83 protein-coding genes and 3 pseudogenes (2 of these 86 cut by a window edge) are annotated in these 115,343 nt (G+C 59.9%); 43 read left to right on the plus strand and 43 right to left on the minus strand.

Annotated elements, in window-relative coordinates:
• Positions 1 to 639 carry the 5' portion of an alpha/beta hydrolase gene (locus AD662_RS06220; RefSeq protein ID WP_053186066.1) on the minus strand. It extends 306 nt beyond the left edge of the window, so the window shows 639 of its 945 coding nt (coding positions 1–639); its start codon is at positions 637 to 639; the stop codon falls past the left edge of the window.
• Positions 640 to 852: 213 nt separating this feature from the next.
• On the opposite strand from AD662_RS06220, the gene fadD2 reads away from it, so the two are divergent.
• Complete coding sequence (gene fadD2, locus AD662_RS06225) at positions 853 to 2,541, plus strand: long-chain-fatty-acid--CoA ligase FadD2 (protein ID WP_053186069.1); 1,689 nt, start codon at positions 853 to 855, stop codon at positions 2,539 to 2,541.
• A gap of 374 nt (positions 2,542 to 2,915) precedes the next feature.
• Positions 2,916 to 4,607, plus strand: coding sequence for a long-chain-fatty-acid--CoA ligase FadD1 (fadD1, locus tag AD662_RS06230; protein WP_053186072.1), 1,692 nt, complete (start codon positions 2,916 to 2,918; stop codon positions 4,605 to 4,607).
• A gap of 939 nt (positions 4,608 to 5,546) precedes the next feature.
• On the opposite strand, the gene AD662_RS06245 is transcribed toward fadD1, so the two are convergent.
• Positions 5,547 to 5,924 carry a hypothetical protein gene (locus tag AD662_RS06245; protein ID WP_018610995.1) on the minus strand — a complete coding sequence of 126 codons (378 nt, stop codon included), beginning with the start codon at positions 5,922 to 5,924 and terminating at the stop codon, positions 5,547 to 5,549.
• A gap of 245 nt (positions 5,925 to 6,169) precedes the next feature.
• Here AD662_RS06245 and AD662_RS06250 point away from each other — a divergent pair, with 245 nt between their 5' ends.
• Together AD662_RS06250 and def are read left to right on the plus strand one after the other, a co-directional pair.
• Positions 6,170 to 7,120: a YihY/virulence factor BrkB family protein gene (locus tag AD662_RS06250; protein WP_018610993.1), complete on the plus strand. Its 951-nt coding sequence runs from the start codon at positions 6,170 to 6,172 to the stop codon at positions 7,118 to 7,120.
• Positions 7,117 to 7,656 (plus strand): peptide deformylase, encoded by a 540-nt coding sequence (gene def, locus AD662_RS06255; RefSeq protein WP_018610991.1) that lies wholly within the window; start codon positions 7,117 to 7,119, stop codon positions 7,654 to 7,656. The genes AD662_RS06250 and def overlap by 4 nt, the downstream gene beginning before the upstream one ends.
• 129 nt (positions 7,657 to 7,785) lie before the next feature.
• On the opposite strand, the gene AD662_RS06260 is transcribed toward def, so the two are convergent.
• The 3 genes from AD662_RS06260 to gntR all read right to left on the minus strand — a co-directional run bounded on the left by AD662_RS06260 (position 7,786) and on the right by gntR (position 10,252).
• The gene (locus AD662_RS06260; RefSeq protein WP_053186080.1) at positions 7,786 to 8,208 is read right to left on the minus strand and encodes a GNAT family N-acetyltransferase; all 423 of its coding nucleotides are present in this window, start codon (positions 8,206 to 8,208) and stop codon (positions 7,786 to 7,788) included.
• A 291-nt stretch (positions 8,209 to 8,499) separates the two neighbouring features.
• Positions 8,500 to 9,054 (minus strand): hypothetical protein, encoded by a 555-nt coding sequence (locus tag AD662_RS06265; RefSeq protein ID WP_053186083.1) that lies wholly within the window; start codon positions 9,052 to 9,054, stop codon positions 8,500 to 8,502.
• Between the two features lie 166 nt (positions 9,055 to 9,220).
• Positions 9,221 to 10,252, minus strand: coding sequence for an HTH-type transcriptional regulator GntR (gene gntR, locus AD662_RS06270; protein WP_018610981.1), 1,032 nt, complete (start codon positions 10,250 to 10,252; stop codon positions 9,221 to 9,223).
• A 216-nt stretch (positions 10,253 to 10,468) separates the two neighbouring features.
• On the opposite strand from gntR, the gene AD662_RS06275 reads away from it, so the two are divergent.
• Together AD662_RS06275 and AD662_RS06280 are read left to right on the plus strand one after the other, a co-directional pair.
• Positions 10,469 to 11,002, plus strand: coding sequence for a gluconokinase (locus AD662_RS06275; protein WP_018610979.1), 534 nt, complete (start codon positions 10,469 to 10,471; stop codon positions 11,000 to 11,002).
• Positions 11,003 to 11,094: 92 nt separating this feature from the next.
• Positions 11,095 to 12,447, plus strand: coding sequence for a GntP family permease (locus tag AD662_RS06280; protein WP_018610977.1), 1,353 nt, complete (start codon positions 11,095 to 11,097; stop codon positions 12,445 to 12,447).
• A 133-nt stretch (positions 12,448 to 12,580) separates the two neighbouring features.
• On the opposite strand, the gene alaC is transcribed toward AD662_RS06280, so the two are convergent.
• The gene (alaC, locus tag AD662_RS06285) at positions 12,581 to 13,798 is read right to left on the minus strand and encodes an alanine transaminase (protein ID WP_003198594.1); all 1,218 of its coding nucleotides are present in this window, start codon (positions 13,796 to 13,798) and stop codon (positions 12,581 to 12,583) included.
• A 208-nt stretch (positions 13,799 to 14,006) separates the two neighbouring features.
• Here alaC and AD662_RS06290 point away from each other — a divergent pair, with 208 nt between their 5' ends.
• Together AD662_RS06290 and AD662_RS06295 are read left to right on the plus strand one after the other, a co-directional pair.
• On the plus strand, positions 14,007 to 14,669 hold the full coding sequence (locus AD662_RS06290; RefSeq protein ID WP_053178367.1) for a LysE family translocator: 663 nt from the start codon (positions 14,007 to 14,009) through the stop codon (positions 14,667 to 14,669).
• 79 nt (positions 14,670 to 14,748) lie between these two features.
• Positions 14,749 to 15,246, plus strand: a complete 498-nt coding sequence (locus AD662_RS06295; RefSeq protein WP_053178368.1) for a GyrI-like domain-containing protein — start codon at positions 14,749 to 14,751, stop codon at positions 15,244 to 15,246.
• Between the two features lie 103 nt (positions 15,247 to 15,349).
• Here the strand turns inward: AD662_RS06295 and AD662_RS06300 are convergent, their stop codons facing one another.
• The gene (locus AD662_RS06300) at positions 15,350 to 15,835 is read right to left on the minus strand and encodes a GNAT family N-acetyltransferase (RefSeq protein ID WP_053186086.1); all 486 of its coding nucleotides are present in this window, start codon (positions 15,833 to 15,835) and stop codon (positions 15,350 to 15,352) included.
• 141 nt (positions 15,836 to 15,976) lie between these two features.
• Here AD662_RS06300 and AD662_RS06305 point away from each other — a divergent pair, with 141 nt between their 5' ends.
• The 4 genes and pseudogenes from AD662_RS06305 (at position 15,977) to AD662_RS06320 (ending at position 18,220) form a co-directional block, all read left to right on the plus strand.
• Positions 15,977 to 16,411, plus strand: coding sequence for a YybH family protein (locus AD662_RS06305; protein WP_018610965.1), 435 nt, complete (start codon positions 15,977 to 15,979; stop codon positions 16,409 to 16,411).
• A gap of 67 nt (positions 16,412 to 16,478) precedes the next feature.
• Positions 16,479 to 16,823 (plus strand): YciI family protein, encoded by a 345-nt coding sequence (locus AD662_RS06310; RefSeq protein ID WP_018610963.1) that lies wholly within the window; start codon positions 16,479 to 16,481, stop codon positions 16,821 to 16,823.
• A 27-nt stretch (positions 16,824 to 16,850) separates the two neighbouring features.
• A pseudogene (locus AD662_RS06315) lies at positions 16,851 to 16,979 on the plus strand (polyketide cyclase); the annotation flags it as partial.
• Positions 16,980 to 16,984: 5 nt separating this feature from the next.
• Positions 16,985 to 18,220: an RNA polymerase sigma factor gene (locus AD662_RS06320; RefSeq protein WP_053186089.1), complete on the plus strand. Its 1,236-nt coding sequence runs from the start codon at positions 16,985 to 16,987 to the stop codon at positions 18,218 to 18,220.
• Between the two features lie 164 nt (positions 18,221 to 18,384).
• Here AD662_RS06320 and AD662_RS06325 read toward each other — a convergent pair whose 3' ends face one another.
• From AD662_RS06325 to AD662_RS06340, 4 genes are all read right to left on the minus strand, one after another.
• Positions 18,385 to 19,728 carry an imelysin family protein gene (locus AD662_RS06325; RefSeq protein ID WP_053186092.1) on the minus strand — a complete coding sequence of 448 codons (1,344 nt, stop codon included), beginning with the start codon at positions 19,726 to 19,728 and terminating at the stop codon, positions 18,385 to 18,387.
• 270 nt (positions 19,729 to 19,998) lie between these two features.
• Positions 19,999 to 22,050 (minus strand): putative bifunctional diguanylate cyclase/phosphodiesterase, encoded by a 2,052-nt coding sequence (locus tag AD662_RS06330; protein ID WP_018610956.1) that lies wholly within the window; start codon positions 22,048 to 22,050, stop codon positions 19,999 to 20,001.
• A gap of 294 nt (positions 22,051 to 22,344) precedes the next feature.
• Complete coding sequence (locus AD662_RS06335) at positions 22,345 to 22,941, minus strand: superoxide dismutase (protein WP_053186095.1); 597 nt, start codon at positions 22,939 to 22,941, stop codon at positions 22,345 to 22,347.
• Positions 22,942 to 23,116: 175 nt separating this feature from the next.
• Complete coding sequence (locus AD662_RS06340) at positions 23,117 to 23,719, minus strand: LysE/ArgO family amino acid transporter (protein WP_018610952.1); 603 nt, start codon at positions 23,717 to 23,719, stop codon at positions 23,117 to 23,119.
• A gap of 97 nt (positions 23,720 to 23,816) precedes the next feature.
• Between AD662_RS06340 and AD662_RS06345 the strand changes: the two genes are divergently transcribed.
• From AD662_RS06345 to AD662_RS06360, 4 genes are all read left to right on the plus strand, one after another.
• Positions 23,817 to 24,716: a LysR family transcriptional regulator ArgP gene (locus AD662_RS06345; protein ID WP_018610950.1), complete on the plus strand. Its 900-nt coding sequence runs from the start codon at positions 23,817 to 23,819 to the stop codon at positions 24,714 to 24,716.
• Between the two features lie 85 nt (positions 24,717 to 24,801).
• Positions 24,802 to 25,794: an NAD-dependent epimerase/dehydratase family protein gene (locus tag AD662_RS06350; RefSeq protein ID WP_018610948.1), complete on the plus strand. Its 993-nt coding sequence runs from the start codon at positions 24,802 to 24,804 to the stop codon at positions 25,792 to 25,794.
• A 107-nt stretch (positions 25,795 to 25,901) separates the two neighbouring features.
• Positions 25,902 to 26,777: a hypothetical protein gene (locus AD662_RS06355; protein ID WP_053186098.1), complete on the plus strand. Its 876-nt coding sequence runs from the start codon at positions 25,902 to 25,904 to the stop codon at positions 26,775 to 26,777.
• A 187-nt stretch (positions 26,778 to 26,964) separates the two neighbouring features.
• Positions 26,965 to 27,807: a cache domain-containing protein gene (locus tag AD662_RS06360; RefSeq protein ID WP_053186101.1), complete on the plus strand. Its 843-nt coding sequence runs from the start codon at positions 26,965 to 26,967 to the stop codon at positions 27,805 to 27,807.
• Positions 27,808 to 28,600: 793 nt separating this feature from the next.
• Here the strand turns inward: AD662_RS06360 and AD662_RS29190 are convergent.
• Positions 28,601 to 28,741: a hypothetical protein gene (locus AD662_RS29190; protein ID WP_156331344.1), complete on the minus strand. Its 141-nt coding sequence runs from the start codon at positions 28,739 to 28,741 to the stop codon at positions 28,601 to 28,603.
• Between the two features lie 198 nt (positions 28,742 to 28,939).
• A complete protein-coding gene (rapA, locus tag AD662_RS06375) occupies positions 28,940 to 31,786 on the minus strand; it encodes an RNA polymerase-associated protein RapA (RefSeq protein ID WP_018610940.1) in 2,847 nt (948 codons plus the stop codon).
• A gap of 229 nt (positions 31,787 to 32,015) precedes the next feature.
• Between rapA and AD662_RS06380 the strand changes: the two genes are divergently transcribed.
• From AD662_RS06380 to ccoM, 3 genes are all read left to right on the plus strand, one after another.
• The gene (locus AD662_RS06380) at positions 32,016 to 32,357 is read left to right on the plus strand and encodes a hypothetical protein (RefSeq protein ID WP_018610938.1); all 342 of its coding nucleotides are present in this window, start codon (positions 32,016 to 32,018) and stop codon (positions 32,355 to 32,357) included.
• A gap of 94 nt (positions 32,358 to 32,451) precedes the next feature.
• Positions 32,452 to 32,613, plus strand: coding sequence for a hypothetical protein (locus AD662_RS29495; RefSeq protein WP_003198631.1), 162 nt, complete (start codon positions 32,452 to 32,454; stop codon positions 32,611 to 32,613).
• Positions 32,614 to 32,757: 144 nt separating this feature from the next.
• Entirely contained in the window at positions 32,758 to 32,874 is a 117-nt protein-coding gene (gene ccoM, locus AD662_RS29920; protein ID WP_018610934.1) for a cytochrome c oxidase subunit CcoM, read from the plus strand.
• A gap of 253 nt (positions 32,875 to 33,127) precedes the next feature.
• On the opposite strand, the gene AD662_RS06390 is transcribed toward ccoM, so the two are convergent.
• The gene (locus AD662_RS06390; RefSeq protein ID WP_018610931.1) at positions 33,128 to 34,603 is read right to left on the minus strand and encodes an inorganic phosphate transporter; all 1,476 of its coding nucleotides are present in this window, start codon (positions 34,601 to 34,603) and stop codon (positions 33,128 to 33,130) included.
• Positions 34,604 to 34,968: 365 nt separating this feature from the next.
• A complete protein-coding gene (locus AD662_RS06395) occupies positions 34,969 to 35,169 on the minus strand; it encodes a hypothetical protein (protein ID WP_003184509.1) in 201 nt (66 codons plus the stop codon).
• 580 nt (positions 35,170 to 35,749) lie between these two features.
• On the opposite strand from AD662_RS06395, the gene pcaR reads away from it, so the two are divergent.
• The 11 genes from pcaR to pcaC all read left to right on the plus strand — a co-directional run bounded on the left by pcaR (position 35,750) and on the right by pcaC (position 46,638).
• Positions 35,750 to 36,592, plus strand: a complete 843-nt coding sequence (gene pcaR, locus AD662_RS06400; protein WP_003184507.1) for a pca regulon transcriptional regulator PcaR — start codon at positions 35,750 to 35,752, stop codon at positions 36,590 to 36,592.
• 140 nt (positions 36,593 to 36,732) lie between these two features.
• Complete coding sequence (pcaK, locus tag AD662_RS06405; protein ID WP_018610926.1) at positions 36,733 to 38,079, plus strand: 4-hydroxybenzoate transporter PcaK; 1,347 nt, start codon at positions 36,733 to 36,735, stop codon at positions 38,077 to 38,079.
• Between the two features lie 292 nt (positions 38,080 to 38,371).
• A complete protein-coding gene (locus AD662_RS06410) occupies positions 38,372 to 39,232 on the plus strand; it encodes a CoA transferase subunit A (RefSeq protein WP_003198638.1) in 861 nt (286 codons plus the stop codon).
• Positions 39,229 to 40,008 carry a CoA-transferase subunit beta gene (locus AD662_RS06415; protein ID WP_014336962.1) on the plus strand — a complete coding sequence of 260 codons (780 nt, stop codon included), beginning with the start codon at positions 39,229 to 39,231 and terminating at the stop codon, positions 40,006 to 40,008. The genes AD662_RS06410 and AD662_RS06415 overlap by 4 nt, the downstream gene beginning before the upstream one ends.
• On the plus strand, positions 40,005 to 41,210 hold the full coding sequence (gene pcaF / locus AD662_RS06420; protein WP_174553540.1) for a 3-oxoadipyl-CoA thiolase: 1,206 nt from the start codon (positions 40,005 to 40,007) through the stop codon (positions 41,208 to 41,210). The genes AD662_RS06415 and pcaF overlap by 4 nt, the downstream gene beginning before the upstream one ends.
• Before the next feature lie 37 nt (positions 41,211 to 41,247).
• Positions 41,248 to 41,952: a protocatechuate 3,4-dioxygenase subunit beta gene (gene pcaH / locus AD662_RS06425; protein WP_018610922.1), complete on the plus strand. Its 705-nt coding sequence runs from the start codon at positions 41,248 to 41,250 to the stop codon at positions 41,950 to 41,952.
• A gap of 1 nt (position 41,953) precedes the next feature.
• Positions 41,954 to 42,520 (plus strand): protocatechuate 3,4-dioxygenase subunit alpha, encoded by a 567-nt coding sequence (gene pcaG / locus AD662_RS06430; RefSeq protein ID WP_018610921.1) that lies wholly within the window; start codon positions 41,954 to 41,956, stop codon positions 42,518 to 42,520.
• 197 nt (positions 42,521 to 42,717) lie between these two features.
• Entirely contained in the window at positions 42,718 to 44,013 is a 1,296-nt protein-coding gene (locus AD662_RS06435) for an MFS family transporter (protein ID WP_053186104.1), read from the plus strand.
• A gap of 44 nt (positions 44,014 to 44,057) precedes the next feature.
• Positions 44,058 to 45,422: a 3-carboxy-cis,cis-muconate cycloisomerase gene (locus AD662_RS06440; protein WP_053178379.1), complete on the plus strand. Its 1,365-nt coding sequence runs from the start codon at positions 44,058 to 44,060 to the stop codon at positions 45,420 to 45,422.
• A gap of 12 nt (positions 45,423 to 45,434) precedes the next feature.
• Complete coding sequence (pcaD, locus tag AD662_RS06445; RefSeq protein WP_053186107.1) at positions 45,435 to 46,235, plus strand: 3-oxoadipate enol-lactonase; 801 nt, start codon at positions 45,435 to 45,437, stop codon at positions 46,233 to 46,235.
• A 10-nt stretch (positions 46,236 to 46,245) separates the two neighbouring features.
• Positions 46,246 to 46,638, plus strand: coding sequence for a 4-carboxymuconolactone decarboxylase (gene pcaC / locus AD662_RS06450; protein ID WP_014336968.1), 393 nt, complete (start codon positions 46,246 to 46,248; stop codon positions 46,636 to 46,638).
• Between the two features lie 225 nt (positions 46,639 to 46,863).
• On the opposite strand, the gene AD662_RS06455 is transcribed toward pcaC, so the two are convergent.
• The 3 genes from AD662_RS06455 to AD662_RS06470 all read right to left on the minus strand — a co-directional run bounded on the left by AD662_RS06455 (position 46,864) and on the right by AD662_RS06470 (position 50,609).
• The gene (locus AD662_RS06455) at positions 46,864 to 48,117 is read right to left on the minus strand and encodes an OprD family porin (RefSeq protein ID WP_053186110.1); all 1,254 of its coding nucleotides are present in this window, start codon (positions 48,115 to 48,117) and stop codon (positions 46,864 to 46,866) included.
• Between the two features lie 292 nt (positions 48,118 to 48,409).
• Complete coding sequence (locus AD662_RS06460; RefSeq protein ID WP_053177781.1) at positions 48,410 to 49,357, minus strand: IS110 family RNA-guided transposase; 948 nt, start codon at positions 49,355 to 49,357, stop codon at positions 48,410 to 48,412.
• Between the two features lie 961 nt (positions 49,358 to 50,318).
• Positions 50,319 to 50,609 carry a DUF3077 domain-containing protein gene (locus AD662_RS06470; protein ID WP_053186116.1) on the minus strand — a complete coding sequence of 97 codons (291 nt, stop codon included), beginning with the start codon at positions 50,607 to 50,609 and terminating at the stop codon, positions 50,319 to 50,321.
• 1,119 nt (positions 50,610 to 51,728) lie between these two features.
• On the opposite strand from AD662_RS06470, the pseudogene AD662_RS28165 reads away from it, so the two are divergent.
• Positions 51,729 to 52,007 (plus strand): annotated as a pseudogene (locus tag AD662_RS28165) (IS5/IS1182 family transposase); the annotation flags it as partial.
• A 456-nt stretch (positions 52,008 to 52,463) separates the two neighbouring features.
• Here the strand turns inward: AD662_RS28165 and AD662_RS29720 are convergent.
• From AD662_RS29720 to AD662_RS06510, 10 genes are all read right to left on the minus strand, one after another.
• Positions 52,464 to 52,742, minus strand: a complete 279-nt coding sequence (locus tag AD662_RS29720) for a hypothetical protein (RefSeq protein ID WP_235862404.1) — start codon at positions 52,740 to 52,742, stop codon at positions 52,464 to 52,466.
• A gap of 9 nt (positions 52,743 to 52,751) precedes the next feature.
• The gene (locus AD662_RS29725; RefSeq protein WP_235862403.1) at positions 52,752 to 53,027 is read right to left on the minus strand and encodes a hypothetical protein; all 276 of its coding nucleotides are present in this window, start codon (positions 53,025 to 53,027) and stop codon (positions 52,752 to 52,754) included.
• Between the two features lie 595 nt (positions 53,028 to 53,622).
• Positions 53,623 to 53,982: a hypothetical protein gene (locus tag AD662_RS06485; RefSeq protein WP_053179155.1), complete on the minus strand. Its 360-nt coding sequence runs from the start codon at positions 53,980 to 53,982 to the stop codon at positions 53,623 to 53,625.
• A gap of 489 nt (positions 53,983 to 54,471) precedes the next feature.
• Complete coding sequence (locus tag AD662_RS29195) at positions 54,472 to 54,714, minus strand: hypothetical protein (protein ID WP_139213117.1); 243 nt, start codon at positions 54,712 to 54,714, stop codon at positions 54,472 to 54,474.
• Positions 54,715 to 54,837: 123 nt separating this feature from the next.
• Positions 54,838 to 55,290 (minus strand): hypothetical protein, encoded by a 453-nt coding sequence (locus tag AD662_RS29200; RefSeq protein ID WP_156334895.1) that lies wholly within the window; start codon positions 55,288 to 55,290, stop codon positions 54,838 to 54,840.
• Positions 55,291 to 55,356: 66 nt separating this feature from the next.
• Positions 55,357 to 55,758: a hypothetical protein gene (locus tag AD662_RS06490; RefSeq protein ID WP_139213116.1), complete on the minus strand. Its 402-nt coding sequence runs from the start codon at positions 55,756 to 55,758 to the stop codon at positions 55,357 to 55,359.
• Between the two features lie 181 nt (positions 55,759 to 55,939).
• Complete coding sequence (locus AD662_RS06495; protein ID WP_053186131.1) at positions 55,940 to 56,578, minus strand: T6SS immunity protein Tdi1 domain-containing protein; 639 nt, start codon at positions 56,576 to 56,578, stop codon at positions 55,940 to 55,942.
• Positions 56,579 to 56,823: 245 nt separating this feature from the next.
• On the minus strand, positions 56,824 to 57,222 hold the full coding sequence (locus tag AD662_RS06500) for an SMI1/KNR4 family protein (protein ID WP_053186134.1): 399 nt from the start codon (positions 57,220 to 57,222) through the stop codon (positions 56,824 to 56,826).
• A gap of 397 nt (positions 57,223 to 57,619) precedes the next feature.
• Entirely contained in the window at positions 57,620 to 57,865 is a 246-nt protein-coding gene (locus AD662_RS06505; protein WP_053186137.1) for a DUF7660 family protein, read from the minus strand.
• Between the two features lie 88 nt (positions 57,866 to 57,953).
• A complete protein-coding gene (locus AD662_RS06510; RefSeq protein WP_053186140.1) occupies positions 57,954 to 58,337 on the minus strand; it encodes an SMI1/KNR4 family protein in 384 nt (127 codons plus the stop codon).
• 453 nt (positions 58,338 to 58,790) lie between these two features.
• On the opposite strand from AD662_RS06510, the pseudogene AD662_RS30070 reads away from it, so the two are divergent.
• Together AD662_RS30070 and AD662_RS30075 are read left to right on the plus strand one after the other, a co-directional pair.
• Positions 58,791 to 59,945 (plus strand): annotated as a pseudogene (locus tag AD662_RS30070) (FIST signal transduction protein); the annotation flags it as partial.
• Positions 59,946 to 60,317: 372 nt separating this feature from the next.
• On the plus strand, positions 60,318 to 60,818 hold the full coding sequence (locus AD662_RS30075; RefSeq protein WP_223471818.1) for a methyl-accepting chemotaxis protein: 501 nt from the start codon (positions 60,318 to 60,320) through the stop codon (positions 60,816 to 60,818).
• A 120-nt stretch (positions 60,819 to 60,938) separates the two neighbouring features.
• On the opposite strand, the gene AD662_RS06520 is transcribed toward AD662_RS30075, so the two are convergent.
• Positions 60,939 to 62,369 (minus strand): diaminobutyrate--2-oxoglutarate transaminase, encoded by a 1,431-nt coding sequence (locus AD662_RS06520; protein WP_139213115.1) that lies wholly within the window; start codon positions 62,367 to 62,369, stop codon positions 60,939 to 60,941.
• Between the two features lie 36 nt (positions 62,370 to 62,405).
• Positions 62,406 to 62,621: an MbtH family protein gene (locus AD662_RS06525; RefSeq protein ID WP_018600641.1), complete on the minus strand. Its 216-nt coding sequence runs from the start codon at positions 62,619 to 62,621 to the stop codon at positions 62,406 to 62,408.
• Between the two features lie 203 nt (positions 62,622 to 62,824).
• Between AD662_RS06525 and fhuF the strand changes: the two genes are divergently transcribed.
• Positions 62,825 to 63,562, plus strand: coding sequence for a siderophore-iron reductase FhuF (gene fhuF, locus AD662_RS06530; protein ID WP_053186144.1), 738 nt, complete (start codon positions 62,825 to 62,827; stop codon positions 63,560 to 63,562).
• Positions 63,563 to 63,569: 7 nt separating this feature from the next.
• Here fhuF and AD662_RS06535 read toward each other — a convergent pair whose 3' ends face one another.
• The 10 genes from AD662_RS06535 to AD662_RS06580 form a co-directional block, all read right to left on the minus strand.
• On the minus strand, positions 63,570 to 65,213 hold the full coding sequence (locus AD662_RS06535) for a cyclic peptide export ABC transporter (protein WP_018600638.1): 1,644 nt from the start codon (positions 65,211 to 65,213) through the stop codon (positions 63,570 to 63,572).
• A complete protein-coding gene (locus tag AD662_RS06540; RefSeq protein ID WP_235862402.1) occupies positions 65,210 to 68,995 on the minus strand; it encodes a non-ribosomal peptide synthetase in 3,786 nt (1,261 codons plus the stop codon). Before AD662_RS06540 ends, AD662_RS06535 begins: the two co-directional genes overlap by 4 nt.
• Entirely contained in the window at positions 68,995 to 78,015 is a 9,021-nt protein-coding gene (locus AD662_RS06545; RefSeq protein ID WP_074849783.1) for a non-ribosomal peptide synthetase, read from the minus strand. Before AD662_RS06545 ends, AD662_RS06540 begins: the two co-directional genes overlap by 1 nt.
• 11 nt (positions 78,016 to 78,026) lie before the next feature.
• Positions 78,027 to 87,491, minus strand: coding sequence for a non-ribosomal peptide synthetase (locus tag AD662_RS06550; RefSeq protein WP_053186153.1), 9,465 nt, complete (start codon positions 87,489 to 87,491; stop codon positions 78,027 to 78,029).
• A 45-nt stretch (positions 87,492 to 87,536) separates the two neighbouring features.
• Positions 87,537 to 92,354 carry a non-ribosomal peptide synthetase gene (locus AD662_RS06555; protein WP_053186155.1) on the minus strand — a complete coding sequence of 1,606 codons (4,818 nt, stop codon included), beginning with the start codon at positions 92,352 to 92,354 and terminating at the stop codon, positions 87,537 to 87,539.
• A 69-nt stretch (positions 92,355 to 92,423) separates the two neighbouring features.
• Positions 92,424 to 93,398, minus strand: a complete 975-nt coding sequence (locus tag AD662_RS06560) for a TauD/TfdA family dioxygenase (RefSeq protein ID WP_053186187.1) — start codon at positions 93,396 to 93,398, stop codon at positions 92,424 to 92,426.
• 134 nt (positions 93,399 to 93,532) lie between these two features.
• Entirely contained in the window at positions 93,533 to 94,441 is a 909-nt protein-coding gene (locus AD662_RS06565) for an ABC transporter substrate-binding protein (protein ID WP_053186158.1), read from the minus strand.
• Positions 94,442 to 94,524: 83 nt separating this feature from the next.
• Positions 94,525 to 95,574 (minus strand): FecCD family ABC transporter permease, encoded by a 1,050-nt coding sequence (locus AD662_RS06570; RefSeq protein ID WP_053186161.1) that lies wholly within the window; start codon positions 95,572 to 95,574, stop codon positions 94,525 to 94,527.
• Positions 95,571 to 96,554, minus strand: a complete 984-nt coding sequence (locus tag AD662_RS06575) for a FecCD family ABC transporter permease (RefSeq protein WP_024616506.1) — start codon at positions 96,552 to 96,554, stop codon at positions 95,571 to 95,573. Before AD662_RS06575 ends, AD662_RS06570 begins: the two co-directional genes overlap by 4 nt.
• Positions 96,551 to 97,354 (minus strand): ABC transporter ATP-binding protein, encoded by an 804-nt coding sequence (locus tag AD662_RS06580; RefSeq protein ID WP_053186165.1) that lies wholly within the window; start codon positions 97,352 to 97,354, stop codon positions 96,551 to 96,553. Before AD662_RS06580 ends, AD662_RS06575 begins: the two co-directional genes overlap by 4 nt.
• A gap of 285 nt (positions 97,355 to 97,639) precedes the next feature.
• On the opposite strand from AD662_RS06580, the gene AD662_RS06585 reads away from it, so the two are divergent.
• The 4 genes from AD662_RS06585 (at position 97,640) to AD662_RS06600 (ending at position 103,794) form a co-directional block, all read left to right on the plus strand.
• Positions 97,640 to 99,862 (plus strand): TonB-dependent siderophore receptor, encoded by a 2,223-nt coding sequence (locus AD662_RS06585; protein WP_082308735.1) that lies wholly within the window; start codon positions 97,640 to 97,642, stop codon positions 99,860 to 99,862.
• Between the two features lie 295 nt (positions 99,863 to 100,157).
• Positions 100,158 to 102,020: an ATP-binding protein gene (locus AD662_RS06590; RefSeq protein ID WP_053186168.1), complete on the plus strand. Its 1,863-nt coding sequence runs from the start codon at positions 100,158 to 100,160 to the stop codon at positions 102,018 to 102,020.
• A gap of 92 nt (positions 102,021 to 102,112) precedes the next feature.
• The gene (locus AD662_RS06595; RefSeq protein ID WP_053186171.1) at positions 102,113 to 103,345 is read left to right on the plus strand and encodes a porin; all 1,233 of its coding nucleotides are present in this window, start codon (positions 102,113 to 102,115) and stop codon (positions 103,343 to 103,345) included.
• 11 nt (positions 103,346 to 103,356) lie between these two features.
• Positions 103,357 to 103,794, plus strand: a complete 438-nt coding sequence (locus AD662_RS06600) for a type 2 periplasmic-binding domain-containing protein (protein ID WP_018600611.1) — start codon at positions 103,357 to 103,359, stop codon at positions 103,792 to 103,794.
• Positions 103,795 to 103,977: 183 nt separating this feature from the next.
• On the opposite strand, the gene AD662_RS06605 is transcribed toward AD662_RS06600, so the two are convergent.
• Positions 103,978 to 106,350, minus strand: coding sequence for a putative bifunctional diguanylate cyclase/phosphodiesterase (locus AD662_RS06605; RefSeq protein ID WP_018600609.1), 2,373 nt, complete (start codon positions 106,348 to 106,350; stop codon positions 103,978 to 103,980).
• Positions 106,351 to 106,704: 354 nt separating this feature from the next.
• On the opposite strand from AD662_RS06605, the gene AD662_RS06610 reads away from it, so the two are divergent.
• Both AD662_RS06610 and AD662_RS06615 read left to right on the plus strand, forming a co-directional pair.
• Complete coding sequence (locus tag AD662_RS06610) at positions 106,705 to 107,715, plus strand: response regulator (protein WP_024616513.1); 1,011 nt, start codon at positions 106,705 to 106,707, stop codon at positions 107,713 to 107,715.
• Between the two features lie 3 nt (positions 107,716 to 107,718).
• Complete coding sequence (locus tag AD662_RS06615; protein WP_018600605.1) at positions 107,719 to 108,672, plus strand: sensor domain-containing diguanylate cyclase; 954 nt, start codon at positions 107,719 to 107,721, stop codon at positions 108,670 to 108,672.
• Positions 108,673 to 108,797: 125 nt separating this feature from the next.
• Here AD662_RS06615 and treA read toward each other — a convergent pair whose 3' ends face one another.
• Together treA and AD662_RS06625 are read right to left on the minus strand one after the other, a co-directional pair.
• Complete coding sequence (treA, locus tag AD662_RS06620; protein WP_053186192.1) at positions 108,798 to 110,426, minus strand: alpha,alpha-trehalase TreA; 1,629 nt, start codon at positions 110,424 to 110,426, stop codon at positions 108,798 to 108,800.
• Positions 110,427 to 110,564: 138 nt separating this feature from the next.
• Entirely contained in the window at positions 110,565 to 112,121 is a 1,557-nt protein-coding gene (locus AD662_RS06625; protein ID WP_033062330.1) for a carbohydrate porin, read from the minus strand.
• Positions 112,122 to 112,290: 169 nt separating this feature from the next.
• On the opposite strand from AD662_RS06625, the gene AD662_RS06630 reads away from it, so the two are divergent.
• The 3 genes in view from AD662_RS06630 to AD662_RS06640 are tightly spaced (at most 21 nt apart) and all read left to right on the plus strand, a layout consistent with a single transcriptional unit that may run on beyond the window.
• The gene (locus AD662_RS06630) at positions 112,291 to 113,565 is read left to right on the plus strand and encodes an ABC transporter substrate-binding protein (protein WP_018600600.1); all 1,275 of its coding nucleotides are present in this window, start codon (positions 112,291 to 112,293) and stop codon (positions 113,563 to 113,565) included.
• A 21-nt stretch (positions 113,566 to 113,586) separates the two neighbouring features.
• Positions 113,587 to 114,552: a carbohydrate ABC transporter permease gene (locus AD662_RS06635; RefSeq protein ID WP_053179105.1), complete on the plus strand. Its 966-nt coding sequence runs from the start codon at positions 113,587 to 113,589 to the stop codon at positions 114,550 to 114,552.
• Positions 114,549 to 115,343 carry the 5' portion of a carbohydrate ABC transporter permease gene (locus AD662_RS06640; protein ID WP_018600596.1) on the plus strand. 48 nt of this gene lie beyond the right edge of the window, so 795 of the gene's 843 nt are visible here — the first part of the coding sequence; the start codon lies at positions 114,549 to 114,551; its stop codon lies off the right edge, out of view. Before AD662_RS06635 ends, AD662_RS06640 begins: the two co-directional genes overlap by 4 nt.

Genomic DNA, 115,343 nt, shown 5'->3' on the forward strand with positions numbered 1-115,343 from the left:
ATTGGTGCAGCGAAAGCCGCACAGCGGGTCGTGGACGTACTTGTCGACTTCGGCCGGGTCGCGGCTGAGCCAGTCGAAGGGGGTACGCGTGGGTTTGAATTTCTTGTTGAAACTGCCGAACGACAGCCACTCGATCAACGCGCTGCGCCCCGTGGCACCCTGGCGCCAGCGTTCGAAGCGGGCGATCAGGCGAGCGCTGCGGTAGAGCGTCACCGGCTGAAAGTTCGAGCCGCTGAGAATCGCCCCGTGCAGGCTGGCGCTGTGATGCAACAAATAACCCTGGGCGATGTAGCTGCCCATGCTGTGGCCCAGCAGCAGGATGGGGGTATCGGGATATTGCTGGACGATGTGGTGGTTGAGGCTGGCCAGGTCGCCCACGACCTTGAGCCAACCGTCCTCATCGGCAAAGTGACCGAGAATCGCTTCCTCGCCCGTCTTGCCATGGCCGCGCAGGTCCACAGCGCAGACACCGTAGCCCTCGTCGCACAGTGCCTGGGCCAGGCGGGCGTAGCGGCCGCTGTGTTCGGCCATGCCATGGGCCAGCATGATCACCGCCAACGGGGCGGTTTCAGGCAGCCACTGGTTGACGAACAGGCGGCTATGGTCGGTCGCGGTCAGCCAGAACGTTTGGTGGATCATGGCGATTCCTTTTGTGCAGCGTCGCTGCATTGTATAGCGCATCCTTTGCGTCTCGCCTGATCAGGCCACACCTAGGCAAGAAGATTCACACAATCTATGACGCAGGTTGCCATATTTGCCTGATTGGCCATAGCTGCTAGTGTCCCAGGAGTTCCACCTCTGCAAGCGATACAGAGGCGGCCCGGACATGCTCAGGTAAAGAGGACAAAAACAATGCAGCCTGATTTCTGGAATGACAAGCGCCCGACCGGCGTGCCCCTGGATGTTGACCTTGGGGCCTACAAGTCGGTGATCGAGGTGTTCGAACGTTCCTGTAAGAAATTTGCCGACCGTCCGGCGTTCAGCAACATGGGGGTGACGCTCACCTATGCCGAGCTGGAGCGCTACAGCGCGGCTTTCGCCGGCTACCTGCAAGCCCATACCGACCTGGCGCCAGGTGATCGAATCGCGGTGCAGATGCCTAATATCCTGCAGTATCCGATCGCCGTGTTCGGTGCCTTGCGCGCCGGGCTGGTCGTGGTCAACACCAACCCGTTGTACACCGCGCGGGAAATGCGTCATCAGTTCAAGGACTCCGGTGCCCGGGCGCTGGTGTACCTGAATATGTTCGGGCAGAAAGTCCAGGAGGTGTTGCCCGATACGGACCTGCAGTACCTGATCGAAGCGAAGATGGGCGACCTGATGCCCACTGCCAAGGGCTGGCTGGTCAACACGATGGTGAGCAAGGTCAAGAAAATGGTCCCGGCCTATTCGCTGCCCCAGGCCATTTCCTTCAAGAGCGCCTTGCGCCTGGGACGCGGCCAGGGCATCAAGCCGCTGAACGTCAGCCTCGATGACATTGCGGTGTTGCAGTACACCGGCGGCACCACCGGGTTGGCGAAGGGCGCAATGCTGACCCACGGCAACCTGGTGGCCAACATGCAACAGGCCCGGGCCTGCCTGGGGCAGCTCGGCGATGACGGCCATCCACTGTTGCGCGAAGGCCAGGAGGTCATGATCGCACCGCTGCCGCTGTACCATATCTATGCATTCACGGCGAACTGCATGTGCATGATGGTGACCGGCAATCACAACGTGCTGATCACCAATCCGCGGGACATCGGTGGTTTCATCAAGGAACTGAAGAACTGGCGTTTCTCGCTGCTGCTGGGACTCAACACGTTGTTCGTGGCACTGATGGACCATCCGGATTTCAAGACCCTGGATTTTTCCAACCTCAAGGTCACCAACTCAGGTGGCACGGCGCTGATCAAGGCCACCGCCGAACGTTGGGAGCAGATCACCGGTTGCGGCATCACCGAAGGTTATGGTTTGACCGAAACCTCGCCAGTGGCCAGTGCCAATCCTTACGGTGGCAAGTCCCGGTTGGGCACGGTGGGGATGCCGGTGCCGGGCACGCTGATGAAAGTGATCAACGACGATGGCGTTGAGCAGCCCCTGGGCGAGCGCGGCGAGCTGTGCATCAAGGGCCCGCAGATCATGAAAGGCTACTGGAACAAGCCTGAGGCTACCGCGGAAGTGCTGGACAATGAGGGCTGGTTCAAGTCCGGCGATATCGCGGTGATCGACCCGGACGGTTTCGTGCGCATCGTCGACCGCAAGAAGGACATGATCATCGTCTCGGGTTTCAATGTGTACCCCAACGAGATCGAAGACGTGGTGATGGCCCATCCCAAGGTGGCCAACTGCGCAGTGATCGGCGTGCCGGACGAACGTTCGGGGGAGGCGGTGAAGCTGTTCGTGGTGGCGCGCGAAACCGGCGTCAGCCTTGAAGAACTCAAGGCCTACTGCAAGGAGAACTTCACCGGCTACAAGATTCCCAAGCACATCGTGCTGCGGGAGTCGTTGCCCATGACCCCGGTGGGCAAGATTCTGCGGCGGGAGTTGCGGGATATCGCCTGAGGCCCGCCGGGGTATCTGTCCTGACGAAAACCTGTGGGAGCACAGCTTGCTCGCGATAGCGGTGGAACAGCCTCATTTGTATTGGCTGACATACCTCCATCGCGAGCAAGCTGTGCTCCCACAGTTGTTTGATTCAGAGAGATTTAATAGGGCGTAGGTTTTTTACTCTAAAAGTGACCATAAAGTATTTGTGAGTCATGTTTGTGACTGTGGTGGCTGCTTTTGGCTCTAGGCGGCCCTCGGCAAAGCTGCTACTCTCGGCGCGCTTTTGTGACTTCTCGGCCTTGATTCAAGCCAGATTCACCAATAAACACACACCAATAATAATCGCATCAAATGCGGTGAGAATTCGCGTTGCTGAGGAGTGGGCTTCCATGATTGAAGACTTTTGGAAGGATAAGTACCCAGCTGGGATTGCTGCCGACATCAATCCAGACGAGTATCCGAATATTCAGGCGGTGTTGAAGCAGTCCTGCCAACGCTTTGCCAACAAGCCGGCATTCAGCAACCTCGGCAAGACGATCACCTACGGTGAGCTTTACGAGTTGTCCGGGGCGTTTGCCGCGTACCTGCAACAGCATACCGATTTACAGCCGGGCGATCGAATCGCCGTGCAACTGCCCAACGTTCTCCAGTACCCGGTGGCCGTGTTCGGTGCGATCCGCGCAGGGCTGATCGTGGTCAACACCAACCCGCTGTACACCGCGCGGGAAATGGAACACCAGTTCAACGACTCCGGGGCCAAGGCGCTGGTGTGCCTGGCGAACATGGCGCACCTGGCCGAGACCGTGGTACCCAAGACGGGCGTCAAGCACGTCATCGTCACCGAAGTTGCCGACCTGCTGCCGCCGCTCAAGCGCCTGTTGATCAACAGCGTGATCAAGTACGTCAAGAAGATGGTCCCGACCTATCACTTGCCCAAGGCCGTCAAGTTCAACGACGTGCTGAGCAAAGGCCACGGCCAGCCCGTGAGCGAAGCCAACCCCACCAGCGACGATGTCGCCGTGCTGCAATACACCGGCGGCACCACCGGCGTGGCCAAGGGCGCGATGCTCACCCACCGCAACCTGGTGGCGAACATGTTGCAGTGCAAGGCGCTGATGGGCTCCAACCTCAATGAAGGTTGCGAGATTCTGATTACGCCGCTGCCGCTGTACCACATCTATGCCTTCACCTTTCATTGCATGGCGATGATGCTGATCGGCAACCACAACATCCTGATCAGCAACCCGCGCGACCTGCCGGCGATGGTCAAGGAGCTGTCGAAGTGGAAGTTCAGCGGTTTCGTCGGCCTCAATACCCTGTTCGTGGCCCTGTGCAACAACGAAGCCTTCCGCAAGCTGGATTTCTCAGCCCTGAAAGTCACCCTGTCTGGTGGCATGGCCTTGCAACTGGCAGCGGCTGAGCGTTGGAAGGCGGTGACCGGTTGCCCGATCTGCGAAGGCTACGGCATGACCGAGACCAGCCCGGTGGCTACCGTCAACCCGATCCAGAAGATCCAGGTCGGTACCATCGGCATTCCGGTGCCGTCGACGCTGTGCAAGGTGATCAATGACGCGGGCGTCGAACAGCCATTGGGCGAAATCGGCGAATTGTGTGTGAAAGGTCCGCAGGTCATGAAGGGCTACTGGCAGCGCCAGGACGCCACCGACGAGATCCTCGACAGCGAAGGCTGGCTCAAGACCGGTGACATTGCGCTGATCCAGCCGGACGGCTACATGCGCATCGTCGATCGCAAGAAAGACATGATTCTGATCTCCGGTTTCAACGTTTACCCCAACGAACTGGAAGACGTGCTGGCAACCCTGCCGGGTGTGCTGCAGTGCGCGGCCATCGGCATTCCGGACGAGAAGTCTGGCGAGGCGATCAAGATCTTCATCGTTGCACGGCCGGGTGTCACGTTGACCAAGGAACAGGTGATGGAACACATGCGTGCCAACGTCACCGGCTACAAAGTGCCCAGGGCCGTGGAGTTCCGTGATGCCTTGCCGACGACCAACGTGGGCAAGATCCTGCGGCGCGAGTTGCGGGATGAAGAGCTCAGGAAGCTGGGTTTGAAGAAGTAAGACCGTTGCCAATGAAGAGCCCCGCTGATGCGGTAATGCTGTTCACTTAAAGAAACGGCGCTTTTCTGAGGAGGGAAAGCGCCGTTTTCTTTTGGGCTGGATTGGGGGCATATCCTTTGCTGCGGTCACGGCTGCTGGCGGTTCCGCTCTTACAGCGGGTCACTTTTGGAAGAGCGCCAAAAGTAACCAAAAGCGCTTTGCCCCACCACTCGGTGCCTCGCCTAGGCTCGGCATGCCTGAACGAAGGCATTGCTCCGTGGGCCCGCCGCGAAGGGCCATCCATGGCCCAGCGCGGCTACCTCGGCATCCATGCCGAGGTGCCCACTGCGCAACACCTTCGTTCAGCCATCGTGGTTAACGGGGCGCCCGAGATCAACGTCCACCGCGAGGCGGCCTTATAGCCGACCTGGTTCTTGGTGGGACCGCGTTTCTCCTGTGGGAGCGGGCTTGCTCGCGAAGGCGGTGTGTCAGTTTGCGGTGATGTTGGATGTGCCGGCGCCATCGCGAGCAAGCTCGTTCCAACAGGTTTTGCGGTGTGTATGGGTTTTCTGTCTGCTGAAGATCCAATGTGGGAGCGAGCTTGCTCGCGATAGCGGTGGTGCAATCACATGGATACTGGACATGCACCGCTCTTGCTTTGCTTTTGATCTTGATCTGGACGCCCCGTTAAACCACGCTGGCCGAACGCAGGCATTGCGCAGTGGGCACCTCGGCATGGATGCCGAGGTAGCCGCGCTGGGCCATGGATGGCCCTTCGCGGCGGCCCACGGAGCAATGCCGGAGTGAGGGCACACCGAGCCTAGGCGAGGTGCCGAGTGGTGGGGCAAAGCGCTTTTGGTTACTTTTGGCGCTCTTCCAAAAGTGACCCGCCGTAAGGGCGGAACCATAAGCCGCCGTTACGCAAAAAACGGATATACACACCAAAGCTAGGAAATCGCATTACAACCTGAACTGCGCAAAATCCAGATTGGTGCCACCGGGCCGCATGTCCTGAAGATAGGAGTCCTTGTCAGCACTCAGTTCCAGACTCAAGGCTGCCTTGCGTTTCCCCTGGTTGCGCACTTCCAGGCCTTCCATCTTTTCGCGCAGGAACACGGTCGGCACTTTCAGGTGCAGCAGCTCATCGGTGGCCGGCGTGTGCAGCAGCAGGTGAATCCATTCGTATTGACCGATGGCCAGGCGCCCCACCGGGATATCGAACCAGAAGATGTTGCGGTTACGGTTCAATTCGCTGAAGTGGCAGTTGTTGACGCCCAGTACGGCGCCGCCCAGATCCTGGTTTCTGCGGGCGATGGCCTGCTTTTTATCGAGTTTCATAACGTTCCTACGGGGTTGGAGCTTCAGGCCGCAGCCTGAATACGTGGGGCATTCTCGGTGGTTGCCGGGCAAACATAAAGCCCCGCTTGTAGGAACAATGAAACTTGGCTCGGCAATCGCCGGTCAATTCAGCGTCGGGCATGAAAGACGAAATTGATCCGAAGTCGCCAAACAGGCTACTTTGTTGTGATAACGGCCCTTGAGTCGCCAAGCGACCCCCTTTTTTGCGGCGAAAGGAGACGCACATGATGTTCCCGGCCTTGAAAGGCTTACCCTTGCATCGTGTGATGATGCGCACCGTGACCGAGTTTCTCGACGACGAGATGTCGACCTACGCCTCGGCATTGGCGTACCAAATGCTGTTTTCGCTGTTTCCTTTCATCCTCTTTTTGATCGCCTTGATCGGCTTCCTGCACCTGCCGGACTTCTTCTCCTGGCTGCGCCTGCAATCGGAACTGGTGCTGCCGCCCCAGGCCCTGGAGCAGGTCAACCCGGTGATCGACCAGCTCCAGCAATCCAAGGGCGGGTTGTTGTCGGTGGGTATCGTCATTGCCTTGTGGACCGCCTCGGCGGGCGTGCGGTTGATGATGAGCGCGATGAACGCCGCCTATGATGTGGTGGAAGGCCGCCCGGCCTGGAAGCGTTTTCCGCTGTCGATCTTCTACACGGTCGGCATCGCCGGCATGCTGCTGGCCGCTGCGGCGCTGATGGTGCTCGGGCCACAGGTGATGGGCTGGATCGCGGCCCAGGTCGGCTTGGAGGAGTTCATTGTCACGCTCTGGACGATCGTGCGCTGGCCAGTGATCGTGATCTTGCTGATGGTCGCCGTGGCCTTGATCTATTACGTGATGCCCGACGTCAAACAAGAGTTTCGCTTCATCACCCCGGGGTCGGTGCTGGCGGTGGTGGTGTGGATCATCGCCTCCCTGGGCTTCGCGTTTTACGTCAAGACCTTTGCCAACTACAACGCCATGTATGGCAGCATCGGTGCGATCATCGTGTTGTTGCTGTATTTCTATATCTCTGCGGCGGTGCTGTTGCTCGGTGCAGAGATGAATGCGGTCATCGAGCACATGTCCACTGAAGGCAAGAACCCGGGCGAAAAGAGCGCGGGCGAGCACGAAAAGCAGCATGTGTCGGGCCTGGGCCGCGACCATTCCATCCCTCATCCCCACCCTGACGAAGCCCGACCATGATCCGTGAAATCCTGAAAATGGGCGACGAACGCCTGCTGCGCATCGCCCCGCCGGTGCCTGCCGACATGTTCGACAGCCCGGAATTGTGGCAATTGATCGACGACATGTTCCAGACCATGGAAAGTGTCGGCGGCGTCGGCCTGGCGGCGCCACAGATCGGCGTGGACCTGCAACTGGTGATCTTCGGATTCGAGCACAGCGAGCGTTACCCCGACGCCGAGGCGGTGCCCCAGACCATCCTGATCAACCCGCTGATCACCCCGCTGGGCCCGCAGATGGAAGAGGGCTTCGAAGGTTGCCTGTCAGTGCCGGGCCTGCGCGGGGCGGTGGATCGCTACCAGGACATCCGCTACGAAGGCTTCGATCCCAAGGGCGAGCCGATCGTGCGTTACGCGTCGGGCTTTCATGCGCGGGTGGTGCAGCATGAATGCGATCACTTGATCGGGCGCTTGTACCCGTCGCGCATCAGTGACTTCAGCAAGTTCGGGTTTACCGAAGTGATGTTCCCGGACCTGGACCCCACGGCCGACGACTAACCCATGATCGACATACATCCCCTGTGGGAGCGAGCCTGCCCGCGATAGCGGTGTATCAGCCAACTCATCTGCTGGATGTAAAACCGCAATCGCGAGCAGGCTCGCTCCCACAGTGGATTGTCTTGAGTTTCAGAAGCGTATTTTTGGCTCAAACCCCATCGCAATCATCGGCTTGCTACGCGCATACCGGCTCAGGCGTTCGGCCATCGCATAGGGCAGTTCGGGGTCGAAGCTGAAACCACGCCGCTCATAAAAACCACGCAAGTCCGGGTGGCAGAACAGCCACACCGGCTCATTCACGCCGTTCACCGCTTCGGCGATCAACCGTGCGGCGATGCCTTGTACGCGGTACGCCGGGTCGACGAACAACCCTGTCAACCAATGCCCGCCCGACACCGGCCGCAGGCACAGGGCGGCGACGATCTCATCGCGCCGCGCCACCCAAAGCTGCGCGTCACGCACGGCTTTCATCGAGGATTGGTGGGCGCGATAAAACTTGTTCATCAGCGGCCAAAGCGATGCTTCGAGCGCTGCGTAATGGATTTCGGACATGGCAGGGTCGTGGGCGATAAGGGGAGGGCGATTATAAAAGAACGCAGGTGCGGCGATAGGTGTATACCTGACTTCACATCCCGTATGAGTGGAGTACGTATCATGGCCAAAGGCATGGATTCAAAAAAAGCGGCAAAGAAAAAACCGGCGAAGACTGCCGATGAAAAGCGCGCCGACAAAAAAACCAAGAAGGTGAACCTGTTCGGTCATTGAGCCGATACTGCCTCGGTTGGCCTCAGGTTTGAGCTGGGGCGCTAACCCCAGCTCAAACGTTGCGCGATGTGCCGAGGCTTAAAGCGAGGCGAGAAACATGTCCGTGGCCGAGGCTTTGTCGTCGGTGCGGCTCTGCTGGGCCTTTTCCACTTGGGCGATCGCCGACTTGTCCTGCATGCGCTGGGCAATCTCCTGGCTGACCGCCATCTGCTTCTCGGGCGGCATCGCTTCGAACTCTTCCTCAGTAATGCCCATCTCTTCGAGAATGCTGTCGCGCAGGCGCTCTTCGGGCGTCTTGCTCATGTAGTCCTTGAATTCTGCCGTCGCAGAACCACCCAGTGTCGTGGTTTCTTCGGACGCTGGTGAAGCCACGGCCTGCAAGTGCACACGGGTCTTGGCGAACGCCTCGTCCACCTTGTCGCTGATGGCGGTGGCGGCGTTGACCTGTTGCGTGGCTTGTTGGGTGAAGGAATCCTGGACCTGGGTACTGCCCTGGCTGGCCTGGGCCTGGACGTTATCGCGCAGGGCCTGCAACGCGGCGCTTTGCAGGCCGCTGGCGGCTTCGGCGGTGGGATCCTCGCCCGGGCGTTTGAGCGGCAAGACCATCGCTTGCTGTTTTGCACTGACCAACATGATGAACACCTGTGGGTAATGGCTGAGCGATGGGCAGGAGCAATTCCCATGCCGTCGCCGCAAGGCCTCTATTCCAAGGCTTGTGGGCAGGAACGCGGCGAGCGGGGCGGCCAACCCTTGCCGGCGGACGGCATGGATCGACCGCACTGGTGTGTGGCGGGCCGACTCAGGTGCTTTCGCGGACCTTGAGCTCAAAGCCCATGTCCACCACCGGCTGCGCGATGCGGTTGCCGGCCATCAAGGTCAGCATTTGCTCGGCGGCGCGACGGCCGATGGCTTCCCTTGGCGTGCTGATGCTGCTCAGGCGCGGCACCATGTGGGCCGAGGCGGGCAGGTCGTTGAAGCCCAGCACCGAAACCCGCTCGGGAATCTTGATGCCGCAGCGAAGGGCCTCGAACAAGGCACCGTGGGCCAGGTCGTCGTTGCCGAAGAAGATCGCATCGACGTCCGGGTGGCTGTCCAGCAACTGCAGGAACAATTCGCCGCCCAGGCCTACCGATGATGGGCGTGGGGTCAGCAGTTCCAGGTCCGGGTCATACAGGCCGGCTTTCTGCAGGGCGCGTCGAAAGCCTTCGCCACGCAGCAGGGTGCGTTGGTCCAGTTGCGCGCCGATATAGGCCAGGCGCTTGCGGCCCTTGGAAATCAAGTGCTCGGCCGCCGTTTCGCCAGCCTTGAGCTGGGAAAAGCCGACGCAGTTGAGCCCGGCGCCGGGGTCCAGTTCCATCATGTACACGCACGGAATGTTGCTGGCCTCGATCATGCGCCGGGCGCTTTCGGTGCGGTCGAAACCGGTCAGCAGCAAACCGCGCGGCTGATAGGCCATGTAGTTGCGCAGCAGGTCTTCTTCTTCGTCCCGGGAGTAGTGGTAGTTGCCGATCACCACTTCGAAGCCCTTGGGTCGCAGCACCCGATGAATGGCTTCCAGGGTGTCGATGAACAACAGGTTGGACAACGACGGCACCAGCACCACCACCGAATGGCTCTGGGCCGAAGCCAGGGCGCGGGCGGCGGGATTGACGACGTAGTTGAGCTCCACGGCGGCCTGGCGGACTTTTTCCACCAGTTCCGAGGCAACGGTGCTGACGCCGCGCAGGGCACGGGAGGCGGTGATGGGGCTGACACCGGCCAGGCGTGCGACTTCATTGAGCGTGGGGCGACCAGTGGTGCGAGTATTCTTATCGTTTTTAGGGACGGTCATCAGGGCGGCTTGCCAAACAAAAATCAAGGTACTAAGGTAGCGCTGTCTCGACGCCGCTGCAAATGCGTGAATGGGGTTTGCCTGATCCCCCGTCCGTTGGTGTCGTGAACGAACATGCTGCAACCACAAAAATGACAAGAAGGCGTCGGCAACTTCTGCTTTTGCTGCGGTGTCATCACTGGCAAAGGTAGCGCTGTCTGCGCGCTGAGGTGTTACATGAACAATCCCATCACCGCCCTGGTCATCATGGGCGTTGCCGGTTGCGGCAAGACATGCGTCAGCCAGGCCCTGTGCCAATTGAGCGGCGCCACCGCCATCGAAGGCGACACCTTCCACCCCGCGGCCAACATCCAGAAGATGAGCGCCGGTATTCCCTTGAACGACGACGACCGTGCCGGCTGGCTCGACAGCCTGTGCGACGAGTTGCGCCGTGTCGACGCCACGGGCGAGCGCCCGGTGCTGACCTGCTCGGCCCTCAAGCACAGTTATCGCGAGCGTCTGCGCAGTGCCTTGCCCGGCCTGGGCTTCGTATTCCTTGAATTGACCCCCGAAGTGGCCGCCGACCGCGTTTCCCATCGTCCCGGTCATTTCATGCCGTCGACCTTGATCGACAGCCAGTTTGCCACCCTTCAATCCCCTGTTGGCGAGCCCCTGACCCTGACTCTGGACGCGTCCAGCCACAGCGTTGAGGAGTTGGCGCATCAGGCTTATGTCTGGTGGTTGGACCATGGTTTGAAGCTTGCCGGCTGAGTTTCAAAAAATTTGCGTCAGAAAGATAGCGCTGTCCCGACGACTCATAAATAACTGCTTCAATAACAACAACAAATCAGGAGACACCTCCCATGTTCGGCATGTCCCACGAGACGTTCCTGCTGCTTGATGCAGTGGTCACGGTGATCGGACTCATCATCCTCATCACCAAGTTCAAATTCCACCCGTTCATTGCCCTGACCATCGCCGCCGCGTTCCTCGGCCTGACGTCGGGCATGCCGACCGGCACCATCATCAAGGCGTTCCAGGACGGCTTCGGTGGCGTGCTGGGCTTTGTCGGCATCATCCTGGCGCTGGGCACGATGCTCGGCAAAATGATGGCCGAGTCGGGCGGGGCCGATCAGATCGCCCAGACCCTGATCCGCGCCTTCGGCAAGGACAAGGTGCAGTGGGCCATGATGTTCGCCGCGTTCCTGGTGGGCATCCCGCTGTTCTTCGAAATCGGCTTCGTGTTGCTGATCCCGCTGGTGTTCATCGTTGCGCGCCGTACCGGCGTGTCGATCATCAAGATCGGTATCCCGCTGCTGGCCGGCCTTTCCGCCGTCCACGGCCTGGTGCCGCCGCACCCGGGGCCGCTGCTGGCGATCGGCATATTTGGCGCTGACATCGGCAAGACCATTCTCTACGGCCTGATCGTGGCGCTGCCAACGGCCATCATTGCCGGACCGATCTTCGGTACGTTCATTGCCAAGCACATCCCCGGCCATCCGAACCAGGAGCTGGTGGATCAACTGGCCCGCGAGACGAACTCCGCCGAGCTGCCAAGCTTCAGCATCACCCTGATCACCGTACTGTCGCCGGTGTTCCTGATGCTGCTCAAGACCTTTGCTGACGTAGCGCTGCCGGACGGCAACCTCTTCCGCGTCTGGATGGACATGATCGGTCACCCGATCTCGGCCTTGCTGCTGGCGTTGCTGCTGTCGCTGTACACCTTCGGCTACAAGCAGGGCATTGGCTCCAGCCAGATGCTCAAATGGCTGGACGCAAGCCTGGCCCCGACTGCCGCGATCATTCTGATCATCGGTGCCGGTGGCGGCTTCAAGCAGATGCTGGTGACCAGCGGCGTGGGCGATGTGATCGGCCACATGGCGGTCAGCGCGCAAATCTCGCCGATCCTGCTGGCCTGGCTGGTGGCGGCAGTGATTCGGATTGCGACGGGTTCGGCGACGGTGGCAACCATTACCGGTGCCGGGATCGTGGTGCCGGTGGTGGGGATGATGCCGGGTGTGAACCGTGAGCTGCTGGTGTTGGCGACCGGTGCCGGTTCGTTGATCCTGTCCCACGTCAACGACGCGGGCTTCTGGCTGGTCAAGCAGTACTTCAACATGACCGTGGCCGAAACCTTCAAGACCTGGACCGCGATGGAAACCATCCTGTCCGTGGTGGGGTTGATCTTTATCCTGCTGTTGTCGCTGGTGATCTGAACCTGAAGCAATATTCAACTGTGGGAGCGAGCCTGCTCGCGAAGGCGATATAACATTCAGCATCTCTGTTGACTGTTACACCGCCATCGCGAGCAGGCTCGCTCCCACATTGGTCTTTCACATTAGTTTGGTGTCAGGCGCCAGGTTTGTTTATCAACCCATCCGCCCGAAACATCCCACGGATCCCGCGCACAGCCTGGCGAATCCGGTCCTGGTTTTCGATCAGCGCGAAGCGCACGTGATCATCCCCATATTCCCCGAACCCCACCCCCGGCGAGACGCAGACCTTGGCTTCGGCCAACAGCTTCTTGGCAAACTCCAGTGAGCCCAGGTGGGCATAGGCCTCGGGAATCTTGGCCCAGACGTACATCGACGCCTTGGGGTTTTCCACCATCCAGCCCAGTTCATGCAGGCCCTTGACCAATACGTTGCGGCGCTGGCGGTACTGCTCGGCGATGTCGCGCACGCATTGCTGGTCGCCTTCAAGGGCGGCGATGGCGGCCACTTGCAGCGGGGTGAAGGTGCCGTAGTCGTGGTAGCTCTTGATCCGCGCCAGGGCGTTGACCAGTTCCGGGTTGCCCACCATGAAACCGATGCGCCAGCCGGCCATGTTGTAGCTCTTGGACAGGGTGAAGAACTCCACCGCGATGTCTTTCGCACCGGGCACCTGCATGATCGACGGGGCTTTCCAGCCGTCATAGACGATGTCGGCGTAGGCCAGGTCGTGGATCACCAGCACGTCGTACTGCTTGGCCAGGGCGATGACCCGTTCGAAGAAATCCAGCTCCACGCACTGGGCGGTGGGGTTGGAGGGAAAGCCCAGGATCATCATCTTCGGCTTGGGAATCGAGCCGCGGATGGCCCGCTCCAGTTCAGCGAAGAAATCCACGCCCGGCACCAGCGGTACCGAACGCACCTGGGCACCGGCGATCACTGCGCCGTAGATGTGGATCGGATAGCTGGGGTTGGGCACCAGCACCGTGTCGCCCTGGTCCAGGGTTGCCAGCATCAGGTGGGCCAGGCCTTCCTTGGAACCGATGGTGACAATGGCTTCGGTTTCCGGGTCGATGTCCACCTCGTAGCGGTCCTTGTACCAGCGCGAAATGGCGCGGCGCAGGCGCGGGATGCCTTTGGAGGTGGAATAGCCGTGGGTGTCTTCCCGCTGGGCGACGGTGACCAGCTTTTCCACGATGTGCGGGGGCGTGGCGCCGTCGGGGTTACCCATGCTCAAGTCGATGATGTCTTCGCCGCGCCGACGCGCAGCCATCTTCAGCTCGGCAGTGATATTGAATACGTAAGGGGGGAGTCGATCGATGCGCGCAAAGCGGCGCGGCGAACCTTGTTCGGCCATTGTTGCCTCGAGGTACGTGAGCGCCCGGAACCGTCCGAGCGACGTTGGCCACTGCGGTGGCCTGCGGCGAAAGATAATCGGGCGGATGTCGGATTGTCCAGTAGCCGCGCGCAACTATTTTCGACGACACTGTCGACCTTGCCACGCAGCCATCAACGCCGGCTGCGGGCAGTTGAATTCGCTGTAGCCCAATCGAACGGAATGAATGATGGAATTTTCCAGCGGTTTCCTGCTGAGTCTCTCCCTGTGCCTGGACATTGGCGTGGCCAATATCGCGATGATCACCCTGGCGATGCAGCGCGGTTACTTCCAGGGTTTCGCCCTGGGCCTGGGCACCTGCGTAGGCGATCTGGTCTATGCCGTCCTGGCCCTGGCCGGCATGACCGTGCTGCTGCAATACGAGGCGGTGCGTTGGGTGCTGTGGCTCGGTGGTTCGGTGCTGTTGCTGTATTTCGCAGCGAAGATGATCCACTCGGCGATCTATCACAGCGCCGTGCTCGCCGAGGCCGGGGAGGTGCAGGGCAACTCCTCGCGCCAGGAGTTCTTTCGCGGGATTTTCCTGGCCATGTCATCGCCCAGTGCCATCCTCTGGTTTGCAGCGGTGGGCGGCACACTGATCGCGCGTTCGGGTGGTGGCACCTTGCTCAGCTCGGCGCTGTTCCTCAGTGGTTTTCTCTGCGCCGGGTTGTTGTGGTGCGCGGCCCTGTGCCTGGCGGCAACCCAGGGCGGTAAATTGTTGGGGGATAAACTGCTGCGTTACTCCTATTGGGCATCCGCCGCGATCTTCTGCTATTTCGCGGTGTATGTGATCGTTTCTGGCTACAACGAGTTTGTCGGAAAAGCCGTCACCAGCGCCTTCCCCGGAATCTGACCAGCGAAACGGCCCTGGCAATCACCGTTTGGCTTCTATACTGCCAAGCCCGACTTCACGTTTGCTGGAGTGTTGCCGAATGGAAAAGCACAAACGCGATTACACAGCCGAACCACGCTTTGAACAGGGACGTTTTCAGCTTATCGCCGGCTTTGGTGCTCGGTTTACCCAGGACACTGCCCAGGACATCCCTTTGCTCTGGGAAAAGTTCCTGCCCTGGCTCGGCAAGGTGCCAGGGGAGAAAGATGAAGTGACCTACGGCGTGTGTTGCAACCCGGACGGGAAGGGTGGGTTCGAATACATCGCTGGCGTGGAAATCAGCCGGCTCGACGATCTGCCGGAGCAATACCGCTGGATCGAAATCCAGCCTGGGTATTACGCCGTCTTCGAACACAAGGGGCCGTTGAAACAACTACCGGACACGTTCCAATACATCTGGAACGAGTGGCTGCCACATTCCGGTCATACAGCCGCCGAGCTGCCGGAGTTCGAGCGCTACAGCGAGGATTTCAACCCCAGGACCGGCGAAGGCACCCTGGAGATCTGGATCCCGCTCAAAAGTCCAGGCGCCGTGTAGGAGCTGCCGAAGGCTGCGATCTTTTGATCTTGGCTCTAAGACTTGATTGGCTGTGGAAAGATCGCAGCCTCGCTTCGCTCGACAGCTCCTACGGGGGCAGGTGTCAGAACGCCAACCCCATTCGCCGCTCGTAACCGATGCGGCCCTTGTAGGCTTCGCCACTGTCGACCCAGCCCAGCCGGGTGTACAGGCCGATGGCCGAGTCGTTATCGGCGTCAACCGACAGTTCCAGCCCGCGGATTTCCGGCCAGGCGGCTCGCGCCACGGCGGGTAGCGCCTGCAGGCAGGCCTTGCCATAACCTTTGCCCTGGGCCCGGTGATCGACTTGCAGGGCATGCAGGGTGGCGCTGTGTTCATTGGCCCAGGCGGGCAGCACCGGAGGGCGCTTGAGCAGCAGGAAGGCCACCGGCACCTCTTCAGCCAATAGCGCAAACCCTTTGACCCCGGGGCCGGGCTTGGACAGCAGCGTGTGCAGGGCACCGTGGATATCGCCAGCGAACTTGATCTGTTCGGGGTGGATTTCGATCGCGGTGATCTGTTCGCGTTGCAGCGGGGTCAGGTCTTCGTAGGGTACGAGCTGAGCGGTCACAAGAACGTCCGTTGTTTGTCGGCAGAATAGGACCTGGATTCTAGCGAATTTTTTTCTTTGAATTATTTTTGTTGGGTTGTCGATTCGCTGTTTCTCCAAACGACAAAGGGTGTCTTCAACAAAAAACTGCGGAGAATCACCATGAATACCCAAGCCACTGAAACTGAAATCCAGGCCCTGATCGACACCTATCGCCAAGCGGTCATGGCCAAGGACGTTGAAAAGGTCATGGCACTCTATGACGAAGACATCGTCTCGTTCGATGCCATCCAGGCCTTGCAATTCAAGGGCAAGGTCGCTTACCGGGCCCATTGGCAAGCCTGCATGGAAATGTGCCCCGGTCCGCACAAGTTCGACTTCCATCAGGTCAAGATTACCCCGGCCGACAACATCGCTTTTGCCCACTGGCTGGCCTATTGCGGCGGCACCAACGAAAAAGGCGAGGAACAGGCTTGCTGGATGCGCGTGACGGCCTGCTACCAGCGTGTAGCCGGGCAATGGCGGATCGTCCACGAACATTGGTCCGCACCGTTCGACCCAATGGCCGGTACGGCGCTGTTCGACCTGCAGCCCTGATCGTCGGTTTTTTCGCCGAGCATCATTCTGCCGTCCATAGTTGATCAGTCCGATCACGGAGCCTCCCATGAAGTACCTATGCCTGGTGTATAGCAACGAACACACGCTGCACAACTCGCCCGACAGCCCGGAGGACGCCGAGTGCATGGCCTATGCCGAATCGATCCAGGGCAGTGGGCGCATGCTGGCCGCCGAGGCCCTGGAGTCGGTACAGACCGCCACCACGGTACGCATGCGCGGCGGCAAGCTGTCGATCACCGACGGCCCGTTCGCCGAAACCAAGGAGCAACTGGCGGGCTTCTACCTGATCGATGCCAAGGACCTCAACGAAGCCCTCCAGGTCGCCGGCAATATCCCGGCGGCCCGGGTCGGCTGCGTCGAAGTGCGACCGGTACGCCAACTGAACCCCTGAACAACAAATACAAACAGGACTTCACTCATGAACCTTGCAACTGCCCCTTACGCGTTATCCATCAGCCGAGTGATCGATCCCCCGTGCCAGAAGATTTTCCGCGCCTGGACCGAGCCGGCCTTGCCGGTCCAAGGGTGGGGCCCCCAAGGCATGTCCGACTGATGTCGGTCGAAACGGTCAAGGCGCGGGTCGAGCAGGTATATCGGCAAGACTCGCGGCGGATCCTGGCGACACTGATTCGTCTGTTGGGGGACTTCGACCTCGCCGAAGAAGCCATGCACGAGGCCTTTTTCATTGCGGTCGAGCGCTGGCAGCGCGACGGTGTGCCGGACAACCCGCGGGCCTGGCTGGTGTCTGCCGGGCGTTTCAAAGCCATCGACAGTTTGCGCCGGCGTGCGCGTTTCGCCGCGTCCCGGCCGATGTTGATCGCCCAGCTCGAAGCGCTGGAGCAGGGCCAGTGGAGTGACGAAGACGTGGAAGACGATCGCCTGCGGCTGATTTTCACCTGTTGCCACCCGGCCCTGGCGGCGGACGCCCAGGTGCCCCTGACGCTGCGGGAAGTCTGCGACCTGACCACCGAGCAAATCGCCCGGGCTTTCCTCGCCGCCCCGGCGGCCATTGCCCAGCGTATCGTGCGGGCCAAGGCGAAAATCCGCGATGCCAGGATCCCCTACCAAGTGCCGTCTCGCGCGGAACTGCCGGAACGGCTGGACAGCGTGCTGCGGGTGATCTACCTGGTGTTCAACGAGGGTTATTCGGCCACGATGGGCGCCGAGCTGACCCGCGAAGACCTGACGCGCGAAGCCATCCGCCTCGGGCGCCTGCTGATGGAGTTGCTGCCCGAGGCTGAGGTCATGGGGTTGCTGGCGTTGATGCTGCTGCACGAATCCCGGCGCCCGGCGCGAACGTCATCGACCGGTGAACTGATCCTGCTGGATGAACAGGCGCGATCCTTGTGGGATGCCGAGCTGATCGCCGAGGGCTGCACGTTGGTGGAAGCCGCGCTGAAAACCCGGCGGTTCGGGCCGTACTGCCTGCAAGCGGCGATTGCGGCGGTGCATGCCGAAGCACCGACGGCGCAGGAGACCGACTGGCCGCAGATCGTCGGGCTTTATGATGTGCTGTTGCGGGCCGTGCCGTCACCGGTGATCGAACTCAACCGCGCCGCCGCCCTGGCCAAGCGCGACGGACCGGAAGTCGGCTTGCGCCTGGTCGAGGCGATCCTGGGGCGTGGGGAATTACTCGATTATCACCTGGCCTACTCGGCACAGGCGGAGTTCTGTCGTCAACTGGGGCGATTGGACGAGGCGAGGGCGGCGTATCGACGCGCGCTTGAGTTGACGCAGCAATTGCCTGAACGGCGGTTTATCGAAGGGCGGCTGGCGGGGTTGCAGTGATGACCACAAGCGACGAAATTCCTGTGGGAGCGGGCTTGCTCGCGAAAGCGTCGGCACAGTCAACATTGCTGTTGCTTGACCCACCGCTATCGCGAGCAAGCTCGCTCCCACAGGTTTTGTGGCTTGGCTGGCTGCGTTAATCCGCTTCAGCCCGCCGGCGTTGATCAGAATTCGTGATCAGCGCTGTCCGGGTTCAGGTCGCTGATGCCCAGTTTGCCCGCAGCCTGTTCGATCGAACCGGTCTGCTTGACCAGTGCGGCGATGGCGTCGCGCACGATCTGGTTACCCGCGGTGTTGCCGGCGGCGATCAGTTGGTCGTAGTGCTCACCCTTGTTGGCGTGATCGACCATGACCTGGATCTTGGCCTCGGTGTCGGCCAGGTCGGCCTTGAGCGCGGTGTCCGCGGCCGGATCGGCCTTGGCGACCAGGGACGACAGGCTCGCACCGGTCATCTTGGTGCCGTCTACACGGGTGTATTCGCCCAGGTACACGTTACGCACGCCCTTGGCATCGTAGAAGTGCGAGTTATGAGTGTTGTCGCTGAAGCAATCCTGCTCGTCTTCTGGCGAGTTGGCTTCCAGGGACACCTTCATGCGCTCGCCCGCCAGTTCACCCAGGGACAGGCTGCCCATGCCGAACAGCATCTTGCGCAGGCCGCTTTCGCCTGGCTCGGCTTCCAGGGTGGCGCGGTAGTTGTCGGTCACGTTCGGCTTCCAGTTGCCGACCATCTCTTCCAGGTCTTTGACCAGCAATTGGGTCACGGACTTGAGGTAGGCACGACGACGGTCGTTGTGGCCACCGGTGGCGCCGGCACCTTGCAGATAGTCGGACGCCGGGCGGTTGCCGGCACCCGGGCCGGTGCCGTTGAGGTCCTGGCCCCACAGCAGGAATTCGATGGCGTGGTAGCCGGTGGCGACGTTGGCCTCGGAACCGCCCAGCTCGTTCAGGCCGGCGAGTTTTTCCGCAGTGATGTCTTTGACGTCGACCTTGTCTTCGCCGACCTGGACTTCGGTGTTGGCGATGATGTTGGCGGTGGCGCCCGGGTTACCCAAGGCGTGCTCGTAGGATTTGTCGACGTAGTCGATCAGGCCTTCGTCCAGCGGCCAGGCGTTCACTTGGCCTTCCCAGTCGTCGATGATGGTGTTGCCGAAGCGGAACACTTCGCTTTGCAGGTAAGGCACGCGTGCGGCGACCCAGGCAGCCTTGGCGGCTTTCAGGGTCTCGGCGTTCGGCTTGGCCAGGAACGCGTCGACGGCGGTTTGCAGGGTTTTCGCCGTGGATTCGGCATCGCTGTAGACGGTATAAACGATGTCGGCGTAGTGCGCGACAACGGCCTTGGCGGCAGCTTCGTCGACTTTGCCGGCAGCAGCAGGGGCGACCGGTGCCGCGGTGCTGGCGGCAGGCGTTGGCGCTTGCGGCGCGGCGGCCTTGTCTTTGCCTTCGCCGCAACCGGCGAGGGAAATAGCGATGGCCAGCAGACTGGCGGTAGCCAGGGGCATACGAATCATGGCGAACATCCTGCTTCGGTGATGGATGGGACAGGCGCGAGGGTGCGCAAAAACTGCGACATAATGCGAAAGATTTGCATTATGTGTAAAGGGTTGCAGGTGTAAATATTTCTTATTTAATGATGGGAGATTGCCGCCTTCGATAGCGACTGTAGGAGCTGCCGAGCGAAGCGAGGTTGCGATCTTTCCCCAAACACTTGAGTCTCAAGCGAAAGATCAAAAGATCGCAGGCTTCGCCAGCTCCTACAAAGGCTTGGCGCTCGGGGGGAGTTAGATGATGGAAACCTTGCTGCGTTCGGCCTGCTTCAGGTAAAGGCCCAATTCCCGTGCCGGCAGCGGTTTGCTGTAGTAATACCCCTGACCTTCGTGGCAGCCCTCGGCGATGATGTAGGCTTCCTGCTCGACCGTCTCGACGCCCTCGGCAATGACCTGCATGCCCAGGCTCTTGCCCAACTGGATGATGGCCCGGACGATGGTTGCGTCGTCCTCGTCGTCGAGCAGGTCCTGGACGAAGCTCTTGTCGATCTTGATCTTGTCCAGCGGCAGGCTCTTGAGGTAGCTCAGGGACGAATAGCCGGTCCCGAAGTCATCGATGGCAATCAGCGCCCCGGAGCGGCGCAGGCTCAACAAATGCTGGGCTGCGGTGGTGATGTCTTCCATCAGGCCGGTCTCGGTGACTTCCAGCTCCAGGCTGCGCGGCGGCAGCCGGTACATTTGCAGGAGATTGTTCACCACCCGAGGCAGTTCGGCGTGGTGCAGTTGCACCGTGGAGAGGTTGACTGCCATGCGCAGGTCGAGGAAGCCCTGGTCGTGCCATTCGCGCAGTTGCTTGCAAGCCTGGTCCAGCACCCACTCACCGATGGCGATAATGGTGCCGTTCTGCTCGGCCAGGGGAATGAACAGGTCCGGCGGCACCAGGCCGTGCTCGGGGTGGTGCCAGCGGATCAGGGCTTCAGTGCCCACTACTCGTAGGTCGCGGTAGCTGATCTGCGGTTGGTACACCAGGGTGAACTGCTCGCGGGCCAGGGCCTCGCGCAAGTCTTTCTCCAGTTCGCGCCGGCGACGCATCTCGCTGTCGACGCTGGCAATGTAGAACTGGTAGCGATTGCGCGAGCGGCTCTTGGCCAGGGTCATGGTCTGCTCGGCTTTCTGCAACAGCTTTTCGGTACTGTCGCCATCCTCGGGGAAAAGGGTGATGCCGATGGTGGCCCGCAGGCGGATTTGCTGATCGTCGATGGCGAACGGCGCTTCCAGGTCATCAAGAATACTCTGGGCCAGTTCGGCGGCCTCGTAAGGCTGTTCGATGTCGGCCTGGACCAGGGCGAACTGATCGCCCCCCAGCCGCGCCAGTGCGCCGAGCCGGCCGCTGTGGGCCCGCAGCCGGTCGGCCAGGGCCAGCAGCAGCTGGTCGCCGGTCTGATAGCTGAACTGTTCGTTGATGCCCTTGAAATCATCCAGCCCCACACACAGCACCGCCACCCGGCGTTGCAGGCGCCCGGCGTCCACCAGGATCTTGTCCAGTTGCTGTTGCAGCTGCTGGCGGTTGGGCAGGCCGGTGAGGAAGTCGTACTGGGCCATGCGCAGCAGGCTGTTTTCCGCTTCGTGGCGCAGGTGCGTGTTGCGCTCGATGGATTCGAGCAGTTGATTGGCCGTATTGATCCACAGGCCCAGCTCGTTTTGTTCGTGGCCGCGCAACTGCGGGATCTTGTGTGCGCTGGGGCGGTCAGGGTTGATTTCGGTCAGGTGCTGGATGATCCGCGACAACGGCCTGGTCAGCAGCCAGTGATAGACCAGGTACAGCACCAGGCCCATGGCCAGGGCCCGCAGCATCCCGGAGATGAAGATGATCACCGAGCTGACGATGAAGCCCTCGCCGTAGGTGGCGGTGTCGAGGGTAATGCTCAGGTCACCGTAATATTCGCTGTAGGGCCCGCGTCCCACCAGTTGCGTGGTGAACGTGCGTTCCTTGCCCAGGATCAGGTCGGTCAGCCAGCGGCTTTCGGAGTGCTGCAAGGGCCGGGTTTTTTCGGCGAGCATGGTTTCGCGGGGATGGCCGATGGAAGCCATGCGTACGGCTTCGTCCTGGAACAGGCCCTCGATCACTTGCATGCCCATCTCCCGGTCCAGGCTGTAGACGGCCTGGGTCGAAGGATCGCGGAACATGTCGAGGATCCGTTGGGCGTCACTGGCGACGGCCTGGTTGGTTTTGTAGGCATCGAACACGATCTGGGCGCAGCTCAAGACCATGCCAACGATCAATGCCGAGAGGAGCACGACCCGGAGCAACTTCACAGACAAGCTGTTCTTGAGTTCCAGCTTCAAAGAGTGGTTCCTTGTTCCGTGCGGGTAGCGTCAAGTTGCCATGAGTATTGGCAATCCTGTGATGTCAGTCAAAGGGACAATCAAACACAAGGGTTTTCGCTTGAAACCTGACCGATGTACGTTTTTTCCAGAGTGATTGCTCTACGACCATTGTGTCGGTTGGAAGGCGCCGCAACTTGAGGCCTCCAGGGATTTTTTCTTGGGTTCCAGACGCGAGGTATTTTGTTTGCACTCAATTTTGCCGCGCAAAAAAAACCCGGCACGGCGCCGGGTTTCCTTTGTCTGGCATCGAGCTTAGGCAGTGAAGACTTTGCCTTCGAACTGCTCGGCGACGAATTTCCAGTTGACCAGGTTCCAGAACGCTTCGACGTATTTCGGACGAACGTTGCGGTAGTCAATGTAGTAGGCGTGTTCCCAGACGTCGCAGGTCAGCAGCGGGGTGTCGCCGCTGGTCAGCGGGTTGCCGGCGCCGATGGTGCTGGCCAGGGCCAGGGAACCGTCAGCCTTTTTCACCAGCCAGCCCCAGCCGGAACCGAAGGTGCCGATGGACGTCTTGCTGAATTCTTCCTTGAACTTGTCGAACGAACCGAAGGCCGCATTGATGGCTTCAGCCAGCGCGCCGGTTGGTTGACCGCCGGCGTTTGGCGCCAGGCAGTTCCAGTAGAAGGTGTGGTTCCAGATCTGAGCGGCGTTGTTGAAGATACCGCCCGAGGAAGTCTTGACGATTTCTTCCAGGGTCTTGCCTTCGAACTCGGTGCCAGGCACCAGGTTGTTCAGGTTCACGACATAGGTGTTGTGGTGCTTGTCGTGGTGGTATTCCAGAGTCTCTTTGGAGATGTGCGGCTGCAGTGCATCGTGTGCATAGGGCAGAGGCGGCAATTCGAAAGCCATGGTGATTCTCCTAATCAGGTCAGTTGCGGTGAGCGCAAGGCCGATCACGGGCGGCCAGACTAGCGCCGGGGAGTTTGTACTCTTTGCGGCGCAGGAGTCGGATCATAGCACCGGGGGTGCGGCATAACCACGCAACAACTGTGTGGAATAGAGGTTCCAGAGCGGTTTGGAATAATCAGCCGTTGACGATCAATTGCACCGCCACGGTCAACATCATCACTGCCACCAACAGGTCCAGGATCCGCCAGGTGCTTGGACGGGCCAACCAGGGGGCCAGCCATGCCGCGCCGATGGCCAGGGTGAGGAACCACAGCAGCGAGGCACTGGCCGCGCCCACGACATAGGCACCGGGTACGCTCTGCTGGGCACCGAGGGAACCGATCAGCAGCACGGTGTCGAGGTAGACGTGGGGGTTGAGCAGTGTCACCGCCAGGGCGCTGAGCAGCACCGCCCGCAGCGAGCGCACGGCCTGGTGCTCACCTTGTTGCAGGCTTTGCTTCGAACAAGCCCGACGCAACGCCTGGCTGCCGTACCAGAGCAGGAAAACCGCGCCACCCCAGCGGGCAATTGCCAGCAACATCGGGCTCTGGGCCAGCAGCGTTGCCAGTCCGAACACGCCAGCGGCCACCAGCAGTGCATCGCAGGTGATACACAACGCGGCTACCGGCAAGTGATGCTCGCGACGCAGGCTCTGGGCCAGCACAAACGCGTTCTGCGCGCCGATGGCCATGATCAGCCCGAGGGCCACCAGCAGTCCGTTCACATAACTTTGCCACATGATTTTTACTCCCCATCGATACCTGAATGCTGGCCATTCTCCGGTGGCAAGCTGTATAAGAAAAACCAATCCTGCTGATTGCTCATTAGGAAAACTGATGTTCGATTACAAATTGCTCTCTGCCCTGGCTGCCGTGGTCGAGCAGGCCGGTTTCGAGCGCGCGGCCCAGGTGTTGGGTTTGTCGCAATCGGCCATTTCCCAACGGATCAAACTGCTGGAAGCCCGCGTTGGCCAGCCGGTGCTGGTGCGTGCCACGCCGCCGGCACCCACGGAAATCGGCCGCCGGCTGCTCAATCACGTGCAGCAGGTGCGTCTGCTTGAGCGCGACCTGCAAAGCCTGGTGCCGGCGCTGGATGAAGAGGGCCTGCCGGAGCGTTTGCGCATCGCCCTGAACGCCGACAGCCTGGCAACCTGGTGGGCGGCGGCCGTGGGCGATTTCTGCGCCGAGCAGCATCTGTTGCTCGACTTGGTGGTGGAGGACCAGACCGTTGGCCTCAAGCGCATGCGCGCCGGTGAAGTGGCGGCATGTGTCTGCGCCAGCGAACGCCCGGTGGCTGGCGCCCGCAGCGTGTTGCTGGGGGCGATGCGTTACCGGGCGCTGGCCAGCCCGGGGTTCATCGCCCGGCATTTCCCCGACGGCGTGCGGGCCGATCAACTGGCCCGTACGCCGGCATTGGTGTTTGGCCCGGATGATTTCCTGCAGCACCGCTACCTCGCGTCCGTGGGCGTGGAGGGCGGTTTCGAGCACCATCTGTGCCCCTCGTCTGAAGGTTTCATTCGTCTTGCTGAAGTCGGGCTCGGCTGGGGGCTCGTGCCGGAGCTGCAGGCGCGCGAACAGCTGGAGCGCGGCGTGCTGGTGGAATTGCTGGCAGATAAACCGATCGATGTGCCGCTGTACTGGCATCATTGGCGCAATGGCGGGCAGTTGCTTGGCTTGTTGACCGAACAGTTGATCCGCGCCTCCCGGCAGTGGCTGGTGCCTTGGGAGGCGCCGTAGACGTCAAGCTGCAGGTAAAAGCGGCGCACAGATAAATTTGCAGGTTGTAGCGCGAGGCTCGTAACCGCATTTCTTAGGAGCATTCATGAAAATTCTGGTCACCGGCGCGAGCGGCTTCATCGGCGGGCGCTTTGCGCGTTTCGCCCTGGAGCAAGGCCTGGATGTACGGGTCAACGGTCGCCGGGCCGAGAGCGTGGAACACCTGGTGCGTCGCGGTGCACAGTTTGTCCAAGGGGATCTGAGCGACCCGCTGCTGGCCCGGGATTTGTGCCTGGATGTCGAAGCCGTGGTGCACTGCGCCGGCTCCGTGGGGCTTTGGGGTCGCTACCAGGATTTCCACCAGGGCAATGTCCAGGTCACGGAAAATGTTGTCGAGGCCTGCCTCAAGCAGAAGGTGCGCCGCCTGGTTCATCTGTCCTCGCCGTCCATCTACTTCGACGGTCGTGACCACCTTGGGTTGACCGAAGAACAAGTCCCCAAGCGTTTCAAGCACCCTTACGCGGCCACCAAGTACCTGGCCGAGCAGAAAGTCTTCGGCGCCCAGGAGTTCGGCCTCGAAGTGCTGGCCCTGCGCCCGCGTTTCGTGACCGGTGCCGGTGACATGAGCATTTTTCCGCGGCTGTTGAAAATGCAGCGCAAAGGGCGCCTGGCGATTGTCGGCAACGGGCTGAACAAAGTGGATTTCACCAGCGTGCAAAACCTCAACGAAGCGCTGCTCAGCAGCCTGCTGGCGACCGATTCAGCGTTGGGCAAGGCCTATAACATCAGCAATGGGGCACCGGTTCCGCTGTGGGATGTGGTCAATTATGTGATGCGCCAGATGGAAGTCCCGCAGGTCCGGCGTTATCGTTCCTACGGCTTGGCTTATAGTGTCGCGGCCCTGAATGAAGGTTTCTGCAAATTGTGGCCGGGCCGCCCCGAACCAACGCTGTCGCGCCTGGGCATGCAGGTCATGAACAAGAATTTCACCTTGGACATCAGCCGGGCCCGGCATTATCTCGATTACGACCCGCAGGTCAGCCTGTGGACCGCCCTTGATGAATTTTGTGCCTGGTGGAAGGTCCAAACTGCCCGCTGATCGGCCCGTCATGAACCGAGTGCCATGTTTGGGGTCAATCGGTGCGGCGGGCGAGGGGGTTATACTTGCCGTATCAAGCCATCACCGGTTTCCCAAAGGTTGAACCAATGCCCATGCGTAACGATGCCAACGACGACTTCGACGATGTACCGAGCCTGCGGATGCGGGCCGACATTCCCGATGACGATGACTTTCTACCCAACCGCCAGCCCCCTGCGCAAGCCCGCTCTGCGCCCGCTGCCGCGGCGGCCAAGGTCAAGGGCCCCAGCACCGGGCCGCTGTGGGCATTGGTCGGTGCGTTGTTGTGTGCGTTCGGTTTCCTGGCATGGTGGAGCTTCCAGCAGATTTCCCTGATGGAGCAGCAACTGGTGGCCACCCAGGAGAGCTTCGCGCGGATCAGTGAAGATGCGGCGGGACGCCTGCAGGAGTTTTCCGGCAAGGTCGTCGCTGGTCAGTCGAATGTGATGAGCGACAGTGAGGCCTTGAAACTGCAAATCAAGCAGTTGGAAAACAAGTTGCAGGATCAGGGCAAACGATTCGACAGCAAACTGCTGGAGCAGTACAAGCAACAGCAAGCGACCTTCGGCCCGTCCGCCGACCTGGACAAGGAACTGGCCCAGCTCATTGCCCAGGCCACTGAACAGCAGAACACCAACACCCAGTTGCAAGCGTCCAACAAGGAGCTCCAAGCCCAGGTCAAGACGCTGGTGGCTGAAGTGACCGCCCTGAAAAACCAGGGTGAGGGTGGTGCCCTGGATGCCCAGCTCAAGAGCATCGGTGCTGACATCACCGCCCTGAAAAGAGCCACCTCCAACTCGGCCATCGACCGCCTGGAGCAAGACGTGATCGTGCTCAAGAGCCAGCAGGATAACGGCAACACTGCCGAGTTCGACGCCTTCCGCGGCCAGGTCACTCGCAACATCAACACCTTGCAAGCGCAGATCCAGAACTTGCAGCAGCAACTGCGCGCTGGGGCTCAATAAGCCTGAGGTGGCCCTGATGTTCGGCCCGCGCCTATCCCTGTAGGAGCTGCCGAAGGCTGCGATCTTTTGATCTTTCGCTCAAGACTTAATTGTCTGGGAAAAGATCGCAGCCTCGTTGCACTCGTCAGCTCCTACTTCCCCACGCCGTCTACGCTCTTGAAACACCAACAAGAACGAGGGCGCGCATATGGTTTTTTTTCACAGGATGGCCTGGCTGGGCGCAATGCTTGTGCTGGGGCTGGCACCGGTTCAGGCAGCGACACCGGATGACGGCCAGGCGGCCCGGGCGCTGCTGGAGAAAGCCTTGGCTTACTACCACGACAATGGCGACAAAGCCTTTGCTGCCTTCAGTCGCCAAGGGGAATTCGTCGACAAGGATCGCTACGTATTCGTGGTGGATACCCAGGGTGTGATGCTCGCCAGCGGCGGGCCTTCCTCAGCGCTGATCGGGCGAGACGTGTCCGAAGTGCTGGGCCCGGACCTGCGCAAAGCCTTCAAGGACGCCTTGAAGACTCCCGAGGCCAGTGGCATCCAGCAAGCCGAGTACCGTTGGCAGAACTGGGCGGACGGCAAGGTCGAGCGCAAGCATGTGTATTTCCAGCGCGTCGGCGAGCGGATCCTGGCCGTCGGCTACTACCTGCCCCGGGCTTCCGCCGAGCAGGCCAGGGCGCTGCTGGACAAGGCCTCAAGTGATCTGCTGAAAAACGAGAAAACCACGCTGACGGCGGTCAACTCCCTCAAGGGCGGGTATCTGCAGGATGACCTGTATGTCTTTGTCGTTGACCTCGATACCCGGCGGTATGTTGGTCACGGCACCAATCTGCGCTTGATCAATACCGATTTCGCCAAGGTCAAGGACCCCGATGGCAAGCCGGTGGGGGAGCCGATCCTGGCCATGATCGGCAAGCAGGATGTGGGGGAGTATGAGTATCGCTGGAAGAACCCGGTGACCGGGAAGGTCGAGGACAAGCATGCGTACCTGAGGAAGGTTGGGCATTTTCTGGTGGCGGTGGGGTATTACAGTCCTTGAGGGGTTAGGGCTGGGTTTTGGGTGTATATCCGTTTCTTTGGTAACGGCTACTTAGGGTTCCGCTCTTACAGCGGCTCACTTTTGAGAAGCCCGGGAGCCGGCCCAGTCAAAAGTAAGCAAAACGCTTTTGCCCCACCACTCGGTGCCTCGCCTAGGCTCGGCATGCCTGAACGAAGGCATTGCTCCGTGGGCCGCCGCGAAGGGCCATCCATGGCCCAGCGCGGCTATCCCGGCATCCATGCCGGGATGCCCACTGCGCAATACCTTCGTTCAGCCAGCGTGGTTAACGGGGCGCCCCAGATCAAAAACAAAACCGAGGCGGCCTAATAGCCGACCTGGTTCTCCCGGTCTTACAACCGTCAGATCTGTGGGAGCAAAGCTTGCTCGCGAAGGCGGCGATACAGTCGATGAAGATGCTGGATGTACCGGCCTCTTCGCGAGCAAGCCCGCTCCCACAGTGGTTCTGTGTTGAATATAAATTTTTTGTCCGCTGAAGACTGAATGTGGAAGATCTGTGGGAGCAAAGCTTGCTCGCGAAGGCGGCGATACAGTCGATGAAGATGCTGGATGTACCGGCCTCTTCGCGAGCAGGCTCGCTCCCACAGTGGTTCTGTGTTGAATATAAATTTTGTGTCCGCTGAAGACTGAATGTGGGAGCGAGCTTGCTCGCGATGGCGGTGGTTCAGTCACATGGATGTTGAGCTGACTGGCCCCATCGCGAGCAAGCTTTGCTCCCACAGATCCTGCTCAAACAGATCTGATGGGTGTACGACCGGGAGAGCCAGGTCGGCTACTAGGCCGCCTCGCGGTGGACGTTGATCTCGGGCGCCCCGTTAACCACGATGGCCGAACGCAGGCATTGTGGAGTGGGCAACCCGGCATGGATGCCGGGATAGCCGCGCTGGGCCATGGATGGCCCTTCGCGGCGGCCCACGGAGCAATGCCGGAGTGAGGGCACACCGAGCCTAAGCGAGGTGCCGAGTGGTGGGGCAAAAGCGTTTTGCTTACTTTTGCGCTTCTCAAAAGTGAGCCGCTGTAAGAGCGGAACCGCCAGCCGCCGTTACCGCAGCAACGGATATACACCCGATAAAACCACCACAGCGGGGACCCATATCGGGACCCCCCGCCAAACTCAGCCCGCCACCAACACCCGAATCGCCTCCAAACGCAACGCCGCCTTCTCAAGCATCGCCAGCCCTTGCTCGCGCTGTTGGCGCAGGGCTACCAGTTCGCTGTCGCGCACGGTCGGGTTGACCGCTTGCAGGGCGGTCAGGCGTGCCAGTTCCTCGTCGGTATCGGCGGCCAGGCGACGCTGGGCCTCGGCCACGCGTTCGGCGTGACGCGGGGCGATCTTTTCTTCGCCGGCATTGATCCGGGGCGTTAGCTGGTCGCGCTGGGCCTGGATGAACTTGTTGGCGCTGGCACGGGGCACGCTTTCGAGCTGGTCGTTCAAGGTTTCGAACGAGACCCGGGCGGCCAGGTCGTTGCCGTTGGCGTCCAGCAGGCAGCGCAGGGCGGCCGGCGGCAGGTAGCGGCCCAGTTGCAGCGAGCGCGGAGCCACTACTTCACTGACGTAGAGCAATTCCAGCAACACGGTGCCGGGCTTGAGGGCTTTGTTCTTGATCAGCGCCACGGCGGTGTTGCCCATGGACCCGGACAGCACCAGGTCCATGCCGCCTTGCACCATCGGGTGCTCCCAGGTGATGAACTGCATGTCTTCGCGTGACAGTGCCTGGTTGCGGTCGTAGGTGATGGTCACGCCTTCGTCGTCGCCCAGCGGGAAGCTGGCGTCGAGCATTTTTTCGCTCGGCTTGAGGATCAGCGCGTTTTCCGAATGGTCCTCGCTGTCGATACCAAAGGCGTCGAACAAGGTTTCCATGTAGATCGGCAGGGCGAACTGGTCGTCCTGCTCGAGAATGGCTTCCACCAGCGCATCGCCTTCACCGGCGCCGCCGGAGTTGAGCTCCAGCAAACGGTCGCGACCGGTGTGCAGCTCGGCCTCCAGGCGCTCGCGTTCGGTGCGGGCTTCGTCGATCAGCGCTTGCCACTGGCCATCGTCGGCTTCTTCCAGCAATGGCAGCAGGCGTGGGCCGAACTGGTGTTGCAAGGCGTTGCCGGTCGGGCAAGTGTTGAGGAAGGCATTCAGCGCTTCGTGGTACCACTGGAACAGCCGCGCTTGCGGGCTGGTTTCCAGGTACGGCGCGTGCAGTTCGATGGTGTGTTTCTGGCCGATCCGGTCCAGACGACCGATGCGTTGTTCCAGCAAGTCCGGGTGCGCCGGCAGATCGAACAGCACCAGGTGATGGGCGAATTGGAAGTTGCGGCCCTCACTGCCGATTTCCGAGCAGATCAGCACCTGGGCACCGAACTCTTCGTCGGCGAAATAGGCCGCCGCGCGGTCGCGCTCCAGGATATTCATGCCTTCGTGGAACACCGTGGCCGGGATGCCGGAACGCACGCGCAGGGCGTCTTCCAGGTCCATGGCAGTTTCGGCGTGGGCACAGATCACCAGTACTTTGGTGCGCTTGAGCATCTTCAGGGTGTCGATCAGCCACTCGACCCGCGGGTCGAAACGCCACCAGCGCTCTTCTTCGCTGGCGTCCGGCTGGGCCTGGAAGCTGACTTCCGGGTACAGCTCGGGGTGATCGCCCAGGGGCAGCTCGAGGTATTCGTCCGGGCACGGCAGCGGGTAGGCATGCAGCTTGCGCTCGGGGAAGCCCTGCACAGCGGCGCGGGTGTTGCGAAACAGCACGCGGCCGGTGCCGTGGCGGTCCAGCAACTCACGTACCAGGCGGGCACTGGCTTCGACATCGCCATCATTGACGGCGGTCAGCAAGGCTTCGCCTTCGTTGCCCAAAAAGCCGTGGATGGTCTTGTGGGCCTCAGGCGAGAGACGGCCCTTGTCCAGCAGCTCCTGCACGGCTTCGGCCACCGGGCGATAGTTTTCGCTCTCGGCGCGGAAGGCCTTGAGGTCGTGGAAGCGATTTGGGTCCAGCAGGCGCAGGCGGGCGAAGTGGCTGTCCTGGCCCAGTTGTTCCGGGGTTGCGGTCAGCAGCAGCACGCCGGGGATCGTCTCGGCGAGTTGTTCGACCAGGGCGTATTGCGGGCTGGCCTGGTCTTCGTGCCATACCAGGTGATGGGCCTCGTCGACCACCATCAGGTCCCAGCCGGCGGCGAACAGCGCGTCCTGGGCCTTCTCGTCGTCCACCAGCCACTCCAGCGCCACCAGGGCCAGTTGCGTGTCTTCGAACGGGTTGCTGGCATCGCTTTCGATGAAGCGTTCTTCGTCGAACAACGCGACCTGCAGGTTGAAGCGTCGGCGCATTTCCACCAGCCACTGGTGCTGGAGGTTTTCCGGTACCAGGATCAGGACGCGGTTGGCGCGGCCGGACAGCAACTGACGGTGGATGATCAAGCCGGCTTCGATGGTCTTGCCCAGGCCCACTTCGTCCGCCAGCAACACCCGCGGCGCAATGCGGTCGGCCACTTCTCGGGCAATGTGCAATTGGTGGGCAATCGGCTGGGCACGGACGCCGCCCAGGCCCCAAAGCGAAGACTGCAACTGGCGGCTGGTGTGTTCCAGGGTGTGGTAGCGCAGGGAGAACCACGCCAGTGGGTCGATCTGGCCGGCGAACAGACGGTCGCTCGCCAGGCGGAACTGGATAAAGTTCGACAGCTGGGTTTCGGGCAGGGTGACGACTTCGTTCTGCCCGTTGAGGCCGTGGTAGACCAGCAGCCCATCGACGTCATCGACTTCGCGCACGGTCATTTTCCAGCCTTCGAAGTGAGTGATCACATCGCCCGGCGAAAACCGTACACGGGTGAGCGGCGCATTCCGTAGCGCGTACTGGCGAGTGTCGCCAGTGGCCGGATAGAGCACGGTCAACAAGCGGCCGTCCTGTGCCAGAACGGTGCCTAAACCCAGCTCGGCTTCGCTGTCACTGATCCAGCGTTGCCCCGGTTGATACTGCTGCGCCATGCTGCCTGACTCCCGCCTTGAAAAAGCCGGTTATCTTAACGGAAGGATCCTTCAGACCAAAGGATTTACGTATGCTGATTCATTACCGGTGGTACGGAACTTAAGCTTGCCCTGCGATCAAACAAGCTTGGCCCTGGGGATCGCTGCAATGCCAACTGGGTCACAAGTTTCGGACCGGCGGTTCAAGCTGCCACTTTCCCAGCCGACAACCTGAAGACAGGAGACCTTTATGTTGCCACCCATGCTCCCTTTGAGCGCCGTACCCGTCACCGCTCAACAGGATCCGGTTCGCCAGCGACCGGACATACCGCCCGTGGTCCCGGTGCAGCAAAGCTCCAACGAAAGCACCATCGACCTGAAAAACCGCGACCCGGAAGAGGCCGCGTTGCTGTTGCGCGAGGAGCAGCGTCGCCGGCAGGAGCGTGACAAGCGCCACCGCGAGGCCGATGAAGACCCTGAAGAACACCTGGCCGTACCGGGCAACGAACTCAACGCCGACAACACCGTGCCGGTGGTGCCGCTGATAGACGACGAGTCGCGCCAGGGCTTGTGGGTCGATATCCAGATCTGATTCAGGTGTTTGCCGACGTACGCAGGCTGGTCAACGCCGCCGACAGCCCGCATCATGGGTGCATCCGCAATTCACTGCATGATGCCCACACGCCATGAGCCAAGACGACAAGCTGATCGACCTCAGTGCCGAACGCGCCAAGCGCGTTCACGACCTCAACGAAAAACGCCTCAATGAAGTCCGTCAGGCTTTCGAGCAGGCCATGCCGTTGGGCAAGCCCAAGAAAAAGTCGAAAAACAAACCGAAAAAGCGCTGAACCCCCTCGATCCATTGATGCAGATCAGTTATTTCCCCACCTTTTCGCCCCGTTGCGGGCGTTATTGACCCCGGTCAATTTTCATCCAGGCCTGATTGGTTAACTTGAACCCATCGCAACAGGGGCAAGACCAGGAGGCCAGTCATGTTTTTCGATAATGTGGTGTTTGCCGGAGTGCTGACGGTTGGCCTCATGGTCGTATTTTTCGCAGGCTTTGGATTATTCATCTGGAAAGACGCACACAAGCGCAAAGAACCCTAGGTCTTTCCGGTTACAACGAGCACGCAAGGCATTTTGGGCGACTTCGGTCGCCCTTTTTTTTGGCAAATTTCCCCTGTTTGACACAAAACAACTGTGGGAGCGGGCTTGCTCGCGAAAGCGGTATGTCAGCCACTGAATAGCTGACTGAACCGACGCTTTCGCGAGCAAGCCCGCTCCCACAAGTTGTTCAGCGTTGGGCATAAAAAAAGGTGCGAACCGCAAGGATCGCACCTTCTTTTTTGAGCTGCTGGAATCAGCTGCCCAGGGCCTTGGACGCCAGCCAGAACAGCCCGGCCGACAGCGCCACCGTCGCCGGCAGGGTCAGCACCCAGGCCAGCAGGATGGTGCGCACGGTGCCGCCTTGCAGGCCGCTCTTGTTGGCGACCATGGTGCCGGCCACGCCCGAGGAGAGTACGTGGGTGGTGGAAACCGGCAGGCTGAAGATGTTCGCCATGCCGATCATGCACGCGGTGGTGATCTGCGCCGACATGCCCTGGGCGTAGGTCATGCCTTGCTTGCCGATCTTCTCGCCGATGGTCAGGACCACACGCTTCCAGCCGACCATGGTGCCCAGGCCCAGCGCCAGGGCGACTGCCAGGATCACCCAGAACGGGGCGTATTCGGTGGTGGCGGTCAGGTCCTTGCGCAGCTTGTTCAGGTCGTCTTTTTCACGGGCGGCCAGGCCTGGCAGCTTGCCGACCTTCTTCGCCGTATCGTCCAGGCAGAGCAGGTAGCGACGAACCTCGATGCGTCGTTCCGACGGCAGCGAATGGTAGTCCGCCACGCCTTTGAGCGTGTCGAGCAGGGCATTGATGGTCGGCTCTGTCTGCTGCGGGTTGCAGCGGAACTTCTCTGGCAGATCGCCTTTCACGCTTTTGCCCAGTGCCAGGTATTCACCCAGGGACTCGCTGTTGCGTTGGTAGAACTGGCTCAGGTGCAGGGTCGCGTCACGGGTCCGCTCGATCTGGTAGGTGGTGCTGCCCAAGTCGAGTACGAACTGCGCCGGCACGATACCGATCAGCACCAGCATGATCAGGCCGATACCTTTTTGACCATCGTTGGAACCGTGGACAAAGCTGACGGCCATGGCCGAGATCACCAGCACCAGGCGGTTCCAGAACGGCGGGTGCTTCTTGTCGTCGATCTGGCGGCGCTGTTCTGGCGTCTTGTGCATCTTCGACAGCGGACGCCACCATTTCAGGCTGATCAGCACCAGGGCGGCGATCAGGAAACCGGCCATGGGCGAGAACACCAGGGAGGCGCCGATATCGATCGCCTTCTGCCAGTTCACCCCGTCGGCCAACGGAATATCGTTGATCAGCGCGTTGGCCAGGCCCACGCCGAGGATCGAGCCGATCAACGTGTGGGAACTGGACGCCGGGATACCGAAGTACCAGGTGCCCAGGTTCCAGGTAATGGCCGCTGCGAGCAGCGAAAACACCATGGCCAGCCCGTGTCCGGTGTTCACATTGATCAGCAGTTCCACGGGCAGCAGGTGAACGATGGCGTACGCCACCCCCACGCCACCCAGCAGCACGCCGAGGAAATTGAACACACCGGAAAAGAACACCGCCAGATGAGGCGGCATGGCTTTGGTGTAGATAACAGTGGCAACCGCGTTAGCGGTGTCATGAAAGCCGTTGATGAACTCGAAGGCGAGGACAAAAGCCAGGGCGAGCAAGAGGCTCACAAGCACCCAAGCATCCAGTCCGCTGAATAAATCGATCATGAAGGTTTTCTGACCCGGTCGTAAGGGGGCGCGATTATGCCAGAAAACCTCGGTAATCGATGCATTGCCTGCTCATCGGTAACATTCTTCAACGAAATAATTTGTAGGAAAGCCGCCGGAGCGAGGTTTTCCGCGGGGTGCGTAACCCTTTGATTAGGTGGCGCAAAGCGCACCCGAACAGGATCGCCGCCCACTGACAGGCGCCTCACGCGGTTGTATGAAATATCTGAAAAGGAGGTCGGCCATGACCCTTCCCTGCCGTCGGACGGGAGCGGATGGCGGCCCGCTCATGGCGGGCGTGCACTACGGTTTCCGGTCTGGGTGGTGGCCGGAGACCTCTTCACAAGAACATCAGGCCCAGAGCGTCATTGCTCTTCGGCTTTGAGTTCTTTTTCCATTTTCTGGAGTTCCTGGGTGAAGGCCTGGTCCTGAACGGTGGCGCGCTTGCGCCAGGGTTTGCGTTCCGGTTCAGGTTGCGCGGCGTAGGTGGTGACTTCCCCGCCGTAAACTTCCTTGTAACGTTGTTCCTGGCGCTCAAGTTCCGCGCGCAGTTCGTCTTTCGTCACAGTTTTACCTAATTAATTGAAATTGAATCTGGTGATACGCACTGCATGCAGAACATGCAGACGGCCACGGCACCAGAGCTGACAGCTGACGTAGCATCAGGGCTTCGTGTTGTTGCCAATACAGGGGAAGCGACCCTAGAGGTGCTTCGGGCGCCACGGTATTAACCAAAGGTGCCGGCGTACGGAAACGGTCGATTGGCCGTACCGTCGCTGAGTTGCATTATAGCGGTCCAGCTGAATAACACTATCGGGAAAAATTCAAAGGGCCTGTTGTTTGTGTGAATGGATGTTTGTATGTGAAAACTTGTGTCAATCAGGTTTCAGAAGATGCTTGCTAGTGCCGGTATCCTGATGCCCTTGAAGGCGACAAGTTCAATATCGGCCACCCCTTCCGTCAAATCGCTTGTCACTCTCGCCCAACTTGTTATCGAGCGTTCGACGACTGGCGAATCCATGATACCTGGCAGGATTGCGATTATCGGTTGCTGGTTCGATAATCGAACACTGTTGACGGTCCGACCCTTGTCTGTCCGTCGGGCCGCCGCTTGTAATAGCCGTCATTCCCGGGGAAGGACCAGACATGAACGACCAATTGCGCAATGCTTTCACTTCAGTCGCGCCACCGATCGTCGCCTCGCCGGCCAAACGGATCCAGGCCCTGACCGGCGATCCTGATTTCATGACCTCCCTGGCCCGCGGATTGGCTGTGGTCCAGGCCTTCCAGGAGCGCAAGCGGCACCTGACCATCGCCCAGATCAGCCATCGCACGGAAATCCCTCGCGCGGCCGTCAGACGTTGCCTGCATACCTTGATCAAGCTTGGTTACGCCACCACGGACGGACGCACCTATTCGCTGCTGCCCAAAGTGCTGACCCTGGGGCACGCCTATCTGTCCTCGACGCCTTTGGCTGTCTCTGCCCAGCCGTACCTGGACCGCATGAGCGAGCAATTGCACGAAGCCTGCAACATGGCCACGCTCGAAGGCGACGACATCCTCTATATCGCCCGGTCAGCCACCACCCAGCGCCTGATTTCGGTCGATCTGTCGGTCGGCGGGCGCTTGCCAGCCTACTGCACCTCAATGGGCAGGATTCTCCTGGCGGCCCTGGATGATGCTTCGCTGCGCGACTACCTCGACCACGCCGACCTGCAAGCCAAGACCAGCCGCACCTTGCACACCCCCGAGGCATTGCTCGAATGCCTGCAACAGGTGCGGCAGCAAGGCTGGTGCATCGTCGACCAGGAACTGGAACAGGGCCTGCGTTCGATTGCCGTGCCGGTGTACGACGCTTCCGGCCAGGTGGTCGCGGCGCTGAATGTCAGTACCCATGCCGGGCGGGTCAGCCGCAATGAGCTGGAACAGCGTTTCCTGCCAGGCCTGCTGGGGGCCAGCCGCGACTTGAGCGCGCAGCTGTTCACTTAAGCTGTTCGATAAACGCACACAGTCGGCGGCGATGAATTGACGGTATTTGCCTGCCCTCATTAATGTCGCGCAGCGTCATCCGGCGTGTTTCGTCGGTCCCTGATCGTTCGCCTGCGTTTATCGCGTGGAATAAAAATAAAATGAACCAGCCCCAGACCTCCGTAGGCAACTGCCTCGATGTGCAGTCCTTCATCAATGCCCAACCCATTTCGCGCTACCAATGGCGGGTGGTGATTCTTTGTTTCCTGATTGTTTTCCTCGACGGCCTCGATACGGCGGCCATGGGCTTCATCGCCCCGGCGCTGTCCCAGGACTGGGGCATCGATCGCGCCAGCCTTGGCCCGGTGATGAGCGCCGCGCTGATCGGCATGGTGTTTGGCGCATTGGGTTCAGGGCCGCTGGCTGATCGCTTCGGACGAAAAGTCGTACTGGTGGGCGCGGTCCTGCTGTTCGGCGCCTTCAGCCTGGCGTCGGCCTACAGCACCAACGTCGATCAATTGCTGGTACTGCGTTTCCTGACCGGTCTGGGATTGGGCGCCGGGATGCCGAACGCCACCACCTTGCTCTCGGAATACACCCCGGAACGCAAGAAATCCCTGTTGGTGACCAGCATGTTCTGCGGCTTCAACCTGGGCATGGCCGGCGGCGGGTTCATCTCCGCCAAGCTGATACCGGCGTTCGGTTGGCACAGCCTGCTGCTGATTGGCGGGATCCTGCCGTTGATCCTGGCGGTCGTGTTGCTGTTCTGGCTGCCGGAGTCGGCGCGTTATCTGGTGGTGCACAATCGCGGTACCGACAAGGTGCGCAAGACCCTGGCACCGATCGAACCGAACACGGTGGCCCAAGCGGCGAGTTTCAGTGTGCCGGAACAGAAAACCGTGAAAGCCCGCAATGTGCTGGCGGTGATCTTCTCCGGCACCTACAGCGCTGGCACCTTGCTGCTGTGGCTGACCTATTTCATGGGCCTGGTGATCGTCTACCTGTTGACCAGTTGGCTGCCGACCCTGATGCGCGACAGCGGCGCGAGCATGGAGCAGGCCGCGTTTATCGGTGCGCTGTTCCAATTCGGCGGCGTGTTGAGCGCCGTCGGGGTGGGTTGGGCGATGGACCGGTTCAATCCGCACAAGGTCATCGGCATTTTCTATCTGATGGCCGGGGTGTTTGCCTACGCGGTGGGGCAGAGCCTGGGCAACATCACCTTGCTCGCCACCCTGGTGCTGGTGGCCGGCATGTGCGTCAACGGCGCGCAATCGGCGATGCCTTCCCTGGCCGCGCGTTTCTACCCGACCCAAGGCCGCGCCACTGGTGTCTCGTGGATGCTGGGCATCGGTCGTTTCGGCGCGATCCTCGGCGCCTGGATGGGCGCGACCCTGCTGGGCCTGGGCTGGAACTTCGAACAGGTCCTGACCGCCCTGGTGATCCCGGCGGCCCTGGCGACCACGGCGGTGGTGATCAAGGGCATGGTCAGTCATGCGGATGCGACCTGAGCCATAAAGCTTAAGCCTGTGAAAGACCTGTGGGAGCGAGCCTGCTCGCGATTGCGGTGGGTCAGTCAACACTTATGCAAGTTGATACACCGCTATCGCGAGCAGGCTCGCTCCCACAAGAGGATGGCTTTGTGCAAATAGATAGCCAAACAACAATCTGTTCGATAAACGAACACTCAGTCGATTATCGGATTGTTTGGCTTTTCCCCCCGGCTTAATCTTCAGTCACTCCGGCGCTTAACCTCGCGCCTTTTTCTTCATGTCGGTCTACTGGAAAACGGGAGCCTGCCCCATGGCTGAAATCCTTTCGCTGCACGACGCGGTGAAGCAATTCGTCAACGACGGCGATACCGTCGCGCTCGAAGGCTTCACTCACCTGATTCCTACGGCGGCGGGTCATGAAATCATTCGCCAGGGCAAGAAAGATCTGACCCTGGTGCGTATGACGCCTGACCTGATCTATGACCAGTTGATCGGCGCCGGTTGTGCTCGCAAGTTGATTTTCTCCTGGGGCGGCAACCCTGGCGTCGGGTCGTTGCACCGCTTGCGCGATGCCGTGGAGAAACAATGGCCACACCCGCTGGAGATCGAGGAACACAGCCACGCCGACCTGGCCAACGCCTACGTCGCCGGCGCCTCCGGCCTGCCGTTCGCGGTGCTGCGAGCCTACGCCGGTTCGGATCTGCCGAAGGTCAACCCGCTGATCAAGAGCGTGACCTGTCCCTTCACCGGTGAAGTATTGGCCGCCGTGCCTTCGGTGCGCCCGGACATCACGGTGATCCACGCCCAGAAAGCCGACCGCAAGGGCAACGTGCTGCTGTGGGGCATTCTCGGTGTGCAGAAAGAAGCCGCCCTGGCCGCCAAGCGTTGCATCGTCACTGTGGAAGAAATCGTCGACGACCTGAACGCACCGATGAATGCTTGCGTACTGCCGACCTGGGCATTGAGCGCCGTGTGCCTCGTACCGGGCGGCGCCCATCCGTCCTACGCCCACGGCTACACCGAGCGTGACAACCGTTTCTACCAGGCGTGGGATCCGATCGCCCGGGACCGTGAGACCTTTACCGCCTGGATCAACGAATACATCCATGGCACTAAAGACTTCAGTGAATTCCAGGCCAGACTGGCAGCCGCTTCGCAGGTGAAACCATGACTTACTCCACCAACGAAATGATGACCGTCGCCGCGGCGCGTCGCTTGAAGAACAATGCCGTGTGCTTCGTTGGCATCGGCCTGCCGTCGAAAGCGGCCAACCTGGCGCGGCTGACCTCGTCGCCGGACGTCGTGTTGATCTACGAATCCGGCCCGATCGGTGCCAAGCCCAGCGTACTGCCACTGTCCATCGGTGACGGTGAGCTGGCAGAAACCGCCGATACCGTCGTCCCGACCGGTGAGATTTTTCGCTATTGGCTGCAGGGCGGGCGTATCGACGTCGGTTTCCTCGGCGCGGCCCAGGTCGACCGTTTCGGCAACATCAACACCACGGTGGTGGGCGACTACCATCAGCCGAAAGTCCGCTTGCCGGGTGCCGGCGGCGCGCCGGAAATCGCCGGCTCTGCCAAGAGCGTGTTGATCATCCTCAAGCAGTCGGCTCGCTCGTTTGTCGACAAGCTGGATTTCATCACTTCGGTCGGCCATGGTGAAGGCGGCGATTCACGCAAACGCCTGGGCCTGCCAGGCGCCGGTCCCGTCGGTATCATCACCGACTTGTGCATCATGGAACCGGAAGCCGACACCCATGAGTTCGTGGTCACCGCGCTGCACCCCGGCGTGACCCGCGAGCAAGTCATTGCGGCCACCGGGTGGGCGATCCGTTTCGCCGACCAGGTGCAAACCACCGCCGAACCGACCGAAGTGGAGCTGCGCGCACTGCGCGACCTGGAAGCTCGTACCGCGGCGGCCCACGGCCAGGCACCGGGAGAAGCCTGATGCGCGACGTTTATATCTGTGATGCGATTCGAACCCCTATCGGTCGGTTTGGCGGCGGTTTGTCCGCCGTGCGTGCCGATGACTTGGCGGCCGTGCCGATCAAGGCGCTGATGGAGCGCAACCCATCGGTGGACTGGAGCGCGGTGGACGAAGTGTTTCTCGGCTGCGCCAACCAGGCCGGCGAAGACAACCGCAACGTGGCGCGCATGGCGCTGTTGCTGGCGGGCCTGCCGGAGAGCATTCCTGGCGTGACCCTCAACCGCCTTTGCGCCTCGGGCATGGACGCCATCGGCACGGCGTTCCGCGCCATCGCCAGTGGTGAAATGGAACTGGCCATCGCCGGTGGGGTGGAGTCGATGTCCCGTGCGCCGTTCGTAATGGGCAAGGCCGACGCGGCGTTTTCCCGCAACATGAAGCTGGAAGACACCACCATCGGCTGGCGTTTCATCAACCCATTGATGAAAGCCCAGTACGGTGTGGATGCGATGCCGCAGACCGCCGATAACGTGGCTGATGACTACGCCGTATCCCGCGTCGACCAGGACGCCTTCGCCTTGCGCAGCCAACAGCGCACGGCGGCGGCCCAGGCGGCGGGTTTTTTTGCCGAAGAAATCGTTCCGGTGCGCATCACCCATAAAAAAGGCGAAACCGTGGTCGAGCAGGATGAGCATCCTCGCGCCGATACCACGCTGGAAACCTTGAGCAAACTCAAACCGGTCAACGGCCCCGACAAGACCGTCACTGCCGGCAACGCCTCGGGTGTCAACGACGGCGCGGCTGCACTGATCCTGGCGTCGGCCGAAGCGGTGAAGAAACACGGCCTGACGCCGCGCGGCAAAGTGCTGGGCATGGCCAGTGCCGGCGTGGCGCCCCGAGTGATGGGCGTCGGTCCGGTGCCGGCGGTGCGCAAGCTCATTGAGCGCCTGGGCCTGGCGGTCGCGGATTTCGATGTGATCGAACTCAATGAAGCGTTTGCCAGCCAGGGCCTGGCGGTGTTGCGCGACCTCGGTCTGGCGGACGATGCGCCCCAGGTCAACCCGAACGGCGGCGCCATCGCCCTCGGCCATCCCCTGGGCATGAGCGGGGCGCGCTTGGTACTGACGGCGCTGCACCATCTGGAAAAGACCGGCGGCAAAAAAGGCCTGGCGACCATGTGCGTCGGCGTCGGCCAAGGGCTGGCGCTGGCGATCGAACGCGTCTGACGCGTCGTTCTACTAATAAGAAACCGAGGAATGCTTCATGACTGACAAGCCTGGTTATCGTCGCCCCCAAGCGGGCACCCAGCCGGAGTATCTGCACCCGCCGTACCAGTCCACCAACCTGCGCTCGCCGTCCAAGCCGTTGGTGTTCCTGCCGCATTCGCTGTCGGAAATTACCGGCCCGACTGTCGGTGCCGACCGCGTGCAAGAGAAGGACCACGACCTGACCGCCCAGCATGCCGGCGAGCCGCTGGGGGAGCGGATCATCATCCACGGGCGCGTGCTGGATGAGAATGGCCGGCCGGTGCCGGGCATTCTGGTGGAGATCTGGCAGGCCAACGCCGCCGGTCGCTACAACCACGACCGCGACAACCATGACGCGCCGCTGGACCCGAATTTCACCGGCACCGGTCGTACCGTCACCGACGCCGACGGCTGGTATCAGTTCCAGACCATCAAGCCTGGCGCCTATCCGTGGGGCAACCACCACAACGCCTGGCGCCCGGCGCACATCCATTTCTCACTGTTCGGGCCGAGCATTCTGACGCGCCTGGTGACGCAGATGTATTTCCCTGGCGACCCGTTGCTGGCCTACGACCCGATCTACAACTGCGTGCCGGACACCCGTGCCAAGGAACGCCTGATCGCCCGTTTCGACCTGGAAAAAACCGTCCCTCACTACGCCCTCGGTTACCGCTGGGACATCGTCTTGCGCGGCCGCGATGCCACGCCGATGGAGAAATAAGATGACGCTCACCGCCACCACGTCCCACACCGTTGGCCCGTACTACCACATCGGCCTGACCTGGCTGAACCGCGAAGACCTGACCGTCACACAAACCCTCGGCCAGCGCGTGGCGATCACCGGGCAGGTGGTCGACGGCAATGGCCAGTTCGTCAACGACGCGATGCTGGAAGTCTGGCAGGCCAACGCCGCCGGCAAATACGCCCACCCGGAAGACGACCAGGACAAACCCCTGGACCCGCACTTCGAAGGCTTCGGCCGGGTGCCGGTGGATGCCGAAGGGCGCTTCCGCTTCACCACCATCAAGCCGGGCACTGTGCCAGGGTTGAACGGTACGACCCAGGCACCGCACCTGGTGGTGCTGGTGTTCGCTCGCGGGCTGGTCAAGCATTTGCTGACGCGCATCTACTTCGACGGCGAACAGGCCAACGAAACCGACCCGCTGCTGGCCTGCGTACCTGAGGAGCGTCGCGCCACGATCGTGAGCAAGCCCGATGCGTCGGGCGTGTATCAGTGGAACGTGATCCTGCAGGGCACGGATGCCGAGACGGTGTTCTTCGATTACTGAGTGAGCCAATCGTGGAGCCATCGCGGGCAAGCCTTGCTCCCACAGGGGTACACGACATGTGGTTGAGCAATGGCAACAACCCCTGTGGGAGCAAGGCTTGCCCGCGATAGCGTCAGTCCAGGCAATGCAATACTGTGGAACGGGATTGTTACTAAGTGTGTCTAGAACTTCGTCAGTCCCCAACGAGTGAGTAACCCATGGCCATCCCAATCAGCCATTACACCGGTGAAGAACGCAGCAAGCGCATCTTCGCCATCGTCGGCGCCTCATCCGGCAACCTGGTCGAATGGTTCGACTTTTACGTCTATGCGTTCTGTGCGATTTATTTCGCGCCGGCGTTCTTCCCTTCGGACAACCCTACGGTGCAACTGGTCAACACGGCCGGTGTGTTCGCCGCCGGGTTCCTGATGCGGCCCATCGGCGGCTGGATTTTTGGCCGGGTGGCGGACCGTCACGGGCGCAAGAACTCGATGATGATCTCGGTGCTGATGATGTGCTTTGGCTCGTTGCTCATCGCCTGCCTGCCCACCTACAAGGACATCGGCGTCTGGGCGCCGCTGTTGCTGTTGTTCGCGCGCTTGCTGCAGGGCCTGTCGGTAGGTGGCGAATACGGCACCACCGCCACCTACATGAGCGAAGTCGCCCTCAAGGGCCAACGCGGCTTTTTCGCCTCGTTCCAGTACGTGACGCTGATCGGCGGGCAACTGCTGGCGGTGTCGCTGGTGGTGATCCTGCAACAGTTTCTCAGCGAAGACGAACTGCGCGCCTATGGCTGGCGGATTCCATTCGTGGTGGGCGCCGTGGCTGCATTGATTTCCCTGTTCCTGCGGCGCTCCCTGAAGGAAACCAGCAGCAAGGAAATGCGCGAGAACAAGGACGCCGGCAGCATTATGGCGTTGTTTCGCAATCACAAGGCCGCGTTCATCACCGTGCTGGGCTACACCGCCGGCGGCTCGCTGATTTTCTACACCTTCACCACCTACATGCAGAAATACCTGGTGAACACCGCCGGCCTGCACGCCAAGACCGCCAGCTACATCATGACCGGCGCGCTGTTCCTGTATATGTGCATGCAGCCGTTGTTCGGCATGTTGGCGGACAAGATCGGCCGGCGTAATTCCATGCTCTGGTTCGGAGCCCTGGGAGCGTTGTGCACGGTGCCGATCCTGCTGACCCTCAAAAGCATCAGCAGCCCGTTCCTGGCGTTTGTCCTGATTACGTTGGCGCTGGCGATTGTCAGTTTCTACACCTCCATCAGTGGCCTGGTGAAAGCGGAAATGTTTCCACCTGAAGTGCGGGCACTGGGAGTAGGGTTGGCTTACGCGGTGGCCAATGCGATTTTTGGCGGTTCGGCGGAGTACGTTGCCTTGAGCCTGAAGGCCCAGGGCATGGAGAACGCCTTTTACTGGTATGTCACGGTGATGATGGTGGTGGCGTTCCTGTTCAGCCTGCGCCTGCCCAAGCAGCCGGCGTATTTGCACCACGACCTTTGACCCAACCGCGCCGGCCGTGAGGCCGGCGCACCCAAGGACTGTTTATGAGCGAACGACCGGGCAATCAGCTGTTCGATGCCTACTTCACCGCCCGCGACATGCGCGAGGTGTTCTGCGATGCGGGGCGGGTCCAGGCCATGCTGGATGTCGAGGCCGCGCTGGCCCGGGCCGAGGCGCGGGTAGGGTTGATCCCTCAGGATGCGGTGGCGCCGATCGAGAACGCCTGCCGTGCCCAGCTGTACGATTTTTCCGCGTTGAGCGAAGCGATTGCCAGTGCCGGCAATTCGGCGATCCCGTTGGTCAAGGCATTAGGCAAGCGCATCGCCACTGAGAACGCCGAGGCCGAGCGCTATGTGCACCTGGGCGCGACCAGCCAGGATGTGATGGACAGCGGGCTGGTGCTGCAACTGCGCCAGGCGTTGGGCTTGATCGAGGCAGAGCTGGCGCAACTGGCCGTCACCCTGGCCCGACAAGCTGAACGCTACGCTGCCACGCCGTTGGCCGGGCGCACCTGGCTGCAACACGCCACGCCGGTGACTCTGGGCATGAAAATCGCCGGTTGGCTGGGGGCGATCACTCGCAGTCGCCAACGTTTGAAAGAACTCAAGCCACGCTTGCTGGTACTGCAATTCGGCGGTGCCTCGGGAACGCTCGCCGCGTTGGGCGAACAGGCGCTACCCATCGCCGAAGCCCTGGCCGCCGAGTTGCAACTGAACCTGCCGGAACAACCGTGGCACACCCAGCGCGATCGTTTGGTGGAGTTCGGCGCAGTGCTGGGTTTGATCGCTGGCAGCCTGGGCAAGCTGGGCCGCGACGTCAGCCTGTTGATGCAGACCGAGGCCGGTGAAGCGTTCGAGCCGTCGGCGCCGGGCAAGGGCGGTTCGTCCACCATGCCGCACAAGCGCAACCCGGTGGGCGCGGCGGTGCTGATCGGCGCGGCGACGCGAGTGCCTGGCTTATTGTCGACGCTGTTCAGCGCCATGCCCCAGGAACACGAGCGCAGCCTGGGCCTGTGGCACGCCGAATGGGAAACCCTGCCGGAGATCTGCTGCCTGGTGTCCGGTGCCTTGCAACAGGCGCGGCTGCTGGCCGAAGGGCTGGAAGTGGACGCGGCGCGCATGGCCCGCAACCTGGAACTGACCCAGGGGTTGGTGCTGGCCGAAGCGGTGAGCATCGTCCTGGCCCAGCGCGTGGGGCGCGACACGGCGCATCATTTGCTGGAGCAATGCTGCAAGCGTGCCGTGGCCGAGCAACGGCATTTGCGTGATGTGCTGGGGGATGAACCTCAGGTCACTGCGCAGCTATCCGCGACCGAGCTTGATCATCTGCTCGACCCGGCGCACTACCTCGGACAAGCCCAGACCTGGGTCGCCCGGGCGGTGGCCGAACACCTTGCCTTGAACGCCTGAAAGGAGATTGTTGTGGGATTCGTCAAACTCGCCGAGGGCGATCTGAACTATCGTTTTGATGGGCCGCAAGACGCCCCTGTGTTGGTGCTCTCCAATTCCCTGGGCACCGATCTGCACATGTGGGACGAGCAGGTCGCGGCCTTCAGCGAACACTTTCGTGTGCTGCGCTTCGACACGCGCGGCCATGGCCAGTCGCTGGTCACCGAAGGACCGTACAGCATCGAACAACTGGGCCGCGATGTGCTGGCGATGCTTGATGCCTTGAACCTCGACAAAGTGCATTTCTGTGGCTTGTCCATGGGCGGTTTGATCGGCCAGTGGCTGGGGATCAACGCCGGCGAGCGCCTGCACAAACTGGTGGTGTGCAACACCGCCGCCAAGATCGGCGATCCGTCGGTGTGGAACCCGCGCATCGAAACCGTGCTGCGTGACGGCAAGGCGGCGATGGTGGCGTTGCGCGATGCCTCGATTGCCCGTTGGTTTACTCCTGACTTTGCCGAGGCCCAGCCTGCGACGGCAAAAAAAATCACCGACATGCTCGCCGCCACTTCGCCTCAGGGCTATGCCGCCAACTGTGCGGCGGTGCGTGATGCCGATTTCCGCGAGCAGTTGTCGTCGATTCGCGTACCGCTGCTGGTGATCGCCGGCACTGAAGATGCGGTGACGCCGCCGTCGGGTGGGCACTTTATCCAGGAGCGGGTCCGTGGGGCCGAGTACGCCGAGTTCTACGCCGCGCACCTGTCCAACGTCCAGGCCGGCGCCGCGTTCAGCGCGCGGGTCCTGGATTTCCTGCTTGATTCTGGCCGTGCCTGAGGAGTTTTTTGTGGACGAGAAACAACGTTACGACGAAGGCATGCAAGTACGCCGCGCGGTGCTGGGCGATGCCCACGTCGATCGCAGCCTCAATGCCCTGACCGAGTTCAACAGCGAATTCCAGGAGATGATCACCCGTCACGCCTGGGGCGACATCTGGACCCGCCCGGGCCTGCCGCGCCATACCCGCAGCCTGATCACCATTGCCATGCTGATTGGCATGAACCGCAACGAAGAACTCAAGCTGCACCTGCGCGCCGCCGCCAACAACGGCGTGAGCCGCAGCGAGATCAAGGAAGTGATCATGCAGAGCGCCATCTACTGCGGCATCCCGGCGGCCAACGCCACCTTCCACCTGGCCGAGTCGGTGTGGGATGAATTGGGCGTCGAATCGCGGGCTTGAGAACCACCGCCAATCCCTGTGGGAGTCAATACTGTGGGAGCAAAGCTTGCTCGCGATGCAATGCCACACTCACCAGAAATGCCACTGACCCACCGCGATCGCGAGCAAGCTTTGCTCCCACACTGGATTTTCAGTGAGCACAAATTTTGTGCTCGGCACTGATCCCCCTGTGGGAGCGAGCCTGCTCGCGATGACGATGGTACAGCCTCCCTCCATGCCTGGCTTTTACAGCAAGCTGATCGGATAGCTGATGATCAACCGGTTCTCATCGAACTCATTGGTGCTGTAATCCCGACGCATCGTCGAGTTGCGCCACTTCACATTGAGGCTCTTCAGCGCGCCGCTCTGCACGGTATAGGCCAGCTCACTTTCACGGCCCCATTCCTTGCCGTCATCGACCGTGGCGGTGTGCACGTTGTCGCCGCTGATGTAGCGGTTCATCAGGGTCAGGCCCGGCACGCCGACGGCGGCGAAGTTGAAATCGTGGCGCAACTGCCAGGATTTTTCCTTGGCGTTGTCATAACTGGAGTTGTAACTGTCGTTGGCCAGGGTGCCGCCGCTGGTGCCGTTGACGCGCATCCAGGCATCGTCACCACCGACTTTCTGCAGGCCGACGTAGAAGGTGTTGCCGCCGTATTTGGCCGAGAGCATGGCGAACGCGGTTTTGTTGTCCAGGTCGCCGGCCAGCGCGCTGCCGTTTTCCTTGCCGGTGAAGTAACCGAGGTTGGCGCCCAGGGTCCAGTCGCCGATGGGCTGGCTGTGGGTCAGGTTGAAGTATTTTTGCTGGTAGATGTCGGACAGCTCCGAGTACCAGACGCCGACCTGGGTGCGTTTTTCGTTGAAGGCGTATTCACCGCCGCCGAAGTTGAAACGGTCGGAGGTGAACGCGCCACGGCCGTTCATCGACATGTCTTCCATGCTCGCGTCGTTGCGCGGGCTGTTGGCGCGGAACTGGCCGCCGTAGAGGCTCAGGCCGTTGATTTCGGTGGAGGTCACCTGGCCGCCACGGAAGGTTTGCGGCAGGGAGCGGCCGTCGTCGGAACGCAGGATCGGCAGCACCGGCATCCATTCACCGACCTTCAGTTCGGTCTTCGATACCTTGGCCTTGAGGGCGACGCCGAGGCGACCGAAGTCATCGGCCGGACGACCGTCATCGTGCACCGGCAGCAATTGCGTACCGGCCGTGCCGCGGCCGCCGTCGAGCTTGACCGAGTACATGCCCAGCACGTCCACGCCGAAACCGACCACGCCCTGGGTGAAGCCGGACCTGGCGTCGAGGATGAAACTCTGGGTCCATTCCTCGGCTTTGCCCTGGGTATTGTTCGGGTTGGTGAAGTTGCGGTTGATGTAGAAGTTGCGCAGGTTGAGGTTGACCTTGGCGTCTTCGACAAACCCCGATTCCGCCGCCAGGACGGGTAGGGCGGTACTGGTCAGGGCGGCGGCAATGAGGCTGGGGAACAGGTGCTGTATGGGCTTCATGGGCGTTGTCTCTATTTTTTGTGGACGAAGCGAGTTGCTGCCGCACGTTTGAGGTGCAGGCGCTAAGGGTGGAGCCAGGGTCGTCAGGGCGATTGGGGATCAGCCGGGTGAGGCGGGGTGTAGGGGCATGGCGTCGAACCTGTTGTTATTGGTTTTGTGCGAGCGATGGTGAAGGGCCGCCCGGGATCGGTTCAATTGCCGTTTGCGGGTTTTGGGCGATTATCGAACGGCAAAACAATCGATTGGATGGACGTATTCCACTGTGGGAGATTCTATGGTACGGGGCTACCCCTTAAATGCCTTTCGGTAAGTATTCGCTCTGGTTCTTCAGCAGGGCGAATACCACTCGGGCAAGCTTGCGGGCCAGTGCCACTAATGCTTCGGTTGTGCTGAGTCCCCGGGCCCTCAGTGCCTCATAAAAACCCTTCCATGCCGCTGTGCGCCTCGCCGACATCGCGGCGTTATGCATCAATCGACGTGCCTCTGGGTCACCTCGCTTAGACAAGCAGCGGCGTCCCTTCTTTTTCCCAGAATCCGATATACGCAGGTCTAGGCCCAGAAAAGCGATGAAGGCATCGGCATTTCTGAAATCTCCACGCTGAAACGACGTGAGCAAACGGGCACCGCTCAATAGGCCAATGCCTTCGACTTTCATGCAACGCTTGAGCTGAGCGCCCAAGCCAGCTGCTTCCAACTGCGTCTGGATTGTTTTCTCGAGCAAGATTTCCAGTCGTTGCATGGCCTTTATCTGGTGCTCAAACGCCGTTTTGAGCAACGGTTCGTTGGACCAACTTTGCTTGAGGCTGACACGCGCCTGGACCAAGGCTGCCCGGCGCCGGAAAAGGCTTATAAGACGGCAATACAGGGGCGAAGGCGGAGTCCACGGGTGCAACTGGTGGCCTTCGTTGTTCAAGTAGCGAGCCAACAACCGAGCATCCAGCGCATCGGTTTTAGCGCGAACTTTCACACCTTTGCGGTAATGGCTGAGCTCGTAGCCGCCGATCATGTAGATCACACAGCCTTGCGCATAAGCCAGGTCGGCGAATTCCTGGTGATAGATATTGGTGGCTTCGATGGCGACATCCACTGGCGCGGGCAGCTCCTTGAGCCACTTCTTGATCGCAGCTTTGGTGTTGGGGATCGCTTCCAGTCGATCTGTTTCTGCGTGATAAATCACTAACTCATCTTTGGCGACATCAACACCCACGATCGGCTTTGCGACAGAAACCGGCATTGCCATTGAAAATCCTCCGGGCTAAGGTTTGAACACTTGAAGGGTTCACCCAGAGGCGCAGGCTTGTTCCTATCGTCGGTCTAGGCCAGATGCATTCTTTATCGGCGCTTGGGTGAAAGGAGGAGGGGTGAAATCTCCCACGGTCTGTACTGCGGCTAACAGTCAGAATCGAGCTTTGTCCCTCCTCCTCCCTTCAAGTCCTACCATACAAGCGAGCTTGCTCGCGATAGCGGTGGATCAGCTGACATCGATGCTGAATGTGCCGACGCCATCGCGAGCAAGCTCGCTCCCACACTGAATCGAGGATGAACCTCGGTTTCTCGACTGCCACCCCCCTCCTGTGGGAGCGAGCCTGCTCGCGAAGGCGGTAGATCAGCTGGCATCAATGCTGAATGTGCCGACGTCATCGCGAACAGGCTTGCCAACTCCCTCTCTGCAAAAAAAAATCTATTTGGCAGCGATACACTGCTACCCACTCATGCAGGCCTTTTCAGCAATTCCAACTTCTTTATTTTCAGTAAATAAATCGGGCATCCCTCAGAGGTTGCCCCGCGGCCCCCTGACTTACGAGGCCCATTGAGCTTTTTCAGGATATACACCTTCCTTCCATAGCCTCGCCAACTTCATGCTTGCTCTCTGCGACCATCCTCCGTCCTGGTCTAGTGGGCACGCAGAAAGTACCGTCAACGTTCCCCGTACTTTGTTTAGCCTAAGAATACCAACGTCCATATCCCGCCCAAAAGAGTAATCAACGTACTCCTCGGTATCAGCAATCTTGTCCATTTCAATGTAAAAGGCCATATTTTTCAGTCCCTTCTTAATTACTTCAGCAGCGGACTTGGATATCGAGGAAAACCGGGGGGCAGAACACGATTTGAATTCACCAATAATCTCCCCCCATATTCCTGGTCTGCCCCAGCCTGTCCTCGTTCCGACGAATCGGGATGCTTGCAGTCTCGGTGCGTCGTTAGCTATTGGAGTGTTTTGATTCCCCGGGTCTAACCGTCATGACTTTCACTACATCGTCAATCACTGCTTTGCTCATCTCCATTAGATAATGAGCGGCCCAGGCATGACGGTCCGTCTTCCTTTCGAAGGTTGCGTCCTCTGCAAGCCGGTAGGCGAGATGTAAGAGATCTGACGCTTGTTGCAACGCTTCATTTAACGGGACACCGCCATTAACACGGAACAGCGGACGATCGGAGCAATAATGGAATGGGGTGTAGCCGATAGTTTTTGCTGCTGCTTGTTCGGTCATTTGCGATCTCCACTGACTGAGATGCAGCAGGACCGCGATACAGAGCTGCGGAGCAGATGAGGCCATTTGCTTGATCTATTGATATGCATTGTTCAACTCCCTTGATCCGAAGAGCTGCCGCATCCGTTACCAAGCGAATGGGTGGCAGCTGTGCGCAGGTTGGTAAACCGGGGAATCAAGGAAACCGGCACGTCAGAAAACGTCCCACGCACAGCTGCCATAAAACAAAATCGCAGGCCTGAAAGCCTGCAATCCTGTCCGTGCACTGTTACGCCTTATTCCACCGGGTTACCAAGCCCGGTCGCTGAATGTGCAGCGACATCCAGAGCGTAACGCGACAGAAAACCTCCGGCGAGAGGCTTAGGGCCAGAATAGTGCTTTTGGTGGGATTTTCAGAAGTTTCCTACGCGCGGACCCAATGCTCGCAGTCCCTCAAGGGCAGACACGTTTTGCGGACGCGGCTCAAATTCTCGAAGCACCTTTGAGAGGCCTGAGCACGCGTTGCGAGCAGGAGTACATTAAGAGGCACAGGTAATGGAGTAGATTTATGGGGATCCCTCAGGATTTGTCCCCCGTTATCCTGATACCTCCGACTGGCAAAACGTATCGCTCACCGAAGTGTCGATGATGATCTCGAAATGATCTTTGTCATGCTTGACTACCGGTGAAACTGAGCTGATTAGCTTGAGTTCAACGAGCTTCCCACAGATCTTGATCTTTTGGCGATTGAATGACCTTAGCTTCTCTTCATCAGTGCGATTTTCGACGTACGAACTGAAAATTTCTCGCTCGCTCCCTCCGCTCTGGACAACGTTAGGACAAGACGTAGCTTCGAAGTCTTCACAGTAAGCTATTGGCACTGCGAGTTTATTTACAATGCGCAGCTCGTATAAAAAAACTTGCTCTTCCAGATTCTGTGCCAGAAAACAACCAGATAGCACCAGCGGCAGACCCAACGTTTTAAGGACGTTTAGAGATATAAATAAGATTTTTGACATCGTTCTCACTCGCAATAGATCATTCAGATTTTGTGCCGCCAGAAAAATTTTTGTAAAGGAAACCGGGAATAAACCACGATTACCGAAAAACGTGTTCTGTTCCTAAGGGATCCCCTGAACCTACGATGCTGAAGCTCTGCGCCGCTACTGTGACCGTTACCGGATGCATCCAATAATTCCTCTGCGACCCATGAAATGCAAAACCAAGCCCGGCCTGCCCAGCTTTTTGTATCGGCCAAAATACCGGCCGCGAAACATCATCGAACGCATGTTCGGCTGGCTGAAAGAAAGCCGCTGCATCGTCACACGCCTCGACAAGCTCGCGAAAAGTTATGCTGCGGTGGTCTCGTTAGCTTGTGCTATGCGGTGTTTGCGACATTCCTTTTCGTACAGAGCCTAACTCTCCAGGAAGACCTCGACGTTGACCGCCCCAGTCTTGCGATCAACTCGTGATCGACTAATCACCTTTGCGTCCAACGGCTGCTCGGAAGGTATGTATATTTCAAACACGCCCTCGCCCTCAGTTTCGAATTTCCCCAGCGTCCAATTGGACTGATCCTCTTTCGACGGTTCCGGATACTCACTTAACGCCAGACGCGTAGCCTCCTTAGCGATTGGCTCCATTTCATCCAAGCTCATCAACCTCTTCATCACCATGGCTTCCACCCATTCAAGCTATCACCGTTCGGAACAAATATGCCTCGTTGCCCCATAGAATTGAACGCAAGGATACGCCAGGTATCGAGACGCATGCTCTGCGTGGCATATGGAGAGTCCTTTCGTACAAGTCGGACCAAAAACTTAGTCAACTCCAGAAGAGACAGCGCCCTTTTCTATTCCATACTGTTTCAGTCAATCAAAATACATCACAGAAGACTTGGTCTGCCCGCACTGCCCCAAAGCTGCCAACGAAAACTGGTTTTCGCCATATAACAGACTGCAACGAAACCGCCATCTCTAATGCAACCTTCGAATAATTCACACCACCATCAGAAGCCGGCTGCTGTTTCAATTCATCTAACGCATACACAACACTAGCTTTGTAACCAGGCCGAAACAACCGAGCGTCTTCCCTGTCATTGACATAAATACCAACAGCTCGCACCGAGCCGTCTTTTAGCTCTAAATCAAGCATATTATTCGCTTAATGCTTATCTTGCCCTGCAACATAAGCCCGCAAAATGACGCCAGAAACGAATAACAGCGGCATTTGTCCTTGGCGGACGCTATCCCACCAATCTACTGATCCAAAAAGCCCATAGGTTCCTTTAAGCCCCATAAGCGGGCGAGTTCTATCCAATGTTAAAGCTTGAGTCAAAGATACTCTTTCGTGATCTCTTTCCAAGTCATGCTCAAGACGATAAATCGACCTCATTGAATTATCATCTTCGCTCAAGCCAAAAATAATTGGAGAATTCATCCATCCAACCCTCAAAATAAATAATATTTTTTATCTCCAAACTCAGAATCTACTTTGCGCAATGCTTTTACCCGACAATCGCTAGCATTCTATTTAGCCTTTAAAGAGCGTAATAAAGCGTTAATAGCACTATTTCAAGTGAGCTAGAATTTTACCCCCCGTTGAGCCCTCTTGATCTTATTCTACGACCAACTGCCAACCTCCACTTCTTGCCTCTTCTTGCGTCAGATCCACAACATCTCTTATTTCAAAAGCCTTTTAATCAAGATTCGACTGTTGATTTAGCAGCTTACGCTCACAAACTATCGTCAGAGGCTGTCGAACCTTATCACCAGAAACCGGATAAAATCGTTTTCCGATAACATCAACATTTGAGTTACAGCCTTTACAAGCGAGAATCGTAACTCCATCTGACAACTCAAATTTTTCGACCACGCTCATTGTAAATTTCATTTATTAGAGCCCTATCTTTCTGTTGCCTTCTGACTTCTCAAGTGCGTTGGTCGCCGTGATCCAATCTGAAAATCTCGCCATCGGCAAAATCCGTCATCACAACGCTACCAATAACAATATTATCTTTATCACGCTTGACATGTCAGTAGTCAATTCGCAGCTCACCTCGCTTGCCTAAGTTAACAATACGGACCAACTGAAATCCCATTGGAAGTACCTTATCTCGAATCAACTGGGAAACCGCATCTTCCAGAGCATCAGGTGTGACCAAGTCCGCTGAAATGTGAATCCAGTACGGTACGTTTTCATGCGCATCTTCGTCTGAAATAGCGACGGAGAAAGTCATGCCACCAAGGGAACCCTTAAAATAATAACCATCAATGTAATTACTGCTCTCGCGCTCTTCCCTATCATTAACGCCTAGGGCGTCAAAGAATTTTTTCGCAAATGGTCGCAGTTCCACGCGACCAGGGTGCACACCAAGCAGGTTTACATATTGCATTGAATTCAACCTCTAGGAACGATTGGTTTCACAACAATTGACAGCTGAAATTCCTCAGGGACAGACCACGTTTCCTAATGGATCGGCTCCAAAATTTCAATTGGATACAGACCATCATCAGAAAGCCGCTTTAGCGCTTTCTGAGTAGCATCAACATAATCAATTCCAGACGCATAGCAACTTACATATGCCCCAGAAAAATCAGACGGCATGATTGACGACTCAAGCGGCCGAACATGAAAAGGAATAATAAAATCATCGCCACCTTTACGCCTCTACTTAAGGAAAAAACGGAGACAGACTACGTATCCAAACCAAGACAGCATCGCTTTCCGGGCGCCCCGGTCGGCCTTACTGAGCTCCCCGTACGATCATTGCTTCAATTTCATCAGAAAACGTGGTCTGTCCCCGTTTCTCGCAAACTCAAGTTGCGTTGGCAGAGAATCAAAGTGATCTGCCCACTGCTCTTTTATGTGCTCGGACCAGTCTTCATAGGGAAGCGACTTTCATCAAATAAATTCGAGTTTCAACAAGACGATTTCGCACTTGATTCACATCAAAAACAAAATCTCCACCTTCAGGACGATAGCACGCCAAAACTTCCACCGTCGCTTGCAAAAAATCATCGTCTGGATAAGCGTTATCAATCAACACTTCTAAACGATTAGCAGCTTCAACACTTGTATCTCTCCCATCAATAAAATGATCTAACAACGTCACTATCACTTCCATATTAACTTCCCCTTGATAAATTAAAGCGGAAATCCACTCTCACTTCTAGCTCAGCAAAAAAATCGTGCCATACTGGAAAACAGTGACCGCGTGCCGCTATCCGTCTCCGCGCCTCATACCACCTCAGGAATCCTCAAAAGAATTTACTACCAAATCCAACTGCTCGATCAAATTTCTAGGCGGCCGAGTATTGACATATGCTTGAGCCAAAGAAAATGGATCTATGACTTTTCCTGATCCAGCCCCCCCAAACTCTCCAATCACATACCACGAAAAGGTTTTTGACTCAACGCTTTCATCAACTACCCAGCACCCGTCAAATTTACCAACAAGCCACTCCCCAATAAAATAGCCTATTCTTGTCATCAACCAAATGCGATTGCTATCGCTCACATCTTGCGCTGCCATATATTTACTTATATAAGGTAGAAATTTTTCAGGCACAATCAGTATTTCATGCGGACTTTCACAACCTAATATTTTAGCAAAATCATGTAGAACGGGCATACGTTCCTTGCGAAACACGTCAAACCTGTCCTTTCTCTTTTTTAACTCAGTCTTTTCTTCATCCGTCATCTGTCTCATAACCTTCTCTCACATTATTTAGCGCGTTGATCGATGCGATAAAACCCAAAGGCTATACTATTGGCAAAATTGATCGCTTACCGCCCTATTAATGATGATCTCAAAATGGTCCTTGTCACGCTTAACTATTGGTGACACTGAGCGAATCAGTTTGATATCAAGGACCTTTCCACATGCCCTGATGTTTTGACGATCAAATGCCTCTAAAATCTCTTCATCATCGTCATTATCAACGTGCGAAATGAAAATTACGCTGTAGCTTCCGCCGCTCTGGACGACCTCAGAACAGGTCGTAGCATCGAATTCGTTGCAATATGTTATTTGTATTTCTAGCTTATTTTCAATACGAAGCTCGTCAAAAAAAACCTGTTCCATTTCTATCAGACAACAACTAGACAACGCCAGTGGCAGAACCGTCACTTTAATAACGTGTAAAAATATAGATAAAATTTTCGACACCACTCTCACTCGCGATAGATTGGGAATATTTTTAAGGCATTATCTTATTAGCCACTTCAACATCTATTGAAGACACCATAAAAATTCTCGACCGCATTGTTAGCCTCATCAGACTCCACCAAAGATTCCCTAGTATGCGTCAAGTGAAAAGAGAGATTTTCACCAGAGTAAAAATGTGACTCTACCCTCCTTCCCCCTCATCAGTAAGCACAATATTCGCCACCAATGAACCTAGAGGAAGCTCCTTCGTTTTCCTAATTATTTGGCCTATTAATGTCCAGTAGACATCAAGGTCTGAAACCTCTAGGTTTTCGACAATATCTTTACCACCGAGAAACAATGGCACCCTATAGCCGATACAGTCTTCATAGCTAGGAGCAGCACCTTGAGCTAGCCATTGAATATGGAAGCTAACAGCTAAGGCCGCTTCTCGGAACTCCATCAATTCTTCGTTATGAAAAGTCACGATATTGCAGGGAATCTCTAGCGCCTCTCCGGTTCCTGGCTCAAACATAACAACTCCAGAATGCCCCCCTTCCAACCGACCTGAATCCAGCGCAAATATGCGACCTAGCCAATCGTAACCAAAGCATTGCACACGCCCATCGAAATTGGGGAACGCATATTCAATGACTTGGTTCCACTCACTAATCGAGCCAGGCGCCATCACTCGATATAATGCTCTATCAAATGAACACCCTCCAAACTCCGACATCAGTTCAGACACCCCATAAGCGTCACCTTTAATATCCAGAGCAGTCAGGCCTTTATCGACTACACGATAATCCTCGGAGAAAGAACTGCGAAAAATATCATACATGCATCAATCTCCGATCTTCCATATTGTCAACTTTAAAAAACATTGGAGCAGTTCACATTTTCTACAGTATCCGCTTTTGTTACCCCTGCTCCTTTCGCCTACCGCTGACAACTTGATTCCAATAGCGCACAGCTTCAAAATGCTGTTGCCTCGTCAACCATGTTTTGTTTTCTGGGCTTATTGGATCGCCACCTAAAATGACCGGTACGATCTCGAACAACTCCATTCCCTTGGGGCGCCCTGGCTTATTCATCCTCGTTTGCCAACCGAGCAAATAGATCGGGGAGATCGTAGGCTAGCGTTTCGGCATACCGCCGATCCATGCCTATAAACGGGATGCGCACTATCGGCATCGCTGCGTCATTGGTATCGAAGCCATACCCCTCTCCGCCTCCGCTCGAAGCGAACAAGAAGATGCCCGGAGCATAGACTTCTACTTCGTACTCCCGATTGAAGTCGGCCAACTCCTCTGCACTCCAAAAAACAATGTAATTCTCGCCTATGAAACCCTCGCCACCATTATGCTGTTTGAGAAAGTCGATATAACTTTTTGGAAGTGCCATACCCGAGTGAGTCGAGAGGTCATTGAGGATCTCGGATTCAGCTGGGCCATTGAACTCCCCCTCTGTCAAATGATATTTCATAGCTAACAATACCTACTCCAATCAGTTGGTTCGTCTGACGGACTTTCCTTTTCATCTATAGCCCACAGCACCAATTTCTCTCCCGTCAACCAAAGTGGAACTCCCGGCGTATCAAATATCTCTTCAATAGAAACCAGAGTTATTAACTCACCCTATGATATTTGACGGCAAACTCGAAAACCTCGCTCCCCTACCCTAAGATCTATCAATCGATGTACGTCAGGGTACTCACCATACTTTTCCGAAATTATTTCTGGATGGATGCTGAGCACTTTAAACAACTCTGCACTATCACCAGACTCAAGATATCGAAACAGAGCAGATTTAAGTTGACATTGAATGCTCAAGCAAACTCTCCCAATAGCTGACACATGTAGGGACAGGCCCCGAGAATCCACTATCCCTCGTAAACAGTAGCAGCAATTAACATTTCCGCAGCAATCCGCCAAGTTATTTTATCAACATCAACAGCCTCCCCCATATTTTTGTAATACCCACCCATGTCATTCGCGAAACCTGAGAGCCCCAAAAGAAACTGATCCAGAGTATCGTTCTGCCACTCATCACGATTACTTACATAATCCCGACTTAATATCTCAACAAAATCGATAAAGCCTTCTCTTGTTGAAACAGCCATTGGCATTCACACAACTCATCACTCGTCATAATTTATTCCCGGGAACAGATCTCTGTTCCGCGCTCCCACTACAACGGCACCCCGCCCGACATATTTAAAGCACACATCCGTCAGCAATCCAATCAGTTAACGACATACCGATCCTTTTAAATTCATCAGGATCCATACTGCCTTGATCCACCAAGTAGACACCTTTACCAGCAAGCGGAAGCATTATAGAACGGCCACCACTATCGTCACCTATAGTAAGATAGGCTGATGCATATTTTTCCACCTCTAGGGTCTTATTCCTCTCAATAAGCTCACTGGAAGAATATAAAATCACACCATTTTTCAATGAAAAACCATCTGCCAAATTAAGCATCTGCACATAAGCATCCGGCAGTTGCACGTGAAAACCTTCTTGCAACTCAACCAACCTAACACTCGAGATAGCACCATTGACTATAGCAACTCCTCCAACATTCGAAATATTCATTTACCCCTCCCAGAAACATGGTCTTCTCCCGCTACCCCTACCCAACCTCCTTTCACTCATCAACCATTAACTCAAAAGACTCCGCTAAAACATCCCAATCCACCCTCAAAAATTCGCCTCATACTTATCACCGCCTCATGAAGGGGGGTCCGTCTCGCGCCTAGGATTGCTTGTGGCGGCCATAACAAGTAGCAAGAGGCCATCACCGAAGCATAGCGGCTGCCATTTTTTCGTCTAGAGGTCAGAGACTGTTTTTTCATCGCCCTCCCCTGGCACCCATACGAAAGTCGCTGGCCAACAGACCTAGTAAACCCCAACCAAAAGCCCCTATGGACCCTCCCCGCAAATAGCACAAGCTCACGCCCATACAAGCCCCCCGCCGTGACCGCTACAGAGAAAGGACTCCGCACGCATCCCCCGTACGCATCACGTCGCGCTCAACCGAGTCCTGCCATGAACCTACTGAACCTCTTCAACACAGCCCGAGCCCGTACTCCAGGGGCTGTCAGCGTGGTCTGCACCTGTGCTGAACTCGACCAGACGCTGGCCAACATACGTATCACCCCAGTGCTGATCACCGGATTCGTCTCCCCGCACCTGGACATCGACCAGATCGCCGCCAAGGTCAAGAAGCGCTTTGCCCACAGCGCCATCAGCCTGTGCACGACGTCAGGTGAGCTGTGCAACGCTGCAAACACACTGTATTGCCAGACCGGCGAGTCCTGGGATCGGGTGGTGCTGCAGCTGTTTGATGCCAGTGTGATTGTGTCGGCCGAGGTGGTGATGGTGCCGCTGGAGTGCGAGGACATTCGCGGTGGCGGCAAGCGCTTGACCATGCGTGAGCGAATCGCCAGGTTGGTGAGTAACATCAAGCAGGCGCAAGTGAGCACGCCGATTGACCATCGCGATACCTTGGCCTACGTGGTGTTCGATGGTCTTTCGGCTTCCGAGTCGTTCTTTATGGAGGCACTCTATGAGTCGGGACGTTTCCCTTGCCTGTTCGTCGGTGGTTCAGCCGGTGGCAAGGCCGATTTCAAGAAGACCTTGATCAGTGACGGGCAGCGCAGTTATCAGAACCACGCGCAGATTGTCTTCCTGAAAACCGCGGCGGATGTGCGCTTCGGGGTGTTCAAGAGCCAGAACTTCCAACCGGCCGGGCTGACGTTCAGCGTGCTGACCGCGTCGGTCGAAGACCGCACCATCGACCAGGTCATCGACAGCCGTGGCAACATCAGGAGCATGGTCCAGGCGCTGTGCGATGCATTCGAGTGCAGTGCGCAGGCGCTGGAAAAGAAGCTGGCCGATTATTCCTTTGCCATCCGCGTGGGCGATGAGCTGTTCGTACGTTCCATTGCCCGCATCGACTATCAGCAGCAGATCATCCAGCTGTTCTGCGACGTGGCGCCCGGCGAAGAGCTGGTGATGGTCAAGCGCACGCCCCTTCACGAGGCGACCCGACTCGACTACGAGAAATTCCTCAAGGGCAAAGGCGGCCGTCCGGTGGCCGCTATTCTCAATGACTGCATCCTGCGCCGGCTCAACAACAGCAACGACCTGGGCAGCATGGCCGGTATTTTCGGGGATGTGCCCTTGGCCGGCTTCTCGACGTTTGGTGAAATCCTCGGTTTGAACCTTAACCAGACACTTACGGCGATTTTCTTCTTCAGAGTCACCAAGGGCGCCAATTTTGTCGATGAGTACGTCGACAACTTCATCGCCCACTATGGCGAGTTCAAGGCGTTTTTCCTGCGTCGCCAGATCAAGAAGCTGGCGGGTCTGAACCATGTCGTGGTCAAGCAGATCATGGCGTTCAAGATGAATGATTTCAGCAGCGCCTTGGACACGCGCGGCCTGGACAACACCATCCTGCCGGTGTTCGACGGCCTGACCGATCTGGGCCAGGTATTGGCCCAGGCCAGCCAGCAGCAGGCGCTGATGGCGACGCAAATCAAGCATTACTCTGGCGAACTGCACTTGTCGATGGATGACCTGACGGGCACGATCGATCGACAAAACAGCGTCGCCGAGCAGGCCGGTACGACCGTCGAACAGCTTGCCACCCAAGCGGGTGAAGCGGTGGTCGGCGCCCGTGCGCTTGCCAGTTCAAGCTTGCGTATTCAGTCGATCGTACAGGTCATCCAACAAATCGCCGGACAGACCAACCTGTTGGCCCTCAACGCCGCCATCGAAGCAGCGCGCGCCGGTGAGATGGGCAGAGGGTTTGCGGTGGTGGCTGATGAGGTCCGCAAACTCGCGGAAATCACCCGCAAGAATGCCGCGGAAATCGGCGTGGACATTGACCTGCTCTCGACGGAGATCCAAGGCGTCGCCCAACAGATCGAAGACCAGTCCGTCGCCGTCAGCGCCCTGCGCGAGATGCTCGATGCCCTGGAAGACTCGAGCCGCACCACCGAAGGCACCGCGCAACGCACAAAGGCCATCGCGGACACCTTGACGGGGCTGACTCACGCCAGCGCTTGAGCAATTGCCGCAGATACCCTGTGGGAGCGAGCTTGCTCGCGATAGCGGTCGGTCAGCTTGCGCTGAGGTTGAATGTGCCGCCGTCATCGCGAGCAAACCTGGCTCCCACATTGCTGCATCTCACGCGATATGCAACGCCCGGCCCTTGACCTCCACGAGGGCATTGGCCAGGGCAACCTGGAACAGTTCGACCAACACGTCGATCTCCTCGGCCTGGATGATCAATGGCGGCAGGAACCGCACAACGGCACCATGGCGCCCCCCGAGCTCCAGAATGACGCCCAAGCGCAGGCATTGACGCTGGATTGCCTGGGCCAATGCCGTATCGGCTGCTGGGACACGACTGTCGCTCGCCGTGTCACTGACGATTTCCACACCCACCATCAGTCCTCGGCCGCGTACTTGGCCCAGGCAAGCATAGCGGTTCTGCAACTGGCGCAGAGCCCCCATGAGTCGTTGCCCCATGACATCGGCATGTCCCGGCAAGTCTTCGCTGATGATATGGCGCAGCGTCGCAGCCCCCGCCGCCATCGCCATTTGATTGCCGCGGAATGTACCGGCATGGGCACCTGGTTTCCAGGTATCCAATTCTTCGCGGTACACCATCACGGCTAACGGCAGGCCACCACCGATGGCTTTGGAGAGTACAAGGATATCGGGCTCGATATCCGCGTGCTCGAACGCAAACAGTTTGCCGGTACGACCCAGGCCGGTCTGGACTTCATCGATGATCAGCGCCACGCCGAACTTACGGGTCAATTGGCGCAAGCCCTGGAGCCAGCGTATCGGCGCAGGGATCACGCCGCCCTCGCCCTGCACGACTTCGACCACCACCGCCGCAGGTGGCAGCACACCCGACTCCGGGTCGCTGAGCAGTTGTTCGATAAAATGCAACCCGGCATCGACACCGGCTTCGCCGCCAATGCCAAACGGACAACGGTAGTCATAGGGGTAAGGCAGAAATTGCACATCGGCCATCAGCGAGCCCAGTGCCTGTTTCGGCCCCAGGTTGCCCATCAGGCTCAACGTGCCCAGCGTCATCCCGTGGTAGCCGCCAGAGAACGACAGAATCGGTTTGCGCCCGGTGGCCGTCCTGGCCAGTTTCAATGCCGCCTCAATGCCATCGGCACCGGTCGGCCCGCAAAACTGGATGCGAGCGTGACGGGCAAAGTTTTCCGGCAGCGCGTTGAACAGGTCCTCGACGAAGCGATCCTTGACCGGTGTCGTCAGATCCAGGGTGTGCAAGGGCAAGCCGGAGTCGAGCGTTTGGCGCATGGCCGCGATGGCTACCGGGTGGTTATGCCCCAGCGCCAGAGTTCCCGCCCCCGCCAGGCAATCCATGAACAGCTGACCTTGGGTATCACGAACATAGAGGCCATGGGCCTCTTGCAGCGCCAACGGAATACGCCGTGGATAAGACCGGGCATTCGATTCACGGGCCGCCTGGCGCTGAAGATACGGGTTGGTGTTCAGTTCACGCGGTGCTTGCTGGCGAAACTGTTCCAGCGTGAAGGTTGCGCTGGATGATAGACGGGGCTGGACGCTTTCCATATTGAATCCCTGAGGTAAAAACTCTGTCGCGGGCGATCAGCCCTGTCCTTGTACTTGCATGGCCTGGCGCAGGCTCAGCGGGCGCATATCGGTCCAGACCTTTTCGATATAGTCCAGACACTCTTGCTTGCTGCCTTTCATGTCGAGCGTGCGCCAGCCATTGGGCACGCTTCGATAATCCGGCCAGATCGAGTACTGCTCCTCATCATTGACTACAACCAGAAAGCGCGTATCCGGACTGTCCAAACTCATTGCTTGCTCCTTGACTGACATGGCGGAAAGACGCCTACGATACAATACTAATGGTAGCGATTCTCATTAATTTTTAAAAATTCATACACTGTTCTCAAATTTCCCTATCGACGATGAACAGTCGCAAGACGGCAACGCCCTGTTTATACTTCGAGCCCCTCTGAACGATAACCTCTCTCAATTCGCGGTCCACGGATGAGTCGATGATTCCCAGCCTTGCCCCGCTGTTCACCGGTCCGCTTGCCGAGCATGGTGAAAAGCTGCAACTGCGCAGCCATCCCCGTACAGACGTACCGGGTGACAGGTTCTTCCAGCATGAGTATTTCAGCGCATTCGTCGACGACCTGCAGGTCCGGTACAAAACCGATGAGCGCCTGGCCCTGGTGTCGCTGTGGTCCAAATGGTATTTCAGCACCTTCCTGGCACCGGTGATGGCCGCCAATCTGCTCCAGCAATGCGATCTGCCACTTGCCCTTGCCGACACCGGGATACAACTGGGCAATGACGCCAGGCCACAGGCGTTGCACTTGGTCCATGCCGGCCAGCCTTTGCCACCCTGCACGGCCTTCGAGCGATTTCATACCCTGGTCGAGGATCATCTGGAGCCCGTCATCGAAACCTTGGTCCGTGTCTCCCAGGCATCGCCCCGGTTGTTCTGGAGCAATGCCGGCAACACCTTCGAGTTCGTCACCAGCCGCATCGACCTGCACCCATTGGCCAACGCGCACAGCACCGCACCGGCCAAGGAAATCCTGAATACCCGCCTGCGCCCGAACGGCCGGCGTAATCCTTTGTTCGCCCCCGTGCAGTACCACGATATCGGCGAGGACGAGCCACAGCGCCTGAGGCGCATCTGCTGCATTCGCTACCGCCTTCCCGGCGTCGGCTATTGCAGCAGTTGCCCACTCGATGAATGCAAACGGCAGGAACAGCCCGTTTGACTGCAGCCTATTTCGCCAGTTGAAAAGGGTTCTCTGTCGCTCGGTCGTAGTCCACGAGATGGCCGTAGTCGAGACGATAGACCCGGTCGGCAACATCGAAATAGCGGTCGTCATGGGTGATTGCAATCACCGTCTTGCCGGCCGCCTTCAGCTCGGGCAGCAGTTCGTTGTAGAACACGTGGCGGAACACCGGGTCCTGATCCGCCGCCCATTCGTCCAGCAGGAACACCTCCCTGCCCTCCATCATCAGCAGTAACAGTGCCAGGCGCTTGCGCTGGCCCTGGGACAGGGCCGTGGTCGACAGGCGCCCGGCAGCGAACTCGACTTTATGGGCCAACCCAAGGCGGTCCAGGTAATGATCCACCCGGGCCTCAAGCCCCTCATGATTGCCCGCTTCGCCCAGCACATCGGCGAACAGATAGAAGTCGGCAAAAATGGCGGCGAAATGCTCCCGGTGCCACTCGCTGGTGCCGGTATCGAGCACCACGCCGTTCAGCGAAACCTGCCCAGAGGTGGGAACGTAGAGCCCCGTCAGGAGCTTGGCCAGGGTCGACTTGCCACTGCCATTGCCCCCGACAATGAAAATCAACTCGCCGCGACGAATCGACAGGTCGATCGGCCCCAGCTCAAAGGCAAACTCGTCACTTTGCCCGGGATAGCGGTAATGCACGTTTGACAGGCGCAACTCACCGAAGGGTTGCGCCGCTTGCGCAGGGGTCTTGAACTGCACCGTCTCACCCAACGCCAGGGCATCGATGGCCTGCAAGGCAACATGGCCGCGAATGACCGCAGGAATGGCATCCAGGATCATCGAGATCGGCGTGCGCAGAAACATGATTGCCAGCACGTAACCCACCACGACCTGTTGGCTGAGCAACCCCAGTCCCTGGCCGAGAAAGAACAGCGTACCGATCAGCACGAACACCAGCAGTGTCGTCCAGTTCAGGTTCACCGCCCACAGCGTGTCGGCACGTACCGACGCATCCAGCGAGGCCCGCGCGATCGGTTCGAGCTTGCGCTCATAGAGCAGGTGCCGGCGTTCCCGGCTCAGGCCCAACTCGCAACGCCCCTGGATGGCGGCCTCGAACTGCTCGGTCAACTGGTCATCCTGCTGCCGCACGGCCTGCATCAGAATCTTGACCTTGCGCCCCAGCAGCACATCAAGACCGACCCCAAGGGCAATCACCCCCAGGGTCAGGAAAAAGAACGCCATGCTCAGCCAGGCCATGTAGGCGAGCCCCGCCAACAACAGCAAGCCGTTGTACAAGGAAATCGGCAGTTGCTTGAACGCCGTGGCGACGGTGGTCACGTCCTTGGTCAGCGCGTTGTAGATACGCGGGCTGCCCAGCCGCTCGATGCGTTCGAGTGCTGTGCCCAACACCTTGCCCACCAGCCGCAGGCGCAATTGGTAAACCAGGCGATGCCCGATCTGCACCAGCAACCATTGCGACGTGACACCGCTGATGAACAATAGAATCAGCAGGCCACCGAACAGCAACAAGCCCCGGCCGATATCATCGAGTCCATGCTCCAGGCTGCGGTTGATATACCCGATCAGGCCGATACTGGTTGCCGCGCTCAAGGCGCTGCTCAGAATCGCCAGCAGAATGCGCCATCGAGCGTCGTGCAGCAGTTCTTTCAATAACATCATGAGGCAGACACCACCTTGGCAGAGGTTTGCAACAGTAAAGGCAACAGGCTTTCGACCAATCGAGGCTCTGCGAGCATCTCGTGATGCCCCACGTCCAGCGTCCACTGGCGAACAGCTTGATGGGTATGCGCTTGCCACTGGGCACGCAAGTCGGCATGGGCATTGCCGCGCCAGAGCCACAGCGGCACATCAACGGTGGGCAAGGCTTGCTCATACAAGCGCATCTTGATCGAGCGATATTGCGCCAATAGCGTGAGCAAATCAGCATCGGCGGCGCCCCATTGCAGATGCGCGCGCACCTGGGCATCGTTGAGCAACCGGGCAACACCCTCGGCATAGTCCAGACCTGCCAACAGGCCCGTCACACGTTCGCGCAGCGGCTCACCGATTGGCTGGGCGTGAGTGCGGCAGTAGAAAGCAAAATCTGCAATCAACTGGCCTGCTTCGTCGCCCTCGCCGGCCAGGCTGCGCTGCGCATCGTGATCGAGCACCACAAGCCCTTCGACGGTAAAGCCGCTGGCTTGTAGACGGGGTACCAGCATCAATGCCAGCCGCGACGCCAGGCTCCAGCCCAGCAGCACCAGCGGGCGCTGTTTCAGCTGGACAGGGATGCTCGCCACGTATTGCTGCAACAGCACGTCCATGTCGCCCTCATCCCAGCCCTTTTCCAGGGCGGCCAGACCAAAGACAGCGGCTTTACCGCTCAGATTGTCTACCAACGGCTGATAGGCCTGCAGATGCCCTTGCGCGCCATGCACCAGCAACAGGGCCGGCGAATGCTCGTGCGCGTCATTCAAGACTTGCCATGGGCCGCCGCTGTGATCGTTACCCAGGCCATGAACCAGGTCACGCACGGTATGCCGCTCGAACAGCAGATTGGTCGGCAATTCGAGAGACAGGCGCTCGCGAATCAGCGACACCACTTTGATCGCCGCCAGCGAGTGCCCACCGACGTTGAAGAAATTGTCGGTTACCCCCAGCTCGTCGACACCCAACACCTCGCACCAAATCGCCAGAATGGCCGTTTCGAGCTCGCCCACAGGCGCCACGCGAGTGTTCTGCAAACGCTGCCTGGCGCGTTCAAGCAGGTTTTTGCGATCAAGCTTGCCATTGCTGTTCAGTGGCAGCGTCTTGAGTGCAAGGATACCGCTGGGCAGCATGTAGTCCGGTAGCTGGCGAGCCAGGGCGGCGCACAGTTGCTCGGTCGTTTGCGACAGGGCGTCGTCCTTGACCACGAAAGCCAGCAAGCGCCCATGGTCGCCTTCGCCGTCCAGCAAGACAGCGGCCTGCAACACGCCCGGCTGCGCCAACAAAGCCTGTTCGACTTCCGCCAACTCCAGGCGAAACCCACGGATTTTCACCTGTTGATCATTGCGCCCCAGAATGCGTACGGCACCATCGGCCTGGCGCAAAGCAAGATCACCGGTGCGATACAGGCGGTGGCCACTGAGTGGATCGACACCAAAGGCACTGCCACCGACACCGCCCACATAACCGCGCCCGACACTGGCGCCACTGATGCACAATTCCCCGGCCTGGCCTGACGGCACCGCGCGTTGCTGGTCGTCGAGCAGGTGGATGCGGTTATCACCCAATACTTGATTCAAGGCGCTATCACCCACGCCCTGGCTGACATCGATCGCACGCCATAGCACGCCCACTGTGGTCTCTGTCGGACCGTAATGGTTGTAGAGGCGACAGGCAGGCTTCGCTTGGGCCAAACGGCTCAGCAAATGCTCACTGATCGGCTCTCCGCCCAGTACCAGGACCTGGCGTGGAAGAATGCCGTTGGGAGCGTGTTCGCCCATCAGCGCTTCGAGGTGCGAAGGCACGATTTTGAGCACGTCCAACGGGTAGCGCTGGAGTTCTTCGGCGAATGCCCGGGCATCGGTCACAGTGGACTGCTCCAGCACATGCACGCAACCGCCCTGCAGCCAGGCCGGAAACAACACCGTATTTCCCAGATCCGCGAGCAGTGAAGACACCAGGCCATAATGCCCGGCCTCGGGCAACTGGAGTGCGCGGGTCACTTGCGTGACGTAATGGCGCAATTGGCCTTGCTCGATTTGCACACCTTTGGGCTTGCCGCTGGTGCCCGAGGTATAGAGCACGTAGGCCAGGTCTTGCACCGAACCCTGCACCGGCGAATCGAACACCGGCCCAGTGCATGCCTGTGACCAGCACAGGGTGTCGACCGAGGTATCGGGCAGCAGCCCCTCTACGTGCAGCAACAAGGCCGGTTGAGCATCATCGATAATGTCGGCCAGCCGCAGCGGTGGTTGTTGAGGATCCAGCGGCAGATAGGCAGCACCGACCTTGAAGCAGGCCAGCATCGCGATCAGCATCTGCGCCCCCCGCGGCAAATACAGGCCGACCACTTGTTCATGGCCGACACCGGCCTGACGCAGGCTGCCGGCCACACGATCGCTCAAGGCATCGAGCTCGGCGTAAGAGAACAGTTGCTCTGCATAGCGCAGCGCCGGCCGATCCGGTTGTGTCCGGGCGTACTCGCGCACGGTGGCGACGATATCGAGATCCGGCGCCAGGGCGGGACGCGTCGGCAACGCCAGCAACTCCTCGGGCAAGTGCGGATCGACACCTTTGATGAGGCCATTGGGCGACGGCAGCAATTGCTCGAGCCAATGGGCGAATCGCTTGAGCAAGACCTGCATCTGCGCTTCACGGTACAGACCACGGTCATAGGCCAGTGTCAGTTCCCCGCAGCCCTGGGCATCAAGCGTCAGCTGCAATTGCAGTTCGACCGGGGTGTCGAAGGACAGGACTTGCAAACCCTGCAGCAGCGGTGCATGCACGACACGCAGCCCAGTCTGAAAACTGGCACGCCACTCGGGCAATAGCTGAGCCTGACCGACATATTCCTGCCAAGCCACCGCGTTTTCCAGTTGCCGTGCCAATGGCCGGGCCAGGTTGATCCAGGTGCTGTGTTCGGACACCCGCACCACCATCGGCAGCGTCTGCTCGAACAACCCACAGGCTCCCGAGAGCTCTTCATAGTCATCGCGAGGATCGTGCTGCAAACCCAATTGGCCGTGCTGCTGCCCATTGAGCCTGCCCAGCAATGCGCCCCAGGCGGCCAGGGCCAGTGCTTCGACGGCCACGCCTTCGCGCTCGGCCAGCGCCGTCAACGCCGCTGGCAGTGTCTGCGCAAGCCTTAGCCGAACAACGGCATGGTTGCCGCTGGCGATGCCATAGCGCTCGATCAGGCGCATGCCCGGCACGTCCTGCAAGGCCAGGTTGCGCCAGAACTGCGTGCCCTGCTCGGCATCCTCGTCCAACTGCAGGCCATTGATCCACTCGACGTATTCGCCGTACTGCATGGGTTCAGTTTCCAACGACGCGGCACGTCCCAGCAATTGCGCCTGCAACTGGATCAGGCTGCGCTGATCCAGCGAATAGACCGGGACCGCCAATAGCAGGCAATCGTCGAGTAGCCAGGCCAGCACATCGGGTTGTTCGGCAAGGCAATGCGCCTGGGCCTCACGCAGCCACTGTTGCTCATCATGCCCGTCACCTGAACGTCCCTCACGCCAGCTCAGGCGCAACTCGAGGGGCTCGACCACATGCTGGCGCAGTCCCGTGGCGCCAACCGGGCGCTGGTAGCGCAAGCGCAGCGCTTGATGCTGCTGCAGGCCGTCACGCAGTCGCTGTTGGACAGCGGCCTCGGGCACGCCCGACAGTTGCATCCGAACCCAGCGCCAGGCCTGCGGATTGGCCTGGGCCAGTTGTTTTTGTTGAGGTGAAAGCGTTAGTCCAAGGTCCATCATGGTTTCAACTCTGCGTGTGTCTCTTCGGTCTGCGCCGGCGCAGCCATGACCTGATCACGACCATAGATTTCACCCATGGCCACCACAATTTTACGCTCGCCTTCGAACGGATCCCGGGCGTGCGCAGCCAGCATGTTATCGAGCATGACCACATCGCCCTGCTGCCAGTCGAAGCGCACGGCACAACGGTCGTAGGCAGCGTTGATGGCCTCGATGGCACTTGGCTCAAGCTCGGAACCGTCACCGTAGAACACTTGTCTCGGCATCGCCGTTGCCCCGTCGCGCAGGAACTGCTCACGCACATCGGCATCGAGAAAGGCCGGGTGATAGAGCTGGATCTGATTGAAGAAGCTCTCCTCTCCCGTCAGCGGGTGCAGGATCACCGCAGGGCAAACCTGACGGGTGTGCAGATCGTTGGCGCCGCGCCACTCAAAATCGATATTGCTCTCACGGCAGATCCGCTCGACTTGCTCGCGCTCCTGGGTCTGGAAGAAGTGCTGCCAACTGACGTCCAGGCTGGTGCTGAAATTACGCACGTACATCAATTGTTTGCGACGCAGGTTCGCTTGCAGCCAGGTGGGCAGCTCACGGTAGACCTGGCGGCTGTCGACAATCGGGGTCGCGCCACCGGAAGTGGCAGGCGTCTGGCAGTAAAACCATTGGCGACGCGGCCAGCGATGCTGATGAGCGCTCTCGTTGTGGAACAGAATCATCCGATCCTTGGGATAGGGCGTGGACTTGTAGATATTCTTGCCGCCCTCTTCCTTCGGCAGGTCACCGTACTGTCCATATAACTGAGGGCACAGGGCCTGGCAAAAAGCCTCGAAAGCCGCCGGAGTCGGCAAATCAAAGCCACGCAAGAGAATGCCGCCATGCTCGCGCAGCCAGCTTTCGACCTTCTCACGGTTGGCTTGCGCCCAAATGGCCGGCGCCAGTTCGCGGTCACGCAGTTGAATCAACAAGGGGAACTTCGAACCTTCGCGCAATGGCCGGGCTTCAAAGGGCTCGCGGGTAACGGGCGATCCGCTCTGGCGCATCTTGCCCAATTTGCTCATTTTGCGTTGCAACGGATTGTCCGTGGACATTGCAGCAGCTCCCTTTGGAGTCGGAATCAGGGTGTCGATTGGGTTGTCCGGTGCGCCGAGGGCCATGTCCAGCAGCGACTCGAAGGCTGTACGCAAGCGTTCGACCGTGGCCGGCAGAAACAGGCTGGTGCGATACACCCAGCGCAGGTTGAACACATCGCCGTCTTCGCTGGCGAACAGGGCCATGTCGAACTTGGAATGATGCTGCTCGCCCGTCAGTGGCTCCACCTGCAAATTGCCGAGTTGGCGTTGCTGGCGCGGCGTGTTGTCGAGGACAAACAACGTCTGCAACAACGGGTGGACATTCGCCACCCGTGGCAGCTCCAGGCATTCGACGACGCGCTCGAACGGCGTGTCCTGCCAGGCGAATGCTTGCAGGCAAATCTCCCGGACCTGCTGCGCTTGCTCACGCAAACTCAGTTCCGGTTGCACGCGGATACGCAAGGCCAGCAGATTGACGAAAAAGCCGATCAGCGATTCAGTGGCCGGATGCTCGCGGTTGGCGACGTCCGTTCCGATGACCAGATCACGGCCTTGCGTTTCGCGCTGCAGCACGGCGGCATAGCACGTCAGCAGCACCATGAACGGCGACGTTGCGCTTTGCTGTGCGAAAGCCTTCAACCGGCCAACCGTGGCCGCAGACAACTGGAAGTCCAGGGCCGCCCCGGCGCCGCTGTCGCGCTCCGGACGGGGAAAATCGAACGGCAGTGGCACCTGCGCGGGAATGCCGGCCAGGGTCTGCCGCCAGAAGTCCAGGCCTTCACGCTGACGCAGTTGTACCGCCGCCGAACCTTGCCATACGGCATAGTCGACGTACTGGATCGCCAGCTCGCTCTGTGGCGGCAGCACACCCGTGCTGTAGGCTTCATAGCCCTGGATCAGTTCATCCACCAGCACGGCGCCGGACCAGCCATCGGAGGCGATGTGGTGCATGACCAACTGCAGCACATGTTCCTGTTCGCCGAGGCAGTACAGGACCGCCCGCAACGGTGCCTCGCTGGCGAGGTCGAACGGCCGCAGCGCAACGTCGCGGGCATCGACCGGCCACTTCGCGTCGCTCGACACGATCACTTGCAACGCCACCGACATGTGTCCGTGAATCCGCTGGTACAACTCGCCGTTACGTTGGTGATACGTCGTACGCAAGATGGCATGGCGATCCACCAGCCGGTGCAATGAACGCTCCAGGGCATGGCGGTCCAGTTGTCCGCGCAAACGCACATTGCTGCTCATGTTGAAGCTGCTGTCAGCCAGGTCCAACTGCTGCATCAACCAGACGCGTTGCTGCGCCGAGGACAAGGGTTGATCAAGCTGCTGGTCGACCTGAGGGATCTGCAACGAAGCCAGATCCAGGTGCTGCGCCAGGCCCTCGATGCGCTGCGCAAGGTCCGCCAGTACCGGCGTTTCGAACAGCCAGCGCAAAGGCACTTCAAAGCCCTGTTCACGCAAGCGTGCACGCACCTGGGCCGCCATCAGCGAATGCCCGCCCAGTTGGAAGAAATGACCGTCGGCAGGAATCTGTTGCAGGTTCAACACCGCAGCCCAGACCTCGGCCAGCGACGCCTCGCTGGCCGTCAGCGAGCGCTGGACGCCCTCCATACCGCAGTTTTCCAACTGCAAGCGTGGCAGCTGCTTACGATCCACCTTGCCATTGGTATTGAGGGGCAGTTGCTCCAGCGCCTGCAAATGCGTCGGCAACATATAGGCCGGCAAACGCCCCTGTAAGTAGGTGCGGATGGAGGCGGCGTCGGGTGGATTGTCGGGACTCGCTACCCAGAAGGCGGCCAGATGCTCGCCTTGCACGGCCACGACCGCCTGCAGCAGTTCGGGGTGGCTGAGCAGCACGGCCTCGATCTCCCCCAGTTCGATGCGATAACCACGCAATTTGATCTGATCATCGGTGCGGCCGAGGTAATACAGCTGCCCATCGGGCTGCCAACGCGCCAGGTCGCCCGTACGGTACAAACGCCCACCCTCGCGACTGAACGGATCGGCAATAAACCGTTCGGCGGTCAACCCAGGCTGCCCGGCATAACCGCGGGCCAGACCGTCACCGGCAATATAAAGCTCGCCCACACAGCCAGGAGGTACTTCGCACAAGTGCTCATCAAGGACGTGGCAGCGGGTATTGAGCAATGGCCGGCCAATGGGTGCGACGGGCAACTGCAGGGCACCGATCGGCGCCTGAGTGGACCACACCGTGGTTTCTGTCGGGCCGTAGACGTTGACGAGGTGAGCCACGCATTGGCTGAGCTCGGTCGCCATTTCCGCCGCCAGCGCCTCACCACCGGCCAGGGCCACACGCCCGGCCAGCACCGTGCGATCGCCTTGCAGCAACATCGCCCAGGTTGCCGGGGTGGCCTGGATGAGATCCACGGCCTGGTCCTGAATCAGCCGTGCAAGCAACATGGGGTCCTGTCGCTCTTCATCATCGGCCAACACCACGGTGCCGCCGCGCACCAGCGGCAGGCACAGCTCCAGGCCGCAAATGTCGAAGGTCACCGTGGTCAAGGCCAGATAACGCTGCACGTTTTCCAGTGGCAGCGCCTCTTCCATGGCCAGCAGGAAGTTGGCGAAATTCCCTCGACTGATCTGCACGCCCTTGGGTTGCCCGGTCGATCCGGAGGTGTAGAGCGTGTAGGCCAACTGTTCAAGCGTCGTCGCCAATGCCGGGGCTTGTGCAGGGAACTGAGCCAATGGCAGGTCCGCCCACAGGCAGCTGCGCAGGTGGCCGGGCAGGTCCGCGAACAGCTTGTCGCAGAGCAGCAATTGCGGCCGAGCGCGGGTGAGAATCTGCGCCTGACGTGCCTGTGGATGAGCTGGGTCGAGCGGCAGGTAGCAAGCACCGGCCTTCTGGATCCCCAACAGGCACACCAGCAGTCTTTCGTCCCGAGGCAGGCAGAAGGCAATCGTCGACTCCCGCCCTATACCCTGCGCCAGCAGCCAATGGGCCAGGCGATTGGCTTGGGCATCCAGCGTCGCGTAGCTCAAGCGGCGATCAGCGCAGCACACCGCGATACGCTCAGGATGAACGGCGGCCTGTACTTCAAAGCGCGTGACAAAATCGGCCTCGCTGTGCAGATGCATGGACTTGCCCGCCGCGGCCAAAGTTGCGACTGAGCCCAGGGGGATTTCCAGCAAGCGCTGCTGAAGATCGAGGCTGACCAGGCTGGCGAGCAATCCCTGGTAATCCTCCATCAGTCGTTGGGTGGTACCGGGGTGCAACAGAGCAGTCGCGTATTCGACAATCAAGCCGGTACGCGCATCCGTGCCGCGGCCTTGGGTGAACAGATTGAACGTCAGGTCGAACTTGGCACTCACCACCCCGTCCGGCAACGCCAGTGTTTCCACGCTGATGCCCGGCAGGTTGAGGCGGCGCGAATCCCGATGATCGGCCTGGTAGTTGAACATCGCCTGGAACACCGGCGTGCGATCCAGGCTGCGCTCGACATCCAGCATGTCCAGCAGTTGCTCGAACGGCAGCGCCTGATGGGACAAATCATCGGCCAAACGCCCGTTCAGGGCCTGGATAAAGGCTTGCAGGCTTTGCCGGGCGTCAATCTGCACCCGGTGCGCCAGTGTGTTGACGAACAAGCCAACCAATGCCTGGCTCTCGACCGATTCGCGCCCTGCCACTGGCAAGCCAATGGCGAAATCATTGCGTCCACCATGACGCCAGAGCAGGAGCTGGTAGGCGGCGAAATACAGTACGAAGGGCGTGACACCCAGGGCCCTTGCCCGGGAGTCGACAGCCGCGCTCAACGAGCCGGGCAAGGCCAGCTCGCTGCGGGCGCCAGCGTAGGCCTGCAGCGCCGGTCGCGTGCAGTGGTCGGGCAGCTCCAACGGTTCGTTGCTCAGACCTTGCAAGCGTTGTTGCCAATAGCCCCGCAACTGGCTGCCCTGCTCCCCGTCCAAATCTCGCCGTTGTGCGTCGATCAATGGCAACAATCCGCTCGTCACAGGCGTGGCCCGGTCCTGGTAGATCAGCGCAAAGTCCTCGACCAACAAGCCCATGGACCAACCGTCCACGGCAATGTGGTGCACATTGAACAGCAACCGGTAGTCACCCGGCGCAAGACAAAATACGTCGATTGCCAGCAACGGCCCCTGCACTAGGTCAAAAACGCGCTTGGCGGCCCCGGCAATGGCCGCTGCCTGGTGTGATTCATCCAGGTCATGGAGGTCATGCACATTGAAGAGTGCAGCGGCCTTCTCATCCAGGCGCTGCCAGACCTGCCCTTGCTCTTCGAAGAACCGGCAACGCAGTGCGTCATGGCGCGAAACAAGGACCTGGCAAGCGCGCTGCAATCGTGGCACGTCCAGATCGCCGCGCAAGGCCAACAATTGCGTAACGTTGTAAGCCGTTGCAGCCGGATCGAGTTGTTGCATGAACCACACCCGTTGCTGGGCATGGGACAGTGCACGTGGCGGCGCCAAGGCTTCGGTTACCGGCGGCGGTGCAACCGCCGGCGACGCTGAGGAGGTCAGCACCCCAGCCAGTTGCCGGGCGCTGGGGTTCTCCAGCAATTGCCGGGGCATCAGGCGCAGTTCAGCCTGACGCAGACGCGCGATCAATTGCAGGTTGAGGATCGAATCCCCCCCTTCGGCAAAGAAATCGGCGTCCGGCCCCAGGCCAGGCTGTTCAAGCAACTCGCGAAAAGCCGTGAGGACGGTCAGCAACACCGGGTCCAACCGGCCGTCGATGCTCAGGGCCATGGCCGCCAGGGTGGAGTGTTGCAGGACATCGCGCGGTTGCAACTTGAGTCCTTCGCGCGCAGCCAGGCCGATCAATTGCAGACTGAGAATCGAATCGCCACCGAGGGCGAAAAAATCATCTTCGCGTGCGACGTGTGCGCAATCGAGAATCTGACACCACAACTGCGCCAGGCGCTGTTCCGTGGCGCCGATCGGCGGCCGGGCGGATGCATCGGCCAACTCTGTCTCGGTCGGTTCAGGCAATGCACGCCGATCCAGCTTGCCATTGGCCGTCAGCGGCAACGTATCCAGCACCCACCAATGACCGGGCACCATGTGCTCCGGCAACTGGCGCTTGGCCTCGGCTTGCAGAGCCGCCAGTGCTTCGGTTGCCAGGGCAGGACTGAGATACGCCACCAGTTGCGTGCGCCCTTTCACCTCGCAGGCCAGCACCGCCCCTTCGCGAACCTGAGGCTGTGCATTGAGCCAGGCGCTGACTTCGCCCGGCTCCACGCGAAAACCGCGGATCTTGACCTGATCGTCCTGGCGCCCCAGGAACACCAGGTGCCCACTGCGATCCAGGCGAACCCGGTCACCACTGCGATAAAAGCGTTGCCCCTGGGCAGTAGAGCCAAATACTTGCGCGGTCAACTCAGGTTGACCGAGGTAGCCCTGGGCGACCTGAGGGCCCGCGATCAGCAGCTCGCCGGCGACACCCAGCGGCACCGATACGTCATTGCCGTCGACGATGCGCAAATGGCAATCCGCTAACGGCTGGCCCAAGGGTAGATACAGACTCGAGTCAAGGGCGTCGAAGGCCTGGATTTCTCCGCAGATCACGCCGACCGTGGTCTCCGAAGGACCGTAATGGTTGAAGATGCGCAGTTGCGGTGCCAATTCACGCACCCGTGCAAACAAGGTCTGATCGAAACCCTCACCGCCCAGGATCAACACATCCCTGGGCAAGACGCGTCGAGCATCGTCCAGCGCCAACAGCCCACGTAAATGCGACGGCGCGATTTTCAGGCAATCCACGGGCTGCTCGTCGAGAAAGTCAGCCCAGCCTGGCGGATCGAAGGTCAACGAGGCTGGCGGCAGAATCAGCGGATCGCCGGCATTCAGCCCGGCGAACACGCAGGTCAGCCCCAGGTCCGCGGCCACGGTCGCCAACGTCGCCCAGCGGCTACCCGGCTTGGCTTGCACGCGTTGACCGATCGCGCTCGCGTAATGCCCCACGTTGCCATGAGTGACCAGGACACCTTTGGGCTGACCGGTCGAACCCGAGGTATAGATGAGGTAGGCAGGCAGGTGCGGCTGACTGAGGCTCTCGCCCAGCCCCTCGGCGGCCACTGCGGACAAGTCGGCGGCACTGAGTACCAGGCGCGCCATGTAGGCGTTCGTTTCAGGGGCCTCGGCCAGTGTCACCCACAAACGCGCGCCACTGTCCTGCACCAACTGCGCCAGTCGCTGTGGCGGCTGTGCCGGGTCAAGAAACAGACACACCGCACCGCGTTGCCAGCAGGCCAGCATCGCCAGCAGTTGTTCCGCGCAACGCGGCATGCACAGCGCAACCACCTGGCCCGGGCCGATGCCCTGCCCGGCCAGTCGCGCGGCCAGCGCGCGGGTCGCGGCACCGAGCGTGGCATAGTCGACGGTTTGCCCAGCGCTGCACAACGCTGCCGCGTTCGGCGTGTGCGTTGCCCAGTGCTGCACCTGCTGATCCAACGGCAAGGGCATCGCGCCCAACGCGGGGCCATTCAGTTCACTTGGCGGCGAAATCAGTTGCAGTTCGGCCAGACGTCGCTGGGGATGGCTTGACGCCTCTTGGAAAATCGCCAGCAAGTCATCCAGCATCTGCTCGACCGTCGCCGCGTCGAACAATTCATCGCTGTATTCCAACTCGCAGCGCAGCCGCGCGTCAGCGCTACGCACCAGGCGCAGCGTGAGGTCGAAGCGGGCATGACGCTGCGGCGGGTCGAGTACTTCAACCGCGACACCCGGCAATGTCAGGGTGCGGCTCTCGGGTAAATCGACCTGGACGAACATCACCTGAAACAGCGGGCTCGAACGTGAGCGCTCGAGGTTTTCAAGAACGTTTTCGAAAGGCAGCAACTGATGATCGAAGGCGGCCGCGACGGTGTCGCGGCTGCGCAGCAGCGCGGTGGCGAAGTCCGGGTTGCCGTGCAGGCGCTGACGGATCACCAGAGTGTTGAGCAACGGGCCGATCAAGGGCACCAGTTCCGGACGATCACGTTGGGCGGCCGAGGTGCCCAGGCACAGGTCGTTCTCGCCACTGTAGCGCGACAGCAAGCAACTGAAGGCCGTCAGGCCGTAGATGTACAGCGTCACCCCATGACTGCGAATGGCGGCTTCTACCGCCGTCGTCAGCTGCGGCGAAAGCTCCCGGGCAAGCACCGCGCCGCTATGGCGACGTTGTGCGGGCGCAGGGCGTGGTCGATCCAGGGGCAACGCCAAGGGCGCGGGCGCATCCGCCAGTTGGCCGCGCCAGAAGTCGATCTGCTGCCGGCAGCTTTCACTCTCCAGCCACTCGCGCTCCCACGCGGCGTAATCGGCGTACTGGATGCTCAATTCGGGTTGTCGGGCCGGCTCATTCGATGCCAGTGCCCGGTAAGCCTCGGCCAGTTCCAGGGTCAGTTGCTGAGCCGACCAGGCATCGTAGGCCACGTGATGAATGGTGAAAAACAACCAGGTCGATTGCTCTTGCGCGTCGCTGAAGGCTTGCCAGCGCCAAGGCGCCGACTGAGCGAGATCGAAAGGCTCGGCGAGCTGACGGGCATATTCATCGGCGCACCACTGCTCGTATTCAGAAGCCGCCAAGGTCAACGGTTCGACGCTGGGCCGCGGCACTTGTTGCGACTCACAATGGGGTTGCATCCGGCCTTGCGAATCGGTCGTGTAGCGGGTGCGCAGGATCTGATGACGGTCAGTCAACTGCTGCATGGCCTGCTGCAAGCGCGCGCCATCGAGGCGGCCGTCGAAACGCAGTACCGAGCACAGATTGTAAAGGGCACGACCGCTCAGGGCTTCCGCCGACAGAAAGCGCCGCTGCGCCTGCGCCAACGGCATATGCTCACCTTCGCCAAGCACGGCGGGAACGATTGGCAGGCGCCAGCTATCGATGCCCTTCTCGGCCAGGCGCTGGCGAAAGACTTTTTTCTTGTCCGCGGGCAAGGAAGCCAGCCGCTGCGCAATCTCCAGGAAAGCTTGTTGCGTCATCGCACTCATCCTTACTCTTCCATCTCTGATAACAGGCGCTGCATTTCGTCCAGGGCTTCGTCGGTCGAAGGCCCTTGGGGTTTCTCGATCTGCTCGGCAAGACCGGCAATCGTCGGGTTATGGAACAGGCTGCGCAGCTCGATCCTGATGCCGAAACGGCTCTCAATCTGGGTCATCAGGCGCATCGCCAACAACGAATGCCCGCCCAGCTCGAAGAAACTGTTGAACACCCCGACTTGCGGCACCTCAAGCAGGCTTTGCCAGATGTCGGCCAGTTGCTGCTCCAGTTCGTTGCGCGGCGCCACACCCTGTACAGCGATGGGCTGCGGTGCCGGCAAGGCCTTGCGGTCGATCTTGCCGTTGGCATTGAGGGCAAAACGCTGCACCTCGATAAAACCGGCCGGGACCATGTAGCCCGGCAACAGGCCTTCGAGATGCCGCCGCAGGGCCACTTGATCAACGGGGCTGGTCGCCTGCAGCCAAGCGAACAGGCTTTGACTGCGCGGATCGATCATCACCACGGCCTCTTCAACGCCCGGGTAACGACGCACCAGCGATTCGATCTCACCGGGCTCGATGCGGAATCCGCGCACCTTGACCTGGAAGTCGCTGCGACCGACATACGCCAACCGACCGTCACCGCGCCGGCGTACCAGGTCGCCAGTGCGGTACATGCGGCTGCCAGGTTCGCTGGCATAGGGGTCAGGCAGATAGACCGCGGCCGTTGCGGCGGCGGCATGCTGATAGCCACGGGTAACCCCGGCGCCTGCGATATACAACTCTGCGGTAGTGCCCAGCGGCACCGGACGCAGCATTTCATCGAGCACATAGCAGCGGGTATTGAGCAGCGGCGAACCAATATCAGCCACGCCGGACGGCACCTCCTGCAATGCCTGAGTGGTCGACCAGACGGTGGTTTCGGTCGGGCCATAGGCGTTGATCAGTACCACGCCCCGGCTACGCAGCTCGGTCACCAGTTCGCCCGGAACCGCTTCCCCCCCGATCAGCCCGCGCACTGGCGGCCAGTCGGCCTGTCCGGTTTCCAGCAGTATCTGCCAGCCGGCGGGTGTCGCCTGGAACACCGTGGCCCGGCGCAGCAAGGCAAACAGTTGATGACCATCGACGACCTGCTCGCGACGGGCCAGCAAGATGGCTGCGCCGTTGACCAGCGGCAAGAACAGTTCCGACTTGCACATATCGAACGCGTAAGTGGTACTGGCCAGCCAGACATCCGCAGCGCTGAGTGGCAACTGCCGATCGAGACCGGCCAACAGGTTGCTCAGGTTCTCGCGGGTGACCTGTACGCCTTTTGGTGTACCGGTCGAGCCCGAGGTGTAGATCACATAAGCGCGTTGCTGTGGGTTGACCGCCAGCACCAGGTTGTCGGCGCTGCATGCCTCCAGCGACAACTGATCGAGCCAGACGTTGTCGACACCGCTCAAGGCATCGCCACACTGACTTTCGCTGAGCACCAGGGCCGGCCGCGCGTGCTCGATGATGAAGCGCAGGCGATCTGCTGGGTGTTGCGGATCCAGCGGCAAATACGCCGCGCCAGCTTTGTGAATAGCCAGCAGGGTTGGCAGCAACCAGGGGCCACGACTCAAGCAAACGGCAATCAGCTCATCGGTGCCGACACCCTGTGCACGCAGCCAATGGGCCAGGCGATTACTGAGGGCATTGAGCTGGGCATAACTCAATTGCTGATCCTGGCAATCGACCGCCAATGCCTGGGGTGTCAATGTCACTTGACGCTCGAATCGGGCAATCAGGTCCGCTTCGCCGTGCAAGGCCTCGGCCGCCTGGTTCCATGGCCGCTGGGCCAGGGCATGATCGGCGTTGGCCAGGTCAATGTCCCATAGGCGCGCCTGTGAGTTTTTCAGCATGCCCTCGAGCAGATACAGATATTCGTCGGCATAACGTTGCGCCGTCCGGGCCAGGAACAGGTCGGTGTTGTACTCCAGCACACATTGCCAATCGTCACCGTACTGCTCGATGTGCAAGCCGATATCCACCAGGGCGCTGTCACTTTCCACATCCAGTCGCTGCACCGGCAAGCCGGCGAAATGGTGCTCATCCTTTACGGCGACATCGCGCTGGATCAGGTTGAACAACGCCTGGAACAGCGGTGTGTGGCTGAGGTCGCGGCGCACCTGCAACGCCTCCACCAGCCGTTCGAAAGGGACATCCCCATGCTGCTGCGCAGCCAGGTGAGTGGCTTGCAATTGCTGCCAGAACTGTTCGACCGACTGCTGGGCATCAATGTGACTGCGCAGCACCTGGGTGGTCGCGAAGTAGCCAATCAGGTTATCCGTATGGGCCTGGTGGCGATGGGCGACCGGCAGGCCAATCCAGATTTCACGCTGGCCCGAGTGCCTGGCCAGGAGCGTTTTCCAGGCGGCCAGCAATGGCGCGAACGCGGTCAGCCCATGCTGTTGCGCGGTCTCGCGCAGTTCCTTGACCAGCCTTGCCGGCAGGCTGAAGCGCAGGCGCTGGCCGTTGTAACCTTGCTGCGCGGGGCGTGGCTTGTCGGTCGGCAGGTTCAGCACTGGCGGCTCCCCTGCCAGGGTTCGACGCCAGTATTCAAGCTGCGATTCGATACGCGCTTGCCCCGAAGGACTCTGCCAACTGGCCGCGATGTCAGAAAACTGCAGCGGTAGTGGCGGCAGGCAAGCACTGCCCCCCTCCAGCAAGGCCTGATAGATCAGTTGCAGCTCATTGAAGAAAATTTCCAGCGAACGGGCATCGGCGATGATGTGGTGCAAGGTGACCTGCAGCACACTCAGGTGTTGGCCCTGATACACACGAACCCGCCACAGCGGGGGGGCCGAAAGGTCAAAGGGACGCTGTGCTTCTTGACTCAGTTTCTGCGCAAAAAAAGGCGAATGCGCGTCGATCTCCAGTGGCTCGAAGCTCACCGGCAGCGCCGTGAGCGCCTCGACCTGCTGACGTGCGCCCTCGGGCGTTTCGCTGAACACCGTCCGCAGGCTGTGCTGGCGGCTGATCAGTTGCGTCAGCGCCTGCTCCAGCAACGACGGTTGCAGTGCCCCCTCCAGACGCAAGGCCAGGGACAAATGGTAGGCCTGGGTATCGCCCTGCAAACGATCGAGGAACCACAGCCGCTGCTGGGTGAAATGCAGCGGTGCCAAGGGTTCTTCAAAATGACGCAGGACATCTTCGGCCTCGATGCTCGTCGCCGCCAGCTGCGCCGCCAGATCCCGCAGGACCGGCTGCTCGAACACCGTGCGCAAGGGAAGACGCCGGCCATGCTGTTCGGCCATTCGCGCCACCAGGCGCGCCGCCAGCAAGGAATGGCCGCCCAAGGCGAAGAAGTTGTCGTCGGCCCCCACATCGGTGCAGCCCAACAGCTCCTCCCAGAGCTTGGCCAACGCCTGCTCCCATTCGCCCGAAAGCCCGCCACTCTGGCGGTCACGCTGTACCGGTGCCGGCAATGCCTTGCGGTCAACCTTGCCGCTGGGGCTCAAAGGCAGGGTGTCCAGGCGAACGAACTGGCTCGGCAACATGTAGTCCGGCAATTGCGCGCCGAGTGTCTCACGCAGCATCGCTTCATCCAGCGCGTCGCCTGCGTAGTAAGCCACCAGACTCGCTGTTTCACCGCCGCCCAGCAGCACGACAGCCGCTTCGCGAACCCCGGGAATACGCGCCAGCAGCGCTTCGATTTCACCCAGTTCGATACGGAAACCACGCAGTTTGACTTGGAAATCCAGGCGCCCCAGGTAATCCAGGCCGCCACTGTTGTTGCGTCGAACCCGATCACCGGTGCGATACATGCGCGCGCCAGGCATGAAAGGATCCGGCAGGAACGCCGCCGCGGTCAGTCGCGCCGCCGCGAAGTAACCCCGACCAAGGTTCGCCCCGGCCAGATACAGTTCACCGGGTACACCTGCGGGCACTGGCTGCAGATCAGCATCCAGGACATACGCGGCGGTATTGGCCACCGGTTGTCCGATTGGCACCTCAACACCAGCCTCACCGCCGTTGCGCACTTCAAACGTGCTGTAGACCGTCGCTTCTGTCGGCCCGTAACCGTTGATCACCCGGGCGCCCCTGCCCTCGATGGCCTCGGCCAGTGCACAGGGCAAGGCCTCTCCACCGGAAACGGCACGCACGCCTTGCCAACTGCGCGAGGTGTGCGCCACCAGCATCCGCCAGGTCGCCGGAGTGGCCTGCATGACCGTCGGTTGTCCTGTCATCAATAGCTGATCGATCGCTTGGGGATCACGCGCCTGCTCGCGATCAGCCAACAGGATGCTGGCGCCATGCGCCAGAGGCAGCAGCAATTCGACAATGGCAATATCAAATGTCGCGGTGGTCAATGCCAGCACCCGATCCCGGGCCGTCATTGGCAAGACCTGGTCCACGGCCAGCATCAGGTTCATCAGGTTGCCGCGGCTGATGGCCACGCCTTTGGGTTGGCCGGTGGAACCGGAGGTGTACAACACGTAAGCGAGCTGCTCCGCCACCAATACCGGAGCTTTGTAGCGGTCGGCAGCGCTCATCGCATCGATATCCAGCAACGGCACGCCACTGTTCCACTGCGCCAACACCGCCAGACTCGCGACCGTTCCCAGGCACAGCTTGGGTTGCGCCGCCTCAAGAATGTAACGGCCACGCTCCGGTGGCGTGTCCTCGGCCAACGGCACATAGGCAGCGCCGGCCTTGAGGATCGCCAACATCGCCATGGGCAGGCGGGCATCACGAGGCAGGCTCAAGGCCACTCGATCTTCGATGCCAACGCCATGGGCCTGCAAAGCCGCCGCCAGTCGTTCGGCGGCCTGATCCAGTTCGCCATAGCTCAGGCGCTCATTGCCGGCCAGTACGGCGACCGCGTCGGGTTGGCGGGCAACTTGATGAGCAAAGGCCTGGAGGATGTCCTGATGACCGGCCACGCCGTGCCCCTCGATTCGGGCAAGGCCACGTTCGGCAGGTTGCCATGCCAGCTCCCCCAAGGCCTGCCCTGGCTGCTCGAGCAACGCATCAAGCAATGCCAGATATTGCTCGGCCATCGCTTGCACGGTCTGTTCGCGGAACAGATCGCTGCTGTATTGAAGGCTCAGGCTGATGCCATGCTCGCTGTCACGCACGTCCAGGTGCAGGTCACACATGGCGCTGTCCGGACGATTGTCCAACGGCTCGGCGATCACATCGGTCAGCTCGAAACGCTCCAGGGCGTTGCCCGGAAAGTAGTTGAACATGGCCTGGAACAGGGGGTTGTAACTTACCTGGCGGACCACACCGAGCTGTTCGATCAGGTAATCGAAGGGCAAGTCCTGATGGGACTGAACCGACACCGACAACGCCTGCAACTCGGTCATCAGTTGCAGCAGACTGCGCTCGCCCGACAGTTTTTTGCGATACACCAATGTGTTGACGAAGCAACCGACCAGGGGCTGCAGGACTCCATGGTGCCGATTGGCAACGGGAACCCCGACCAGGATGTCGTCCGCGCCGCTGCGGCTGCGCAACAGCAGCTGAAACGCGGTCAGCATCGGGATGAAATTGCTCCAGCCGTGACCAGCACTGAACGCGCGCAAGCGTGTCGTCAGGGCCTCGGGCAAGCGCCGCTCAACACGACCGCCCGCCTGGGTGGCCTGGGCAGGACGAGGAAAATCGGCCGCCAGCTCCAGCACCGGCAACTCGCCGGCCAACTGCTCGCGCCAATAGGCCAGTTCCTGCTCACAGGCCTTGCTGGTCATCCATTGGCGTTGCCAGAGCGCATAGTCGGCGTATTGCATCGACGAGGCTGACTGCTCCGTCACCAGGCCTTGCCGCAAGTTGCGGTACTGCTTGCACACACCGTCGATGATCAATTGCAGGGACCAGCCATCGGCAACGATGTGATGGCAGTTCAACGACAGGACAAATGCATCCGGCGCCAGGCGATAGAGTCTTGCACGCAGTAACGGAGCCGTTTCCAGGGAGAACGGCGTCATTGCATCCTGACGCAGCAAATCGTGCAGCGCCTCTTCGCTCTGCACCTCGATCAAAGGCATCTCAAGCTCGGTGCGGGCCAGGATCACCTGGCTCGGCCCTTGAGCCTCGCCTATGAACCCGGTGCGCAGCACTTCGTGCTGATCGACCACAGCCTGCAGGGCCGCACGTAGCTCGGCGATATGCAACTCGCCGGTCAAGCGCACGGCACCGGCCAGGTTATAGGCGGGACTTTGGGGATCCAGTTGCTGCAGAAACCACAGGCGCTGCTGGGCAAACGAAAGCGGCAGCTTTTCAGGGCGCGGCAACAGCGTTGGCGACGACTTGACCGTGCCGGCCCGGCTTTCCAGCCAATCGGCCATGGCGGCGATGGTCGGGCGCTCGAACACCACGCGCAGAGGCAAATCCTTGCCACTGAGCTTGCCGATCAGGCCAATCAGTTGAGTGGCCAGCAGCGAGTGACCGCCAAGCTCGAAGAAATTGTCCTCGACCCCGACCTGACCGAGCCCCAGCACGCTTTGCCAAGCCTCGACCAGTTGGCCTTGCAGCTCGCTGCTGGGCGCGACATAGCGGGCCTGACTTTGCGCGGCGAAATCCGGCGCGGGCAAGGACTTGCGGTCGATCTTGCCATTGCCATTGAGTGGAAAGCGCTCCAGAAACACAAAAGCGCCCGGGGTCATGTACGGCGGCAGGTTACCCAGAACATGCTCGCGCAGGGCCTCGATGCTTGCCTGTGCATCCGCCACCACATAAGCCACCAGGACCTTGGAACGTTGCTGGTCATCACGAGCCACCACCACGGCTTCCCGTACGCCGGGGTAACGGGTCAGGCAGGCTTCGATCTCGTCCAGTTCAATACGGTGCCCGCGGATCTTGACTTGGTGGTCGGTACGGCCGACGTATTCAAGATCACCATTGGGCAGGAAGCGCGCCAGGTCGCCAGTGCGATAGAGACGGGAACCGTCGTTGGCAATCGGGTCCGGCAGGAACACCGCCGCCGTGCGCGCCGGATCGGCCATATAGCCGCGCCCGACGCCCACCCCGGCAACGAAGATTTCCCCGACCGCTCCGGCCGGTATCGGCTGCAGGTCGGCATTGAGCAGGTACAAACGATTGTTCAATGTGGCGCGACCGATCGGCACATTGGTGCGCTGCTCAGGCAAACGTTCGAGCAACGGATGAAAAGCCACGTCATCGGAGCATTCGGCCGGCCCATAGGCGTTCATCAACGGGATGGCGGGATAACGCTCGAACCAGCGACGCGCCAACGCCGGCGGCAACGCCTCGCCGGTGGCCAGCACCCAGCGCAGGGACGAACGCTCGAGCCCCGCATCGAGCAGGCTCTGCATCAACGACGGCACGGCCTCAAGGATACTGATGCCGTGCCGTTCAATGGCTGAAGCCAGCGCCTCAGGATCCTGCACGACGCAATCGCCGAGGATCACGGTGCGCGCCCCCAGCACCAGGCCGGCGAGGGTTTGCCAGACGGAAATGTCGAAGCACTGCGGCGCGGTCTGGGCGATCACGTCGGTCGCATCGAGCCCCAGCCCCGGCAGTTTGCCGAGGATGTTATTGAGCATGCCCGCATGCGCCACCATGGCCCCTTTTGGGGTGCCGGTGGAACCGGAAGTGAAGATGCAATAGGCCAACGAGCGGTCGTGAACGGGGATGTTCAACTCGTCATCGCTGTAGCTGCCCAACACCGCCGGATCGTAGAGCACCGATTGGGGACGCTGCTCGAGGTAGTCCAAAGCCTCCATCGCCAGCTCGCCCTGCCCTGCACTGTGAATCAGCAGTGGCGTGCGACTCTGGCGCAGGACCTGCGCCAGCCGCTGAGGCGGGTTGCGGGGGTCGAGCGGCAGCCAACCGGCGCCGGCCTTGAGGGTGGCGACAATCATCACCACCAGGTCCAGGCCTCGCTCGTCGAACACCGCGACCAAATCGTCGGACTTGACCCCCTGCGCCCGCAAGTGTCGGGCCAGACGGTTGGCGGCGCGGTTCAACTGGTCGAAGGTCAGGCTTTGCTCGCCGTGAACCATGGCAATGCGCTCGGGCGTCTGGCGAACCTGTTGCTCAAACCGCTCGATGTACAGCGGTTGCAGCAGTTGTTCATCGGCCGCCAGACCACCCCCGGCCCAAACCTGATGCTGGTGGGCAATCTCACGCTCATCGAGCATCGCCAAGTGGTGCAAAGGGGTCTCGGCGTTCGTGTGCAGGGCATCACCGATGTTCAGCAACAAGGTGCGGAAGTGGCGCAGCATCTGCTCGACTTCTTCGCGCAGGAACCAGTCGGTCTGGTAGGTCAGTTGCAAATGCAGACGCTCACCCGGAACGATCACCACCGTGATGGGATAGTTCGTATGGGTGCGGTTGGCCATGTCGCTGATCAGGTAGTCCAGTTGCCCCTGGCGCAAGTCGGCGGCAATGGGTGCGTTCTCGAAGACAAACAGGCTCTGGAACAAATCCTGACGCTGTACTTCGCTCCAGCGCTGGATCTCGGCCAGGGACACACTCTCGTGCTCGCGCAGGCTCAGGTTCTCGGTCTGCAAGGCCTTCAGCCATGGGCGCAGCGCGTCATCCGGGCGCCAACGCCAGCGCAGCGGCAAACTGTTGATGAACAGACCAACGATGTTTTCCATGCCTTGCAGGTGCACCGGGCGACCGGCGACAGTGATACCGAACACCAGGTCGCGATCACCGCTGTAACGCGCCAGCAGCAAAGCCCAGGCCCCCTGCACCAGCGTATTGAGGGTGATGCCGTGTTGGGCCGCCGCGCTTTGCAAGGCCTGGGTCTGCTGGACATCCAGAAGTTCGACGCAGTCTTCAACGGGCTCGGCGGCGTCCTGAATACGGCCAACATGGCCGAAGCCAAATTCATTGGGCGTGTCAAAGCCGGCCAGGCGTTGTTGCCAGAACGCCTGATGATCTTCCGGTTTCTGCGTTTCCAGCCAGCGAATGAAATCACGGTACGGACGCGGCGCCGGCAAATTCAGGCGGCGACCTTCCTGGGCGGCGCGGTAGCCGTTGAGGAAGTCCATCATGATGATCGAGAAGCACCAGGCATCCATCAGGATGTGGTGATAGCTGCGCACGAACTGGTAGGTGTCGGGTGCCAGCTTGTACAGCCTGACCCGCATCAGGGGCGCCTTGGTAAAATCCAGTCCCTGGGCGCGTTCCTCGCTGAGCAATTGCTCCAGGCGATCCTGCTGCTCACCTTCGCTTAGATGCGACCAGTCCTCATAGGTGATCGGCAATTCGACCTGCTTGTGCACGACCTGCATCGGTCGTTTCTGCTGCTTCCAGACAAAGGAGGTGCGCAGCAATTCATGGCGCTCCACCACCTGCGCCCAGGCCTGACGAAAAGCGGCCAGATCGAGATTGGGCATGACCATGACATGACGGTATTGCAGCAGGTACATACCCTTGCCCGGGTGCAGCAGGCTATGAAACAGCAGCCCCTGCTGCATGGGAGCCAGCGGGTAAATCGCTTCGATATTGCGCGAAAGTGCTTTGACCTTGTCGTTCATGCTGACGGTATCCGAACCTGTAATGTAGGGGGGGCGCAATAGATGTCACTGCTCGAGTTGTTCGAGCAGCCCCAGGAATTCATCGTCGGACAAGCCGGAGTCGGCGAAGTCCGAAGCCGTGGCGCGACCGGCCGTGGGGGCCAGGCAGTGCTCCAGCAAGGCCGCAATGCGCTGCTGGAACTGCTGCGCCAACTCGCGGACCAACGCTGGCTCGTGGACCTGCGGGGCATAACGCCATTCGATATGCAGCCGACCTTCGTTCACCAGCGCGGTGACATCCAGCAAGTGCGTGCGGCGGGTGCTGTCGGCGCGCATGCCTGGGCAGATCGGCCGAGCCAATCGCCAAAGGCTGGACGCATCGAGCCATTGGTCGACCCGCCCCAGGTAGTTGAAGGTCAGCAGCGAGGCCGCCCCCAGGCCATGGGCCGGGTCGAGGCGCAGCAGTCCGTAACCCATGCCTTGTTCAGGTACGCGGCGCAGGGCTTCCTTGGCGGCGATGATCGAGTGTTCGCAATCCCATGAAGTGTCGACGGCCAGCGGATAGCGGCTGGTATGCCAACCAATCGAGCGGGACAGATCGGGGCTCTGCTCCCAACCGCTGCGACCGTGGCTTTCCAATTCAAGGGTGACGCGCTCCCGCCCCTGCCACTGGCCGATGGTCCCGGCCAGCGCGGCCACCAACAGATCCTGGACCTGGGTGCCGTACGCCCCATGACAATCGCCCAGTAACAACTGCGTCTGCTCAACCGACAATTGCGTGTCCAGCGTCCGGCTCTCACCGTACAAGCTGACCTGTTCAGGTACGACGCCCTCGGCGGCCAGCTGCTCGTGCCAGAAATCCACCTGCGCCACTACATCAGGCTCACCGCGGTGGCGCTGCAAAGCTTCGCTCCACACATGGAAACCTGCCGTGACGGCGGGCAGAACCACGTCCGGGTGCAGGTACAGGCCTTCCAACTCTTGCAGCAGCACCTGCCACGACACCGCATCGACCAACAGGTGATGGGCCGTGCAAAGCAATTCCCGGCTGTGGGGGAAGTACACCCAGCGGATCAAAGGGGCCTGGGCCAGGTTCCAACCCTGCTGCGAGCGTTGCAGCAGGGCTTCGCTCAAGGGTTCTTCCACAACCTGGAACAGCGCTTTGACCTGTTCCTGGGAAAAGCGCTGATAGCGTTGTTGCCAGCCCTGCGCCGATGCTTCAAAGGTCAGGCGCAAGCTGGCGTGGCGCTCAAGCAACGCGCCCAGGGCCTGGGTAAACCGCTCCTGATCCAGTGGCTCGTCCAAAGCCAGCAACAGCGACTGGTTCCAGTGTTCGGCCAGGTTTTGCTGCTGGGCAAAGAACCAATCCTGGATCGGCGTCAAGGCGAAAGCCGTGGTGAGCTCTGGCCCGTCGCTGACGGGCAGCGCAGTCATTGCGCCAAGGTCCACCACCTGCTCGGCCCAGCCGCGCACGGTGGGATATTCGAAGATCTGCTTGGGCTTGAGCTGCAGGCCCTGTTGCTTGGCCCGGGCGATGATCTGCAAACTCAGAATCGAGTCGCCGCCGACCGAGAAGAAATTGTCGTCTACCCGCAGATCCGGGTTATTGAGAATTTCCCGGGCGATTTCGAGAAGGCGTTGTTCGAGGGTCCGCTGTGGTGTCTGCACCACCCGGGCCAAGGCTCGCACGCTTTGCTCGGCAAACAACTGCTTGGGTGTCATCAGAATCTGTTGCTGGCGTGCCAGGGCAATGATTTGCAGGCCAAGAATGGAGTCGCCACCCAAGGCAAAGAAGTTGTCATCAGGCCCCACCTCGGGGTTGCCGAGCATCGCTCGCCAGATGTCCAGCAACGCGGTTTCCACGGTACTCAAGGGCTGATCGCCCAACGGCTCTGCCCCCTGCAGCGGCGCCGTCGTTTGCTCAGCCAGGCGCAACAATGCCTGACGATCCACTTTGCCGTTGGGCAGCAAGGCGAAGCCGTCGAGACAATACCACTGAGTCGGTTGCATGTAGTCCGGCAATTGCCCTTGCAGCGCCGTCTGGATTTCGGCCAGTGCGGCCGACGGCGCGACCAGGAAGGCTACCAGTCGATTGCCCGACAACGGCGTGGGGCTATTGAGCACCCTGACATCGCTGACATGAGGCATGGCGCGTAACTGTGCCGCGACTTCCGCCGGCTCCACCCGGTAGCCCCTGATCTTGACCTGCTCATCGAGGCGACCGAGAAACTCCACCTGCCCCTGGTAATTGAGTCGCACGCGGTCACCCGTGCGATAACCGTGCTCACCAAAGCGTGCGTGATCGGCATCGGTGGCACTGAGATACCCCTGCGCGACGGTCGCCCCTTGAACGTACAGTTCACCGCTGACGCCGATCGGCAACAGAGCGCCATCAGACGAGCGCACGCTGACCTGGACATTGGCCAGTGGCCGCCCCAACGGTGCGGCACCGCTGGCATCGACCTCATGGGTCAACACCCCGACGGTGGTTTCGCTGGGGCCATAGTGGTTGACGATGCGCAAATCCGCGCTCAAGGCACGCAAGCGTGTCACCAACTCGTGGCTCAGGGCCTCGCCGCCCACCACCAGGCATCGACGCGGCAACAGCCGTTGCGGGTCTTTGGCGATCAACAAGGCGTTGAGGTGCGACGGCACGATTTTCAACAGGTCGACGGGCTGGTGTTCAAGCACGGCAGCCAGTTCCTCGGCGTCGAAGGCCAGCGCCTCGGCCAGCAGGCGCAGACAGCGGCCGCTCAGCAGCGCGCCGAACAAGGCTGTGTGACCCAGGTCGGTCGCACAACTGGCCAGACTCGCCAGACTCGCATCGGCCGGCAGATTCAGGCGTTCAAGGCAGCCGGTGACGTAATGAATCAGGTTGCCCTGGCTGACCTTCACGCCCTTTGGCCGGCCACTGGAGCCCGAGGTGTACACCACGTAGGCCGCAAGATCGGCCGCCAGGGCCGCTCGCAAAGGTGCCTCACTGGACACGTGCGCAGACGGCAACGCCAACCACCGAACCTGCTCAGGCAACCACTCGGGTCGCGCGCCCTCACTGATCCACACCTTGGGCATTGCATCCTGACAGATAGCCTGCAAACGCGACGGCGGCCACTGCGGATCGAGGGCCAGGTAGGTCGCGCCACACTGCCAGGTTGCGAGCATATGCATCACCAACTCACGACTGCGCGGCAGGCACAAGGCAATGCGTTCACCGGCCAGGCTCAAAGCCTCCTGCAAGCGTTCGCCGCGGGCGACCACAGCACGTCCCAGCTCGGCATAGCTGAGCGTACCCTGCTCATCCTGAAGAGCAATCGACTGGGGCTTGCGCTCACACTGCCCAGTGAACGCCTGCCAGGCGTTGCTGACGGCGACCGACGCATCCTCCCCGCCCAGGAATGACTGCTGCTCGGGCACCAACCACTCGAGCTCGGCAAACGGCCTTTTGGGCTGTTCGATCGCCGCGAGTGCCAAGGCGACGAACTGATCCCGATAGCGCTCAATCGTTTCATGGCGGTACAACGCCTTGCTGTAACGCCAGCGGCAGAGGAACCCCTCCTCTTCGTCGATGATCACCATGTTCAGTTCGTGGGCCGCGCCTCGCTGCTCCGACAGCAAGCGGTCGACGTACTGCTCGAAAGGCGCGATGCGTTCCTTGTTCAGCGTGAACATATGCTGGAACAGCGGCGCCCTGCCCACCTGGCGCGGCAGATCCAACTGTTTGACCAGGCGCGAGAATGGGTAGTGGCGGTGCTGCAGGGCTTGCTTGACGGTGGCATCTACCTGCCTGGCCCAGTCGCCGCTGGACAGATCCCGACGCAGACGGCAGCGAATCGGCAGCGGATTGACCAGGTAGCCCGGCAGATTGACGTGCTCGCGTCGCAAGCGCCAACCGCTGGGCGTTCCCAGGACGAAATCGTCTTGGCCTGACAGTACGCCGAGAAATTGCTGGAACAGTGAGAACCACAGCACATACGGCGTCACTCCCACCTCTCGGGCTACGGTGCGAAACCGTGCCGTGGTGGCCGGATCGAAGCGCACCGACAACTCCCCACCTTTGAATGCCTGATTGCTGCCGTAGGGAAAATCCGTCGGCAACTCCAGCGTCGGGGCTTCGGCCAGTTGGGCCTGCCACCAGGCCAGTTCCACGGGCTCGGCCGCTTCACTGCGGATATGCAGATCACTGCAGTAGTTGCGATAGGCGTCGGGATTCACGGCGGACAGCGGTTGATCGTTGATCAACGCGAACAGCTCATTGAGCACAATGTAGAACGTGGCCAGATCCGCCGCGATGTGATGAATCACCAATAGCACGGTGTGCTCGACATGGCCGTCGCGTGCGTTGCTCAAAAGGACGACCCGACTGACGTCACCCTCTTCCAGCTTGAAGGGAAGATCGGCCGATTCAGTGATACGTTGCTGCAACGTCTCTGCGCCCACGTCTTGCATGGCCACACACTGCAACGGCTGGACCCGCTCGCGGTGGCTCCACTGCAACAACTCGCCGTTGCGCTCGGCATAGGCCGTGCACAACATCGGATAGCGTTGCTGAACCGTCACCCAGGCGTCCTGCAGGCGTTGAGGCAAGTCTTGGGTAACGAACTGCGGCTTGATCCGTCCGGCATAGGCAATGTTATAGGCGCAGCTGTCAGGCTCCAGACGCTGAAGGAACCAGAGCGCCTGCTCGTTATCCGTCAGGGGCCGGGCAGCAAAATAATCGGGATGCAGTTGCAGCCACTGCAGAACTTCGGCGTCGCGTGCATGGAGCTCGGCATTGAGCTCATCATCCAGCGCACCCGGCGATCCGTGCGTAACGATCAATTGACCTTGGGCTATCGATAGGCGAATTCCACGCAGCCAGCAGCGATGCATCAGGCGATCGAGCATTTGATGTCCTTGAATGTACTTGTTCGAAATAGGCCGCCCAGTGCGACGGCTTTCTGAAAGTGGGGGCGATCAGCTTGCCGAGGCTGGCTCTGCCATGGCGACCACGACCTTGCGCGATCCCTGGAAGGTCGAACGACCGTGAGCCACCAGCATGTTGTCGAGCATCAACACATCACCCGCCTGCCAGGGGAAGCTCACCTGACAGCGTTGCAGGACCTCGCGGATGTGCTCCAGCGCCTCTAGTTCAATCGGCGAGCCGTCGCCATAGAACACGTTACGCGGCACGCCCTGCTCCCCGACGATGGAGATCAATGTCTCGCGCACCGACGCTGCCAGGTTGGAGATATGGAACAGATGAGCCTGGTTGAACCACACCCACTCCCCTGTCACCGGATGCTGGGCAACGGCCTGGCAGACCTGGCGAGTGGAAAGCTCGCCATCGTCCGTCCACTGGAACGCGATGTTGCTGGCGCGACAGAAACGCTCGACCTGGGAGCGGTCTTCGGTGCTAAAGGCCTGTTGCCAGGGCAAGTCCAGGCCATTGCCGTAATTGCGCACGTACATCAGGCGCTTCTCGGCAAAGCGCTGACGGATAGCAGGATCGAGTTGCTGGTAAACGAGGCGACTGTCGGCAATAGGTGTTTCACCGCCGACCTGCGAGGCCTGCATACAGTGAAACCAGATTTTCATCGGCCAATTCAGCGAATAGGACTGTTCATTGTGCAGCGGGATAACCTGATGGGCCGGGTACTCGGTGGAGGTGTATACCCGGTTGTTGAGCTTGGTGCGCGGGGTGGAAGCGTAGTCGTAGGTCAGCAGTTCATGGCCGAAGCTACGAGCAAATTCCTCGAAGTCCGCCTCTCCCTTGAACGCAAAACCGCGAAACAAAATGCCACCCGCACGCGGCAACTCAGTTTCTACGACCTGCTGGATCTGCGCCCGGCTGGCTTGCCAGGCATCCCCGGCAAGCGGGGCCTGGAGTATGAACGGCAGGGTCTGCTCGCTACCCGGTACAACATCCATGAATTGAACCTGTGCACGCATCAAACCGCTTTCCATTTAAGCCCCCCGCCATTGCGATCAGCGTATTTTTCGAGAGCATAAACTAATACAAACGAGTAACACCTGCAATAGAGAATCATTGTCATTAATGATGATTGTATCGCAGATGCTACGTTTTACTTGGCCTGCAGCACGCTCTCGCGCTCGGCGATATGCGACATCAGCAGATAGGCAGAACCCACCAGGCCCTGCATCGTATCGGCATAGCGGCTGCGATTGAGGTACAGGAACTGGCGATTCTTCACTGCAAACAGATTCTGCCACTGTGGGGACTGACGAAACGCCGCTGTGCTGGCTTCCGAGTCGAGCAGCTCTTCATACGTGTCAATAATGAAATCGCTGTCGAAGTCGCCGATGCGCTCCAGGCTGTAAGGCACGTTTTGCCGCGCCTCGCGGTAGGCGGCGACACGCCCCAGGCCAAAATCGCCGATGACGTCGTCCATGCCGCCGCGACCGATCAGTTGAAAGCCATCGCTGTAGACTTCCAGCGTGGTGACGGTAATGCGCGAAGGGTCTTTCACGCGCTTCTTGAACTCGCTGACGACCCATTGATATTCGTTGAGCATTTCCGCATAGCGCTGCGGCTTGCCGACCAGGTCGGCGAGTTGCTTGGCGTAAGTCTTGATGTCGCTTTCCCGAGCGGGCAGCAGCACGACCGGGGCGATTTTGCTGAGCTTGTCCTTGAGGTCGGCGTGATAGGACAAACCCACGATCAAGTCAGGCTTCAAGGCGGCAATGGCTTCCAGATCGGGCGCCTGGTGCGAGCCGATATACTGAATGCCCGTCACATCGAACCGCTCCTGCGTCCCGCGGAACAACACGTCCGAGAACAGCTTTTTGCGCCCCGTCGAACCACAGGGTTTGACCCCCAACTCCAGCAACTGGGCCGTCAGGCTGAAGTCATGCAACGACACAATGCAATGCGGCGCCACGGGAACCTCGACTCGGCCAAAACTGTTCTCGAACACTTTGGTTTCAGCGGCGCCAGCCGGTACAGCCACCAATGCCAACGGCACACATAGCATGCCAAGCACACCTCGGAAAAAACCTTTAACCCGGTCCCGCACGCGTTTACCTCCACACATTTCCAATGAGCGTCGCCGTGTTTTCAGCGACTGCGTTGACGCGCCAGCAAAACAATCAGATACGGCGCGCCGATGATTGCGACAACCAGCCCTGCGGGCAACTGCAGGGGCGGCAAAAGCCCCCGACCCAGCGTGTCACCGGCCAGCACCAACAACGCACCGACCAAGGCCGACAAGGGGATCAAGGCGCCATGACGGTCACCCGCCATCTGTCGCGCCAGATGAGGCGCCACCAGCCCGACAAACGTCATGGTGCCCACGTTCGCCACTGCAGCCGCCGTCAACATGACGCTGCACAGCAACAACGAAACCATGATCCACGTGACATTCAGCCCTCGACTGAGTGCGACTTTTTCACCCAACTGCAACAGATTCAACTGGCGATGACAGAACAGCAACGGCAGCCCAGCCACCAATAGCCAGAGACCGAGGCTATGAACCTGCGGCCAACTGGCACGGTGCAAACTGCCGCCAAGCCACATCAGGGCCGACTCCACCTGATCGATATTGCCGTAAGTGATGAGCAGGTCGGCCACCGCGCTGAGCATCGCGGTGAGACCGACACCGACGAGGATCAAGCGCAACGGCGAGATGCCCTGGCGCCAGGACAGCAGCGCAACGAAGAACGCCACCGCCAGCCCTCCGGCCAGTGCCGCCAATGGATAGAATTCCAGAGGTAAAAGCGCCGGCCAGAGCACGATAATCAACAACATGGTGACACTGGCGCCTGATTCCACGCCCACCAGGCCCGGCGCCGCCAGCGGGTTACGCGTCAACGACTGCATCAACAGACCGGCAAGGGACATGGCCGCACCGGCCAGGACCGCCAGCAAGACACGCGGCAGCCGTAGTTCCCAGAGCAGGTTGCGCATTGTCGAATTGACTTGCTCAGGCGCCAGCAAGGCTTGCCAGACCTGGGCGGCACTCAGTGGGTAGCTGCCGACGGTCAATGCGTACAGCGCCAATGCAACAACGGCAACCATCAGCAACAACACTGAAATCAAGTCGATCGGTCGCGCAATCCAAGGCAACAACGGATACGCCCGGGGCAAGGTCAATCCCGCTCGCATCATCTGACCTTCCTCAATACCAGCACGACAAAAATAGGGCCGCCGATAAGCGCCGTCACGATACCGGTATTGAGCTCGAACGGACGCACCACGGTTCTTGCCGCGATATCCGCCAGAATCAGCAGCAACGCTCCCAGCAACGGGGCAGCCAGCAACAGTCGACGATAATCATCGCCGAACAACAGTCGCGCCGCATGAGGCACCACCAGACCGACAAAGCCAATAGGCCCCGCCAAAGCCACTGCCCCCCCGGACAACAGCACCACCGACGCCAAGCCCAGCACGCGCATTTTCAACAGATTGACACCCATGCCGGCCGCAGCCTGCGGGCCAAGACGATGAGCATTCAATGCACGGACGTTCACCAGGCACAGGCACATGCCGAGCAAGACATAAGGCCAGACCCAAGCCTGCATCGAGCCCCCGGTCACACCGATGGAGCCAGTAAGCCAGCGCCGCAGACTGTCGAGCCCCTGTTGATCGAGCAGCAGCAAAATCGAGGTAATGGCGCTGAACAGTGCCGCGATCATCGCTCCGGACAGTGTCAGCCGAATCGGATTGTGCCCCCGCCCCGCCAACAGCAGGACGCCGACGGAGGCCACCAACGCCCCCGCAAATGCAAACAATGGAATCATCGACATATCGTTGCCCGGCAGCACCAGCAAGCCGAACACGACGAATAACGCAGCACCGCTGTTGATGCCGAGAATGCCCGGATCGGCCAACGGGTTATCACCCACCGCCTGCATGATTGCACCGGCAAGCCCGAGGCTGGCCCCCACCAGCATCGCGACCAGCAAGCGCGGTAAGCGGCTGCCACGGATGACGCTCTGGTCGGGGTTGCCCGGCGCATAGGCGACCAAGGCCTGCCAAGCTTCATGCCAAGGTATGTCCTTTGCGCCGACGGCCAGATGAAGCAGCGAGGTCAAGGCAATTGCCATCAACAAGCCCAACCAGACCGGCAACCGTAAACCCTGACTCACATCGCCTCCCGCACAGCCAATGGCTGGCTTCGGCTCGTCTGCGGCACGCATAACGGATCACCGGAATAAGGGTCGGTGATGATGTGCGCATCCAGATCGAACACCGCTTTGAGATTGTCCCGAGTGAACACCTTGGCAGGTGCGCCCTGGGCGAGCACACGCCCTTCGCGCATCATCACCAGGTGATCGGCATAACGCGCGGCCTGGTTCAGGTCGTGAAGTACAGCCACGATGGTTTTGCCTTGCTCACGAAGATCCACCAGCAACTCAAGCAGCGTGATCTGATGCGCAATATCGAGAAATGTCGTTGGCTCATCCAGCAGGATCACCGGCGTATCCTGGGCCAGGGTCATTGCAATCCAGCAGCGTTGCAATTGCCCCCCCGACAGGGTGGCCAAGGAACGATCAAGCAAAGGATGGATGCCCGCCAGGTCAATGGCCCGGTCAATGGCCTGTTGATCCTGCTCGGACCATTGGCGCCACCAGGTCTTCCAGGGGAAACGTCCCTGCATCACCAGCTCGCGCACACTCATACCGGCTGGCGATGTCGTGCGCTGCGGCAATAACGCCAGGTGTTGTGCCAGCGTTCGACGCGAATACTGCCCCAGCCGCTTCCCCGACAACTGCACCTCGCCCGTACTCGGCCGCAACATATGCGCAAGCACATTTAACAACGTGGTCTTGCCGCACCCGTTCGCCCCGATCAACGCCGTGAAACAACCTTCAGGAATATCCAGGCTGACACCGTTGAGAATCTGCTGTTCGCCATAGCTCAGCCGCACATCGGTGGCTTTCAGCATGACCTTCCCTCCACGCCCAAAAGGCCTGATCGAATGTGTTCATCGAGCAATGCCCCATCGTTTTTTGTCCCGTACAACCAAAGGGAATCCGCTGGGGGCATAAGTGGGCGACAGAATATGTCGAAAATAAAATAATTGCCTACAAGACTGACAATACTAATGCAAACCTTTATCATTTACAGCTAACATATGGCCAGTAGACACCAACCCTGATGGTCTGCTGAACCAACCGAATCAGGGCATAAAGGCCCCCGAAGCCAAAATGTAAACTCAAGGACTCCGTCGATGCTCGGAAAAAAAACAACAGTTGGCACCGAAAAACGTTACGTCATGCGTCATCCAGCATTTCACCTGAGCACCCTTGCACTGGCTTTGGGGAGCATTTTTTCAGCGCAGGCGATCGCCGCGCAGGATGAAACATCCGATAAGGGTACAACGGTTCAACTCGGTGAAATCAACATCAATGCCGCCGCTCCGGAGAACCCGACAGGCCCGGTCAACGGCAAAGTCGCCTTGCGCAACACCAGCGCCACCAAAACCAACGCGGCCATCACTGAGACGCCACAGTCGCTGTCCGTGGTGACCGCCGATGAAATGCGCGATCGCAAATCAGACACCCTGGCCGATGCCCTGAGCTACACCCCGGGCTTCACCAGCCAACCAAGCAGCTTCAACCGGACCTCCGATCGGTTCCGCATTCGTGGTTTCGACGTAGAGTCCGCCACCGGCGGCTCGCTGCGCGACGGCCTGCGCCTGCAAAACAACTCCTACGACGGCGTCCAGGAACCCTTCGGCCTGGAGCGCGTGGAAGTGATCCGCGGCGCCGCCTCGGTACTCTACGGGCAACTGTCACCGGGTGGGTTCGTCAACGGCGTCAGCAAACGCCCGACCGAAACACCGCTGCATGAATTGGGCCTGCAATATGGCAATCATGATCGCAAGCAACTGACAGCCGACTTCAGCGGCCCGCTCGGCGACAGCGAGACCCTCAGCTATCGTCTGACCCTGCTTCAGCGCGACAGTGATACCCAGCAGGACTACATCAACGACAACAAGACCTACATCGCCCCGGCCCTGACCTGGCGTCCCAACGAAGACACGTCGCTGACATTGTTGTCCTTCTATCAAAAAAGTGACACACGCTTCTCCGCCCCCCTGCCCTACCAACTCGTCAAAGGTGTCGGCAACGGCCCCTTCACCATCGGCCGCCACGATTTTATCGGCGAGCCTGACTACGACGATATGAATGGCGAAATGTCCGCCATCGGCTACGAGTTCGAACACCGTTTCGACGAGCACACCCGCATCAGCAACAAATTGCGTTACTACGAAGCGGATGTGAAATGGAAATATCTGCAGGCCCAGACAAGTACGACGGCCATCAATAACGCGGCCACCACGGGCATTCTGCGCCGTCAGTACAGCGACCGGCATGAGCGCTCCAGAGCCCTGGCCAGCGACACTAACATCGAGACACGTTGGAACATCGGCGGCGTGGAAAACACCTTCCTGGTGGGTGCTGATACCTACGATGCCTCGTACGACTCCCATAACTTCCGGGGCACCGCACCTTCTATCAATATCGGTGACTACAACTACGGCCAACCGGTCGTGGTGGACAAGGATCCGATCCGTGATCGTGGCTCACAGATCGACACCCTGCAAAAAGGCATCTATCTGCAAGACCAGATCAAGTTCGACGACCACTGGTTGCTGTTGCTCGGCGGCCGACATGACTGGGCCGACCAGGATCAGAAAGCTTTTGCCCCTGGTCGAACGCCGGTTCACCAGAGCAACGAAGCCACCACTTGGCGTGCCGGCCTTGTGTATCAGGCGGATAACGGCCTGGCCCCATATATCAGCTACAGCGAATCGTTCTTCCCGGTCGCGGTGGCCGAAGCGACTGATGGGCAGAGTTTTGATCCTACCGAAGGTAAACAGTACGAAATCGGTATTCGCTACCAGCCTCCTGGCAGCAACACGCTGTTGAGCGCAGCGGTTTATGAGCTGACGCAAGAAAACGTATTGAAGCGCGACCTGTCAGGCCAAAATCCCCAGCAGATTGGCGAACAACGCTCCCGTGGCCTGGAACTGGAAGCCAAAACAGAACTGACGCCACAACTGAGTGTCATTGCGACCTACGCCTACACCGATGCACGCATTACCAAAAGCATAACCCAGAGCGAAGTAGGCCAGCGCAGCGAAGATACGCCGTACCACCAGGCCGCCCTATGGGCCGACTACAACTTCGCCCTGTTCGGCTTACCGCAATTGAAGGTCGGTGGTGGTGCTCGCTACAAGGGAACGACCCAGGCCTCGGGTATCGACTCGCAGATGCCGGCCTATACCCTGTTCGATGCCATGGCCAGCTACCAGATCGACAAGAACTGGGACATTGCCCTCAATGCAAACAACGTGACGAACAAGAAGTACACCTACTGTGAAGCTGCCATCTGCCGCTACGGCGACGAGCGCGAGTTGGTAACCTCCGTTAATTTCAGGTGGTAAGATTGGCTCGGTCGGCGCTGTCAGGGGTCGACCGAGCCATGTAACGCAGCAGAAATCCAAGCACCAAATAGAAGCTGGGTGACACTGGCTTCTACCTCCCTCAAGGGCGATCAAGCGCCTGTTCATACAGAAAACCGATCCGTATCACCGCGCACTGGCAGGTACGGTTTGTGGTCTATAGTTCCTAGCAAATCCGAAATATTTTCGCTCGTGCAACCTGGAGCAACATCCTCTCGAGCCGTAAACCGCGTCGGATAACCACCCGCCTTCAATAGTGAAATGCAGGGAGCACACTATGCCGATCCAGCGGCCTGAAACACTGAGGTTGGCCCCTGGCCCTGCCCATCATGCAGAGATGGATGGCGATAGCGAGGCCGGCGTGTTTCGGTTCGGCTTCGACCAGGCCAAGGAAGCCTACATTCTGTTCCCGCTGCTGGCCGCGCTGCTGTTGCTGGTCATCTGGACCGCTACCTTGTACCTGATCAAGGTTGAACACCTTCGCGCGCAGCAGAGCGCCGCGACAGCGAGCCTGGAGATGGGCGCCACCTACGAAGCGCAAATGTTGCGCGCCATTCACGAAATCGATCAAACCCTCAAACTGGTCAAATACACCTACGAAGCTGAAGGTGAGCCCAATCCCCTGCGTCGGCTCCAGGAGCGGGCCTTGTTGCCGCCGGCCTTGGTGTTTGACGTCAGTGTGGTCAACCCGGACGGCAGGCTCGTGGCAAGCACACGGGTCAACGACCGGGAAAATATCGCGGACCCGGATGAGCAGCAAACGCTGCGGCACAGCGATTCACTGTCCATCAGCCACCCGTGGAAAAGCCCAGTCACCGGGGAATGGCGCTTGCGCTTCAGCCGGCGACTCGACGCGGCCGATGGCAGGCTTTCCGGGATCGCCAGGGTCGAGGTCGATGCCGCCTATTTCGTCAGCAGCTACGACGCCTCGAAACTCGGCGACCAGGGTGCGCTCGGGCTCCTTGGCACCGACGGCATCTTCCGTGTAAGGCGCACCGGGGAAACGGTACTGGCCGGCGATACGGTCGATTACAGCGCCGTGGTGCCAGACGCCGAAAACACCGAGGCCGTGCTCTCGGTCAACGGATGGGACGGGGTGCGGCGCTACACCAGTGCCCGTCAGCTCTACGACTTTCCGTTGGCGGTGATTGTCGGCTTGTCCGAGCAAGAGCAACTGGCCGCGGTGAACCAGCAAGCGCGTACCTATCTCTGGCGCGCCGCCGGCGGCAGCCTGGTGCTGGTGTTGTTGGTGAGCCTGCTCGCCCGGATGAGCTGGCAACTGGCGCAAAGCCGTTTGCGCGCCGCCGAAGCCCAGACGCAACTGGCCGCGGCCGCCCGCCAGGCCGGCATGGCCGAAATCGCCACCAACGTCCTGCACAACGTGGGTAACGTGCTCAACAGCGTGAATATCTCCGCCGACCTGGTCACCCGCAAGCTGCGCACCAGCAAGGCCTTGGGGCTCGGCAAGGCGGTGCAGATGATGAACGAACATGCCGAGGACCTCGGCGACTTCATCTCCCACGACGAAAAAGGCAAACTGCTGCCCGGCTACCTGAACCAACTGGTGGACGCGCTTGCGGTCGAGCAACAGAGCATGACCGAGGAACTCGGCCAGCTGAGTAAAAGCGTTGACCACATCAAGGAAATCGTTTCCGCCCAGCAATCGTATGCAGGCCCCTCCAGCCTTGCCGAAACCGTGCAGATAAAGGAACTGATCGAGGATGCCCTGCGCATGAACGCCGGCATCATCGCGGCGCATCGGATAACCGTGGTGCGAAACCTGGCCGAAACACCCTTGCTGCAACTGGACAAGCACCGGGTGCTGCTGATCCTTATCAACCTGATAAAAAACGCCAGCAGAGCCATGAATGACCGGCCGGAGTTCACCCCTCAAATCATCCTTCAGAGTGAGATCCCCCAAGAAGACACCCTGGTCATCAAGGTCATCGACAACGGCGAAGGCATAGCGCCCGAGAACCTGACGCGGATCTTTGCCCATGGCTTTACCACGCGCAAGGATGGCCATGGTTTTGGTCTGCACAGCTGCGTGCTGGCGGCCATGGAGATGGGCGGCTCGCTGGAAGCCCATAGCGATGGCCCGGGAACAGGTGCGACCTTTACGCTCAAATTGGCGATCTAGGCTACGCTTCGGTGCGTGGTAGCGCGCAGTTTCAGCCACCGTTACAAGGAACAGACGAATGGCGATCCATGCAACGAGGTCACGTTGACCCTATGGTGACAAGACCCAATACCCTGGTCCTGGCAGTCGTGACGCTGTATGCCGGCGGCGCCAGCGCCGACGCCGCCGATATGTTCTCGTTAAGCAGCTTCGGCACGGTGGGGATCGTCCATTCCAGCGAAAAAAGAGCCGACTTCACCTCCAGTATCTTCAAACCCAACGGCGCCGGTCATTCACGCAACTGGAGCGCCGACGTCGACAGCCTGATCGGTGCCCAACTGACTGCCACGTTCACCCCGCAGCTGTCGGCCGTGGTACAGGTCATTTCAGAGCAGCGCTACGACAACAGCTACCGCCCCTTTGTCGAGTGGGCCAACATCAAGTACCAGTTCACGCCGGACTTGAACGCCCGCATTGGCCGTACCGTATTGCCGACTTTCCTGGTCTCCGACACTCGAAAAGTGGGCTACACCCTGCCCTGGGTGCGTGCGCCCATGGAGGTCTACAGCCTGATGCCGATTTCCAGCAGCGACGGCATTGATGGCAGCTACCGGTTTCGTGTCGATGAAATCACCAATACCGTGCAGGCGCACTACGGCCAGAACGACACCCGTCAGCCTGACGGCGCCGGCAAGGTACTGACGAGAAATTTCTGGGGGGTCACCAACACCACCGAGTTCGGCGTCCTGACCACGCGCATCTCCTTCATGAAAGCCGACCTGACCCTGGAGCCGTTCAATTCACTCTTCGATACGTTCAGGGAGTTCGGTGCCGAAGGCATCGCCATCGCTGATCGCTACGACTCCGATGACACGCCTGTCGAATTCTTCGGAGTGGGCGCCAGCTATGACCCGGGCGACTGGTTCGTCATGAGCGAATGGGGGCGTCTGGATAGCCGTTCCGGCCTGGGCAGGACCAGTGGCTGGTACATCAGCGGCGGGTACCGCGTTGCAGCGTTCACCCCCTATGTCACCTACGCTCGATCCAGGACCGAAACAGAAGTCTCCAGCCCGGGCTTGACGACATCGGCCTTGCCGCCCGCCCTGGCGGGGGTTGCCGAGCAGCTCAACGGTGCGCTCAACTCTGTCCTGGGCTCAAACGAAGGCCAGCAGACCCTTTCCTTGGGCGTGCGCTGGGACTTCACCAAGAACATGGACGCCAAACTGCAATACGATCACACACGTTTCAAGGGCAACTCGGTCGGTCCGTTGATCAACCCCCAACCGGACTTCACGTCGGGGGGCTCACTCAACGTCATCAGCCTAGCTGTCGATTTTGTATTCTGATGGAGCAGGCCATGGGGTTTGTGAGGCTCATCGGATTCGCCGTAGCGGGGCTCGCCCTGTGCGCAGCCAGCGCTGCCGTCAAGGCCGAGGTGGCCGTGGTCGTCGCCACGTCCAGCCCGGTGAAAGCGCTCGCGCCCAATCAGGTGGCGGATATTTTCCTCGGCAAGACCAGTCGTTTCCCCGACGGCGGACAGGCAATTCCCATTGACCTGACGGAAGATTCGCCGACCCGCGATGAGTTCTACACAACGTTCACCGGCAAGTCCGCCTCCCAGCTCAAGGCGCACTGGTCGAAAATCATCTTTACCGGCAGGGGCCAACCGCCGCAGGCTGTTTCGAACAGCGCGGAGGTCAAGAAGCGTGTTGCAGAGAACCCCGGCACCATTGGCTATATCGATGCTCGGGAGGTGGACGGCAGCGTCAGGGCACTACCGCTTGACCCGCAATAAGCACGTACTGCCGTTCACTTGAGAAAGCAGATGAATCTGTGGCGAGGGGATTTATCCCCGCTGGGCTGCGCAGCAGCCCTAAAATCTGAAATCCCAGTTTGCCTAGTAAATTGAATCGACAGTGTTGGGGCCGCTTCGCGACCCAGCGGGGATAAATCCCCTCGCCACAATGAGTACGGGCCTTTACGTATCGAGATCCGTGTCGGCCGCCTGGGCTTGCAGCAATACCTTGAACTGATCGGCGGGAACCGGTTTGTTGAAGTAAAAGCCCTGGAACTCGTCGCAGGCATTGTCGCGCAGGAAATCGGCCTGCTCCTTGGTTTCCACACCCTGGGCCACCACGGTCAGGCTGAGGGTCCGGCCCATGGCAATAATGGCCTCGGTCAAGGCTTTGTCTTCCGACACGCTGCTGGTATCGCAGATACACGAGCGGTCGATCTTGATGACGTCGAGCGGAAACTGTTCGAGGGCAGAGAGCGAAGAATAGCCAATGCCGAAATCATCGATGGCGATGCGGACCTTCAGGTGCTTGAGCCCGGTCAACACGCTCAACGCTCTCTTGACGTCCTGCATGAGCAGGCTCTCGGCGATTTCCAGCTCCAGCAGACGTGCATCCATACCGGTTTCGGCCAATATCTCAGCCAGGTCCGTGAGCAGGTTCTCATCGGCAAACTGCCGTGCCGTGAGGTTCACGGCGACCCCCAGGTGCGGCAATCCCTGTTGCTGCCAGGCCACGTTTTGCTGGCAGGCGGTCTTGAGCACCCACTTGCCGATCGGCACGATCAAACCGGTCTCTTCGGCGACGGGGATGAATTGCATCGGTGCCACGATACCCAGGTCCGGATGGTTCCAGCGCAGGAGCGCTTCCATGCCGGTAATGCGACCACTGCCAATATCTCGCTTGGCCTGGTAGTGAAGCTGGAACTCGTGGCGCTCCAGCGCGTGGCGCAAGCTCAGCTCCAGCGTCATCCGCTCCAGTGAGTCCGCGTTCAGCTTCGCGGAGTAGAACTGGAAGTTGTTCTTGCCACATTGCTTGGCCTGGTACATCGCGATATCGGCGTTTTTCTTGAGTGTCTGCTCGTCCAGGCCATCCTGTGGGAAGACACTGATGCCGACGCTGGCGGTCACCCGGAACTCCTGGCCCTGAAGGTTGAAAGGCCGGGCAATGGCGCCGAGGATTTTCTGGGCGGTGGTTGCCACGTCCTTGTCATCGGACAGCTCCGGCAGCAGGATCACGAATTCGTCGCCGCCCAATCGGGCCACCGTATCGCTGGTGCGCAGACACGTCTTGAGTCGCAGCGCCACTTCCTTGAGCAATTGATCGCCGGCATCGTGCCCAAGCGTATCGTTGACTTGCTTGAAGCGGTCGAGATCCAGGAACAGCACCGCCAGTTGCCGATGATAACGACTTGCCTCGCCGATGCTCTGGCTCAACAACATGCTGAACAGACTGCGATTGGGCAAAGCCGTAAGGCCGTCGTGATAGGCCAGATACTCGACATTTTCGGCGTAGGCAATTTTCGCTTCGCCAGCGCGCAGACGGCTTTGCACCAGTTGCCAGCTCATCCGGGCGAGCAGCCCCGCCAACAACACCAGCAACAGGCTGCCGCCCGCCGTGCGCCAGAGGTAGGTGTGCGCTTGCCGCGTCACTGTGGCCAATTGTTCTTCTTCGGACAACCCGACGATCACCGCCAGCGGAAAATCGTAGAGTTGACGGGCACTGGTGTAGCGCCGCACACCGTCCGTTCCGTTGATCAAGCGTACGGCGTCAGTGTTTTCGGTGTCCGGCACCACGGCGGCGTAATCGACCTCATCGCCGGCCGATATCGCTTCCCCGCTACGCCGTGCCCGAAAGACGCCGTCGATGCCCAGCAGGCCGAGCAAGCCCTGATTGCCAAGCTTCGAGGTGTCATAACTGCTGACGAAATAGGCCGCATCGACTTCAACCATGGCGATCCCGGCGAATGCGCCAGCCTCCGTGTCAAGCCGCCGGCTGAAACGCAACTTCCACTCCCCCGTCGCCGGGCTTTTCCATGGGCGGCTGATCGACAGTGCCGTGTCACGCCCCACCGTTTGCAGCTCATCCTTGGCGATCCGGTTTCCGACCTCGCTCGACTGGGTGCTGGCCACGACCAGGGCACTGGCATCAACCACGCTGACATCAAACAAGTAAGGCGAAGGCAGCAAGGCACGTGCCTTGAGCTTGGGCAGCGGGTTTGGCTCGCGCTCGGACTCGTAGGTGTACTTGACGAGCTTGAGGGTCTGATCGATTTCACGCACCGCCCGTAGGATCTGCGCTTCGTAGGTGGCGCCGATTTCCAGGCTCGCCTCGGCGATGCCTTGCTGCGCGCGGGCCTGTTCGAGTTCGATCAGGTACAGGGTGCCCGCCCAGATGACCGACAACAGCAGAACGGCCAGCAGCGGGAACAGAATGTAGGCTTCCTGGACCTGGTCGACGCGGCGCCGAAACCGATTGCTCGTCGCATCGGACTGGGCGTTTTCACGAGGGGCGACATCCTGGGCCGACGTCAGTACACTCGCCCGTTGGATCGCCATGGTGTGCTCCCTGCATTGTTCACTGCTGACGGCCTGCGGGTATCCGACGCGGTAACGCTGCGAGGCGTACGTGGTTCCTGGTCGCCGGCACTGAAGGATTCCGAACCTGCAGAAAACTATAGACCACAAACTGCGCCTGCCACTGCCAATCGGCACGCCGACCGTGGCTTTGCGCCGATTGTAATGACGAAGTGCAGTTGACTCCCCTGACTTATTGGTCCAGTTTTTAATACAACAGTGCCCTGCAAGTCTTTCATGCAGGACGCGACGCCTGATAAATCCTGTTCGTTAATCAAAGGGCCCCTGCCAGCCTATGAATGATGTACGTAGGACCTTCCCTACCATTGAACGCCAATGGATGCCCCTGTGCCGTTGATTCCCCTGGTTGTGTGTGACGACTCCAACATGGCGCGCAAACAGGTGTTGCGCGCGCTGCCGACAGACTGGCCGGTTTCGGTCACCGAGGCGGTCAACGGGCGCCAGGCGATGGACGCCATACGCCAAGGCCTGGGGCAAGTGGTGCTGCTCGACCTGACCATGCCGGAGATGGATGGCTACCAGGTGTTGAGCGCCTTGCGCGCCGAGGGCTTGAAGGCGCAAGTCATCGTGATTTCCGGTGACGTCCAGGACGAGGCGGTGCGCCGCGTGCTTGAGCTGGGCGCGCTGGCGTTCCTGAAAAAACCGTTCGACGAAAACGAACTGCGCCAGACACTGGAGCGGCTGGGGCTACTGGCCCAAGCCAGCCAGGTGCCGTTGCAGAATCGCTCGACCACGAACGTGGCCATCAGTTTTCACGATGTGTTCCGCGAGACGGTCAACGTGGCCATCGGCCGGGCAGCGGCCCTGATCGCCAAGGTATTGGGGGTCTTTGTGCAGTTGCCGGTGCCGAACGTGAACATTCTCGAGGTCGGTGAGCTGCATATGGCGTTGAACGACGTTGGCAGCTCCGAGCAACTCACGGCCATCTGCCAGGGTTTTATCGGCAGCGGCATCGCCGGCGAAGCCCTGCTGATATTCCACGACTCGGAGATCGCCGACATCGCGCAACTGATGCAGCGCGAGAGCGCCGATTATTCAGACCTGGAAATGTTGCTGGACCTTTCCAGCGTCTTGATCGGTGCGTGCCTGAGCAGCATTGCCGAACAGATCGATGTGGTGTTTTCCCAGGGTCATCCGCAGATCCTCGGCCAGCACGCGGCCATCGATGACCTGATCCAGGTCAACCGCAAGCACTGGAAAAAGACCCTGGCAGTGGAAATCAGCTACAGCCTGGAAGGGCACGATATTCGCTTCGACCTGTTGCTGCTGTTCACGGAAGACTCCATCGAACGGTTGACCCACAAACTCGCCTACCTGATGAGCTGAGCCATGAACGATCCCATCGATCTGAACGAGTTTCACTGGTTACTGGCCATCGTTCAGAGCATCGACGTCGGTGTCGTGGTGCTCGACCGCGAGTACCGCGTGCAGGTCTGGAACACCTTCATGGAGAATCGCTCCGGGGTGCAGCCCAAGGATGCCCACAATCAGCATTTTTTCAGCCTGTTCCCTGAAGTCGATCGCCAGTGGTTCAGCCGCAAGGTGGAAAGTGTCGCGACCCTGGGCACGCCAGCGTTCACGGTCTGGGAGCAGCGCCCGTACCTGATTCGGTTCAAGAGCTACCAGCCGATCACCGGCCAGGAAGCGTTCATGTACCAGAACACCACGCTGCTGCCGCTGCGCTCGCCTGACAACACCATCAAGCACATCTGCCTGGTGATCTATGACGTCACCGACGTCGCCACCAACCGGCATCAGCTCCAGGCCGCCAACGCGCAGTTGCAGGAACTCTCCAGCACCGATCGGCTGACAGGGCTGTACAACCGCGGGCATTGGGAGGCCAACCTGAAAGCCGCCTACGCCCGGCACCAGCGCTACGGCCATGCGTTGAGCCTGGTGATGCTCGATATCGATCACTTCAAGCGGGTCAACGACACCTACGGTCACCAGGCCGGCGACAAGGTCATCGAGCAAGTCGCCAGGCTGCTGCTCGAACATGCGCGCGACTCCGATGTGGTCGGGCGCTATGGCGGTGAAGAGTTTGGCGTGGTGCTTTCAGATACCGACAGCAGCGGTGCACTCACTTTCGCCGAACGCATGCGACACTCCGTGGAGGCGCTGGAGGTGGTGTACAACGACCAAACCATCCGTTTCACCATCAGCCTGGGCGTGGCCGACCTGAGCCAACCCTCGAACGACCACGCCGACCTGATCGCCAGGGCGGACCAGGCGCTGTATACGTCGAAGAAGACCGGGCGCAATCGGGTGACGGTGCATGAATAGCGAGCCCATACACATCCCCTGTGGGAGCGAGCCTGCTCGCGATGGCGGTGTGTCAGCCACCCTCAATGTTGCTGAACCACCGCTTTCGCGAGCAGGCTCGCTCCCACAGGGAATGTGTGTGGCATTCACTCACTCATAAGGCTTGACGACGTTTCAGCATATTTACCCAGCAGCTTTAGCGTCACCCCATTTGTCCAGCCGAAGCCGTCCTGCAGTTCATATTCGCCGCCTCCCCCGCCGTCTCCGCGCCCGGACAGATCGTATTTCTCCACCAGCTTGTTTTCCTTGCGGTAAAGGTTCTCGACCTGCTGCAAGAAGCGGCTGCCAATTTGCTGCGCCAGGCCGGTGTGCCGGTATCGGTCCAGCCCCTCCACCGCCACCCACTGCAACGGTGCCCAGCCATTGGGCTCGTCCCACTGCTGGCCATTACTGACCTGGGTGGTGGCGATGCCGCCGGGGCGCAACAGGCCGTCACGTACCGCATCGGCAGTGCGATTGGCATGCTCGACAGACGCCAGCCCCGTATACAGCGGGAAAAGCGTCGCGGCCGTAAGCTGCTGGCGTGGCTGATTGCGTTGCCAGTCATAGTCCACGTAGAAACCTTTGTCGGCATTCCACAAGTGCTTCTCGATGGCACGCTGGCGCAGTTCGGCGCGCCGGCCGTAAGCCTGGACGCAGGGGCTGTTCTGCACCGTCTCGCAGGCTTTGGCGATGGTGTTTTCCAGATGATAGATCAGGCTATTCAGATCCACGGGCACGATGGCCGTGGTGCGAATACTCGCCAGGTTCTGGCCATCGTCCAACCAGCGCGAGCTGAAGTCCCAGCCACTTTCGGCGCCAGCGCGCAGGTCTCGCCAGACCTCTTCCCTGGCCCGCTCCGGCGCCTGCTCGGCAGTGCGGACATCTTGCAACCACGATTCCTGTCGAGGCGTCGGGTTGGCATCCCAATAGCGGTTGAGCACACTGCCATCGGCAAGCTTGACCACGTGCCGCTCAGCCGCACCGGGCTTGAGTGACTGGGCGCCCTCCATCCAATAGGCATACTCCTTCTGCAACTGCGTCAGGTATCGTCCATAGGCCTGGTCGCCCTCGATACGCGCCTGTAACTCCACCATGTAAGCAAAAAATGGCGGCTGCGACCGGCTCAAGTAGTAGGTGCGATTGCCGTTGGGAATGTGGCCGTAGGTGTCGATCATGTAGGCAAAGTTGTCGGTCATCTGCCGGACCTGAGCCTTATCGCCGCTCTGCTCAAGCCCCAGCATGGTGAAATACGAATCCCAGTAATACATCTCGCGAAAACGTCCGCCAGGCACCACATAGGGCTGCGGCAGGGGCAACAAGCTGCTGTAGGCCGGCACCTGGCTGTAGGATCGACTCAGTACCGGCCAAAGGCTGTCGATGTGTGCCTCGATCGGAGCGCCGGGCTTGGGTGCCGGGCTTTCGGCTTCGCCGGATTCGATGAAATTGTCTTTCACGAAGGCCTTGATATCGAAGCCATCGCGGTTACGTCGGGCCAGGTAATCGGCGCGGATCTGCGCTGGATCACGGTTGGGCAGTGCGTCCACGAAATGCTTCTGGTCAGTGAACACCTGCTCGCGTTGCACCGCTTCAAAGAGTTCGGGATAGGCTTGGTCGGGGGGGAGATTGGCTCGTGCCTGGGCGTCGGCATAGCCCCATGTAGCGGGCGGTTGGCTTGAACAGGCCACGCACAGCAGCGCGGTAAAGGATAGGCTGGTGAAGTACATAGGTCGCATCGGCGGCTCCATCATGTTGTCGTTCCTGACAAACGAGTGACCTGCCCGGATGGACCTGGGTTCATTAAATGCGCTTCGATAGCCCCAGCTCCTGTGGGAGCGAGCTTGCTCGCTCCCACAGGCTTCAACTGGCCGGCATCAGAACCAGGTTTCCATCTGGATGCCGTACTGCCAGGTACCGCCGGCGTTGAAGTCAGTCTTGCCGAAGGAGTCGGTGGTGCTGTACCGGTCCAGGTCCGAAGACCAGTTCATGACACTGGCGAACAGGCGCAGCTCAGGACGCGTAAGCAGATCGCCCAGGTCAGGCTTGAAGGTCGGGGCGACCGTGAACTTCCAGAAGTTGCCGTCGACCGCATTGCGTTGCATGTAACCCTTGGGGTCGAGCTGCATGGTTTGCCAGCTCATCTCGTAGGCCATCTCGAAATTGCTGTTGATTTCGTTGGCCAACCGCACGTTGAGGGTCATCCAACGGTAATCGTCGCCCTTGACGTAGCGGTCCTTGCTTTGCTCAGCCAGCAGGCTCGGGCCGATGCGCCAGTCGGACGCTATAGGTGTCTCGCCGTAGAGCGCCAGACGCAGGGCACGGGCATCGTCGATCAATTCGCCATCGGCACCGACGTTCTTGACCTCCGCCCCCAATCCCTGGCCATAGAGCAGCGCCGTCTTGAAGAAGCCTTCGCGGCCGAAAAAGTTTTTCTGGTGATTGGCAACCATACTGTGCAAGCCGGAATCGGCCGGCGCCAGCCCCGCTTCGTTGGTGCGGGTAGCAAAGTCGTTTTTCTTCGAGCCGATGGCGTTGAACATCCACTGCCACTGGCCATTGTCGAAAAACTGGTTGGAGGTCAGGATGTAGCTTTCCACATCGGCATTGACGCCGCCCTCACTGAAATCACCGTAGTTGCGACCGATCAACGAGTAGTTCGAGCGCCAGTTCTTGTTCATCTGTATATCGTAGATACCGCCACCGGTGCCAGCCAGATAGACAACGTCGGAGTCGAGCCAGTGGATGTCGAAATTGTCCCTGTCGAAGCGCTTGCCAGCCCACAGGGTGGAGTTTTCGAACATCGAGTTGCCCTTGAATGCCGCCAGGTGATCGAGTTCGGTAAACACCTGGCGCACGTTCAGGTTGCTTTCATCGGCGGTCCAGTCGTTGGAGCTCTCCACACCATCGGCGATGGAAACCGTGAACTTGGAGCGGGTACCGTTCTGCGCGTATTGCTCTTTCGACAGGTCGATACGCATGTAGGTATCGTCCTCGTTACCGAGTCGCCCGACAGCGCCACCGACAGAACCGGCCGGAGTGGTGTACGGACCGCCACGACCACCGCCCAACCCATCATTGATCAGCAACCCGGAGCGGGCGTAGCCCTTGAAGCTGAAACCGTCGGTAAGGTGCGCACCACTGCCCTGCTTCTCTGTGCTTTGCTGGCTGGCTTCGAGTTTGGCCAGGCGAGCGTCGAGCGTGGGGACCGTAGCGGCGGACGCCACCGGTTGCACGGCGGGCGTGGCGAGTTTGAGTTGCTGTAATTCCCTGGCGAGTGCCTGGGTTTGCTGTTCGGCGGCGGCGGCACGCTTTTCCGCTGCACTGGCACGGGCCTCGAACGCGGCCATGCGCTCTTCCAGAGTCGCGGCCTGTGAAGTGGTCGCCGAGGCGCCGAGCACACCTACGAGTAGCCAGCTTGATGCTTTCTGCATGTGGTTTTTCCCTGTTTTGTTTTTATTGTTCTGTTGCCGCGACCGGCCTTTTTGCCCAGGTTCTGAATTGTCAGACCCAAGGAAAAAAAGGATGCCTCATCGCAAATACACTGCTACATTTGGCGATGTTAACGTTAACTTTTCTAAAAACAAAAATAAAGAGGGCTTTATGAAACAGCTCAAATCGATCCTTCCAGCGGCACTGCTCGGCCTGTGCGTCGGGTTTCCATCCCTCTCCACAGCCGCCAGCCTGACGATTTCCTGCGGTGCCGTGGGTGCTGAATTGCAACTGTGCAAGGAGGCCGTCGAGGCGTGGTCGAAGCAGACCGGCAACAGCGTCGAAGTGGTTTCCACCCCTAACTCGGCAACCGAACGGTTGTCGTTCTACCAACAGATCCTCAGTGCGCAATCCAGCGACATCGACATCATCCAGATCGACATGGTGTGGCCGGGAATGCTTGCCAAACACTTGATGGACCTGCGCGAGGTGCTTCCTGCCAACGCTACCCAAGGTTACTTCCAGGCCCAGGTGGACAACGCCACGGTGAACGGGCGCCTGGTGACCATGCCGTGGTTCACCGACTCGGGGCTGCTGTATTACCGCAAGGACTTGCTCGAGAAGTACAACAAGCCCGTGCCCCAGACCTGGGAAGAAATGACGGCTACCGCCAAGACTGTCCAGCAAGCCGAGCGTGATGCTGGGAACGCCAATGCCTGGGGCTATGTATTCCAAGGGCGCGCCTACGAAGGCCTGACGTGTAACGCACTGGAGTGGATCAGCAGCCAGCCGCAAGGCGGGCTGGTCAATCCGCAAGGCGACATCGTGGTCAACAGCCAGGCCTCAAGGGCCGCATTGACCTTGGCCAAAAGCTGGGTGGGAGACATTTCCCCGCGTGGCGTACTCAACTACACCGAGGAAGAAGGACGCGGCGTCTTCCAGTCGGGCAATGCGCTGTTCATGCGTAACTGGCCTTATGTCTGGGCCCTGGTGCAAAGCCAGGACAGCGTCGTGAAGGACAAGGTCGGCGTCGCGCCCCTGCCCCGTGGCGGCGAGACGGGCACCCATGCGTCCACCCTCGGCGGCTGGGGCCTGGCGGTGTCGCGCTACAGCGCCAACCCCAAGCTCGCCGCAGAGCTGGTGAGCTACCTGAGCAGCGCCCAACAGCAGAAACACCGCGCCTTGGTTGGCGCCTACAACCCGGTGATCGAGTCGTTGTACCAGGATCCCGAGTTGCTCGCGGCCATGCCTTACTACAGTCAACTGCGCAGCATCCTCAATGATGGGGTCATGCGCCCTGCTTCAATCACCGCCGACCGCTATCCACGGGTCTCCAATGCGTTCTTCGATCAAGTGCACGGCGTGCTGGCGGGCGAACGGCCGGTCGATCAAGCGCTGGCCGAACTGGAAAGCGAACTTACGCGCATCAAACGCCGGAACTGGTAAGCCACAAGGAAGGAAAACACCATGTCTGTCTCCACTACACTCGCCCCCGGCGACGACGAGCACCTGCTCACTCGGGAAACGCCGGTACAACGCCGTCGCGTTCGCGCCGCCTGGCTGTTCCTGAGCCCGATGTTGCTGTGCCTGGCCCTGGTGGCGGCCTGGCCGCTGCTGCGCACATTCTGGTTCAGCCTGACCGACGCCAGCCTGGCCGACACGGGCGATGCCAGCTTTGTCGGCTTGAGCAATTATCTGTTTCACAGCAGTGCTGGCTGGTCGGGCATCCTGGTCGACCCACAGTGGTGGAATGCGGTGCGCAACACCTTGCATTTCACCGTGGTGTCAGTGGGATTGGAAATCGTACTGGGGCTGCTGGTGGCGTTGCTGCTGAACGTCAAGTTCACCGGACGCGCCCTGGTGCGGGCGTTGATCCTGATCCCCTGGGCGATCCCGACCATCGTCTCGGCGAAAATCTGGTCATGGATGCTCAACGACCAGTTCGGCATCATCAATCACATAATGCTCGGCCTCGGCCTGATCGATGCGCCCCTGGCCTGGACAGCCGACGCCGACCTGTCGATGTGGGCAGTGATCGTCGTCGACGTCTGGAAGACCGTGCCCTTCGTCACGCTGCTGATGCTGGCGGCCTTGCAGATGTTGCCCAGCGACTGCTACGAAGCCGCCAGGGTCGATGGCATTCACCCGGTGAAAGTGTTCTGGTGGGTCACCCTGCCGCTGCTGATGCCAGCATTGCTGGTGGCGGCGATCTTTCGCATCCTCGATTCCTTGCGAGTGTTCGACGTCATCTATGTGTTGACCTCGAACTCATCGAGCACCATGAGCATGTCGGTCTATGCCCGCCAGCACCTTGTGGAATTCCAGGACGTCGGTTACGGCAGCGCCGCTTCGACCTTGCTGTTCCTGGTCGTGGCGGTCATCGCCATGGCGTACCTGTACCTCGGACGCCGTCAACTGGAGGTTCGCTCATGAGCCCGCGCCTGCTGAAAAAAACCCTGCTGCGCGCCGGGTTCTGGTGCCTGATCGGGATCTTGCTGCTGTATGCGGTCTTCCCGTTCTACTACGCCATCGTGACGTCGCTGAAGCCGTCCAGCGCCTTGTTCCAGGTGAGCTACTGGATCGACAACCCCGACTTCTCCAACTATGCCGCCGTGCTGAGCCAGGCCTCGTTCCTGCGGGCCATCGGCAACTCGCTGGTGGTTGCGCTGAGCGTGGTCGCGCTGGCGTTGTTCCTCAGCCTGACCGCCGCCTATGCCCTGGGCCGCGTGAAGTTTCGCGGACGCGGCGTGGTGTTGATGATGGTCCTGGGCGTCTCGATGTTTCCACAAGTCGCAGTGCTGTCGGGATTGTTCGAAGTGATCCGTGCCCTGGGCCTGTACAACACGTCCTGGGCGTTGATCCTGAGCTACACGATTTTCACCCTGCCCTTCACCGTCTGGGTACTGACCACCTTCATGGGGCAACTGCCTCATGAGCTGGAAGAGGCCGCCATCATGGACGGTGCGTCACCCTGGGTCACGCTGACCCGCGTGCTGTTGCCGCTGCTCTGGCCGGCACTGGTCACCACGGGGCTTTTGGCCTTCATCGCCGCCTGGAACGAGTTCCTGTTTGCCCTGACCTTCACCCTGACCGACTCGCAACGCACGGTCCCGGTCGCCATCGCGCTGATTTCCGGCGGCAGCCCCCATGAATTGCCTTGGGGCTTGTTGATGGCGGCGTCGGTGCTGGTCACGGTTCCATTGGTGATTCTGGTGCTGGTCTTC

The sequence above is a fragment of the Pseudomonas kilonensis genome (assembly GCF_001269885.1).
GTDB classification, from domain to species: domain Bacteria; phylum Pseudomonadota; class Gammaproteobacteria; order Pseudomonadales; family Pseudomonadaceae; genus Aquipseudomonas; species Aquipseudomonas kilonensis.

Coding starts and splice junctions, on each gene's coding strand:
- fadD2 (WP_053186069.1), top strand. CDS start 853: ATGCAGCCTGATTTCTGGAATGACAAGCGCCCGACCGGCGTGCCCCTG.
- fadD1 (WP_053186072.1), top strand. CDS start 2,916: ATGATTGAAGACTTTTGGAAGGATAAGTACCCAGCTGGGATTGCTGCC.
- AD662_RS06245 (WP_018610995.1), bottom strand. CDS start 5,924: ATGAAACTCGATAAAAAGCAGGCCATCGCCCGCAGAAACCAGGATCTG.
- AD662_RS06250 (WP_018610993.1), top strand. CDS start 6,170: ATGATGTTCCCGGCCTTGAAAGGCTTACCCTTGCATCGTGTGATGATG.
- def (WP_018610991.1), top strand. CDS start 7,117: ATGATCCGTGAAATCCTGAAAATGGGCGACGAACGCCTGCTGCGCATC.
- AD662_RS06260 (WP_053186080.1), bottom strand. CDS start 8,208: ATGTCCGAAATCCATTACGCAGCGCTCGAAGCATCGCTTTGGCCGCTG.
- AD662_RS06265 (WP_053186083.1), bottom strand. CDS start 9,054: ATGTTGGTCAGTGCAAAACAGCAAGCGATGGTCTTGCCGCTCAAACGC.
- gntR (WP_018610981.1), bottom strand. CDS start 10,252: ATGACCGTCCCTAAAAACGATAAGAATACTCGCACCACTGGTCGCCCC.
- AD662_RS06275 (WP_018610979.1), top strand. CDS start 10,469: ATGAACAATCCCATCACCGCCCTGGTCATCATGGGCGTTGCCGGTTGC.
- AD662_RS06280 (WP_018610977.1), top strand. CDS start 11,095: ATGTTCGGCATGTCCCACGAGACGTTCCTGCTGCTTGATGCAGTGGTC.
- alaC (WP_003198594.1), bottom strand. CDS start 13,798: ATGGCCGAACAAGGTTCGCCGCGCCGCTTTGCGCGCATCGATCGACTC.
- AD662_RS06290 (WP_053178367.1), top strand. CDS start 14,007: ATGGAATTTTCCAGCGGTTTCCTGCTGAGTCTCTCCCTGTGCCTGGAC.
- AD662_RS06295 (WP_053178368.1), top strand. CDS start 14,749: ATGGAAAAGCACAAACGCGATTACACAGCCGAACCACGCTTTGAACAG.
- AD662_RS06305 (WP_018610965.1), top strand. CDS start 15,977: ATGAATACCCAAGCCACTGAAACTGAAATCCAGGCCCTGATCGACACC.
- AD662_RS06310 (WP_018610963.1), top strand. CDS start 16,479: ATGAAGTACCTATGCCTGGTGTATAGCAACGAACACACGCTGCACAAC.
- AD662_RS06320 (WP_053186089.1), top strand. CDS start 16,985: ATGTCGGTCGAAACGGTCAAGGCGCGGGTCGAGCAGGTATATCGGCAA.
- AD662_RS06325 (WP_053186092.1), bottom strand. CDS start 19,728: ATGATTCGTATGCCCCTGGCTACCGCCAGTCTGCTGGCCATCGCTATT.
- AD662_RS06335 (WP_053186095.1), bottom strand. CDS start 22,941: ATGGCTTTCGAATTGCCGCCTCTGCCCTATGCACACGATGCACTGCAG.
- AD662_RS06340 (WP_018610952.1), bottom strand. CDS start 23,719: ATGTGGCAAAGTTATGTGAACGGACTGCTGGTGGCCCTCGGGCTGATC.
- AD662_RS06345 (WP_018610950.1), top strand. CDS start 23,817: ATGTTCGATTACAAATTGCTCTCTGCCCTGGCTGCCGTGGTCGAGCAG.
- AD662_RS06350 (WP_018610948.1), top strand. CDS start 24,802: ATGAAAATTCTGGTCACCGGCGCGAGCGGCTTCATCGGCGGGCGCTTT.
- AD662_RS06355 (WP_053186098.1), top strand. CDS start 25,902: ATGCCCATGCGTAACGATGCCAACGACGACTTCGACGATGTACCGAGC.
- AD662_RS06360 (WP_053186101.1), top strand. CDS start 26,965: ATGGTTTTTTTTCACAGGATGGCCTGGCTGGGCGCAATGCTTGTGCTG.
- rapA (WP_018610940.1), bottom strand. CDS start 31,786: ATGGCGCAGCAGTATCAACCGGGGCAACGCTGGATCAGTGACAGCGAA.
- AD662_RS06380 (WP_018610938.1), top strand. CDS start 32,016: ATGTTGCCACCCATGCTCCCTTTGAGCGCCGTACCCGTCACCGCTCAA.
- AD662_RS29495 (WP_003198631.1), top strand. CDS start 32,452: ATGAGCCAAGACGACAAGCTGATCGACCTCAGTGCCGAACGCGCCAAG.
- ccoM (WP_018610934.1), top strand. CDS start 32,758: ATGTTTTTCGATAATGTGGTGTTTGCCGGAGTGCTGACGGTTGGCCTC.
- AD662_RS06390 (WP_018610931.1), bottom strand. CDS start 34,603: ATGATCGATTTATTCAGCGGACTGGATGCTTGGGTGCTTGTGAGCCTC.
- pcaR (WP_003184507.1), top strand. CDS start 35,750: ATGAACGACCAATTGCGCAATGCTTTCACTTCAGTCGCGCCACCGATC.
- pcaK (WP_018610926.1), top strand. CDS start 36,733: ATGAACCAGCCCCAGACCTCCGTAGGCAACTGCCTCGATGTGCAGTCC.
- AD662_RS06410 (WP_003198638.1), top strand. CDS start 38,372: ATGGCTGAAATCCTTTCGCTGCACGACGCGGTGAAGCAATTCGTCAAC.
- AD662_RS06415 (WP_014336962.1), top strand. CDS start 39,229: ATGACTTACTCCACCAACGAAATGATGACCGTCGCCGCGGCGCGTCGC.
- pcaH (WP_018610922.1), top strand. CDS start 41,248: ATGACTGACAAGCCTGGTTATCGTCGCCCCCAAGCGGGCACCCAGCCG.
- pcaG (WP_018610921.1), top strand. CDS start 41,954: ATGACGCTCACCGCCACCACGTCCCACACCGTTGGCCCGTACTACCAC.
- AD662_RS06435 (WP_053186104.1), top strand. CDS start 42,718: ATGGCCATCCCAATCAGCCATTACACCGGTGAAGAACGCAGCAAGCGC.
- AD662_RS06440 (WP_053178379.1), top strand. CDS start 44,058: ATGAGCGAACGACCGGGCAATCAGCTGTTCGATGCCTACTTCACCGCC.
- AD662_RS06455 (WP_053186110.1), bottom strand. CDS start 48,117: ATGAAGCCCATACAGCACCTGTTCCCCAGCCTCATTGCCGCCGCCCTG.
- AD662_RS06460 (WP_053177781.1), bottom strand. CDS start 49,357: ATGGCAATGCCGGTTTCTGTCGCAAAGCCGATCGTGGGTGTTGATGTC.
- AD662_RS06470 (WP_053186116.1), bottom strand. CDS start 50,609: ATGACCGAACAAGCAGCAGCAAAAACTATCGGCTACACCCCATTCCAT.
- AD662_RS29720 (WP_235862404.1), bottom strand. CDS start 52,742: ATGCTTGATTTAGAGCTAAAAGACGGCTCGGTGCGAGCTGTTGGTATT.
- AD662_RS29725 (WP_235862403.1), bottom strand. CDS start 53,027: ATGAATTCTCCAATTATTTTTGGCTTGAGCGAAGATGATAATTCAATG.
- AD662_RS06485 (WP_053179155.1), bottom strand. CDS start 53,982: ATGCAATATGTAAACCTGCTTGGTGTGCACCCTGGTCGCGTGGAACTG.
- AD662_RS29195 (WP_139213117.1), bottom strand. CDS start 54,714: ATGGAAGTGATAGTGACGTTGTTAGATCATTTTATTGATGGGAGAGAT.
- AD662_RS29200 (WP_156334895.1), bottom strand. CDS start 55,290: ATGACGGATGAAGAAAAGACTGAGTTAAAAAAGAGAAAGGACAGGTTT.
- AD662_RS06495 (WP_053186131.1), bottom strand. CDS start 56,578: ATGTATGATATTTTTCGCAGTTCTTTCTCCGAGGATTATCGTGTAGTC.
- AD662_RS06500 (WP_053186134.1), bottom strand. CDS start 57,222: ATGAAATATCATTTGACAGAGGGGGAGTTCAATGGCCCAGCTGAATCC.
- AD662_RS06505 (WP_053186137.1), bottom strand. CDS start 57,865: ATGCCAATGGCTGTTTCAACAAGAGAAGGCTTTATCGATTTTGTTGAG.
- AD662_RS06510 (WP_053186140.1), bottom strand. CDS start 58,337: ATGAATATTTCGAATGTTGGAGGAGTTGCTATAGTCAATGGTGCTATC.
- AD662_RS30075 (WP_223471818.1), top strand. CDS start 60,318: ATGGATGACCTGACGGGCACGATCGATCGACAAAACAGCGTCGCCGAG.
- AD662_RS06520 (WP_139213115.1), bottom strand. CDS start 62,369: ATGGAAAGCGTCCAGCCCCGTCTATCATCCAGCGCAACCTTCACGCTG.
- AD662_RS06525 (WP_018600641.1), bottom strand. CDS start 62,621: ATGAGTTTGGACAGTCCGGATACGCGCTTTCTGGTTGTAGTCAATGAT.
- fhuF (WP_053186144.1), top strand. CDS start 62,825: ATGATTCCCAGCCTTGCCCCGCTGTTCACCGGTCCGCTTGCCGAGCAT.
- AD662_RS06535 (WP_018600638.1), bottom strand. CDS start 65,213: ATGATGTTATTGAAAGAACTGCTGCACGACGCTCGATGGCGCATTCTG.
- AD662_RS06540 (WP_235862402.1), bottom strand. CDS start 68,995: ATGGACCTTGGACTAACGCTTTCACCTCAACAAAAACAACTGGCCCAG.
- AD662_RS06545 (WP_074849783.1), bottom strand. CDS start 78,015: ATGACGCAACAAGCTTTCCTGGAGATTGCGCAGCGGCTGGCTTCCTTG.
- AD662_RS06550 (WP_053186153.1), bottom strand. CDS start 87,491: ATGAACGACAAGGTCAAAGCACTTTCGCGCAATATCGAAGCGATTTAC.
- AD662_RS06555 (WP_053186155.1), bottom strand. CDS start 92,354: ATGCTCGATCGCCTGATGCATCGCTGCTGGCTGCGTGGAATTCGCCTA.
- AD662_RS06560 (WP_053186187.1), bottom strand. CDS start 93,398: ATGCGTGCACAGGTTCAATTCATGGATGTTGTACCGGGTAGCGAGCAG.
- AD662_RS06565 (WP_053186158.1), bottom strand. CDS start 94,441: ATGCTATGTGTGCCGTTGGCATTGGTGGCTGTACCGGCTGGCGCCGCT.
- AD662_RS06570 (WP_053186161.1), bottom strand. CDS start 95,574: ATGATGCGAGCGGGATTGACCTTGCCCCGGGCGTATCCGTTGTTGCCT.
- AD662_RS06580 (WP_053186165.1), bottom strand. CDS start 97,354: ATGCTGAAAGCCACCGATGTGCGGCTGAGCTATGGCGAACAGCAGATT.
- AD662_RS06585 (WP_082308735.1), top strand. CDS start 97,640: ATGCTCGGAAAAAAAACAACAGTTGGCACCGAAAAACGTTACGTCATG.
- AD662_RS06590 (WP_053186168.1), top strand. CDS start 100,158: ATGCCGATCCAGCGGCCTGAAACACTGAGGTTGGCCCCTGGCCCTGCC.
- AD662_RS06595 (WP_053186171.1), top strand. CDS start 102,113: ATGGTGACAAGACCCAATACCCTGGTCCTGGCAGTCGTGACGCTGTAT.
- AD662_RS06600 (WP_018600611.1), top strand. CDS start 103,357: ATGGGGTTTGTGAGGCTCATCGGATTCGCCGTAGCGGGGCTCGCCCTG.
- AD662_RS06605 (WP_018600609.1), bottom strand. CDS start 106,350: ATGGCGATCCAACGGGCGAGTGTACTGACGTCGGCCCAGGATGTCGCC.
- AD662_RS06610 (WP_024616513.1), top strand. CDS start 106,705: ATGGATGCCCCTGTGCCGTTGATTCCCCTGGTTGTGTGTGACGACTCC.
- AD662_RS06615 (WP_018600605.1), top strand. CDS start 107,719: ATGAACGATCCCATCGATCTGAACGAGTTTCACTGGTTACTGGCCATC.
- treA (WP_053186192.1), bottom strand. CDS start 110,426: ATGCGACCTATGTACTTCACCAGCCTATCCTTTACCGCGCTGCTGTGC.
- AD662_RS06625 (WP_033062330.1), bottom strand. CDS start 112,121: ATGCAGAAAGCATCAAGCTGGCTACTCGTAGGTGTGCTCGGCGCCTCG.
- AD662_RS06630 (WP_018600600.1), top strand. CDS start 112,291: ATGAAACAGCTCAAATCGATCCTTCCAGCGGCACTGCTCGGCCTGTGC.
- AD662_RS06635 (WP_053179105.1), top strand. CDS start 113,587: ATGTCTGTCTCCACTACACTCGCCCCCGGCGACGACGAGCACCTGCTC.